At 43.6% G+C, this 100,827-nt stretch carries 99 protein-coding genes (1 of these 99 cut by a window edge); 41 read left to right on the top strand and 58 right to left on the bottom strand.

Going from position 1 to position 100,827, the window contains the following annotated elements; translation table 11 throughout:
* Positions 1-1,754 (bottom strand): cadherin-like domain-containing protein (locus R8N28_RS11930; protein WP_318128724.1); only part of this gene is annotated, 1,754 nt, incomplete at its 3' end.
* A gap of 400 nt (positions 1,755-2,154) precedes the next feature.
* Here R8N28_RS11930 and R8N28_RS11925 point away from each other — a divergent pair.
* The 6 genes from R8N28_RS11925 to R8N28_RS11900 all read left to right on the top strand — a co-directional run bounded on the left by R8N28_RS11925 (position 2,155) and on the right by R8N28_RS11900 (position 8,353).
* Positions 2,155-3,465, top strand: a complete 1,311-nt coding sequence (locus tag R8N28_RS11925; RefSeq protein WP_017635971.1) for a TolC family outer membrane protein — start codon at positions 2,155-2,157, stop codon at positions 3,463-3,465.
* A 2-nt stretch (positions 3,466-3,467) separates the two neighbouring features.
* On the top strand, positions 3,468-4,082 hold the full coding sequence (locus R8N28_RS11920; RefSeq protein WP_005377354.1) for an OmpA family protein: 615 nt from the start codon (positions 3,468-3,470) through the stop codon (positions 4,080-4,082).
* 175 nt (positions 4,083-4,257) lie between these two features.
* Positions 4,258-4,611, top strand: coding sequence for a DUF2750 domain-containing protein (locus R8N28_RS11915; protein ID WP_005377352.1), 354 nt, complete (start codon positions 4,258-4,260; stop codon positions 4,609-4,611).
* A gap of 186 nt (positions 4,612-4,797) precedes the next feature.
* Positions 4,798-6,768: a diguanylate cyclase domain-containing protein gene (locus R8N28_RS11910; RefSeq protein WP_065274550.1), complete on the top strand. Its 1,971-nt coding sequence runs from the start codon at positions 4,798-4,800 to the stop codon at positions 6,766-6,768.
* An 87-nt stretch (positions 6,769-6,855) separates the two neighbouring features.
* Positions 6,856-7,554, top strand: a complete 699-nt coding sequence (locus R8N28_RS11905) for an IclR family transcriptional regulator (protein ID WP_065274551.1) — start codon at positions 6,856-6,858, stop codon at positions 7,552-7,554.
* A gap of 106 nt (positions 7,555-7,660) precedes the next feature.
* The gene (locus R8N28_RS11900) at positions 7,661-8,353 is read left to right on the top strand and encodes an SDR family oxidoreductase (protein ID WP_054730597.1); all 693 of its coding nucleotides are present in this window, start codon (positions 7,661-7,663) and stop codon (positions 8,351-8,353) included.
* 198 nt (positions 8,354-8,551) lie between these two features.
* Here the strand turns inward: R8N28_RS11900 and dkgB are convergent, their stop codons facing one another.
* Positions 8,552-9,352, bottom strand: a complete 801-nt coding sequence (dkgB, locus tag R8N28_RS11895) for a 2,5-didehydrogluconate reductase DkgB (RefSeq protein ID WP_065274552.1) — start codon at positions 9,350-9,352, stop codon at positions 8,552-8,554.
* Positions 9,353-9,464: 112 nt separating this feature from the next.
* Between dkgB and R8N28_RS11890 the strand changes: the two genes are divergently transcribed.
* Positions 9,465-10,370, top strand: coding sequence for a LysR family transcriptional regulator (locus R8N28_RS11890; RefSeq protein WP_005377343.1), 906 nt, complete (start codon positions 9,465-9,467; stop codon positions 10,368-10,370).
* A gap of 132 nt (positions 10,371-10,502) precedes the next feature.
* The gene (locus R8N28_RS11885) at positions 10,503-11,408 is read left to right on the top strand and encodes a TIGR03571 family LLM class oxidoreductase (protein ID WP_065274553.1); all 906 of its coding nucleotides are present in this window, start codon (positions 10,503-10,505) and stop codon (positions 11,406-11,408) included.
* 115 nt (positions 11,409-11,523) lie between these two features.
* Here R8N28_RS11885 and R8N28_RS11880 read toward each other — a convergent pair whose 3' ends face one another.
* Positions 11,524-12,408 carry a LysR family transcriptional regulator gene (locus R8N28_RS11880; protein ID WP_065274554.1) on the bottom strand — a complete coding sequence of 295 codons (885 nt, stop codon included), beginning with the start codon at positions 12,406-12,408 and terminating at the stop codon, positions 11,524-11,526.
* Between the two features lie 159 nt (positions 12,409-12,567).
* On the opposite strand from R8N28_RS11880, the gene R8N28_RS11875 reads away from it, so the two are divergent.
* The 3 genes from R8N28_RS11875 to R8N28_RS11865 all read left to right on the top strand — a co-directional run bounded on the left by R8N28_RS11875 (position 12,568) and on the right by R8N28_RS11865 (position 15,460).
* The gene (locus R8N28_RS11875) at positions 12,568-13,749 is read left to right on the top strand and encodes an MFS transporter (RefSeq protein WP_017635963.1); all 1,182 of its coding nucleotides are present in this window, start codon (positions 12,568-12,570) and stop codon (positions 13,747-13,749) included.
* Between the two features lie 143 nt (positions 13,750-13,892).
* Positions 13,893-14,414: a TetR/AcrR family transcriptional regulator gene (locus R8N28_RS11870; protein ID WP_031777252.1), complete on the top strand. Its 522-nt coding sequence runs from the start codon at positions 13,893-13,895 to the stop codon at positions 14,412-14,414.
* A complete protein-coding gene (locus R8N28_RS11865; RefSeq protein ID WP_065274555.1) occupies positions 14,411-15,460 on the top strand; it encodes an alcohol dehydrogenase family protein in 1,050 nt (349 codons plus the stop codon). The genes R8N28_RS11870 and R8N28_RS11865 overlap by 4 nt, the downstream gene beginning before the upstream one ends.
* 203 nt (positions 15,461-15,663) lie before the next feature.
* Here R8N28_RS11865 and R8N28_RS11860 read toward each other — a convergent pair whose 3' ends face one another.
* On the bottom strand, positions 15,664-16,575 hold the full coding sequence (locus R8N28_RS11860) for a GlxA family transcriptional regulator (protein WP_065274556.1): 912 nt from the start codon (positions 16,573-16,575) through the stop codon (positions 15,664-15,666).
* A 120-nt stretch (positions 16,576-16,695) separates the two neighbouring features.
* Here R8N28_RS11860 and R8N28_RS11855 point away from each other — a divergent pair, with 120 nt between their 5' ends.
* Together R8N28_RS11855 and R8N28_RS11850 are read left to right on the top strand one after the other, a co-directional pair.
* Entirely contained in the window at positions 16,696-17,214 is a 519-nt protein-coding gene (locus R8N28_RS11855) for a cysteine hydrolase family protein (protein WP_005377333.1), read from the top strand.
* 120 nt (positions 17,215-17,334) lie between these two features.
* Positions 17,335-18,096: a transporter substrate-binding domain-containing protein gene (locus tag R8N28_RS11850; protein ID WP_017635959.1), complete on the top strand. Its 762-nt coding sequence runs from the start codon at positions 17,335-17,337 to the stop codon at positions 18,094-18,096.
* Between the two features lie 98 nt (positions 18,097-18,194).
* Here the strand turns inward: R8N28_RS11850 and R8N28_RS11845 are convergent, their stop codons facing one another.
* The gene (locus tag R8N28_RS11845) at positions 18,195-19,268 is read right to left on the bottom strand and encodes a permease (protein ID WP_263856403.1); all 1,074 of its coding nucleotides are present in this window, start codon (positions 19,266-19,268) and stop codon (positions 18,195-18,197) included.
* A gap of 346 nt (positions 19,269-19,614) precedes the next feature.
* Here R8N28_RS11845 and R8N28_RS11840 point away from each other — a divergent pair, with 346 nt between their 5' ends.
* A complete protein-coding gene (locus tag R8N28_RS11840; RefSeq protein WP_065274558.1) occupies positions 19,615-20,607 on the top strand; it encodes a zinc-binding dehydrogenase in 993 nt (330 codons plus the stop codon).
* Between the two features lie 147 nt (positions 20,608-20,754).
* Here R8N28_RS11840 and R8N28_RS11835 read toward each other — a convergent pair whose 3' ends face one another.
* From R8N28_RS11835 to R8N28_RS11820, 4 genes are all read right to left on the bottom strand, one after another.
* The gene (locus R8N28_RS11835; protein WP_065274559.1) at positions 20,755-21,657 is read right to left on the bottom strand and encodes a homocysteine S-methyltransferase family protein; all 903 of its coding nucleotides are present in this window, start codon (positions 21,655-21,657) and stop codon (positions 20,755-20,757) included.
* Positions 21,658-21,932: 275 nt separating this feature from the next.
* Positions 21,933-22,667, bottom strand: coding sequence for an amino acid ABC transporter ATP-binding protein (locus R8N28_RS11830; RefSeq protein WP_005377326.1), 735 nt, complete (start codon positions 22,665-22,667; stop codon positions 21,933-21,935).
* Positions 22,668-22,681: 14 nt separating this feature from the next.
* Positions 22,682-23,629: an amino acid ABC transporter permease gene (locus R8N28_RS11825; RefSeq protein WP_005377325.1), complete on the bottom strand. Its 948-nt coding sequence runs from the start codon at positions 23,627-23,629 to the stop codon at positions 22,682-22,684.
* 135 nt (positions 23,630-23,764) lie between these two features.
* Positions 23,765-24,553, bottom strand: a complete 789-nt coding sequence (locus R8N28_RS11820) for a transporter substrate-binding domain-containing protein (RefSeq protein WP_017821680.1) — start codon at positions 24,551-24,553, stop codon at positions 23,765-23,767.
* A gap of 461 nt (positions 24,554-25,014) precedes the next feature.
* On the opposite strand from R8N28_RS11820, the gene R8N28_RS11815 reads away from it, so the two are divergent.
* On the top strand, positions 25,015-25,359 hold the full coding sequence (locus tag R8N28_RS11815) for a DUF3316 domain-containing protein (RefSeq protein ID WP_005377323.1): 345 nt from the start codon (positions 25,015-25,017) through the stop codon (positions 25,357-25,359).
* Between the two features lie 604 nt (positions 25,360-25,963).
* Here R8N28_RS11815 and R8N28_RS11810 read toward each other — a convergent pair.
* Both R8N28_RS11810 and R8N28_RS11805 read right to left on the bottom strand, forming a co-directional pair.
* On the bottom strand, positions 25,964-26,938 hold the full coding sequence (locus tag R8N28_RS11810) for a porin (protein ID WP_005377322.1): 975 nt from the start codon (positions 26,936-26,938) through the stop codon (positions 25,964-25,966).
* A 140-nt stretch (positions 26,939-27,078) separates the two neighbouring features.
* Positions 27,079-28,002, bottom strand: coding sequence for a LysR family transcriptional regulator (locus R8N28_RS11805; protein WP_065274560.1), 924 nt, complete (start codon positions 28,000-28,002; stop codon positions 27,079-27,081).
* Between the two features lie 378 nt (positions 28,003-28,380).
* Here R8N28_RS11805 and R8N28_RS11800 point away from each other — a divergent pair, with 378 nt between their 5' ends.
* The 3 genes from R8N28_RS11800 to R8N28_RS11790 all read left to right on the top strand — a co-directional run bounded on the left by R8N28_RS11800 (position 28,381) and on the right by R8N28_RS11790 (position 33,778).
* Positions 28,381-29,550 (top strand): efflux RND transporter periplasmic adaptor subunit, encoded by a 1,170-nt coding sequence (locus R8N28_RS11800; protein WP_025768141.1) that lies wholly within the window; start codon positions 28,381-28,383, stop codon positions 29,548-29,550.
* Positions 29,551-29,562: 12 nt separating this feature from the next.
* Positions 29,563-32,703, top strand: coding sequence for a multidrug efflux RND transporter permease subunit (locus R8N28_RS11795; protein ID WP_318183383.1), 3,141 nt, complete (start codon positions 29,563-29,565; stop codon positions 32,701-32,703).
* A gap of 145 nt (positions 32,704-32,848) precedes the next feature.
* Complete coding sequence (locus tag R8N28_RS11790; protein WP_065274561.1) at positions 32,849-33,778, top strand: LysR family transcriptional regulator; 930 nt, start codon at positions 32,849-32,851, stop codon at positions 33,776-33,778.
* 1,228 nt (positions 33,779-35,006) lie between these two features.
* Here the strand turns inward: R8N28_RS11790 and R8N28_RS11785 are convergent.
* Positions 35,007-35,906, bottom strand: coding sequence for a LysR family transcriptional regulator (locus R8N28_RS11785; RefSeq protein WP_065274563.1), 900 nt, complete (start codon positions 35,904-35,906; stop codon positions 35,007-35,009).
* 112 nt (positions 35,907-36,018) lie between these two features.
* Between R8N28_RS11785 and eamB the strand changes: the two genes are divergently transcribed.
* The 3 genes from eamB to queC all read left to right on the top strand — a co-directional run bounded on the left by eamB (position 36,019) and on the right by queC (position 37,977).
* Positions 36,019-36,603: a cysteine/O-acetylserine transporter gene (eamB, locus tag R8N28_RS11780; protein ID WP_005388201.1), complete on the top strand. Its 585-nt coding sequence runs from the start codon at positions 36,019-36,021 to the stop codon at positions 36,601-36,603.
* Between the two features lie 308 nt (positions 36,604-36,911).
* On the top strand, positions 36,912-37,253 hold the full coding sequence (locus tag R8N28_RS11775) for a helix-turn-helix domain-containing protein (RefSeq protein ID WP_025768136.1): 342 nt from the start codon (positions 36,912-36,914) through the stop codon (positions 37,251-37,253).
* A gap of 67 nt (positions 37,254-37,320) precedes the next feature.
* A complete protein-coding gene (queC, locus tag R8N28_RS11770) occupies positions 37,321-37,977 on the top strand; it encodes a 7-cyano-7-deazaguanine synthase QueC (protein WP_005377298.1) in 657 nt (218 codons plus the stop codon).
* A 309-nt stretch (positions 37,978-38,286) separates the two neighbouring features.
* On the opposite strand, the gene queE is transcribed toward queC, so the two are convergent.
* Positions 38,287-38,937 carry a 7-carboxy-7-deazaguanine synthase QueE gene (gene queE / locus R8N28_RS11765; RefSeq protein ID WP_005377296.1) on the bottom strand — a complete coding sequence of 217 codons (651 nt, stop codon included), beginning with the start codon at positions 38,935-38,937 and terminating at the stop codon, positions 38,287-38,289.
* Between the two features lie 216 nt (positions 38,938-39,153).
* Here queE and R8N28_RS11760 point away from each other — a divergent pair, with 216 nt between their 5' ends.
* Positions 39,154-39,963: a Cof-type HAD-IIB family hydrolase gene (locus R8N28_RS11760; RefSeq protein ID WP_017821691.1), complete on the top strand. Its 810-nt coding sequence runs from the start codon at positions 39,154-39,156 to the stop codon at positions 39,961-39,963.
* Between the two features lie 160 nt (positions 39,964-40,123).
* Here the strand turns inward: R8N28_RS11760 and R8N28_RS11755 are convergent, their stop codons facing one another.
* The 10 genes from R8N28_RS11755 to R8N28_RS11710 all read right to left on the bottom strand — a co-directional run bounded on the left by R8N28_RS11755 (position 40,124) and on the right by R8N28_RS11710 (position 53,615).
* Positions 40,124-41,569 (bottom strand): bifunctional NUDIX hydrolase/phosphatase PAP2 family protein, encoded by a 1,446-nt coding sequence (locus R8N28_RS11755; protein WP_065274564.1) that lies wholly within the window; start codon positions 41,567-41,569, stop codon positions 40,124-40,126.
* Between the two features lie 385 nt (positions 41,570-41,954).
* The gene (locus R8N28_RS11750) at positions 41,955-43,286 is read right to left on the bottom strand and encodes a trypsin-like serine protease (protein WP_065274565.1); all 1,332 of its coding nucleotides are present in this window, start codon (positions 43,284-43,286) and stop codon (positions 41,955-41,957) included.
* A 191-nt stretch (positions 43,287-43,477) separates the two neighbouring features.
* Positions 43,478-43,957 (bottom strand): GNAT family N-acetyltransferase, encoded by a 480-nt coding sequence (locus tag R8N28_RS11745; RefSeq protein WP_005377290.1) that lies wholly within the window; start codon positions 43,955-43,957, stop codon positions 43,478-43,480.
* 189 nt (positions 43,958-44,146) lie between these two features.
* The gene (locus R8N28_RS11740; protein ID WP_054866169.1) at positions 44,147-46,024 is read right to left on the bottom strand and encodes a propionyl-CoA synthetase; all 1,878 of its coding nucleotides are present in this window, start codon (positions 46,022-46,024) and stop codon (positions 44,147-44,149) included.
* A 77-nt stretch (positions 46,025-46,101) separates the two neighbouring features.
* Entirely contained in the window at positions 46,102-47,298 is a 1,197-nt protein-coding gene (gene prpF / locus R8N28_RS11735) for a 2-methylaconitate cis-trans isomerase PrpF (protein ID WP_065274566.1), read from the bottom strand.
* Between the two features lie 9 nt (positions 47,299-47,307).
* Positions 47,308-49,899, bottom strand: coding sequence for a Fe/S-dependent 2-methylisocitrate dehydratase AcnD (acnD, locus tag R8N28_RS11730; protein WP_262635466.1), 2,592 nt, complete (start codon positions 49,897-49,899; stop codon positions 47,308-47,310).
* A gap of 156 nt (positions 49,900-50,055) precedes the next feature.
* A complete protein-coding gene (gene prpC, locus R8N28_RS11725) occupies positions 50,056-51,198 on the bottom strand; it encodes a 2-methylcitrate synthase (RefSeq protein ID WP_005377283.1) in 1,143 nt (380 codons plus the stop codon).
* 132 nt (positions 51,199-51,330) lie between these two features.
* The gene (gene prpB / locus R8N28_RS11720; protein ID WP_005388185.1) at positions 51,331-52,227 is read right to left on the bottom strand and encodes a methylisocitrate lyase; all 897 of its coding nucleotides are present in this window, start codon (positions 52,225-52,227) and stop codon (positions 51,331-51,333) included.
* Between the two features lie 12 nt (positions 52,228-52,239).
* Positions 52,240-52,953 (bottom strand): GntR family transcriptional regulator, encoded by a 714-nt coding sequence (locus R8N28_RS11715; RefSeq protein ID WP_005377279.1) that lies wholly within the window; start codon positions 52,951-52,953, stop codon positions 52,240-52,242.
* A 263-nt stretch (positions 52,954-53,216) separates the two neighbouring features.
* Positions 53,217-53,615, bottom strand: coding sequence for a GFA family protein (locus tag R8N28_RS11710; protein ID WP_017633774.1), 399 nt, complete (start codon positions 53,613-53,615; stop codon positions 53,217-53,219).
* Between the two features lie 265 nt (positions 53,616-53,880).
* Here R8N28_RS11710 and R8N28_RS11705 point away from each other — a divergent pair, with 265 nt between their 5' ends.
* The 5 genes from R8N28_RS11705 to R8N28_RS11685 all read left to right on the top strand — a co-directional run bounded on the left by R8N28_RS11705 (position 53,881) and on the right by R8N28_RS11685 (position 58,778).
* Positions 53,881-54,852 carry a tripartite tricarboxylate transporter substrate binding protein gene (locus R8N28_RS11705; RefSeq protein WP_005388181.1) on the top strand — a complete coding sequence of 324 codons (972 nt, stop codon included), beginning with the start codon at positions 53,881-53,883 and terminating at the stop codon, positions 54,850-54,852.
* A 238-nt stretch (positions 54,853-55,090) separates the two neighbouring features.
* Positions 55,091-55,585, top strand: a complete 495-nt coding sequence (locus R8N28_RS11700) for a tripartite tricarboxylate transporter TctB family protein (protein ID WP_065274568.1) — start codon at positions 55,091-55,093, stop codon at positions 55,583-55,585.
* Positions 55,586-55,604: 19 nt separating this feature from the next.
* Positions 55,605-57,131, top strand: a complete 1,527-nt coding sequence (locus tag R8N28_RS11695; protein WP_005388177.1) for a tripartite tricarboxylate transporter permease — start codon at positions 55,605-55,607, stop codon at positions 57,129-57,131.
* 279 nt (positions 57,132-57,410) lie between these two features.
* On the top strand, positions 57,411-57,926 hold the full coding sequence (locus tag R8N28_RS11690) for an adenylate kinase (RefSeq protein ID WP_262635467.1): 516 nt from the start codon (positions 57,411-57,413) through the stop codon (positions 57,924-57,926).
* Between the two features lie 81 nt (positions 57,927-58,007).
* Positions 58,008-58,778 carry a sulfite exporter TauE/SafE family protein gene (locus R8N28_RS11685; protein WP_054575024.1) on the top strand — a complete coding sequence of 257 codons (771 nt, stop codon included), beginning with the start codon at positions 58,008-58,010 and terminating at the stop codon, positions 58,776-58,778.
* Positions 58,779-59,071: 293 nt separating this feature from the next.
* Here the strand turns inward: R8N28_RS11685 and R8N28_RS11680 are convergent, their stop codons facing one another.
* On the bottom strand, positions 59,072-60,043 hold the full coding sequence (locus R8N28_RS11680; RefSeq protein ID WP_005388171.1) for a TAXI family TRAP transporter solute-binding subunit: 972 nt from the start codon (positions 60,041-60,043) through the stop codon (positions 59,072-59,074).
* Positions 60,044-60,307: 264 nt separating this feature from the next.
* On the opposite strand from R8N28_RS11680, the gene R8N28_RS11675 reads away from it, so the two are divergent.
* Positions 60,308-61,431, top strand: a protein-coding gene (locus tag R8N28_RS11675; RefSeq protein ID WP_262635468.1) for an IS3 family transposase whose coding sequence is annotated in 2 segments (ribosomal slippage) — positions 60,308-60,560 and positions 60,560-61,431 — 1,125 coding nt in all. Because the reading frame shifts where the segments join, the coding sequence is not laid out codon by codon here.
* Positions 61,432-61,565: 134 nt separating this feature from the next.
* Here R8N28_RS11675 and R8N28_RS11670 read toward each other — a convergent pair.
* From R8N28_RS11670 to sctW, 13 genes are all read right to left on the bottom strand, one after another.
* A complete protein-coding gene (locus tag R8N28_RS11670; protein WP_017821699.1) occupies positions 61,566-61,931 on the bottom strand; it encodes a hypothetical protein in 366 nt (121 codons plus the stop codon).
* Positions 61,932-62,284: 353 nt separating this feature from the next.
* The gene (gene vopD / locus R8N28_RS11665) at positions 62,285-63,289 is read right to left on the bottom strand and encodes a type III secretion system translocon subunit VopD (protein ID WP_065274569.1); all 1,005 of its coding nucleotides are present in this window, start codon (positions 63,287-63,289) and stop codon (positions 62,285-62,287) included.
* A 10-nt stretch (positions 63,290-63,299) separates the two neighbouring features.
* The gene (gene vopB / locus R8N28_RS11660) at positions 63,300-64,499 is read right to left on the bottom strand and encodes a type III secretion system translocon subunit VopB (protein ID WP_065274570.1); all 1,200 of its coding nucleotides are present in this window, start codon (positions 64,497-64,499) and stop codon (positions 63,300-63,302) included.
* Between the two features lie 7 nt (positions 64,500-64,506).
* The gene (gene vcrH, locus R8N28_RS11655) at positions 64,507-64,992 is read right to left on the bottom strand and encodes a SycD/LcrH family type III secretion system chaperone VcrH (RefSeq protein ID WP_005377258.1); all 486 of its coding nucleotides are present in this window, start codon (positions 64,990-64,992) and stop codon (positions 64,507-64,509) included.
* A gap of 12 nt (positions 64,993-65,004) precedes the next feature.
* The gene (locus R8N28_RS11650; RefSeq protein ID WP_025998613.1) at positions 65,005-66,828 is read right to left on the bottom strand and encodes a virulence-associated V antigen; all 1,824 of its coding nucleotides are present in this window, start codon (positions 66,826-66,828) and stop codon (positions 65,005-65,007) included.
* Between the two features lie 10 nt (positions 66,829-66,838).
* The gene (locus R8N28_RS11645) at positions 66,839-67,123 is read right to left on the bottom strand and encodes an LcrG family type III secretion system chaperone (protein ID WP_005395092.1); all 285 of its coding nucleotides are present in this window, start codon (positions 67,121-67,123) and stop codon (positions 66,839-66,841) included.
* A gap of 60 nt (positions 67,124-67,183) precedes the next feature.
* Positions 67,184-67,597 (bottom strand): LcrR family type III secretion system chaperone, encoded by a 414-nt coding sequence (locus R8N28_RS11640; RefSeq protein WP_017634542.1) that lies wholly within the window; start codon positions 67,595-67,597, stop codon positions 67,184-67,186.
* Positions 67,597-69,723, bottom strand: a complete 2,127-nt coding sequence (vcrD, locus tag R8N28_RS11635) for a SctV family type III secretion system export apparatus subunit VcrD (protein ID WP_086026689.1) — start codon at positions 69,721-69,723, stop codon at positions 67,597-67,599. The genes R8N28_RS11640 and vcrD overlap by 1 nt, the downstream gene beginning before the upstream one ends.
* Positions 69,707-70,048, bottom strand: a complete 342-nt coding sequence (vscY, locus tag R8N28_RS11630; protein ID WP_005377248.1) for a type III secretion system chaperone VscY — start codon at positions 70,046-70,048, stop codon at positions 69,707-69,709. The genes vcrD and vscY overlap by 17 nt, the downstream gene beginning before the upstream one ends.
* Positions 70,049-70,053: 5 nt before the next feature.
* Positions 70,054-70,431 carry a type III secretion system protein VscX gene (vscX, locus tag R8N28_RS11625; RefSeq protein WP_005377246.1) on the bottom strand — a complete coding sequence of 126 codons (378 nt, stop codon included), beginning with the start codon at positions 70,429-70,431 and terminating at the stop codon, positions 70,054-70,056.
* On the bottom strand, positions 70,428-70,802 hold the full coding sequence (gene sycN / locus R8N28_RS11620; RefSeq protein ID WP_005377240.1) for a type III secretion chaperone SycN: 375 nt from the start codon (positions 70,800-70,802) through the stop codon (positions 70,428-70,430). Before sycN ends, vscX begins: the two co-directional genes overlap by 4 nt.
* Positions 70,789-71,073, bottom strand: coding sequence for a TyeA family type III secretion system gatekeeper subunit (locus R8N28_RS11615; protein ID WP_005377239.1), 285 nt, complete (start codon positions 71,071-71,073; stop codon positions 70,789-70,791). Before R8N28_RS11615 ends, sycN begins: the two co-directional genes overlap by 14 nt.
* A complete protein-coding gene (sctW, locus tag R8N28_RS11610) occupies positions 71,054-71,947 on the bottom strand; it encodes a type III secretion system gatekeeper subunit SctW (RefSeq protein WP_065274571.1) in 894 nt (297 codons plus the stop codon). Before sctW ends, R8N28_RS11615 begins: the two co-directional genes overlap by 20 nt.
* Positions 71,948-72,132: 185 nt before the next feature.
* Here sctW and vscN point away from each other — a divergent pair, with 185 nt between their 5' ends.
* The 10 genes from vscN to R8N28_RS11560 all read left to right on the top strand — a co-directional run bounded on the left by vscN (position 72,133) and on the right by R8N28_RS11560 (position 80,689).
* Complete coding sequence (vscN, locus tag R8N28_RS11605) at positions 72,133-73,455, top strand: SctN family type III secretion system ATPase VscN (protein WP_065274572.1); 1,323 nt, start codon at positions 72,133-72,135, stop codon at positions 73,453-73,455.
* On the top strand, positions 73,452-73,913 hold the full coding sequence (locus R8N28_RS11600) for a type III secretion protein (RefSeq protein ID WP_065274573.1): 462 nt from the start codon (positions 73,452-73,454) through the stop codon (positions 73,911-73,913). The genes vscN and R8N28_RS11600 overlap by 4 nt, the downstream gene beginning before the upstream one ends.
* A 9-nt stretch (positions 73,914-73,922) precedes the next feature.
* Positions 73,923-75,128, top strand: a complete 1,206-nt coding sequence (locus tag R8N28_RS11595) for a type III secretion system needle length determinant (RefSeq protein WP_065274574.1) — start codon at positions 73,923-73,925, stop codon at positions 75,126-75,128.
* Positions 75,125-76,093: a SctQ family type III secretion system cytoplasmic ring protein VscQ gene (gene vscQ, locus R8N28_RS11590; protein WP_025768125.1), complete on the top strand. Its 969-nt coding sequence runs from the start codon at positions 75,125-75,127 to the stop codon at positions 76,091-76,093. The genes R8N28_RS11595 and vscQ overlap by 4 nt, the downstream gene beginning before the upstream one ends.
* On the top strand, positions 76,090-76,740 hold the full coding sequence (gene vscR, locus R8N28_RS11585) for a SctR family type III secretion system export apparatus subunit VscR (protein WP_042523782.1): 651 nt from the start codon (positions 76,090-76,092) through the stop codon (positions 76,738-76,740). The genes vscQ and vscR overlap by 4 nt, the downstream gene beginning before the upstream one ends.
* A 13-nt stretch (positions 76,741-76,753) precedes the next feature.
* Positions 76,754-77,020, top strand: a complete 267-nt coding sequence (gene vscS / locus R8N28_RS11580) for a SctS family type III secretion system export apparatus subunit VscS (RefSeq protein WP_005377227.1) — start codon at positions 76,754-76,756, stop codon at positions 77,018-77,020.
* The gene (sctT, locus tag R8N28_RS11575; protein WP_065274575.1) at positions 77,017-77,802 is read left to right on the top strand and encodes a type III secretion system export apparatus subunit SctT; all 786 of its coding nucleotides are present in this window, start codon (positions 77,017-77,019) and stop codon (positions 77,800-77,802) included. The genes vscS and sctT overlap by 4 nt, the downstream gene beginning before the upstream one ends.
* A 15-nt stretch (positions 77,803-77,817) precedes the next feature.
* On the top strand, positions 77,818-78,867 hold the full coding sequence (vscU, locus tag R8N28_RS11570) for a SctU family type III secretion system export apparatus subunit VscU (protein WP_005387129.1): 1,050 nt from the start codon (positions 77,818-77,820) through the stop codon (positions 78,865-78,867).
* A 102-nt stretch (positions 78,868-78,969) separates the two neighbouring features.
* Entirely contained in the window at positions 78,970-79,680 is a 711-nt protein-coding gene (locus tag R8N28_RS11565) for a helix-turn-helix domain-containing protein (RefSeq protein WP_054576983.1), read from the top strand.
* Between the two features lie 106 nt (positions 79,681-79,786).
* On the top strand, positions 79,787-80,689 hold the full coding sequence (locus tag R8N28_RS11560; protein WP_372587967.1) for a DMT family transporter: 903 nt from the start codon (positions 79,787-79,789) through the stop codon (positions 80,687-80,689).
* An 89-nt stretch (positions 80,690-80,778) separates the two neighbouring features.
* Here the strand turns inward: R8N28_RS11560 and R8N28_RS11555 are convergent, their stop codons facing one another.
* The 19 genes from R8N28_RS11555 to R8N28_RS11465 all read right to left on the bottom strand — a co-directional run bounded on the left by R8N28_RS11555 (position 80,779) and on the right by R8N28_RS11465 (position 95,908).
* Positions 80,779-82,257: a cation transporter gene (locus R8N28_RS11555; protein ID WP_065274576.1), complete on the bottom strand. Its 1,479-nt coding sequence runs from the start codon at positions 82,255-82,257 to the stop codon at positions 80,779-80,781.
* Between the two features lie 9 nt (positions 82,258-82,266).
* On the bottom strand, positions 82,267-82,725 hold the full coding sequence (locus tag R8N28_RS11550; RefSeq protein WP_005387141.1) for a CesT family type III secretion system chaperone: 459 nt from the start codon (positions 82,723-82,725) through the stop codon (positions 82,267-82,269).
* Between the two features lie 239 nt (positions 82,726-82,964).
* On the bottom strand, positions 82,965-83,411 hold the full coding sequence (locus R8N28_RS11545; RefSeq protein ID WP_065274577.1) for a type III secretion system chaperone: 447 nt from the start codon (positions 83,409-83,411) through the stop codon (positions 82,965-82,967).
* 255 nt (positions 83,412-83,666) lie between these two features.
* Positions 83,667-84,830, bottom strand: coding sequence for a VopS family T3SS effector adenosine monophosphate-protein transferase (locus R8N28_RS11540; protein ID WP_025768118.1), 1,164 nt, complete (start codon positions 84,828-84,830; stop codon positions 83,667-83,669).
* A 3-nt stretch (positions 84,831-84,833) separates the two neighbouring features.
* The gene (locus R8N28_RS11535; RefSeq protein WP_005377206.1) at positions 84,834-85,265 is read right to left on the bottom strand and encodes a type III secretion system chaperone; all 432 of its coding nucleotides are present in this window, start codon (positions 85,263-85,265) and stop codon (positions 84,834-84,836) included.
* Between the two features lie 185 nt (positions 85,266-85,450).
* Positions 85,451-86,089, bottom strand: a complete 639-nt coding sequence (locus tag R8N28_RS11530; protein ID WP_005387146.1) for an HrpE/YscL family type III secretion apparatus protein — start codon at positions 86,087-86,089, stop codon at positions 85,451-85,453.
* Positions 86,068-86,733 (bottom strand): SctK family type III secretion system sorting platform protein VscK, encoded by a 666-nt coding sequence (vscK, locus tag R8N28_RS11525; protein ID WP_054579523.1) that lies wholly within the window; start codon positions 86,731-86,733, stop codon positions 86,068-86,070. The genes R8N28_RS11530 and vscK overlap by 22 nt, the downstream gene beginning before the upstream one ends.
* A complete protein-coding gene (sctJ, locus tag R8N28_RS11520; protein WP_086012989.1) occupies positions 86,726-87,472 on the bottom strand; it encodes a type III secretion system inner membrane ring lipoprotein SctJ in 747 nt (248 codons plus the stop codon). The genes vscK and sctJ overlap by 8 nt, the downstream gene beginning before the upstream one ends.
* Positions 87,472-87,816: a type III secretion system inner rod subunit SctI gene (sctI, locus tag R8N28_RS11515; RefSeq protein ID WP_005387149.1), complete on the bottom strand. Its 345-nt coding sequence runs from the start codon at positions 87,814-87,816 to the stop codon at positions 87,472-87,474. The genes sctJ and sctI overlap by 1 nt, the downstream gene beginning before the upstream one ends.
* 8 nt (positions 87,817-87,824) lie before the next feature.
* Entirely contained in the window at positions 87,825-88,460 is a 636-nt protein-coding gene (locus R8N28_RS11510) for a YopR family T3SS polymerization control protein (protein WP_025768115.1), read from the bottom strand.
* Entirely contained in the window at positions 88,457-88,816 is a 360-nt protein-coding gene (locus tag R8N28_RS11505; protein ID WP_005377200.1) for a YscG family type III secretion system chaperone, read from the bottom strand. Before R8N28_RS11505 ends, R8N28_RS11510 begins: the two co-directional genes overlap by 4 nt.
* A gap of 3 nt (positions 88,817-88,819) precedes the next feature.
* Entirely contained in the window at positions 88,820-89,068 is a 249-nt protein-coding gene (gene sctF, locus R8N28_RS11500; RefSeq protein WP_005377199.1) for a type III secretion system needle filament subunit SctF, read from the bottom strand.
* An 18-nt stretch (positions 89,069-89,086) separates the two neighbouring features.
* Positions 89,087-89,290 carry an EscE/YscE/SsaE family type III secretion system needle protein co-chaperone gene (locus R8N28_RS11495; protein ID WP_005377198.1) on the bottom strand — a complete coding sequence of 68 codons (204 nt, stop codon included), beginning with the start codon at positions 89,288-89,290 and terminating at the stop codon, positions 89,087-89,089.
* The gene (sctD, locus tag R8N28_RS11490; protein ID WP_065274578.1) at positions 89,277-90,578 is read right to left on the bottom strand and encodes a type III secretion system inner membrane ring subunit SctD; all 1,302 of its coding nucleotides are present in this window, start codon (positions 90,576-90,578) and stop codon (positions 89,277-89,279) included. The genes R8N28_RS11495 and sctD overlap by 14 nt, the downstream gene beginning before the upstream one ends.
* A gap of 5 nt (positions 90,579-90,583) precedes the next feature.
* Complete coding sequence (sctC, locus tag R8N28_RS11485; RefSeq protein WP_065274579.1) at positions 90,584-92,458, bottom strand: type III secretion system outer membrane ring subunit SctC; 1,875 nt, start codon at positions 92,456-92,458, stop codon at positions 90,584-90,586.
* Entirely contained in the window at positions 92,455-92,883 is a 429-nt protein-coding gene (locus R8N28_RS11480; RefSeq protein WP_005377195.1) for a YscB family type III secretion system chaperone, read from the bottom strand. The genes sctC and R8N28_RS11480 overlap by 4 nt, the downstream gene beginning before the upstream one ends.
* A 12-nt stretch (positions 92,884-92,895) precedes the next feature.
* A complete protein-coding gene (locus tag R8N28_RS11475) occupies positions 92,896-93,876 on the bottom strand; it encodes a T3SS regulon anti-activator ExsD domain-containing protein (protein ID WP_005377193.1) in 981 nt (326 codons plus the stop codon).
* A gap of 148 nt (positions 93,877-94,024) precedes the next feature.
* Positions 94,025-94,885 carry an AraC family transcriptional regulator gene (locus tag R8N28_RS11470; RefSeq protein ID WP_005377191.1) on the bottom strand — a complete coding sequence of 287 codons (861 nt, stop codon included), beginning with the start codon at positions 94,883-94,885 and terminating at the stop codon, positions 94,025-94,027.
* 609 nt (positions 94,886-95,494) lie between these two features.
* Positions 95,495-95,908, bottom strand: coding sequence for a YscW family type III secretion system pilotin (locus R8N28_RS11465; RefSeq protein ID WP_054579559.1), 414 nt, complete (start codon positions 95,906-95,908; stop codon positions 95,495-95,497).
* Positions 95,909-96,296: 388 nt separating this feature from the next.
* Here R8N28_RS11465 and exsC point away from each other — a divergent pair, with 388 nt between their 5' ends.
* Entirely contained in the window at positions 96,297-96,743 is a 447-nt protein-coding gene (gene exsC / locus R8N28_RS11460) for a type III secretion system regulatory chaperone ExsC (protein WP_005377174.1), read from the top strand.
* Between the two features lie 8 nt (positions 96,744-96,751).
* Positions 96,752-97,057: a T3SS regulon translocated regulator ExsE2 gene (gene exsE2, locus R8N28_RS11455; RefSeq protein ID WP_005377171.1), complete on the top strand. Its 306-nt coding sequence runs from the start codon at positions 96,752-96,754 to the stop codon at positions 97,055-97,057.
* Positions 97,058-97,183: 126 nt separating this feature from the next.
* Here the strand turns inward: exsE2 and R8N28_RS11450 are convergent, their stop codons facing one another.
* Entirely contained in the window at positions 97,184-98,704 is a 1,521-nt protein-coding gene (locus tag R8N28_RS11450) for an aldehyde dehydrogenase family protein (protein WP_065274580.1), read from the bottom strand.
* Between the two features lie 239 nt (positions 98,705-98,943).
* Between R8N28_RS11450 and R8N28_RS11445 the strand changes: the two genes are divergently transcribed.
* Complete coding sequence (locus tag R8N28_RS11445) at positions 98,944-100,710, top strand: sigma-54-dependent Fis family transcriptional regulator (protein WP_065274581.1); 1,767 nt, start codon at positions 98,944-98,946, stop codon at positions 100,708-100,710.
* A gap of 61 nt (positions 100,711-100,771) precedes the next feature.
* On the opposite strand, the gene R8N28_RS11440 is transcribed toward R8N28_RS11445, so the two are convergent.
* Positions 100,772-100,827, bottom strand: the 3' end of a protein-coding gene (locus R8N28_RS11440) for a hypothetical protein (RefSeq protein ID WP_005377165.1). It continues 82 nt past the right edge of the window; 56 of the gene's 138 nt are visible here — the last part of the coding sequence; the start codon falls outside the window, past its right edge; its stop codon occupies positions 100,772-100,774.

Below are 100,827 nucleotides of genomic sequence, written 5' to 3'. Positions count from 1 at the left end.
GTGTAAGTGACGCTGCCATCCGGGTTGACCGAGACCGTGCCGTTGGCTGGACCGTTATTGGTATCCAGCGACACCACGTTGTCGTTGCCTTCGAACGTGTCGTTACCTAAGACCTTGATGATGGTCGGCGTGTCTTCCACAACCGTCGCTTTATCTGCCACGATGTCCGCCACAGGCGCTACTGTGAAGTTCACCGTTTGGCTGACGCTTTCACCGCTTGGATCGGTGGCAGTAAAGGTTAACGCTTCTGAGCCGTTCCAGTCTGCGGTTGGAGTGAACGTAGCAATACCGTTGACGATCGCCACTTGAATGTTGCTATTACCAGAGACGCTAAACGTTAACTCGCCATCCACATTATCCACATCACTGAAAGCGGTGTTTAGATCGATGCTGTATGGCGTAAAGTCTTCTGCCAAGGTTTGGTCTGCGAGGTTGCTTTCAACCACAGGTGTGTCGTTCACCGCATTCACCGTGACGTTAACCGTCGCTTGGTCGGTCAGTGCACCATCGGTCACGGTGTAAGTAATTTCAGCATCGCCATGGAAGTTCTCAGCCGGTGTGAAGACCAGTTTGCCATCAACAATCTCGACTGTGCCTTGCGCTTCAGGTACGGACGCCGATTCAATCGACAGCGTATCGCCATCAATATCGGTGTCGTTTGGCAGGACATCAATCGTTACTGAGCTATCTTCCTCTGTAATTGTTGTATCATTAGAGGCAATAGGCGCATCGTTAACTGAGTTTACTGTTACCGAAACTTGAGCTTCATCCTCTAACTCACCATCTGAGATGGTGTAGCTAATCGTTGCATTACCGTTGAAATTTTCAGCCGGAGTGAAAACAAGCTTACCATCGATAATCTCAACGATACCTTGCTCTTCTGGTACAGAAGCAGAGGTAATGATTAAATCATCACCTTCAATATCACTGTCGTTAGCGAGCACATCAATTACAACCTGGGAATCCTCGTCAGTTTGAATCGCATCATTAGTTGCTATTGGCGCGTCATTAACAGGCGTAATATCTAAGTTAGCAGTGCCATTAATAACACCGCCATCGTTATCAATAATGTCATAGGAGAATGACACTTCAGTGTCATCGTCAGCCTCTGGAATGTAAGTCCAAGATCCATCGCTGTTATCAATTAAGGTGCCATTCCCACTCTCAATAGTGACGTTTGTAATGACAAGAGTATCGGCATCATCAATATTGACGTTCGATAGTAATTCTTCAGTAGTTATCGTGATTGGATCGCTATCTTCCTCAACAGCGCTTAATGTCACTGGAGAATTAGTAAGTGGCTTACTTGAGCCATCCCCACTTGTCTCGATACCTGTTGTGAAGAAATCATTTAAGGTCAACGCTTGAGTTTCAGATAAGCCGAGGGATTCTAAGCCAATAGTTTCAAAGTTTGTTGAGGCTAGCACTTCAGTACCATCTCGTACAATCGTGGCACTATTTTGCAAACTGGAGCCACTATTTTCACCCGCTGCAGGTGCGAGTTCTTCATCAATAGCAGAAGGGTCTTGACCTTGCTCAATAGCACTAATAATCTGTGCTACATCGTCTGAAATATCTTTTAAACCTTGCTCTTGAGCAAGCTGAATTTTCAGGTCTTGAGGCGCAGCATCTGTCATTGCCACTATCACTTCACCTGGTAGAGGCTGCTGTCCTTCTGCAAGGACTCTCAGCTGCCCATCCAAACCTATTACGACGACTTGATTACCGAGTGGCACTAATGCTGTACGATCCATATAAACCTTAACCCTAAATAACTGTCAAGTTTTTGACTAACAATACTAATTTGCTATATATTGCCCGAATATATAGTGCAATAACAGCAATTTGATGCTCAATAAAGTAATTATGTGTCATACATCAATAAGAATCCAGATGCATAAGTGTTTTATTTTATTAAAATCTGGACACACGTTCCTAGCTATTACCTTCATCTTTAATTTGAGATCTTAATTCAAGTTTCAGGCAGATTTAGTAGGTTGATTTATCAAAATTGAAACAAATGAACAGCGAATCAACAGGTTACTTCATCGCATATTAATGTTATTGTGCGCTAAATTATTGACGCCCTTATAAGTATTCCACTTATAAGCCCTATCACCTCGAGAATTTTTACCATTATCTAGGAGAATCACAGTGAAGTGGACTCGTGCCAACGCCTTTTGTATTGGTATGTTCACCGCTAGTCATGCTTTTGGGCAAACGCTAGAGCAAGCGGTTGAAAACACATTAAAAACCAATCCTGACATCAAAAGTGCGTTCAATGAATTCGTTAGCAAGCAGTATGTGAATGAAGCATCTGGTGGTGCTTACCTCCCATCCGTAGACTTAGATGCCGGTATCGGTTACGAAGGAATCAAACCCGCAGAGTCAGGGCGAGATTCAACCGATCTGACAAGAAAAGAAGCCACCGTGACACTAACCCAGCTAATATGGGATGGCTCAGCGACACTTAATGATATGGATCGAACAGCAGCTGATGCTGAATCGGTCCGTTATCAACTTCTAGCTGATGCCCAAGACACCGCTCTAGAGGTCGCGAAAGTTTATTTAGACTCAGTAAAAGCTTATGAAATTCTTACACTTTCCGAGAATAACTTGAAAGTGCATAAGAAGATCTATGAAGACATTAAAAAGCGAGTTAACTCAGGTATCGGTTCTACAGCAGACCTAACCCAGGTAGAGGCTCGTTTAGCAAAGGCTCACGGTAACTTGGTGGCAGCTCAGAACAACTTATATGACAGCCACACCACCTTTACACGCCTTGTCGGACAGTCACCACAAGGATTGATTTTCCCAAGAGCGGACCAAAACTTTATTCCCTACACCATCGATGAAGCGATTGACTTGGCATTCGAGTCACATCCAGTAATCAAAATTTCGGTAGCTGATGTGGACTCTGCAAAGTTCCAATACAAGCAATCTAAGGGAACTTACTACCCAACGATATCGGTAGAAGCGGCTCAAACATGGCGTGATGATGCAAGCGGTATCGAAGGAAGCAGCGAAGAGACAACAGCAATGTTACGTATGCGTTACAACCTCTTTAACGGTGGTAGTGACGTAGCCAACGCTGAAAGTTTTGCCTACCAACTAAATAAAGCAAAAGACCTAAGAGAACGTGCATACCGCCAAGTAGAAGAAGGTCTTCGTCTATCTTGGAGTGCGTTAGATTTAACACTTCAACAAAAAGAGTTCCTAGCGGATCACGTAGATTCGGCCTCTGAAACTGTCATCGCCTACGAAAAGCAGTATCGCATTGGAAAACGCACTCTGCTGGACTTGTTAAATACTGAAAACGAACTTTTCGAAGCGAGAAAGAACTACTTGGATGCTCGATACTCAGAGCAGTACGCCAAGTACCGCGTTATGAACGCGACAGGACAATTGTTAAATGCCTTGCGTGTCGATGTACCTACAGAATGGAATGAAAAGGTGGAGTACTGATCATGAAACCAGTGAAGATTCTATTTGCATTGGGTATGCTCGCCATCACTCAACACGTTGTTGCTGAAGACGAATATGAGTATCGTCCTGTACCAAATGCAGAACAAATAGCAGATTTGCAAGATGACGATAACGATGGTGTCATCAATGCTCGAGATATGTGCCCAGGTACACCTGAAGGCTCAGAGGTCGACAACGACGGTTGTGGAGAATACATTAAAGCATCAGATAACATGCAAGTGCGGATACTTTTTGCTAACGACTCTGATGAGATCAATCCAGTCTTCAGAAGACAAGTCCGAGAGCTTTCCGACTTTTTAAAAGAGTACCCTACTACTTCGATAGAGCTGCACGGCTATGCTAGTAAAGTTGGTGGTTCAAAGCATAACCAAGATCTTTCTGAAAGACGAGCACGCAATGTCCGTGAAGCCCTACTAAGCTACGACATCGAACCGAGTAGAGTCCGCATTGTTGGTTTTGGTGACACTCACTTAGCACAGCAAGGGACCGATGAAGTCAGCCATGCTTTAAATCGTCGAGTAACCGCATCAGTCGTTGGTTACAAAGGCGAGATAAAAAGAGAGTGGACAATATTCACAACTCTTCCAGAAAGGTAAAGTACCTGTTTTTGTTTGCTCTGCAAGCACAAAGCAAACAAAAACGAGTGAATACTTAACCTCAGAAAAGGAGCTTCGGCTCCTTTATTTTTACTCATTTCGACAACCGTATTATGCTTTAGGAATCGGCACTTTAGTGTTACTCTAGCCACGTCATAACAACGAGAGTTTTGAAATGAGCAAACTTACATCAGATATCCAAGCGAACCTTGACCTTTTTGTTGCAGAAACGAAAGAAAACCAATTGGTTTGGGGTTTACGCAATGAAGAAGGTTGGCTATCTTGCGATTCAACTGAATTCGAAAACAGCGAAGTCATGCCTTTCTGGTCTTCTAAAGAAGATGCAGAAGCACATAATGTTGAAGAATGGGCAGATTTTACTGTACTAGAAATCCCATTAGATATCTTTGTTGAAGATTGGCTTTTGACTCTTGCTGAAGATGGTGTTCTTGTTGGAACTAACTGGAACGATCAGTTAGAAGGCAAAGAAATGGAGCCTCAAGATCTAGCAAAGCTTTACATTGATTAAAGATTTCTGACCTCAACTTTATGTTGAGGTCTTTCTTTTTATGCCTCTTCTTTCAATATCTCGACCAAGTGCATAGTTTTACTGCTCTTTTTCTTAGTACACCCAACTTAATCACAACGCTGATGCGTTAAAAGCGCTATGATAACTCAACTTTAAAGGCACCTTAAATTAAAGGCTCGTTTAAACATGCGCGTGCTCTATCCCTTGCTTGCGTCACTTTTGCTCACTCCAGTATATGCAAGCGACACTCAAGATATTGAACCAAACCAAAATATCACACAGTGGCACTCTGTCTACCAAACCACACTACGAAGCAACCCTGAGTCGGCATTGAGCATGCTTCAAGATCGCTACCATACAGCGAAATCGGACAGCGAAAAGCTCTACGTAAGTGGATTGATTTATGAATATATGTCAAACATAAATCAGCCTTACTACGGCAGCAGTCAAGTCTTAGACAACCATTTTTCTCAATTAGAATCAGAATATATTCTTGCCTTAAATGAACGTAAGCATGGTAGTTACGAGGCCTCAGTAGATAGCTTTTCTTCTTTGCGACAGACAATGAAGAAAATATCCGATTCCGAAGGCAAGGCTCTGATGAACTATCAACTTTGTTATACGCTGAATCAACAAGGTCGTTATCACAAAGCAAACTTTTATTGCTCATCCTTAGAGAGCCACTTAAATCATAAGCATCAAGAAAACTTCCCTGTTGATCTCGCTTTGCGCGTGGTAGCAAATAACTACAATTACCGCGGTGACTATGAAAAAGCCTTAAGTTTGTATCGACAGTTGATGGCCAACATGTCGACGCAAAGCGATCCTTCAGGGATTTACAATGACGTCGGCAATTTACTTGCAGAGCTGGGGCAATTTGAACAATCAGAGCAATATCTCATTCAAGCCTTACTGGTTCGCCAAGATGAAGGGACACCTCTTGAAGTTGCGCAAGTCGAACATAGTCTAGGAGCGATGTACAGAAAATCCAAAGAACTCGATAAGTCCATCAGCCACTACAAAAATGCATTAACGATTCTCGAACAACTTCATTACCCATACGGGAAAGGGTTGACCTATTTAGGGTTATCTGCTGCTTTGGCCGATTCTGGGCAATTAGATACCGCGGTAGATTACATTGGAAGAGCATTAAACATTGCCCAAACTTATGAGAATACGCACCTTGAAACAGAGGGTCATTTGGCTGCTGGATTGGCATATTTAAAGAACCATACACCCGAAAAATCGATTGAACACGGTACAATTGCGTTAAGATTAGCGGTAAAAAACGCTAGGCCCTTATTGCAAGCGCAAGCCCAATTACTCCTCTCAAAAGCATACCAAGCTCAAAATGATTACAAAAAGGCACTGGAGCATCACAAGGCCTACTCGACGATTGAACTAACGAACCGAGACGCGAGTAATATCAAGGCGTTAGAGGCACTAGATCTCACTAAAAAAGAGTATGAATATGATCTACAAGTCGCGCAGTTGAACAACGAAACTCTTCTAAGTCAGTACCAGTTTGAAAAACTCACAGACCAACAACGCACTTATAATTTTGTTGTTTTCTGTTTATTGATTCTCCTCGCTCTGGCATTGATGGTTCAGCGACAAACACGCTTAAAAGCCAAAATAGACAGCTTAACGTGTGCATTAAACAGAGCGGCAATTATAGAGACGATTAAAAGCCAAACCTCCAAAGCGGAAGGAGACTTCCGCTACGTTCTAGCATTAATCGATCTAGATGACTTTAAGGCGATTAATGATCAGTATGATCATCCGACTGGCGACTTAGTACTACAACAGGTATGCAAAGCGCTTAAAGCTAAACTTAATAAGGGAGAGTACTTGGGTCGTTTAGGTGGAGAAGAGTTTATCTTGCTATTGAAAAACGTCGATGAGATTGACGTTCCCTTTAGAATACAAAGTCTGCATAAAACAATTTCAGAAAAGAGTGTACATTCGCTTAATAACCATCAATTGAATATATCTGCGAGTCTGGCCTATCTATCAACCTCAATGCCACTCACCAACTTTGATGAGCTCTATTCGATATTAGACCAAGCGTTATACAATGCTAAGAAGCAAGGAAAAAACTCCCTTGTGGATGCATACAACGAGCCGATCAGTTTAAGTGCTGAGTATATTCTCTAATAAAACCAAACCACCAGCGTAGTGGTTTGTTATAGGTGGAAGCATCAGTAAGCCATTCAGATGCAACACCATCATCAAGGAGTCTTTGTGCCCAAGGCAAGAAAAAACATTCAGTCTCTAGAGCGAGGTTTTCTAGTCCTCGAGTTGCTCTCGATGAGTGAGTCTCCCCTATCATTACAGACGATCAGTAATGCGATCCAGTTAAATAAGACGACTGTTCACGGGTTACTTGCGACTCTACACTCTCTTGGATATGTATCCAAACACAACCATAGCTACAGCCTAGGGTTTAGATGCTATGAACTGTCTAAGCCGATTGAACAAAAAAACGAAGCTATCCGACAACATTTTGTTCCATTGCTGAAAAAAATGGCCCAAATGACTAACAACACTGCTTACCTCGCTGTACAAAGTGGCGCTAAAGAGTACTTGTATATCGATGCTATAGAGCAGGATAACCCTCTTACTATCCGTAGCCCGAGAGGGAAACGAGAAGGACTCACAACATCTGCGATCGGCAAGGTTTTTCTTAGTTTTGATGATGAGCTTCGCCGAACATTGCGCCTTGAAAGCCAAATATCCCCCACGTTAGAAACTGAACTTAATCAGGTTGTATTATCAGGTTACGCACTCGATTTAGAAGAGGCAGAGCCAAACCTCAATTGCTTAGCGATCCCCCTTTATTTGGATGGTAAGGTCGTTGCTGTTGCAGGTGTCAGCGGTGCTGCCTCCGAACTGACGGTCACTAGGCTAAAACACTTTGCCAGCATCTTTCTCAAACTTTAAGGTTTGACAATGTCGAATCTTAGGCCATTTTTGTACTGTTTTGATTACATGCTTATACGTCGCCTCTAATATAGTCGTTGTTCAACTCAACAACGTAGGAGAAGCGATGTCTACTGTATTAATCACTGGCGCTAACCGTGGCTTAGGCTTGCAATTTGTCCGCCACTACCTTGGAAAAGGTTGGCAAGTTATCGCAACTTGTCGTTCACCAGAAAATGCTAAGCAGCTCAATGAACTAGTAACCCAATCTAATCAACTTCAACTGATGGCTCTAGACGTCACTAACCAACAAGATATCGATCAGTTAGCCACTCAATTAGCGGATCGTCCGCTCGATCATTTAATTCTTAATGCAGGTGTATTAGGCGAAGAGTGTGCAAAGCTTGGCGAAATGACCCAGAAAAAATGGCTAGAAGTACTAAACATAAATACCGTCGCACCTGCCCTGCTAATTCAAGCCCTACAAGACAACGTTGCGAAAAGTCAGCACAAAACCATCGTGGGAATCTCAACCCGAGTTGCGAGTTTAAGCGATAACAGTTCAGGTAACATGTACAGTTATCGAGCATCTAAAGCAGCGCTTAATCAGGTTCTAGTATCAGCAGCACGCAATCTCGAATCGCGAGGAGTAAAAACTGTCGCAGTTCATCCCGGCTGGGTAAAAACCGATATGGGCGGTGAGGACGCAACCTTTTCTGCCGAGGAAAGTGTTGCAGGCATTGTTTCGGTCGCAGAACAGCTAACACTTGAGCAATCCGGAAGCTTCCGCGTATTTGATGGCTCTACAATCGAATGGTAAATGATCTCTAAATGACGTCTCCCGGCCAAATTGAAGGCCGGGAGAATACAATAAACCAATAGGCCAAAAAGATAAAAGCACGCGCTATCGTCAGACAAGCTAGCCGTTATTGTCTCAGGCGTTGTACTACTGTCAAACGCTGAGGAAGTCAGCGATTGCAGAGGCGTCATTTAGGCAATGATTTCCTGTGAAACTCACTCAATCATCCCACTCAGGCGCTAGCCCTTCAGGGTTTACTTCGCGGCCATTTCTTTCCAGCGCATCTATCTTAGCGATCGCCTCTTCACTCAGATTAAGTTCAAGTGCTTTCAGGTTACTTGCCAAATTCTCTCGTTTAGTTGAAGACGGGATCACCGCGTAACCTTTTGACAAAGCCCAAGCAAGCGCGACTTGAGCTGGCGTGGCCTGATAGTCCTCAGCAATACCTGCAATAGTTGGGTCCTCAAGTACTTTCCCATATGCCAAGGTCATGTAAGACGTTACCTGAATATCGTTTTCCTGCATGAAGCTGACCAACTTACGATTTTGCAAATAAGGGCTAAGCTCGATTTGGTTAGTAACAATATTCTCTTTACCGACCACTTCTATCGCTTGTTGCAACAAGTCAATATTAAAGTTGGAGACGCCAATATTACGGGTTAACCCTTGCGATTTAGCTTCAAGTAATGAAGCCATGTATTCGTTCAAGTTATTGTTATTGCCAGGCCAGTGGATCAAGGTCAAATCCACATAATCTGTATTTAGCTTTCCTAAGCTCTCTTTTAGACTTGGAATGAGTTGTTCCGTGTTCATGTTATCAACCCAGATCTTGGTCGTAATGAATAGCTCATCACGTGCAATACCGGACTGTGTCAATACTTCACCGATTTCTGCCTCATTACCGTAAATCTGTGCAGTATCAATTACGCGGTAACCCACTTCTAACGCATTACGGACTGAATCCTTAACTACTTCACCCTCTAAACGAAACGTTCCGACGCCAAATGATGGTACTTTCATCTAAATCTCCTGAATTATCGATTTTATAGTTGATTCGAAGCAAAACTTTACGCCGCAAGAGACTTTCCGTAAAGTTAACAATACTCAAATCTAATTTGAAATATATTCAACAATGAAAGCTACTCTAGATGAAATGCGCACCTTTATGGCCGTGGTCGATACGGGTTCAATCAGCTCTGCGGCTGAACTGTTATCGATGACCGTCTCGGCGGTGAGTCGATCGGTATCTCGGCTAGAAGCCAAACTCGAAACGACCTTGTTAAATCGCACAACCCGTAAGTTAGATGTTACTAATGAAGGAACGATATACCTCGATAAAGTCAGACATATTGTAGAAGCAGTAGAGAATGCCGAAGCACAACTGAAAAGCCAGAAATATAAGCCTTCTGGCCTCCTACGAATAAACGCAGCTACCCCCTTCTTACTGCACGTACTAACGCCGCACATTGCTAAATATCAGAGCTTGTATCCAGAAGTCGAAATCGATCTCAATTCCAATGAGGAAAATATTAGCCTTTTGGGAACAAAAACCGATATTGCTTTTCGTATCGGTGAGCTACAAAACTCAACCATGCGCGCGATATTTCTTGGTAAAAGTCGGATTCGAATCGTCGCGAGTCCAGAGTATTTAAGACAACATGGTACTCCAACCTCAATAGATCAGTTACTCAATCACAAGCTACTTGGATTCAACAAGCCGGAGTATCTTAAGGAATGGCCGATCATGGATGATAAGAACAAACTTCTGCGTATTATGAGTAGCCTAAGATCTGATAATGGCGAGACGCTAAGATGTTTAGCCTTACATGGTGCGGGGATAGCTTGCCTGTCTGACTTTATGACCTACTCTGACCGACAAGCTGGTCGCTTAGTGGGCGTGCTTAGTGAACACACGCATAATGTCGAACAGCCCGTTCATGCGGTGTATTACAAAAATGCCAGTACCTCACGCCGGATCAGCTCTTTTATTGACTTCATCAAGCAAGAAATCAAGGTAGAGAACCACCAGTTCCTTTAAAGACCACCGCTGTTTGTGGCAAAACACTTTTGTCTTTTTGCCGCTTTTTCTCACAACAAAAATCTCATAGTGTCCTGAATATCAGGGAGGCACCTTGCCTCCTAGTACTCATAGTAATAGTCAGGCTTCATAATGCATAAAGATTTAAGTAACAGATTCACCATCGGGGTTGAGCTCCCCCTAGATAATGACTGGACCCAAGAAGGCCAAAAAAAACGCCTGCTCCAACGAAAACCGTTCGGCGTACCAGACATGAGTGCACATAAACAGCGTATTATGTTAGCCGATAAGTTAGGCTTTAACGTAGCGTGGGTGAGAGATGTCCCGTTGTACGACCCTAACTTTGGAGACGCGGCACAAATTTATGAACCGTTCAGTTATCTTGGCTATCTCTCTGCGTGCACCGACAACATTCTACTAGGGACAGCAGCGATAGTATTACCGTTAAGACAACCTTGGCTAGTGAAAAAAGCCGCTGCGACCATCAACGAGTTAAGTGGTGACCGCCTGATACTCGGTGTGGCTAGTGGAGACCGCCCTAGTGAATATCCCGTTTTTAATGCCAACTTTGACAGCCGTGGCTCAGCTTTTCGAGAAAGTGTAGAGATTTTGAAAGATACGCAAAATGATAAACTGGGTAACGATCTACAGTTATTACCCGAGTTTGCTGATATTCCTATCTATGTCGCAGGGTTAGCGCAGCAAAGTCCACAATGGATAGGAGAAAACCTAGACGGCTGGCTCGCCTACCCAGGCACACCTGATGATCATGAACACCGCGTTGCACTTTGGCGCTCCGTAGCGGGAAACAAACCCTACGCCAGCTTTATTCATCTTGATTTAGTCGATAACCCAAATGCACCAGTCGTTCGGCATCATTTTGGTATCCAGGCCGGAGTCAATGGCTTGAGCGATGAGCTAGAAAAAATGCAAGAAGCAGGAGTCAACCACATCGGGTTGCATTTCCGTCGTAATAGCCAACCAATTGAGAAATCAATGGAACAGATCGCTCAGTACGTGTTGCCACGCTTTAACTAAGATCAAATAAAAATATGTGCCACCTTACTAAGGGGTGGCACGCTAGGCTTGGCACTTGGGAAAATAAAAGATGCAATAACGACAAAACTCTTTTGTTAAAACAACAATAATAGAGTTATCTTAAAGTAAGTCTTGGTTGAATAAAGTCGATGAACGCGGAAATACGCTTAGAGACTGAAGAAGATTTGTAGAACACAGCATTGACCTGTTCTCGTCCAGTATTTGTGATTTTTTCCGATTCAAACAATGCCACTAACCGTCCAGAATCAAGATCATCTTTCACCATAAAGCCAGATAAACATGCAATGCCATTCCCTGCCAACACTAACTGTCTAACCGTTTCACCACTGCTGGATAGGATATCAGGCTCTATCATCTCAAACCCTCGTAATGGCCACTGATTTAACACTTTAGCGCCAGAAAAACCGATCAAGTTATGACTGCGCAAATCGCTCACCGCTTCAGGGAAACCTCGTTTAGATAAATAACCAGGCGTGGCAACGATAAATAGTGGGCTTGTTCCTAAAGGTTTAGCATGCAGTGTTGAATCCGATAATCGTCCAATACGTATCGCCACATCGGTTCTTTTTTCCAATAGATCCACAAAACCCTCATTAGAGGTAAGATCGAGTTGAATATCAGGATAAGCCTCTTTAAATGGCTGAATTAACGGCACGAGTTGATGTAAAACAAATGGGCTAGCGGCATCAACTCTTAAGCACCCCTTGGGTAATTCACCTCGTGTGATGATCTCTTCTTCAGCTTGCTGTATTTGTAGTAAACCTAAGCGAACCGCTTCAACAAACTGATGCCCTTCCTCAGTAACTTCCACTCTGCGTGTCGTGCGATTCAGCAAGGTTACCCCCAACTGTGATTCAACTTTACTAACCGCACGAGATACCCTAGCGACTTGAATACCTAGTGCATCAGCAGCGGAAGAAAATCCACCACTATCCACAACTGCCATAAGAATCTCTAATTCATCTGATCGGGTTAACATTTCATCCCCTTTCTTAACTGCGCACTTTCATCATTTATAACAAAAGTATTTTGTAATAAACACCATTTTTCGCAACGAATAACTCTTTAATAATACACGACATGGAAACGGGCTATTCGTTTATCCATTCATATTCAATGATTATAAGAGAGAGTTGTTATGCCTTTAGCTTTACTTGCATTGACGCTTAGCGCCTTTGCTATTGGAACCACGGAGTTTGTAATTGTCGGTCTGATACCGACTATGGCCTCCGACCTCAACGTATCATTACCTTCAGCGGGTCTTTTAGTTAGCCTGTACGCACTTGGTGTTGCGGTTGGTGCTCCCGTTTTAACAGCGCTGACTGGTAACTGGAAAAGAAAGTACGTTCTGCTTTCTGTTATGGCACTGTTTGTTCTTGGCAATCTGTTAGCCTGGCAAGCACCTGGATACAACACACTAGTTACAGCAAGGATACTGACCGGGCTTGCACACGGTGTGTTCTTTTCGATCGGCTCGACTATCGCCACTGGCCTAGTGTCAAAAGAAAAAGCCGCTAGCGCAATTGCTATTATGTTTACCGGTCTGACCGTAGCTCTAGTGACGGGCGTGCCACTTGGCACCTGGATTGGCCAGACATTTGGTTGGCAGGCAACCTTCCTAATCGTCGCGATCCTTGGAATCATCGCACTGATAGGAAGCGCTCTGCTAGTGCCGAGTAATCTGAAACAACCACCAGCAACCAAGCTGTCATCGCAAGTAAAAGTCTTGACTCAGCCTCGTCTACTTTTGGTGTACGCAATCACCGCGCTCGGTTACGGTGGTACGTTCACAGCCTTCACTTACTTGGCTCCTATTTTGGAAGAAGTTTCGGGGTTTGGCTCTAGCGCTATCAGCCTAATTATGTTGGTTTATGGTGTATCAGTCGCATTCGGCAACATCTGGGGCGGAAAGATGGCCGACTCTATGGGGCCAATCAAAGCTCTGACAGCGATTTTCTCGGGCCTAATTGTGGTATTGCTCGTGTTTAGTGTCACAGCTTTTAATCCAATTTCTGCAGTAGTGACCATTCTTGTCTGGGGTGCCTTTGCCTTTGGTAACGTTCCAGGGCTTCAAGTTTATGTTGTCAAACTAGCAGAGAAATATTCACCTGATGCAGTCGACGTCGCGTCTGGTCTCAACATTGCTGCATTTAACGTAGGTATTGCACTGGGCTCTTGGGGCGGTGGCCTTATCGTGGCCAACGCTGGGCTGATGCACACACCTTGGATTGGCGCGATCGTAGTATTAGGTGCTCTACTACTAACCCGTTTCAGCGGAATGCTAGACAAGCGTGGAGAGCAGCACGCAACGGCACACTGATTCACGTTCCAAATCGATAAAAATCACTTAAATTAGCCCGGCATTACGTCGGGCTTTCAATACAGAGTTTAAATACACCATTGACTGAGGTAGAAAGTTTATTCTACCCTCAGGTAAAACAAACGTTCTACCTGGTGTATCAAATAGTGAAAGAAAAAATCGCAGCAAGCCTAGAAAAAGCATTCAGTCAGTATGGCTTCGCCGAGCCTAGCGTACCCCAACTCAAAAACGCCTGCGAAGTCAGCCTGAGAACCCTGTACAAATACTACCCCTCCAAGGAAGCGATGATTGTTGCAGCTCTCGAGCATCGCCATCAAAGGTATTTGAGTTTTTTGCTCGAAGACGCCCCTGCCAATGGAACACCGGCTGTATTACACCTATTCACTCGCCTCGAGGATTGGATGAAGGAGTTTGCACCGAATGGCTGCATGTCCATCAATGCATTAGCAGCCTATCCAGAAAATCTATCTATTAATCAAGCAGTAAAACAACACAAATTGGCGGTTCGTCAGCTTATGGTCCAACTAAGTCAGCGAGAAGACCTCGCAACCACACTCTTCTTGTTACATGAAGGTCTATCCAACGCATGGCCGGTTCTCGGTCACGCTGCCTTTGCATCCGCTGAACACACTCTGCTAGAACTAATGAAGGAGAACAATCAATGACCACAATCCCGAAAGTCATGAAAGGCGTCCAACTTATCGGTCATGGTGGGCCAGATATGCTTCGTTACCGCGATGATATACCTGTGCCAGTCCCCTCGCCTGATGATGTATTGATCCAAGTTGCCGCCGCCGGAGTCAATAACACCGACATCAATACCCGAACAGCATGGTATTCTAAAAACGACGCCAATAGCATGGATGCAAGTTGGTCAGGAGACGCGCTATCTCTCCCTCGAATCCAAGGTGCCGATGTATGCGGTACCATCGTCGCTGTTGGTGAGAATATCTGCCCATCACGAATCGGTCAGCGTGTGCTCATCGAACCATGTATTACGCGCTTCAACAGTCAAGCACTTAGCTCGCCTTGGTACTTCGGTTCAGAATGTGATGGTGGCTTTGCTCAGTTCACTGTTGTTGACAGTAAACATGCATTTGCTGTGAATAGTAGTTTATCGGATATCGATTTGGCCTCCTTCCCTTGTTCTTATTCAACTGCCGAGAACATGCTTGTCCGCTCTAATGTCACAGCGAGCGATACCGTACTGATTTCAGGGGCATCCGGTGGTGTTGGCTCTGCCGCAATCCAACTGGCGAAGGCGCGTGGAGCATACGTCATTGCTATCGCCAGCCCAGAAAAGAAAGAACAGATCACGGCATTAGGAGCAAACCAAGTTATCCCTCGCGATGCAAATTTAACGGCGACTCTCGGAGAAAACAGCGTTGACGTAGTGATTGATTTGGTCGCAGGAGAGCAGTGGCCACAATTTCTTCAGGTACTAAAGCCAGGATCAAGATACGCTGTTTCCGGCGCCATAGGCGGCCCAATTGTCGAGCTGGATGTAAGAACTCTTTACCTTAAAGACCTAGCGTTATTTGGCTGTACCGTTTTGGCACCAGAAGTATTCGGTAACTTGGTTCGCTATATCGAACAGAACGCAATTCGTCCCTTAGTCGCGGAGTCATTTCCCTTGAACCAGATAGGTCAAGCGCAAGAAGTATTTTCACGCAAGCAACATATTGGGAAACTGGTTTTGGAAATCACATAGCTTTTCGATTAACAGCGGCCTATACAAGTCGTTGTAATTTGAGAACACTTTAAGCATCCTAAAAAGTTCTCAATACTTAGAAGATCGCTACGGTTGGCTTAGCTTGTTATCCCTTTTCATCACGCTAAGCCAGCTTGTAAAAATATGTGTGTTTGCTTCTGAGTTATAAATGTTTAATACCAACATTATCTTACTTCTGGCGTTCATGAACAGAACCGAGATCTGAACGACTTCGGTGTTAAACCTACGATCCTATTAAATATTTTCCTGAACGCGCTCACATCTTGGTAACCCACTCTAAATGATATTGCGTCAAATGTTAGGGTTGTCGACTCAAGTAAATCACAAGCTTTTTGTACTCTTAAGCTTTGTATATATTGGTTAACATTGAAACCTGTCGCCTTTTTAAAGCGTCGCTGCAATGTCCTTTCTGTTAAACAACTCAACTCTGCAAGCTCTTTATTGCTCAGTTTTCCTTGATAATGATCGTTTATATAGTGCTGTAGTTGAACAATTACCTCATCACCATGTTGGAAGTTTGGAGTAAACTGTTGATAAAAGCGTTGCTCTCTCGGACCAGTATCAATAACCAACATTTTTCCTAACAGGCGCATTACTGCCGGTGACGCAAATAAGGAAACCAGCTCCAAACCTAAATCCACCCATGACATCATACCCCCAGCCGTAATGATCGTTCCTTCGTTAATAAGGATGGCTTCTTGTCTTACGTGGATATCGGGAAACTGACTCGCTAATGAAGGAGCTAAGCCCCAGTGTGTTGTACAAGACTTATTGGTCAACAACTGGGTTTGAGCAAGAATAAAAGTACCAGCGCAGGCGGAGGCTAAAATCGCACCTTTTCTATATTGGACATTTAACCAGTCGAGTAGCTCTGGCTCTGGTTCTAAGTAATATTGACCAGTGCCGCTAGGCGGAATCATTACCGCTGTTTTCACATCGAAGTGCGTGTTTGGCCAGTGATCCAATATCTCTACTTCAAAGTGCACATCAACGCCCAATTTAGCCGCAGCACGGTTTGCCATCTCGAAGAGTTCGCTTAAACCATATACGGAGGCTTGCGAGCTATCTGGGTAATTAACGAGTGCTATTTTCATTTTCAATTATCTTCAAGTGTCGCTTTTTGACTCTTTTGTGTCATTTTAGACTCTAAAGAAGGTGGCTAAAAGTCTTTATATTATTCGTACCGCAATGATCCTCAATAAAAGGAAAATAAAATGACTCAAAAAGCCCTACTTGTAATTGATTTGCAAAACGACTATTTCCCGGAAGGAAAGTTTCCTTTATGGAATACAGAATCGACTTTAGACAATGTTAAGAGAGCAATAACTAAAGCCAATGAGCAAAACATTCCTGTGATTCATATTCAGCATATTGCCGACCCTGCCATGGGTATTGCCCCATTCTTCAATGAAGGCAGCGACGGTGCCAATATTCACCCAGAAGTTCTTGCTTTAGCGCCGAATTCCGAAATCGTGGTAAAGCACTTCGCAGATAGCTTTGAAGGAACACGTTTAGAAGAAGTATTGGCAAGCAAAAATGTAACGGAGTTACTTGTATGCGGAATGATGACACAAAACTGCGTGACACATACTGCTATTTCAAAATCTGCGGACAAGTATGATGTTTCGATCTTAATGGATAGCTGTACCACGGTCGATGAAATGATTCACAACATTGCACTTCACGCTGTCTCAACGAGAGTTCCCCTCGTAACTATTGAAGATAAGCTGTAATACACGCAAAACCTTTCGCTCACACAATGCGGGCGAAAGGTCACACATATATGCACTTCCATTGATATTTGCTTACTTTGTGTTAAACATTGGTTTCCAAATAGTTACAAGGAAACGTTTATGAAATGGATAGTCGTATTGTTTATTAGCTTATTTTCAGTTTTCAGCCATGCGAAAGAGTGGAAACAAATTCGCTTCACTGTTGAAGGGGCTTACCCTCCATTTAGCTGGACGACAAAAGAGGGAAAGCTAGAAGGGTTTGAAGTCGACCTCGCTAACGCGTTATGCAAAGAGTTAGAAGTAAAGTGCGTTATCTCAAAAATGGATTGGGATGGCATCATCCCTTCTCTCCTTAGTCGCAAGAACGATGCGATTATTGCTGCAATGACAATCACAGAAGAACGAGAAAAGAAAGTCGATTTCACCGTCCCTTATGCAAAAGTACCGACTCGTTTTGTAATGAAAAATGATAGAGAAATCAACATGGAGGACGGCAGCCTAAATCGTTTATCTATTGGAGTTCAAAGAGCCACAATTGGTGATAAGTACCTTTCGGCCTTGTATCCTGATATTGATATTCGTCGTTATGGTACGTTCGATGAGGCATTTACCGATCTACTCAATGGACGGTTAGATGCTGTATTTGGCGGCTCAATCGGTTTAAGTGCTGGTTTTCTTGAAACTGCACAAGGTGAAGGCTATCACTTTACTGGACCAGCGTTTACAGAGGAAAAGTGGTTCGGCCGTGGCATTGGCGTAGCAGTGAGAAAACAAGACAAAGAATTAAAAGCATTACTCGATAGCGGAATACAAAAATTGATCCAGAGCGGTAAGCATAAAACCATCGCCAGCAAGTATTTCTCCTATAGTATTTACGAGTAACCTCGTTATTTTTTTATAGTCTGCGCGGTATAGGAAACTTCCCTTTCCCTATATGGCGACAAAAACAGAGCCCTCGAGCAATCGCCCGAGGGTTATTTTTATAAAAAAGCCCAGCTATATAAGTAACCGGCTCCCATGGCCATCGTTAAGATAACGATTAGGAAGGCAGCGATCATTTGGTTCTTAAAAATTGATTTCAACAAAATCACTTCTGTAAGACTTGCGCCAGCACTACCAATAATAAGCGCCATAACAGACCCAAGAGCCATACCTTTTTGTACTAGTGCCGCGCTAAGTGGAATGACCGCCTCTGCACGGATGTACAATGGAATACCAATGATTGCTGCGACCGGAATCGCGTACCACTTCGCTTCACCAGCGAACTCCGCAATGAACTCCGTCGGGATGAAGCCATAGATAAATGAACCAATCGCAATCCCCATCATGAGATAAGGGAACACTTGCTTAAAGTCTTTCCAAGTTGATTGCCAAATACGTACCCAGCGGCTAGGCTCTTTCTCTTCCACGACTGTCGCTGTTGCACTACCGTCTGATAAGCAGCAAGACACTTCCACTTTAGGTTCAGGTTTTGGTGCATCACCACAACAAGATGTTTTCGCCGCAACTGGCGTAGGTTCATTGCAGGCGCTGGTATCACAGCTTGATGCTGGTCTCGCTTCTTCTTTTTTCTTGCTTGAATCGCCACAAGAAGTACCGCACGAAGAAGAACCTGCCGCTTGATATGCTTCTGGTTTGACGTAACGTTCAAACCCTAGTTTTTCAAGTACATAGCCTGCTACCACTGATACTGACATCGCAATAGCAAAGTAAAATACCGCAACTTTCCAACCAAAAGTCACCACAAACAAGCCAATAATCACTGGGTTAAGCAACGGGCTTGCAAATAGGAACACCATCATAGGTCCAAAACCTGCTCTTGCACGCAACAAGCCTTTTAAGAAAGGAATGGTCGAACACGAACAGAAAGGCGTAATCGAACCTAGCAACGCAGCAATGAAGTAACCTTTACCCTTTTTCGAGCTTAGAATAGATTGAATTTTTTCTGGCGTTAGAAAATCTTGCAACACACCGACAATGTAGCTAATTGCCAGAAATAAGATGATAAGTTCAGTTGCTAGAAACGCAAACATATCCAGCGCTTCTTTAGCCATAGTTATAATTTCTGTATTCACATTTACTCTCCTCGTCATTTTTCGCTAACAAGCTTACCTGATAGACAAGCCTTTATTTCGATATTTCTGGAATTATAGAATCACAAAACAAAAGATCAACAAAATATTTCCATAAAAATGGAATAATAAAACTAGTCATTACTTATCATAAAATTACATGTCATTAGCTATGCAGACTGGTTGTCGATGATAATTTCAGAGCATCTCGAATCCTTTTTATCAAACATAACCTAAAATTATCAAAATAAGAAAAAACCATAATTATTACAGTACTACCCTCTGAGTTAGTATGACTTTCGACCATTCTTAATAATGAGGAAAACCTATGAGAGCGATAACTTACCAACGAGATAACGATACTTTCTCTTTATCCGAATTACCTACACCAAAACTAGAAACCCAATTTGATGTATTGGTTAAAGTTAACGCTGTTGGTTTGAACCCTGTCGATGCAAAAATTCATTATTGGTCAGACATGGTCACTAACATGGGTAACAATTTTGTTGGCGGGTTAGACGTATCAGGAGAAATAGTCTCTGTAGGCGATGCGGTCGTTGATTGGAAGGTTGGCGATAAAGTGTTGTATCACGGAAACATGAGACGCCATCACGGTGGATTCGCTGAATTTGCTATCCATGATTCAAGAACGCTCATAAAGCACCCTCAGGTTCCGGTTGAAGTGGCAGCATCTACACCTTGCGCAGCCTGGACCGCATATCGCGCTTTGGTAGACAAGCTCGATATTTCAAATCGAAGCAGCATTTTTATCGCCGGAGGTGCTGGCGGCGTTGGAAGCTTTGCTATTCAGTTAGCAAAGACATTTGGTGTTGAACAGATCATTGCTACTAGTTCAGAAGCTAATCACGCATATTTGTCCTCGTTAGGAGCAACCCATACGATTGATTATCATCATGAAGATGTAGTTCAACGAGTAATGGACATTACCGGAAATCATGGCGTTGAGGTTGCACTCGATTGTGTAGGCGGTGATAACGACCGAATTGCAGCCTCGGTGTTAACCTTTGAGGGAGAAATGGTGGAGCTCGTCAAGACTGTCGACCCTTCTCAATATCCAGATGCCTTCTTAAAAGGCTTGGGCTTCCACCAAATAAGTTTGGGCTCTGGTCACGTCTTTGGCGAGAGAGGGTTTGCAAGTATCGTTACTGCCGGAAAAGAAGTGTCTGAGCTATTAGAAAATGGAGAATTGGAAGTGCCGAAACTGAAGATCATCGGCTTAGAGGATGTAGGTAACGCACTCTTGGACATGCGAAATCAGAGAACCGTTGGAAAGATTGTCGTTAATCTGAACCAAAAATAATTAATAAAGATCTCGAGGCAAACTGGCAAAGTAATGAGCAAGTTAAAGCATCTTGTTACTTTGCCAGATATGAAAGACCTTTATTTTGTCTATAACGATGAATGAAAAACAAAACCTCTTGCAATACTTCCCTGCGCTTCACCAAAATTAGGCGTTTTCGAGAGTGTCTCTCCAAGTCGCTAGCAATTTAATATGACGTGGTTCAATCCCACAGCAACCACCAATAATGCTTGCTCCCTGCGCATGCCACTTTTTAGCATACTCAAGATATTCAGTCGGAGAGAAATGGCGAACTTCCTGAATGGTCTCGTTGGCTTGGTGCGCTTGCTTTATCGGAGCAAAGCTATTTGCGAAAACACCTATCGTCAATTCTCTACCTGACTCACTCAATACTGCTTGTGTATCTATGATCGCTTGCTCGACAACTTCAGGAATAGAGCAATTGAAAAAGATACCTGAAACATTTGTTTTCAACAGCGTATTAACCGCGACTTTAAGAGATTCCCCTGAGCGAAGGCGAGGCAAAGAGTTAGGCTCATCCATTAAGGTGAAAGCAAGATAATTGGGCTTATCTGTTTTGGCTAAAATTATTGATAGAACTTCAACTTCAGCGAGGCTAGACACGGTCTCAGATAACCAAATATCAACATATTGATCTTGAGCTTCAAATAACTCAGAAGCCACTTCCAGTGCCCTTTTCGGCTCGAATAATTCAGGCCTGTAAGACCCCATTACAGGAGGAAGAGAACCCGCAACGAGCACTCTATCGTTAGAGCTGGTGACTACATCTCTGGCAATTTTGGCTGCAGATTTTGCTAACTCAGTCCCCCGTTTTGCATAGAGTTCCTCGCCTAAGTGAAATGGAACACATGCATAACTGTTGACAGTGATAATCTCTGCGCCAGCGTCTATGAAATTCTCATGCGCCATTTTTACATATTGTGGTGATTCAATTAGCGCTTGTGCACTCCAAAGCGGCTGAGAAAAAGGGGCGCCAATACGTTTTAACTCTCGCCCCATGCCACCATCTAAAATTGTTACTTTCTTCATTTAGACATCCATACCGCCAAACATCCATAAGCTCTATTCAAACACAATTTTTATCAATTCAAAATGAAATTGTTATGTTTAAAGTGAACAAAACTTAATGGCTGATTAAACACTCTAGTATTTACCAGACCTTTCATTCGGACCAAGATAATGTTATCGCCATTAACTTCGAGTAAAAAGCCCATTATCTATGTCTCTCGGCGAGGCGGGCGTTACGAGCCACAATAGTGCATAAAGTGATTGAGGGGCTAACCCTCAATCAAATTTTCTTTTTATTATAAGACCTTAGATAAAAACTTCTGCAATCTAGGATTGGAGGGGTTATCAAAAAATCGCTCAGGAGAGTCAGAAACCAAAAGCTCACCATCTTCCATAAACAACACCCTATCAGCGACCTCTTTTGCGAAACCCATTTCATGAGTAACCACGACCATCGTCATTCCGTCCTTGGCCAAATCTTTCATCACATCAAGAACTTCTCCAACCATTTCAGGGTCTAGTGCTGATGTGGGTTCGTCAAACAACATAATGTTGGGCTTCATTGCTAACGCACGAGCGATTGCGACGCGCTGTTGCTGTCCGCCTGATAAATGATTAGGATAATTATCCATTCTCTCCGACAGACCGACTTTATAAAGCAAATCTTTTGCTTCTTTCTTCACCGATTCAGGGTCACGTTTAGAAACCTTTAAAGGTGCTAACATGACGTTCTCTATCGCCGTTTTATGTGGAAAAAGGTTGAAGCCTTGAAATACCATGCCCACATCAGCGCGTAGTTTATTGATATCCGTAGATTTGTGGTACATATCGATACCATCTACGATTATAGACCCACTATTTATTGTCTCTAATTGATTGATCGTCCGTAAGAATGTTGACTTACCAGAACCTGACGGTCCTACGATGACAATCACTTCCCCTTTTTCTACATTTACCGATACGTCCTTGAGCGCATGGCAGCCATTAGGGTAAATTTTATTAATTGTTTTTGCTGAAATAATGTATTCCATTAATGACTCCACCATTAATCACTTGCTGCCAATTTCTTTTCTAACGTTTGTATTGCCCAAGATAAGGTACTAGTCAGAAGCAAATAAAGGGCCGCTACGGTAAACCAAACTTCAAATGGGGCAAAACTACCACTTACGACTTCCCTGCCCGCTTTTGTCAGATCAGTAATCGAAATCACGGAGACAAGTGAGGAATCTTTTATCAGGTTGATAAACTGCCCGGCTAAGGGAGGTAATGTCTGCTTAAACGCTTGAGGTAAAATGACATAAATCATCGCTTTGGGATAATTCATTCCTAGTGAACGCGCCGCTTCCATTTGTCCTCTTGGGATTGACTGGATTCCTGACCGCACAATTTCTGCGACGTAAGCGGCGGTAAACACGGAGAGCGCTATCACTCCCGCAGTAAAACGCTCAAGGTCAAGCACAGTACCAATAAAGAAGTAAACGATAAAAATCTGTACTAAAAGAGGCGTTCCACGAATGACCTCGACATACACAAGCGCCAGCTTTTTTAATGCCGGATTGCTGGATATGCGCATTAGTCCGACAACTAAGCCCAACGCTAGAGCAATGATAAGTGACCAGAGTGAGATTTTAATGGTCGTCACAACACCATCTAAAATTGGGCCAGAGCGCCACTCTTTTATAGTTGCTAAGGTATCTCCTTCAAAAATAAGATCACCTTCATAGACGTCGACAGACTTATATTGGCTTAGTTCAAGAACAATATCACCATGAATACTCTCCAGAGCCAGTTGGTTATTCTCGTCGAGAATGATGTTCCCATCGACAGGCGCGGTAATGGATGAAGCAGCGTTAGTGGCAATATAAGGAAGGACACGCTCCCAATTCCAGCTGTAATCGATTCGCTTACCTGACAGATAGACAAGACCGCAAATTGATAGCAAAACAAGAACAAAAACAGCGTTCCACAATAGGGATTTAAAGTTATTTTGCATGTGATTCCGAGAATGACTTTGATTAAAGTTGGTTGGGTATTTGAATAAAGAAAAGCGTTAGCTTCACAGCACGAACCGTTTGGTTGGCGATGAACCGAGCCAGAAGCTAACCGCTCCTCTACAATAACAAAATGATTACTTAACTTGCTTTAACCATTTATCGTCGTTAAACCACTTATCGTAAATGCGATCGTAAGTTCCATCGCCCTTAATTTGACGTAAATAGTTGTTTAAGAAGTTAAGCGTATCTGGATTTCCTTGCGGCACAGCCCAACCCAAAGGCTCGTAAGTAAACGGTTTAGCCAAGTGCATTAACTGCCCTTTGTTTTCCGCCACATAAATAGAGTTGTAAGGAAAGTCATAAACAAACGCATCTACCTTTCCGTTGGCAACCTCAAGTACCGCTTCAGACTGAGTTTCGTATAGATTTATCTTAGCTTTCGGAAGGTATCGTTTTACCGCTTGCTCACCCGTTGTCCCAAGCTTAGTTGCAACAACATAATCTGGACTATTGAGATCACGGTAACTAGACACTTTACCTTCATGCTTGAGATCTACGAGAATAGATTGACCAATAACCACATAGGGATCAGCGAAATTCACCTGAGTATTTCGCATAGGTGTGATAGTCATCCCGCCCATAATCATGTGACACTTACCAGTCAACAGTGTTGGGATAATGCCATCCCATGAAGTGTTTACCGGCACAAACTTAACATCCATGGCACGCGCCATTTGCTTACCCAAATCGATATCAAACCCGATGTACTGCCCATTTTTTGCTGTCATTTCAAAAGGCATATACCCAGAATCAAAGCAGACTTTTAGCTCCCCTGTACTTTTGATGTCGTCTAAAATTGGGTCTGCATTAACCGTCGTCGAAACAGCTAACCCCAGTGCAGCAAAACACAATAACTTTTTCATGGATATTCCTTTATCATTTGTTGTAAAGTTTTTTTATACACGACAATAGAATAAAAAACCACAAACAATGACTTTTTAATCACTAGAATTTGTAGGATCGTTACTAAGCTGGAAGATCTGAATGAAAATCTATACCAAGCCATTGCAATTGAATTGCATGCATTAAGTGATTAAGTTGTAGGCAGGTCACTATAACGACAAGAAACATACGCTTTGACTGAATAGTCAGCGTTTCCGAGAGTGGTTTAATTAATAACGAAACCATACAGATATTCGCTTTTTCACATTGACCGTAATGTCAAAAGTGCTTGAGTTTTATTGTTGACAATTCTTCCATAGTTAATGGTCACAAATGTGATGTACAGCACATTTCTATAATGGCACTATCACCTTTGTCGAGAGATATTAACAAGGATTCGTTGGACATCTTGACTTTGTAATACAAATAAAAAGGTGACTATATGAAAAAACTAATGACGCTCTCATCACTATTATTATTCAGTTTATCTGCTACTGCTGGTATTCATGTCGAACACTCTACAAACAAAGTTGTTCTCAATGACTTTACGACAAAAGATGCCGCTTATAGCTCTGCGTTTGATCTTGTCGATGAATACCAAACGCTATCAAAACATGAACTTAGAAATCGTCTAAACATCATTGGAAGCGGTTTCCCTCGTGATATTGCAATCGATGATAGTAAAGTGAGAGTTGAAGAATACGCACTTAACCGTGATGAAGTTAAATATCGTGCAATCATAAACTTCGATTATCACTTCAGAACAAGTGACGGCGGTAAAAACTAAAAAATCATCTGCACCTTTACTTCCTTAGAGCCCTTCCTATTTTAAGAAAGTAAAGGTGTCTAATCATATTGAAACGACTGCTTTTCATAAATCGCTCTCTCCTTACATAAACAGTATCAATCCCTACCTCTATCGTTTACATAAAAATAATTTTTCCAATCTTCATTGAGATACATTTCGTCGTTTGGCGCTTTATCATTCACTTGGTTCGCCATATGGATTCCACATCACTTAAATGAAAAAGACCCTTGAAATTGAGTTCACTTTTTTATGAAGATTAACTCAACCTAAGATTGACAATTTTCGTTATATTTTTCTCGTTTATAGCAATATATAAAAAAACTCTTTTTGTTTTAATTAACCATAAGACGTAAAAAAAAGGCAACAAGATACTTCTTGTTGCCAAAGAAAAAATCATCATTCAAAAAATATGAAAATGAAAACTAGCAGTGGACTAGCTAACAAAACAATTATATCCAAAACACTTTAACAAGTAACGATCAATATAATCCATTATATATGGATGAAAATCAGCACTTATAAAATTACACCGATAAATAAAAAGCCTGAAAATAGTTTCAGGCTTTTTATATTTATTAATTTTTTAGAATGAATATCTCGCAGCTATTGCAAGAATATCGTCTTCATTGTCTACATCTGTAATTCTGTATTCTGCTAGTGCTTTAAAATTAGAAGTCAAATCGTACTCTGCACCTAGTGAGTAGTAATCGACGACATCTTCATCATCACGCTCTAGATTGTTATAGCCAACTAGTGCCCAAAGCTTATCTGTTACTTCATAAGTGGCAACTGCTTCAATACCGGTGTAATCAATATTACTTTCAGAACCATCTTTAGCCCAGTTTTCACCATCACTGTATAAAACAGAGGCATAAAACTTGTCGTATTCAAATGCAATAGCACCCGTTAGCAGCTCTGCATCTTCTGCACCCGATTGCCCTTCACCTTCGTTGTAACCAAGCGCAACTTTGAAGCCATATGGCAACTTGTAGTCCGCCGCCGCACCATAAGAGGCTGCATCTGTTGACACTTCATCGTTTTCAGCCTGATAGCTAACATGAATATTCAAACCTTCATAGCTTGTCGTTAGCTTAAATACTGAATCGGAGCGACCGGTACCATATAGATCCGCACTTACGCCAGCAGCTTCATTACCAAACTCCGGGAAAATATCCGTGTAATCAGATACTAAAGTGACCGCACCGTATTGACGTCCATAACTTACTGTTCCGTAATCTGCACCAACTCCTACATAGCCTTTTCGGATATCAAATTCATCATCTTCAATCCCATCAGCATCTCTGCGATTAGACTTAAATTCCAACTCATATAAGCCGAAGGCATAAAGATCTTCATTTATTTTAGACTCACCTGAAAGTCCTACACGAATGTAGCTATTATCTCCGTCAGCATTTTTATCATCAGAGAAATAATACATCCCTTGCGCTCGGCCATGAATATTTAACACTGATTCTTGATCTTCATAAACTACGGCTGAATTTGCAGCACTTGCAGAGAAAAGTGCTGCGATTGCGATCGACGTTCTTGTCATTTTCATTTAATTACCACTACTTGTGTTGTTTGAATCGAGTGAAATTATGAACAGTGGCAATTATTTTTAAAGTGCAAATTCAACCATATTCTATGGATAAATATAAACAAGCCCTCAATCTAAAACATTATGTCCTAGTACTCATATTAGTTGAGATAATCCATCCAAACAGGAGGCGTCCCTATTATTTTTTGAACAGTATCAATGAATAGTTTGGCTAATGGTTGTTGATTTCGGTGAGTATACATTGCATATATTTCCCCTATTGCGGGAAGATTATAATCAGGAAGCAACTGGACAAGATCTTGTTTACTCAAACTCTCCTGAAGAAAGAACTGCCCTATTAAAGCATACCCTATATCAGATTTTACGGCATCGAGCATTAACTCAGTTTCATTCACGAAGTACTGCCCGTTGATATTATACGTTCTAACGTCGCTTGATGACTGGCTTGGCGCTATACGTAGTTTATCCGCCTTAAAGTTAGCATTAGAGTATATTACTGCTGGCATTTTTATAAGCTCTTCTGGAGAGCTCGGGGCTCCATACTTGTCAATAAAACTCTTCGATGCAACCAGTGCCATATTATTGCTTGCCAACTTACGCACTATCATGTTGGACTCTCGGATTGGTCCGATACGAAACACAACATCAAAACCTTCGTGGATAACGTCGACTCGATTATCATCGAGCAGCAGCTCTACAGTAATGTTTGGGTACTGTTTTATAAACTCTTTAACTGCCTGATTTAAGTATGCTCTGCCAAAGAAAGTGGAGCTTGATATTTTCAAGTTACCCTTCGGTTCATCCTGAAATGTAGCAGCAATACTACGAGTTTCGGTTAGAACCTCTCTTACTTTCTTGGCTTGCGCCACCATCTCAACACCTGCATTGGTCAGGGATAGCGAACGCGTGGAACGGTTTAACAGCCGTAAGCCCAATTCATCCTCTAGCTTTTTGATCTGTTTTGACAAAGCTGAACGATCTATATGATTTCTGTCAGCAGCCTTAGCAAAAGTTCCGTATTCAGAGACATCCAGTAGTAATTCAAGTTGGCTTGCGAGATCCACTGCACAATTCCTTATTTAGTTTTTATTCTTTATGTGATGGGAAATGGATTTTACAAAATTAATTTCAATTTTTTATGGTTCAAATTGCATCAGTGAATTGCAAATAATGCACGAATTAAAAACGCTTTAATTTTCGTCGCTATCTTTAGCTTCTGTTTAGTTATTCCTATCTATTATGGCTTATTACATTTAACAATACTCCACGTCTTTAAAACCCTAAACTGACCTTTTTCAAACCAAAAAGTGAGCATTTTGACCAATATTTAATCGTGCATTTTTATCACTACTCTATGTTCGCTGAGGGCCTATTTACCCATAGGTACAATGAATACAATGCCGTTCCTTTTAGTATGAACAGAATCATTTAGGGCGCGACAAATGTTAAAGAAAGTTTTCGGCATTGGCCTTTTATCCGTTTTAGCTGCTTGTGCAGACGAAGAGATAACCAAACAACCTAATACTCCCTTACCTACGATAGACGTCTCCAAAGTCATCTATGAGCCCGTTCAATCGTGGTTCACCTTTACAACAAGGCTTCAAGCCCCAGAGAAAGTTTCTTTAATGCCACGCGTTTCCGGAGTTATTGAAACGGTAGAATTCAAAGACGGACAGAGTGTCAACAAAGGTGACTTACTCGTCACTCTTGATGATCGAACCTTCAAAGCTCAGGTCTCACGACTTGAAGCGCAAGTTAAGAGTGCTCGAGCTGCGCTAGAGCAAGCAGCAAACGAACAAAAGAGAGCCGCCCAACTGGTTAAGCGAAAAGCCATCTCAGCGGAACAAGCAGAGGCCCGAGATACCGCAGTAAAGCAACGCTCTGCAGAACTAATGGCCTTGCGTGCTCAGTTAGAATCCGCAAAGTTAGATCTTGAGTTTACGAAGATATATGCCCCTATTAGCGGCACTATTTCAAGAGCATTCATTACTAAAGGAAACAATGTAAACGCAAATCAAAGCGTTATATCAAACATTGTCTCTAACGATCAGGTATATGCATACTTTGATGTCGATGAGCGAACTTGGAACCGTTACTTCTCGACAATCAATGCCGACTCTAACTTACCTACTCGTCTTGAACTATCTGGACAAAATGGGCAGGTGTTTTTTGGACGCGTTGACTTTGTCGACAACTCCATCAACGAAAACACCGGTACTTTGCAGGTTCGAGCGGTATTCGATGCAACAAAATCAAACTTAAAAGTGGGATCGTTTGGCCGAGTTCAGATATCAACAACCAAACCAGTTGAACGAGTTCTCGTTCCAGAGCGTTCTATTGGCACAGATCTAGAAAACCGCTTTGTATTAACACTCAATGAAGAGAATACGTTGCAATACAGCATCGTAACCTTAGGCGAACGTTACGGAACATTTCGTGCTATCGAGAATGGCTTGAACGCCGACTCAATTATTGCGGTAAATGGCCCAGCAAAAGTTGGCCCAAATAGCAAAGTCACACCAAAAAATGTCACGCTAGATATTAGCAATACTTCATTGATTATGGCTTCAAACTCAACATCGTTGCCAAACAAACGTTTAGCTCAAGACTAAGAAGACAACCGAATGAAATTTGCACACTTTTTTATTCAAAGACCCATATTTGCCTCTATGTTATCGCTATTGATATTAATAGTAGGCGCAATTTCACTTTTGCAGTTGCCTGTGAGTGAATATCCAGAGGTTGTCCCTCCTACAGTAGTAGTTACAGCAAACTATCCTGGTGCGAACCCAAAAGTAATCGCAGAAACAGTTGCTACGCCTCTGGAGCAAGAAATTAATGGTACAGAAAACATGTTATATATGTTTTCACAGGCAACCAGTGACGGCAGAATGACATTGACCGTAACCTTTGCTTTAGGTACGGACTTGGACAAAGCTCAGGTTCAAATTCAAAATCGCGTCACTACAGCTTTGCCCCGGTTACCAGAAGCCGTCCAACGGTTAGGAGTTGTTGCCGAAAAAGCCTCTCCTGATCTCACCATGGTTGTGCATATATATTCTCCAGATTCTAGCCGTGAAGTCAGTTATTTAGCTAACTACGCTAATTTAAACTTGAAAGATGAGATAGCTCGGCTCGGAGGCGTTGGTGATGTGCGCCTTTTCGGTGGTGACGAGTACTCAATGCGCTTGTGGTTAAATCCAGATGAGCTCGCTTCTAGAAATCTAACCGTAATGGACGTTGTCTCCGCCGTCCGATCTCAAAACCAACAGGTGGCAGCAGGCTCATTAGGTGCGCAACCAGCCGCTAATGAAAACCAATTCCAAGTTTTGTTGAACGTAAAAGGCCGCTTGGAGAATATTGATGAATTCAACGACATTGTAGTAAAAGTTGACGAAACAGGGGCTTTGACACGTCTTAAAGACGTTGCACGCGTAGAGCTAGGTCAAAACTCTTATGCACTGCGCGCCTTGTTAAATGGTAAACCAGCGGTGGCGATGCCCGTATTCCAACGCCCTGGTGCTAATGCTATTGAGCTATCTAATCAGGTTCGTTCAACCATGGACCGTTTACAAGCAGCCTTTCCAGCTGGAGTTTCATATGAAATAGCCTACGACCCGACCGTCTTTGTTCGTGGATCGATAGACGCGGTAGTTCATACTCTGCTAGAGGCAATTGTACTAGTTGTTGTCGTAGTCATTTTGTTTTTGCAAACATGGCGCGCGTCTATCATCCCTATCATTGCGGTGCCTGTTTCATTAATCGGTAAGTTCGCCGTAATGCAAATGCTTGGAGTATCGATTAACACGCTTTCGTTGTTTGGGCTTGTTCTCGCCATAGGCATCGTCGTCGATGACGCCATTGTCGTCGTCGAAAACGTGGAACGGAACATCCATAATGGACTTGCACCACTAGAAGCAACGAAACAAGCAATGACCGAAGTTACCGGGCCAATTATTGCAATTGCTTTAGTGTTATGTGCGGTGTTCATCCCGACGACCTTTATTACAGGGTTATCCGGTCAGTTTTATAAGCAGTTCGCACTAACAATTACGATCTCGACGATTATTTCAGCAATTAACTCGTTGACGTTATCGCCTGCTTTATCAGCACTGCTATTACAAGATAAGAACGCAAAACCCGATCGGCTAACCAAGCTCTTGGATGCGGTTTTTGGTAAGTATGTTTTTGCGCCATTCAATAGAATTTTTGAGTATAGCTCGAACCAATATCAAGCTCTGGTCAAGAAGCTGATTCGCTTTAGCCTTGTTGTTGTGGTGGTATACATTGCGTTACTCGGGGGAACGGTTTCTCTATTCAAAGCTGTTCCTGGAGGATTCATTCCTCAACAAGATAAGCAGTATTTAGTTGCGATCGCCCAACTTCCAGATGCAGCAAGTTTAGATCGAACAGAGTCCGTTATTAAAGAAATGGAAAACCTCGCGCTGGCAACACCTGGCGTAGCACAAACCATTTCTTTCCCAGGCTTATCGGTCAATGGTTTTACTAACAGTCCGAATAGTGGCATCGTTTTTGTTACGCTTGAGGACTTCGATAAACGAAATGATCCAACTCTCGGAGCAAATGCGATTGTTGCATCTTTGAATAAGAGCTTTTCAATCATTGATGAAGCCTTCGTTGCGATTTTTCCACCACCACCAATCCAAGGACTTGGCTCTACTGGCGGCTTTAAACTTCAAATCGAAGACCGTGCGAACAAGGGGTTTGATGAGCTCTTCAAGCAATTGAACTTGGTAATAAGTGAGGCATCAACAAGACCCGAGCTGATGGGATTATATTCCACATTTCGTATACAAGTGCCGCAGATGGACATCCAAATAGATCGTGAACAAGCGATGCTGCAAGGTGTTCCTCTAGAGCAGGTTTTTGATGCGCTTCAAGTTTATTTAGGATCATTATACGTCAATGACTTCAATATGTTTGGTAGAACATACAAAGTGAATGCCCAGGCAGACATGAACTATCGTCTCGAACCTGACCAAATACTTAACTACAAAGTAAGAAATGCTGCCGGACAAATGGTTCCTCTCGGCGCTGTACTGGAGATCATACCCACGATTGGGCCTGACCGCGTGATGCACTATAACGGCTACCCTAGTGCAGAACTAAACGGCAGTCCTGCTTTTGGTTACAGTTCAGATCAAGCCCAAACGGCTATTGAGGAAGTACTGGATCAAAACCTAGCAGAGGGAATGGTTTATGAATGGACTGATGTAACCTACCAGCAGATTTTGGCTGGTAACACGATGGTGTATATATTCCCACTTGTTGTCTTGTTAGTTTTCATGGTGCTAGCTTCGCAGTACGAGAGTTTAAAACTGCCATTCGCTATCATTTTGATCGTTCCTATGACCATTTTTTCTGCACTAGCAGGTGTTTGGTTCATTGGTGGTGACAACAATATATTCACACAAATTGCTTTGATTGTCCTTGTGGCTCTAGCGTGTAAAAATGCCATCTTGATGGTGGAGTTCGCTAAAGAACTTAAAGACAATGGCCAAGATACCTTATCAGCGATTTTGGAAGCATGTCGTTTACGTCTTCGACCGATTCTAATGACATCAATTGCATTTACCGCTGGTGTTATTCCATTAATGATTGGTACAGGGGCCGGAGCGGAAATGCGACAAGCAATGGGTATTGCCGTATTCTCGGGTATGGTAGGCGTAACGGTATTTGGATTACTACTCACACCTGTTTTTTACATGTTAGTGAGTCGAAACAAAAAACGTCAAACACTATAACCATAATATAAATACTCATTTAAATTCATACTAAAGGGAGCTATTGCTCCCTTTTCTTTTGGTTATTAAGTATATTAATAATTTCTAGACAGAGCAGTAGTTATACATGAAACTAATACGCTAATATCTAACCTGGATAAACATTGTGGATTTAGCAAATAAACTACACCTGCTTTTAGAAGTCTCTAAAGCTGGATCTTTTGCAAAAGCAGCAGATGGGATGAATATCGACCGCTCTGTTTTATCTAAACACATCAAGCAGTTAGAAGAGCACTTAGGCGTTAGGCTATTAAACAGAACAACTCGCTCTCTTTCATTAACACAAGTCGGCCAGCAAATAGTTGAAAAAGCAGACCAAATATCTCAACTCCTTGATGATACTCAACAAATAGCGGAGAACTTTCAGACTGAGCCTTCAGGGAAAGTACGAATTTCAAGCTCAACATTATTTGGAAAACTCTATCTACAACCTTCGATAGAGAAGTTTTTACATAAGTACCCAAAAGCAAGTGTTGAACTAATGCTAGATGATCTTCATGTAGACGTGATTAGAAGTAATTTTGATATTGCTTTTCGAATCGGACCTATGAGGGACTCATCAATGGTAGCAAGAAAATTAGCAAAAAATACGACTGCAATCATTGCTTCTCGAAACTTAATTGAAAAACATGGTAACCCAGAAACGCCTGATGAGTTAGTTAAGCTACCTTTTATTATTTATTCAAATGGTAATTTTATTGTCGACAAACTTAAATTCTACGACAAAGAAAAATCAGATGGTTTAGATACATACCCAATATCAGGGTCATATATGGTAAATGAAGCTGAGCTAATAATTGAAAGCGTAAAGTCAGGTCTGGGCGCAGCACTTATAGGTCAATTTATGCTTCCTAACAACCTAGAGTATTCTAATTTAGTTCAACTTTTACCAGAATATGAAACTCAAGATTTTGGTGATATTTATGCTATGTACTCACACCGTCAGCAATCACCATTGGTTAGGGCATTCATTGATATCGTTCAAGAAGAAATTGGCATACCACCAATATGGGAAAAGCATTTCAATAAAAGCTAGGTGATTCTATTTAACCAAAATTAACATAAAATAAAAAATCAAATAAAAACAATAAATTAAACCAGTAACGTTTAATATTCATCGAAGTTTAATGTTAGGTGAATTAAGTTCCATTCTAAATGGCGCTTAATTCACTAAATATAAAAAATTCTTGATTTATAATACTAACAAATCCATCACCTATACAAGTTACGATGTATATTGAAGAAAAACACACCTCGGTCACTAGTTTGTTAGTATATAAAATATCTTATCTTATTTTTTTGGTTATTTATACGTTAGCAACGATTTACTTTAGCGTAAAAATGGACAAAAGCACATCGGAGAACTCTCTTATAGAAATGACTCAAATAGCATTTGTGCTTTTTTCATCGTTAATGTGTTTGTATAAATCTAAGGAATATCTTGAACTCAAACACATATTAGTAATAATGTCTTCATTTTTTATGGTTATATTCGTTAGAGAAATGGACTACCACATAGAGCAGTATTTCCCTCACGGTTCATGGAAGTATCCTGCTTGGATTATAATAGTCTCGGTCTGTTATTTTTGTTTTAATAATATAGTTAACATAAAAAATGAGGTAAAACTTTTCATTTCTCATTCTAGCTTCACGACATTAACGATTGGATTTTTTATTGTTTTCTTATTCTCACGATTTGCAGGGTATGGTGATTTTTGGGTCGAGTTCATGGGGAACTCATACAATAGAGACGTGAAAAACTTGGTTGAAGAAAGCTTAGAGTTACTAGGTTACGCGATACTTTTAAACGGTGTTTTACTTATTAAAGTAGAAAATCACTAAGTATAAATAAGAGTTCAGAGCTTGTAGTTCAAGCTTTGAACTTTTTTGGCTAAAAAAAAGAAGCAAATTATATTTGCTGCAAATGATGAAAAAAACAATATGCGTAAGTTAACTTCCTAGCAATGGATGCGTTAACGAGTTAATAATAACGAACCGTAACAATTAAGTCTCGTTGAAAATAATCCATAAAGAATGGCATTTATTACACTGTTAATTATGTAATCTAATCTAGTTATCACACGCCGTCGTTTTTATATCTTATCTCTTTCCGTCAATAAATAGCTCTTCACATCAGATCCCATTTATCATCCCACAACAGTCGGATTCAAAACAAAGCAATAAAAATCAATAAATTAGAAGTAGCCACTTAAAAAATAAAAAGGAGTAAAAACGAAACTATATCAGATAGAACATATTAAAGATCACCAACTCTGAGTAGAAAGCCGTTCATACTCGTTACGCATACAATCAATAAAGACTTCCATCGCCGGCGTCACACACTTCCCAGAATGATAAGCGCAGAGTGGCTTGATCATCTTTGAAAATTCGGTGAACTCAAGCTCTTGTAAACTGCCCTCTTGCAACTCTTTTTCAACCGTAAAACGAGGTAAGTAAGAGATACCAATATTACTCTCAACGCAATTTTTGATCGTATTAATACTGCTAAGTTCGATCATGTTGTCGATGCTAATATCACGCTCTTGAATAATGCTCTCAAACATCTGTCGAAAAAGGCACTTAGGGCCATTGCTTATAAACCCTAAATCAATATGTTGCTCTCTCTTCTTTAAATCTAGCCCTTTTAAAAGCGGTGAAGCAACCAATACCAGTGGCTCCTGCTCAAACTCGTGCACCTTGAGTGTATCGTCATTACCTACTCGATAAAACACACCTAAATCAGCTTTATCCTCTATCAACTCATCTCGAATCTGATAGCAATTTTGTGATTGCAGAGAGAGTCTGACATTGGGCGCTCTGATCCTGAACTCTTTTAAAACATTAGCCATCTTATAAGCAAGTTGAGTCTCAGCAATCAGCACTTTCAATTCACCGGTCGGCTCCGAGTTTTCTTGCTGTGCTGTTCCCTCAATATTTTCCATCACTCGCGCCAGTTCATAGACGTAAGGCAGTATCTTTTCTCCTGCTTGAGTCAAAACCATCTTACGCCCTATTTTTTCGAACAGCTGCAAAGACAGATCTTGTTCCAACTGCTTGATTTGAAAGGTGACGGTTGATTGCGTGCAATAAAGCTTCTGTGACGCTTTTAGAAACGATCCTTCTTCAACAATAGCTTTAAAAGTAAGAAAGCGTTTTAGATTCATGACTAGACTCCACAACCAACAGTTCAATAAATTAAAAGTCTAAGTTTTAATTTATTCAATTTTTTAATCAATTGTAGCGAAGTATAGTGCAGTAAAAACAGGAGAGATAGAGATGACCGCCATCTACACCGCATTTTTTACTTACGTAATCATTACTTCAATTACACCAGGGCCAAACAACATTTTATCGCTCAGCATCGCGACGCAATATGGACTAAAACGCTCAACAAAAGTGATTTCGGGGATGTTTTGTGGCTATGTTGTTTTGATGCTACTTTGTGGCGCTTTCACGTATAACATGATCAGCCTCTTGCCCGTGATTACACCTTGGCTAACATGGATTGGAGCAGCTTATATTGTTTGGTTGGCTTGGGGGCTTGCTACGAGTGAGATCAAAACTTCATCGGATAATTCTAAAGGTATCAGTTTCTTAACAGGTTTCGGTTTGCAGTTCGTTAATGTGAAAATCATTCTTTATGGAATTACCTCTATTTCTACGTTCGTACTGCCCCACACTCAGAATATCTACTGGATCTTAGCGACTAGCCTCATTCTTGCTTTGATCGCACTCCTTAGCAACGTAGTCTGGGCCGTTGCAGGAAAGCTACTTCAATCGCAATTCCAGAGATATGGCAAAGTCATCAATATGAGCTTAGCAGCAGCTCTGATCTATTGTGCGACACAGTTATTTACTTAAGTATATAGTTGATCATCAAGAACAATATTGCTCTTCAACTTAGACGACTACGTTTATGTGAAGAGCAAGTTCTGCTCTACAAATCGCTGCGGTTTCTCGTGCCCTTACTCGCTCTTCCCGCTCCTCCATACGGCAGTTTTTGAAGAAGTAGATTCAACGTCACTTAATCAACCTAAAGAGACGAAATCTTGTTTAGCTATACATACACGGCCTTGGCGACCTCGGTAATAACTAAGTATTACTTAGTATACACAAATCAGAAAAACTAAGATAATCTTAGTCATCCAAGTCCTTCGTATGAACTTTAAGTGTTGTTTAATAACCCACTCCCAGCCCGCCTTAAGCATGCGCGTAAACAAGCGAATCTGTCCCAAAAAGCACTGGGCATCCGTATCGGCATGGATGATAGTTCTGCAAGTGCAAGGATGAATCAATACGAAAGGGAGCGCCATACTCCCGACGTAAAAACGCTCAAACTTATCGCAGATGAGCTAAACGTGCCTCTAAACTATTTTTTTTGTGAAGATGAAATCACCGCTGAACTTGCTGTTAATCTCCACAAGCTGTCAAATGATGACAAGCAAAGAGTGCTTGAGAGCACAGCCCAGTTGATTGCGGACGCAATCGCCACGAACAAGTCGAGTACGTAATAGGGATTAAACGCCTAAGAATACGTATCAATACCAAAGAATCAAAGAGCATAACTAAGGGTTCAACATGGCTACAACAAAAGCACTTGTGGTTTTTTCCGGTGGGCAGGACTCTACGACCTGCTTAATCGATGCATTAAATACATATGATGAAGTTCATGCTATAACGTTTGATTATGGCCAGCGTCATTCAGATGAAATAGATATCGCTATCGAATTAGGTAAGCAACTTAACATCAAAAGCCACAAAGTCCTGGATGTAAAATCAATTAATGAGTTAGCGATAAGCTCTCTGACAAGAGACAACATTCCGGTATCTAATGACTTAAGCGACGCTAACGTACCCAATACATTCGTTCCAGGGAGAAACATTCTCTTTCTTACTTACGCATGTATCCATGCTTACCAGCTTGGCATTCAAGACATCATTACGGGAGTCTGCGAAACAGACTTTAGTGGTTACCCTGACTGCCGAGACAACTTTATTCGCTCTCTAAATCTCTCTTGCAATTTAGGTATGGATAAAGCCTTCAATATTAAGACTCCTTTAATGTGGCTTACTAAAGCCGAGACCTGGGCTCTAGCTGATAAGCATAATATGTTGGAGTTTGTCCAAAACAATACTTTAACATGTTACAACGGAATCGTTGGTAAAGGCTGTGGTGAATGCCCAGCGTGCCTACTGCGACAAAGCGGCTTAGAAGAATACTTAGCGAGCAAATAGTCTTTGTTAGCGGTAATAGCGGTGGATAAAACCTTTTGCGTTAGCTTCTAAACGTTTTATCTCAGCGTGAAACTCCAGCCAACAGAGCTTCATTTTGATGCCGCCAGATTGGTGGCATCAATTAAATGCGAAACGATTGTCGAACCAAAGATAGCACCACACCACAACAGCCAACACTGCTTAGCTTTTACAACGCTATAAATTGTTTAGATATATCGACAATGTTTCGATAGCAAAGCTACCAACGGCATTACTCGCGAAACCGGGATTAGATAGAAAAGCTACCTCGAATGATGACGAGTCTCTCGTCTAAGCAATACTCAAATATTTATGAGTTTGAACAGACAAACGCCAATTGCGGGCAATACACGTATCAATACACAATTGCGTAGCACGAGGCTTCTGGCTAATTGGTTGTAGTGCAATGATAGTCTCAGCCGCCACGTTCGCATTTGCTAAAAGATCATCAAGGTGGTCGATGTCTTTCTGGGTACCGACTGGATGCTTAATCTCATTTGCCCGCTCTAACGCGCTATTAAGCACTGGTAATTTACCTTTCATTGCTACTTTTGGTGACACTGTCACCCACGTATTTTCTGAAGTAATCACTTCTGATGTGCCACTGGTTTCAATTTGGCATTGGCACCCCATATCTTCAAACGCCTTTGTTAAAGGGCGCAGATCATAAATACAAGGCTCTCCACCAGTAATCACGATATGCTTAGCATTAAAGCCTTGCTGTTGATATTGCTCTACGATGTTCTCGGCAGATGCAACACACCACGTCGGAGAATCTTCCGTTTTCACCAGAATATCGCCTATTTGACGTTGATCATTCTCATCTGCATACCACGTTTGTTTGGTATCGCACCATGAGCAACCAACCGGACACTCTTGAAGCCGAACAAAAACAGCAGGGACTCCAGTAAAAACCCCTTCCCCTTGGATGGTTTCAAACATCTCATTTAGCTTATACAACGCAGAACTCACTCAACTCATAACATTTCGAGGCGAAGACCATAATGGACACGCGTGTCTAGGTCAATTTAAACCAAAAATTAATTGTTAAAATAGACCATTTTGTAGTTTCATAGCGTAATGAATATAGGTTTCTGGTTAACGTTAAACCAAGCCTTATTCACTGACAGCTCCCAAAAAACTTTAAGGTAAGAAATGATGTATAAACTGATCGCACTAGATATGGATGGCACGCTACTCAATAGTGATAAAGCCATTTCTGAAGAAAACAAACAAGCGATCGCAAAAGCTCGAGAAGCAGGCGTTACTGTCGTTCTCGCTTCTGGTCGCCCATTAGAAGGAATGCAAGACAAGCTCGACGAACTGAATATCCATTCCGATCGAGATTTTGTTCTTTACTACAACGGTTCGATGGTCAAGAACGTAGGCACAAACGACATCATCCACCAGCAAATCATAGATGGTAAAGCTGCAAAATTGGTGGCGCGAAAAGCCGAAGAGCTAGGTGCGTACGTCCATGCTTTTAGTCAAGTTCATGGTTTAATCACCAACGAACACAACCCTTACACCGATATTGAAGCAAAGATAAATGGCTTAAATGTCACCGAGATGAACTTCGAATCACTAGAAGACGATCATCCAATCATCAAAGCTATGATGGTTGCAGAGCCAAGCAAACTAACAGAAGTTATAGCAGCACTGCCAGCTGAAATGCGCGAAGCGTTTACGGTTGTTCAAAGCGCTCCGTTTTTCCTTGAGTTTCTTAACCCTGCGAGCAACAAAGGTATTGGTGTTGCCGCAATTGCCGAGTATCTGGGAATTAAACCGGAAGAAGTTATCTGTATGGGTGACGCAGAAAATGACCACCACATGCTGAAATACGCTGGCCTTGGTATCGCGATGGCAAATGCAATGGAAGAAACCAAGCAAATCGCTGACTACATTACGGCAAGTAATGATGAGCACGGTGTCGCTAAAGCTATAGAAAAGTTCGTGCTCAATGCATAGCCCTTTCCGCCATGTCAGTTGCGTTAAGCTTCTTACGTTTAACACCCCTAGCCGTCCAAGATAGGCAAGCGGCGTTTTTCGTGGACTAAACGTGTAAAAGCCTTGCTGTAATGCAAGGCTTTGTTTTTACTCAAATACTAATAGATAACAAATACAGCCATCAATCTAGCAACGTTTTGCTCGATTGGTTTTCACAAGTCAGCTTCCTTGCAAGCAGCATAAATAACAACATTAATAAAGGATAATGTAACGTCGACAAGACTAATGACCACAAACCGCTAAACGATACGATAATAGCCGAGTACAAATAGAGTTGATCAACAAGCAACAATGCCAGCGTTACAAAGATCATCTGCCGAGTATCTAAATGTGCTTTCGACTCTTTAAATGTCATGACCAACGCTGATGCAGTGATTAAAATTGCTAGCCAGCGACCAAACACAGGTAATGGCCAGATGACGGAGATGACCGCTGTTGCCGCAGTCATAATGAACCAGACGCCTTTTGAGCTTAGAACTTGATCAACGTTCACATCTTGATTTGTTTCCAGTCGAAGAACATGCCAAGCCACCAAGCTGCCTAACAGCGCGCCAAATAACATATCTAAAATAAAGGCACTGCCGAGGAAAAACTTACCTAACACCACAGTAAGAGTGATGAACACGAAGACTGCCGTTGTTCCATTCAAACCAAAATACTGGGTTCTATGAAACAAGAACGTCAGCACACAAAACCACACAGCGATAGGCAAGCTAGGAAAACTAAAGCCAAAGCTGTGCGTTAACTCCATCATTGGTATATAGACATGTGGGCGCGGTAGCGAAAAGCCTTGTTGAGCGACAAGCACCATAAGCGACGTTGCACTAATTGCGAAAAAGAGTCGGTACACAAACCGGCTACCAAAGCGCATCATGGCAAAAGGAAATAGAAAGAGTAGTACCGTCGGTTCTGTCAGATCTATAACGAGTTTCGAGATCTGACTAGCTACCTCGTAACTCGTTTCTGACAACGCCCCTACCCAACTCTGTAAATCTATCAGCCACGCCAATTCAACCTGACGAAATGAAGGCGCGGATTCGATCAACTGAGTCACATAAGATACTGATTGCTTGGTAGCTTGATCAAAAAACTGAGTGGCTTGTGGCCATTGCTCAGGATAACGATATAAAGATGATGGTAATTCAGATGGGCTAAGCAACATCGCTGACGCAACTTCTACTCCATAATGAGGGGCAAACCAAATAGGCAGTTCATTTCCACCTAAAGAGTTATTCATAGAAAAAGCGATAATGGCAGAGTCTGATATACAGTCGTAAAAAACCGCAGTGTCCGTTCTGCCAAGCTCCTCTCCAACCGTAACCACTATACCGGTTTCTTCCCACGTTTCTCGTTGAGCAGCAACTTGTGGAGACTCACCATCAATAATGGTTCCGCCAGGTAGAGAAATCTTATCCGTTAATACTTCATGAACTAGCACTAACTTGTCATCAGCGCGAACAATACAGAGCGCTCCTTTAACTTCGCTCGCAGTGGCTTTAGCCGTAGAGATCGGTGAAACAGGTAACAAAATAAAACAAAGGATGAGTAATAACAGCTGTCTCAACACAAAATATGACCTTAAATAAACATAATGATAACCAATGAATCATGGCAGTTAATCTTATCTTTTTCGACAAAAATTAAGTAACGAGTTATGCCAAACTGAGTTGATCGCGTAAAACCTGATCTCAACGCTCACTGGAGAATAATTTAATGCAAACCTGACAAAAATCAGACAAAACATAAAATGTTGATCGCAATTCTGCCAGTTATATAAAGATAACGTCAGGACAAAGTCATACACATTTTGTGGGTTCTCATAGTTGACACAATAAAAAAGGGCTTATTATTCGCAAACAATAAACCCCAGTTATGATAACTATGTACTGATCGTTGAAACCAAGAATGAATCTTATCTCATGGTCAACGAATCAAATTCACTGGCCCGATCGTTAGTTAGACGTGCAATTCGCATCGCCTACTTTTTGCCAAACATCCCAAGGCCCTGAGTCTGCTGGATTATCACCTTGAGTCCACCACTGCGCTTGCCAAACTTTACCATTCCAAGTAACCGTATCTCCTTTGAGATACACTAAGCTGGCTTGCCATGCAGTTGTACAGCTATCTGTGGGAGGCGTTGTCACCGTTTTCGCTTGAGCGGATACTAACGCTTGGTATTGTGTGCTGGTCTTATCAACGTTGAAGTTCAAAGCCACTCTTGCTTCTCCGCTCTGAGTAGCACCAAATTCAACATCAACACGACAACTTGCATTCATTGCTAACGTTGCCTGAGAGCACTGGTCATTGGCAATAACAGCTGCATCAGTAACACCCGAAGCGAACGCGCGAACATTTTCCACAGTGAACGTGGTGTTCCCTGAATTCTGGATAACAAAGCTATGTTGCTGTAACTCCCCAACATAAAATGATGCCAGTGTCTGTTCAGTGGTGTATCCAACAGAAACATTCTCTTTTGGTGGTGTTGCTGTTCCGATAACACCATCGACAAAATTGCGCATAGCAGCGATATCGCTATAAACCCCATACATACCAGGACGAGCACAACCTATTCCCCAACTGACCACACCAAGTTGAGTAATTACACCACTGCGATTAATAACGATTGGACCACCACTATCTCCCTGACAAGAATCTATCCCACCTTGAGGAATACCCGCACAGAATGACACTTCTCCAACCGTTGTGTAGTTGCCACCGGCTTGACGGCAAGTCATATCCGACACAAGTGGGACGTCAACCTCTTGCAATCGAGACGGAGAGCTTCCTCCTTCAGAAGTTCGCCCTAAGCCAGCAACACTAAGCCAATCTCCGATGCTCGCGTATTGCGTTAGACTGCCATTCGCAATCTCAACTGAAGAAACACCTTGAGGCACAGAGTCGAGCTTCAATACCGCGAGGTCATGAGAAAGCGTCGCGCGGCGATATGCCGGGTGCATATGGATCTCACTGACGTTTGCACGAACACCGTCACTACCGTTATAAACAACGCCACCGATTTTAACCGCTATCTGATTCGGAGAATCACCCTCAACACAATGCGCAGCAGTCAGGACGTAACCATTCCCGATATAACTGGCCCCACAATATGATCGGTTACCATAACGACTAACAATTTGGGTGTAGAATTTCCAGTCACGTGGGTCGGCAGTTACTCCGCCTACGATCTGGGGTTGGATAGTATGATTTTGCGTCTGTGACAAATCATCAGCACTTGCGAACATTGGCAAAACGGCTAAAGCAAGTAACGATTTTGTTAGTTTCAAAATATTGTCCTCTTGTTTTTGTAAGCACGATCCTCGTGCTACTAATAAACAAGCAGACAAAAACGCCGATACCAATATGGGTGCATATCAATTTATTAACATTGCGAGCAACTTATAGAGAAAAGTCTATTGACGAACTGAATGATTTCAATTCGAATGAACCTAAATCACAATATTAAAGTTAAATACGATTATTCGTTCAGCGGTTTTCTTAAATAGTGGATATGATGTGCAAATCCTTGTTTTTCATACAAAGATATTGCGCCCTGGTTAAAATGCCATACTTCAACAAACATCTGTTTTGCACCGTAATCAGAGAACGTTGATTCAATTTTATTAATCAATGCCTGCGCCGTACCTTGTTTTCGATATTCAGGCAGCACATAGAGCTCATCCACACTTCCCATCATAACTGGCTGGCTGACGGTAGAAATAAGTTCACAGAAGTGACCAGAGATAAAGCCAATAATTTCATCTCCTTGTTTTGCTACGTAAACAAGGCACTCAGGGTCGTCAATATATCGAGCAATGCTTTTTTCTTGTTCTATCTCCTCTGCCGTTTTGAAAAGCTCAGGAGATTGAAGATGATGCTCATCATGAAGCTCGAACATAAGATCGTTGAGCAACTCTAGGTCGCTAAAACACGCAGGTTTAATCGCAAACGTGGTCATACAAAGGGTCACTAAAAATGGAATGGCTGTAGTTTGTGAGGAAAACGTCGTATTGGCAAGTCACAAATGCTTTCACGATACGTTTGTACTGTTTGAACAACAAAAAGGCCCCTGCACTTAATAAACGTACAGAGGCAGAACCAACCAACAGAGTTCGAGGATCAGGGGTTAGTTAGAATTGAGTTTTTATCAGCGTCGTAGCACTCGCTCAATTTCGTTCAAGCTACTTGGGTCATCAATCGTTGACGGAACGGTGTATTTTTCACCATCAGCTATTTGACGTATAGTTCGACGCAAAATTTTACCTGAACGTGTTTTCGGTAAACGGTCTACAACCAACGCATGCTTGAAGCAAGCAACTGCACCTATCTCACTACGCACTTTGCCAACAAGCTCACCTTCAAGGTCTAGCTCATCCACTTTGACGCCGTCTTTCAGTACAACAAAACCAAGTGGAAGCTGACCTTTTAGATCATCGTGGATACCGACCACCGCACATTCTGCAATCGCTGGGTGGCCTCCTACTATTTCTTCCATTTCACCTGTCGACAATCGGTGTCCCGCGACATTAATCACGTCATCAATACGTCCCATAATAAACAGGTAACCGTCTTCATCCAGATAGCCACCATCACCTGACACGTAGTAGCCTGGGAATTGGCTAAGATAACCAGTTTCAAAACGGTCATGATTACGCCAAACCGTTGGCAGACAACTTGGTGGTAGCGGACGTTTTAATGCGACAAAGCCTTGTTGGTTAGGCCCGACAGCCTCTCCAAGTTCATTCAGAATCTCGACCTGATAACCCGGAATGGGCTTCGTCGAAGAACCAGCTTTAACTGGCATCATTTCGACACCTGTCGGGTTGCCCGCGATGGCCCAACCCGTCTCGGTTTGCCACCAGTGGTCAATAACGGGCTTGTCCGCTTTGCTCTGAACCCACTCCAGTGTCGGAGGGTCAAGGCGTTCTCCCGCCATAAAGATGGTTTTCAGATTCGACAAGTCGTACTGTTTTAAGTGCTCACCTTCCGGGTCCTCTTTCTTAATCGCACGAAACGCCGTTGGTGCAGAGAACAACGCATCTACTTTATATTCATCACACACTCGCCAAAATGCGCCAGGATCCGGTGTTCGAACAGGCTTGCCTTCGAATAGGATAGTAGTGCAACCGTGAATCAGTGGAGCGTAAACAATGTAAGAGTGCCCTACTACCCAGCCCACATCAGATGCCGCCCAAAAGACGCCATCTTGAGGAATGTTATAGATTGCGCTCATGGAGTACTTCATCGCGACAGCATGGCCACCGTTATCACGCACAACGCCTTTCGGCTTACCTGTCGTACCTGATGTATAAAGTATGTAGAGCGGATCGGTTGCTAACACCGGAACACAACCATGTGGCAGCGCTTGTTTGTACTCTCGCTGCCAATCTAAGTCTCTTTCTTGGTTTAGCTCAGCGTCGCACTCTGGACGTTGGAAAACAAACACTTTCTCAGGCTTCCAACGGCTGTCCATAATGGCTTTGTCTACCATTGGTTTGTATGGAATGACTTTGTTGATCTCAATCCCGCACGACGCCGTCATGATCACTTTCGGCTCTGCATCTTCAATTCGTACAGCAAGCTCATTAGGTGCAAAACCGCCGAATACTACGGAATGAATAGCCCCCAAACGCGCGCAGGCAAGCATCGCCATTGCGGCTTCTGGGATCATCGGCATGTAAATAACGACTCGGTCGCCTTTTTCAACACCTTGAGCAGACAGCATGCCAGCAATTTTGGCTACTTGGTCACGTAGGTCGCTATAGGTGTACGTGGCTTTACGACCTGTCACTGGCGAGTCATAAATGAGTGCAGTATTATCACCGCGTCCTTGCTCGCAATGGTAATCTAATGCTAACCAGCACGTATTCATTACACCATCTGGAAACCAACGTTCTATGCCGTTTTCATCAGATTTCAAGATAGTTTTAGGAGATTCAAACCAATCGAGATTCTCCGCTTGAGCGCGCCAAAAACTCTCCGGTTCATTCTTCGCCCATAAGTATTCTTTTTCGTATGAAGACATATTGCTTCCTCCAGTATGTCCTGACATTGCTCTCGTTCTACTCAAAGATCGCTCTTTTAATCCAAAGATCGTCTCTTTTAATCGAAGACATAGAAGGGTACACGCACAAATCCCTCCATCAGTATTCTCGCACTTCGGCTCATAATGGCTTTTTGCACCACCCAGCCCTGCTCAGTTTGCTTCGCTTGTGCCCCAACTTTTAACGTTCCTGACGGGTGACCAAAAGTCACGGACTCTTTTTCACCGCCACCAGCGGCTAAATTCACTAACGTTCCGGGCACACACGCAGCAGAAGCAATAGCAACGGCTGCTGTTCCCATCATTGCATGGTGAAGCTTGCCCATCGACAGCGCGCGAACGAGCACATCAATATCCGACTCATTAACGGCTTTACCACTTGAAGACAGGTAACTTTTCGGTTTAGAAACAAACGCTATTTTCGGCGTATGTTGGCGTGTTTGAGCTTCTTCTAAATCAGAAATCAGGCCCATTTTTAACGCGCCATATGCACGGATGGATTCGAACATCGCTAATGCTGTCTCATCGTTGTTGATATCGTCTTGCAGCTCGGTGCCCTGATATCCTATCGATTCAGCATCAATAAAAATGGTTGGAATGCCCGCGTTAATAAAGGTCGCGTTGAACGTACCCACATCCGGCACCACTAAATCATCAACTAAGTTACCCGTAGGGAACATACTTCCTTCGCCATCAGAAGGGTCAACGAAATCGACTTGAATCTCGGCGGCCGGAAACGTCACGCCATCGAGCTCAAATTCGCCGGTTTCTTGAACGAAACCATTGACGATTGGCACGTGAATCAAGATGGTTTTGCTGATGTTCACCTGCCAAACACGCACCGTCACAATGCCATTTTCTGGAATGCGATCTTGTGGGATCAGACCAGCATGAATGGCGAAAGGACCGACAGCGGCAGACAAGTTGCCGCAGTTACCGCTCCAATCGACGAATGGTTTGTCGATCGACACTTGACCAAATAAGTAGTCAACATCGTGATCGGCTCTGCTGCTGCGCGAAACAATCACTGTTTTACTGGTGCTTGACGTCGCGCCCCCCATGCCATCAATTTGCTTCGCGTAAGGATCAGGGCTGCCAATAACGCGTAGCAACAGTTTGTCACGTGCGGCTCCAGCCACTTGCGCTTCTTGAGGCAAATCCTCTAGGTTGAAAAAGACACCTTTACTCGTGCCGCCACGCATGTACGTCGCGGGCACTTTTATTTGGCTTGTTTGATTCGGAGTATTATTTGACATACGCACTCCTTATTGTGCCAAGAAATCTTGCGCGAAACGCTGCAGAACACCGCCTGCGTTGTACACGTGAACTTCGTCAGCGGTATCTAAGCGACAAGTAACCGGAACATCGACTTTATCGCCGTTGCTGCGTGTGATAACCAGCGCTAAATCAGCGCCCGGCTTGATTTCTCCAACCACGTCGTAAAGTTCCGTACCATCCAGCTCTAGCGTATTGCGGTTAACGCCTGACTTAAATTGCAGTGGTAGTACGCCCATGCCAACCAAGTTAGTACGGTGAATACGCTCAAAGCCTTCAGCAACAATGGCTTCTACGCCTGCCAGTCGAACGCCTTTTGCTGCCCAGTCACGGGATGACCCCTGACCGTAATCCGCGCCAGCCACCACGATCAATGGTTGTTTACGATTCATGTAGGTTTCAATCGCTTCCCACATACGAACCACCTGCCCTTCTGGCTCTACACGCGCCAGAGATCCCTGCACGACTTCGCCGTTTTCCTTCACCATTTCATTGAACAACTTTGGGTTAGCGAAGGTCGCGCGTTGCGCCGTTAAGTGGTCACCACGGTGAGTCGCGTAAGAGTTGAAATCTTCTTCTGGCACACCCATTTTCGCTAAGTATTCACCTGCTGCGCTGCTTGCGAGAATCGCGTTGGATGGTGATAAGTGATCAGTGGTGATGTTGTCACCCAGAATCGCCAATGGACGCATGCCAGACAATGTTCTTTCTCCCGCTAGCGCACCTTCCCAGTACGCTGGTCGGCGGATATAGGTACTCATCGGACGCCAGTCGTACAGCGGGTTGGGATTTTGCTCTTGATCATTCAGCTTAAACATCTGAATGTAAACTTGCTTAAACTGCTCAGGTTTAACATGAGTACCGACAACTGCATCGATCTCTTCATCGCTTGGCCACAAATCATTGAGATAAATTGGTTTGCCGTTTTGGTCCGTGCCCAATGCATCGCGCTCGATATCAAAACGAATCGTACCCGCTAGCGCATAAGCGACAACCAATGGTGGTGAAGCCAAAAAAGCTTGTTTGGCGTACGGATGGATTCGACCATCAAAGTTACGGTTACCAGAAAGCACCGCTGTCGCATATAAATCACGGTCCATGATCTCTTGTTGGATTTTTGGATCCAGCGCACCACTCATACCGTTACAAGTTGTACATGCGTAACCAACAATGCCAAAGCCAAGCTTCTCTAGCTCTGGTAACAAGCCCGCTTCTTCCAGATACAAGCGTGCAACTTTAGAACCCGGAGCAAAAGACGATTTCACCCACGGTTTACGTACAAGACCAAGTTCGTTGGCTTTCTTCGCGACAAGGCCAGCAGCAACCACGTTTCTTGGGTTACTGGTATTCGTACATGAGGTAATAGCAGCGATGATCACTGCACCATCTGGCAACTCGCCTTCTTTCTCTTCCCACGCTCCAGAAATGCCGCGCTGTGCCAACTCAGAAGTTGGTAAACGACGATGAGGGTTTGACGGACCAGCCAAGTTACGGCTAACTGATGATAAATCGAACTCAAGTACGCGCTCGTAAACTGCGCTATCAAGATCGTCTGCCCAAAGACCGGTTTGTTTTGCGTAATTTTCTACTAAAGCAACTTGTTCTTCATCTCGACCAGTTAGTTTCAAGTAATTGATGGTCTGCTCATCAATATAAAACATGCCAGCTGTTGCGCCGTATTCTGGTGTCATGTTTGAAATCGTTGCGCGGTCTCCGATCGTTAGATCACGTGCGCCTTCTCCAAAGAATTCAAGATATGAAGATACCACACGCTCATTACGAAGAAACTCAGTAATCGCGAGGACAATATCCGTTGCGGTAATGCCCGGTTGACGTTTACCCGTCAGTTTGACACCGACAATATCTGGTAGACGCATCATTGATGGTCGGCCAAGCATGACGATTTCTGCTTCCAGACCACCGACACCTATCGCAATAACACCAAGAGCGTCTACGTGAGGCGTGTGACTGTCCGTACCCACACAGGTGTCAGGGTAGGCAATGCCCTGCTTTGCTTGTACCACAGGAGACATTTTTTCCAAGTTGATCTGGTGCATGATGCCATTCCCAGCTGGAATCACGCTGACGTTTTCAAACGCTGTTTTACACCACTCGATAAAGTGAAATCGGTCTTCATTACGGCGCTCTTCAATCGCGCGGTTTTTGTCGAAGGCATCAGGGTCAAAGCCCGCATGTTCAACCGCTAAAGAGTGGTCAACGATCAATTGTGTCTCAACCACTGGGTTCACTTTTGCAGGATCACCGCCCTGATCTGAAATGGCATCGCGCAGACCCGCTAAATCGACTAGAGCGGTCTGACCAAGAATGTCATGACAAACAACGCGTGCTGGATACCAAGGAAAATCAAGATCGCGTTTGCGTTCAATTAACTGTTTCAGGCTATCTGTCAATGTGTTCGGGTCACAGCGGCGGACCAGTTGCTCAGCTAGCACGCGAGAGGTATAAGGGAGTGTTTCATAGGCTCCAGGAGAAATGGCATTGACGGCTTCGCGTGCATCAAAATAATCCAGTTGAGTTCCCGGAAGCGGCTTACGATATTGGGTATTAATATTTGTGTTCATGGTTTGCTTCCATTCAGTCTTTACATCTTGCCTTCATCAAGGTTTTCCATTGCTCCAGAAACACAGTGATGAGAGGATCTCCTTCCTCTGTTAGAGAGAATGACAAAGGAAGGAGGTGGTCAACCAAAGCATATAATGCCCTCGTTGACCTTCGCGCTAGCGATTCTCGATAGGCACCCATTCTTGATGATCTGGGCCCGTATAATCGGCACTTGGGCGAATAATACGGTTATTGGCACGCTGTTCATAAACGTGTGCAGCCCAGCCCGTTAAACGACTCATCACAAAGATTGGGGTGAATAGTTTGGTTGGAATGTCCATGAAGTGGTAAGCCGATGCATGGAAGAAGTCCGCATTACAGAACAGACCTTTCTCTCGCTTCATCACTGATTCAACACGCTCAGAAACCGCATATAGATGTGTATCACCAACTTGCTTCGATAACTCTTTGGACCAGCGTTTTATTAAGGCGTTGCGAGGGTCACTTTCACGATAAATCGCATGACCAAAGCCCATGATCTTGTCTTTATTGGCTAGCATTTTCATGATGTTCGCTTCCGCCTCGTCGGGCGTTTGCCAATCTTCAATCATTTCCATCGCCGCTTCGTTCGCACCTCCGTGAAGTGGCCCACGAAGCGTACCGATTGCCGCCGTGATACAAGAATGAATGTCTGACAACGTTGATGCACAAACGCGTGCTGCGAATGTAGAAGCATTAAACTCATGTTCAGCATAAAGAATGAGCGAGCAATGCATCACTTGTTTGTGCAGCGCAGATGGCGCTTTGTCTGTAAGTAATCGCAAGAAGTAACCACCGATGCAATCTTCAGTCTGATCCTCGGTGTTGATACGCACGCCATCATGACTAAAGCGGTACCAGTAACAGATGATGGCAGGGAACAAGGCTAACATACGTTCGGTTGCTTTCAGTTGCTCCTCGAAGCTCATTTCCTGCTCTAGGTTACCCAATACAGAACAACCCGTGCGCATTACGTCCATTGGGTGTGCGCTTGCAGGAATCAACTCTAAAGCTTGTTTTAGCTCGGCTGGCAAACCTCTAAGGCTGAGTAGGTGTGTTTTGTACGCATCAAGTTCTTGTTGATTCGGCAAGTGACCGCGTAACAGAAGGTGAGCCACTTCTTCAAACTGTGCGTTGTTCGCAAGATCAGTAATATCGTATCCACGATAAGTTAGACCAGTTCCCGTTTTTCCGACAGTACATAAAGCTGTGCTTCCTGCGCTTTGACCACGAAGGCCTGCGCCACCTAATTCTGCTTTCTTTTCTGCAGTTTGAGACATTGTTTGAACTCCTTTTCTGTCTGACTTTTCCCTCTCTGGGGTGTTTTTAGCCAAACGAATTTCACGTTATTAGATGAGATAAATTCCGATTATCTTTTTCTTGGGCTTCCGTCTATTTTTACTTTTCCCCCACTATTTCCCTTCAGAGAATAACTGGTCAAGTTTGTCTTCGTAGTCGTGGTAATTCAGGTGCTGATATAACTCTTTACGTGTTTGCATCGAATCAACCAGTGCTTCCTGATTACCCACTTCTAGCAAATGTTTGTAGACCGTTTCAGCAGCTTTGTTCATGGCACGGAACGCACTTAATGGATAAAGCACCATGTCCACTTTTGCTTTCGCTAGCTCATCACAGCCATACAGCGGTGTCGCGCCAAATTCTGTAATATTCGCCAGAATAGGAACGTGCTTTCCGGTCGCTTGCTCAAGCGCATTTGAGAACTGAAGGTACTGGTCCAGCTTGTTCATCGCTTCTGGGAAGATCATGTCTGCGCCAGCTTCCACACACGCAATCGCGCGCTCGATTGCGCTGTCCATGCCTTCAACAGCTAACGCGTCAGTACGAGCCATAATCACGAAACTTTCATCATTGCGTGCATCAACCGCGGCTTTTACACGATCAACCATCTCTTGCTGGCTGACTATTGCTTTGTTCGGACGATGACCACAACGTTTCTGTGCGACTTGGTCTTCCATGTGCACCGCTGCCGCGCCTGCTTTTTCCATCGCTTTGATCGTGCGAGCAATGTTAAATGCACCGCCAAAACCCGTGTCGATATCAACCAAAAGAGGCAAATCACATGCGTTAGTGATGCGGTCAACGTCAACCAAAACGTCGTTTAATGTTGTGATACCGAGATCCGGCAATCCGTATGAAGCATTTGCGATACCGCCACCAGACAAGTAAATCGCTTGGTGACCCAAGTTTTTTGCCATCATGGCGCAATACGGGTTTATAGTGCCGACAATTTGTAGTGGATTATTTTGTTCAATGGCGAGTCTGAATTTCGCTCCCGGTGTTAAGCTCATGACGAATTCCTTCTAGTCTTTGTCTAAACTTTCTGTATGTATAATTTGAGATTGGATGAGCTTTCGACTTCCTGATATGTGTCTTCTCATCAACATTTCTGCAAGCTCTTCATCGCGATTGCGAATGGCTTCCAAAATGAATTTGTGTTCGGTGAGCGCCTCATTCGGGCGAGATTGCGCACGTGGCGACTGGTAACGATACATCCGTAATAAGTGATAGAGTTCATCACACAGCAGAGATATTAACTTACTGTTTCTGCTCGCTTGGATGATGCGATAGTGAAAATCAAAGTCACCATGTTGATGGAAGTAAGACGCGCCTTCCATTTGGTCTATATGCTTGGAATGTGTCGACAATAGCATTTCCAAGCTTAAGAGCTCTTCTTGCGTAATGTGTCGCGCAGCTAACCTTGCCGCCATGCCTTCCAATGCTTCTCGAACGGCATAAAGTTCTATCAGCTTTTCCGGAGAAAAAGTGGTCACTCTAGCCCCAACATGAGGAATTCGCTCGATGAGCCCTAGCCCCTCTAAGCGCATCAATGCTTCACGCAAAGGCCCACGACTGACTTGATATTTCTTTGCTAGCTCAGGCTCTGATATCTTATGGCCAGGCTTCACGTCGCCATTAACAATGACTTCAATCAGTGTTTCGGTCAGCGTTTCGGATTTGGTGTGTTCTTTCTCAGAACCCAGCACTTTATAACGAGCTTTCAACTCAGAGTTCATATTCAGATACTCTTGTTACCGACATCGAAATGTCTACAATTTCTTAACCTGAATATAAAGTAGTCGATCAAAGTGTCGACAATCAAGTAAATTGTCGACAATTTAGACTAAGGTCGTAATTTAAATGGGCCTAAAATGCCCATTAAGTGCCATTTTTAGCAGAAATAAAGAATAGTGAGTTCATATTGTCGACAACTTATAAACCTTTAAGCTTATGATCTAAAGACTAAAAGCTCAGCTGTCGAACAATAATCGGATAAAAACTATTCTTTAGGTACAAATTGATCAAAGACTTGTTGCGAAGTCATCTTTTGTGAAGCGGAATTGAGGTCATAATAAGCTGGCTTTTCATCGGTAAAAATCTCTAAAGTGAGTTTGAAATCTGGGTTATCGAACAAACCAGCGGAAAGAATGTACTCACCTGTCGGCAACAAATGGTAGAAAAGGTTTGTACCACACTCACCGCAAAACCCCCTCACTCCCCAGTCTGACGACTGATAACGTTTAGGTTCGCCACCTTTAAACGTCACGTTAGGCCCACAATGCACCGCATGAAGTGCGCCACTCGACCATTTTCGACACATAGAGCAATGGCACAGGCTAACCTCATTTTTAACCTCAGCGATGACTTCAATTGCGCCGCACAAACACGTCCCTTTCATTCTCTTTTCCTCGTTCATTTCCGTCATTTTATTATGGCCTACCAAAGCGTAAAGCCGCGTGACCTAACACCAACTTCTCGCCGTGAACTTTATGAACAAAATAACCGAAATGCTCAATATTCTCTTTATATCTCTTTTACAGACAGATATTTAACACTTAATTAACCTTTACACCAAGTTCAGCTTTAACGCTTACAAGGCATGACAACTGAGCAAAAACAATAAGGCTCAACTAAATAGAGTCGCTAACATAAGGAACGTGAACATGTTAAAGGTACTCAAACCAACGCTCGCCGCTTCAATCATCGCAGCTTCATTTTCATTCAACGCTCTTGCTGCAGATATTGAAAAAATGCACTTTCTTATCCCTGGAGGTGCCGGTGGCGGTTGGGACATGACCGCCCGAGGTACTGGTGATGTATTAATAAAGTCAGACATCGTCGAAACCGTATCATTTCAAAACCTATCTGGTGGTGGCGGTGGCAAAGCAATCGCACATTTGATTGAAACGGCTGATCGTCAAGAAGATACACTCATGGTGAACTCAACACCGATCGTCGTTCGTTCGCTCAGTGGGATCTTCCCACAATCTTTCCGCGACTTGACACCTGTTGCCGCAACGGTTGCCGATTATGGCGCCATTGTTACATCAGCCGATTCTCCTTATAGCTCTTGGGAAGATGTCGTTAAAGCTTTTAAAGAAAACCCACGTAAGGTGAAGGTTGCTGGTGGCTCTGCTCGTGGTTCTATGGATCATTTGGTTATAGCAGCAGCTTTCAAAGGTGAAGGTTTTGATGCGCGCAAAGTTCGTTACATTGCCTATGATGCAGGTGGAAAAGCCATGGCTGCCCTACTTTCAGGCGAAACACAACTGCTCTCTACAGGGCTAGGTGAAGTACTCGAAATGTCTAAGTCTGGGCAAGTGAAAGTGTTAGCGATTACAGCACCAAAACGTTTAGAAGCTGCGCCTAACATTCCAACTCTCACCGAATATGGTAATGAAACTGTCTTTGCTAACTGGCGTGGATTCTTTGCAGCACCAGGCACAAGCCAAGAAAAGCTAGATGAATGGAATGCCGCATTTACTAAAATGTATAACACCGACGAATGGCAAGTCGTTCGAGACCGCAATGGTTGGATCGACAACTATAAAGCGGATAAAGCATTCTTCGCGTTTCTTGAAGATCAAGAGCAACAGATGGGTGACTTAATGCGCGAGTTAGGCTTCCTGAAGTAACAGTCGAATTGGGGTCCCTCAGATACCAACCTCAATGAATAACGTAGGTTGGTATTTCCCCATTGTATTTGCACTCTAAGTTTCACCGCATATGGACATTGTCGACAATCGGCATGCACACTCCTTTGTTTATATACCCAAAGCGGATCGACTAGCAGCGAAATGCTTAATTGTTAATGGTTTAGTTTATTCATTGACGTCCATATGCGGTCTTTTTTACTTTTGTTAGGAGTTGAATATGCCTCGTTCAACCAACTTTTTCACCAAAGAGTATTTACTCTGTCGTGACCGCGTCGGCGCAATGATCTTTCTACTCTTCTGTCTTTGCTACGGTTATCAAACCTCGCAGATTCCATTGTTTCCAGGTGATGAGTATGAACCATTCACCGCACGTACTCTGCCAACCATCCTGACTTACGTTGGTGTCGGCCTTTCTTTGCTATTGCTGGTGACAGGACAACCAGATAAACAAAGTGGCGCAGTGCTGACCTTCAATTGGAAGTTACTGATTGCCTTTTTAGTTTTAATGGCACTCTACGGCGTGGGCCTGACGTACTTAGGTTTTGTGATAGCTACTGGCTTCTTTTTATTGGCTGGCTTTTATCTGCTCGGGGAAAGACGTAAACCCGTTCTGTTTGGCGCGTCGTTTCCATTCGTGATCGCGTTCTACTTATTACTCACTCAAGGTTTGGACATCTATCTCGAACCGGGTTTGATTTTCACCATCTGGTAGTCAAAGAAAGGACTGAATTATGTTAGATGGAATTCTACAAGGTTTATCCACCGCAGTAATGCCAATGAACATTATGATGGTGATCGTTGGTTGCTTCGTCGGTACATTTATCGGCATGTTACCTGGACTTGGGCCGATCTCAGCCATTGCTTTGATGATCCCAATTACTTATGGCCTAGAGCCCTCCTCTGGCCTTATTTTAATGGCGGGTGTTTATTACGGTGCGGTATTTGGTGGTTCTACATCGTCGATTTTAATTAACGCGCCGGGTTGTTCTTCAACCGTGGTCACAGCATTCGACGGCTACCCAATGGCTCAAAAAGGCCAGGCAGGTAAAGCATTAGCTTTGGCAGCTTATTCGTCTTTCACTGGCGGTACGCTATCTGCCATTATGTTGCTTGTTGCCGCACCAGCATTGGCTAGCGTCTCCCTTAGCTTCCAATCGTCGGACTATTTTGCGTTGATGCTACTTGGGTTATCAGCAGTCGCGGCTTTTGCGGGGAAAGGTCAGGTAATCAAAGCGTGGATGATGACCATTCTTGGTTTGATGCTATCTACAGTTGGAATCGATAAAGGCGTAGGCGTTGAACGCTTTACCTTCGGTTTAACGGATTTAATGGATGGCTTTAGCTTCTTGTTGCTTGCAATGGCGACATTCGCACTGGGTGAGACACTGATGGGCATCCTTAAACCATCAAAAGACACCAGCGATGAAGAACAAGAAAAGCTGAGCAACATTGGCTCAATGAAAGTGACCAAGGAAGAAATCAAAGATGTTGCGCCTGTTTCAATTCGCTCTTCAATATTAGGTTTCTTCACTGGCGTTCTTCCTGGCGCAGGGGCAACCATTGCTGCTTTTTTAAGCTATGGTATGGAGCGCAACCTCGCACCTAAAGAGAAAAAGGATGAGTTCGGTAAAGGCAGTATCCGTGGTTTGGTTGCGCCAGAGTCTGCGAATAATGCAGCATCTAGTGGTTCATTTGTACCGCTATTAACGCTTGGTATTCCGGGCTCTGGTACAACAGCAATAATGCTCGGTGCGCTGATCGCTTATGGTATTCAACCTGGCCCTCGCCTATTTGTTGAACACCCAGATGTGTTCTGGTCAGTGATCATTTCCATGTACTTCGGCAACATCGTACTTGTGATCCTGAACTTACCATTGATTCCGTACATTTCAAAGCTTTTGGCGGTTCCAAGAACGGTGCTTCTACCGATGATTTTATTCTTCTCAATCACCGGGGTTTATTTGGTCTCTTTTAACACTATGGATGTGTTCGTGATGCTGATTGTGGCTATGGCTGCCATTGCACTTCGGCTCGCTAACTTCCCGCTCGCACCTTTATTACTGGGCTTCATCCTTGGAGGATTAATGGAAGAGAACTTACGCCGCGCATTAATGATTTCAGATGGAGAACTGAGTTTCCTATGGGAGCGTCCTATTACCCTTACCTTTACTGTTTTAGCTGTATTGGTATTGGCAAGTCCACTAATCGTAAAGCTGATTCAAAAGTTTAAAGCACAGCCAGTCAGCGTTGAGCAGTAATCGCTGTCTCTTTCAACCTAGATAAAGCCATCCATCGTGATGGCTTTATCTTCCGCCCTCCAAATCGTTCGCTTATTGTGCAGATGGTATTGACAAATCACTGTCGTTATATGAAGGTGATTGTATGAACACACACTTAGCGCAACTTAACCAACGAATTATCATCATTCCATAGGAATGGTGGGATTTTTTGATGCGCTCAGTATTTATCGAACCCACCCATAGCGGTGGGTTTTCTGTCTCTACCGTATGGGAAAAGCTCTCTTGGAGGCGGTCACAATGCAAAAAATAGCAGTTTTTGGTAAACCCGGCAGTGGAAAATCGACGGTAAGTAAAGCAATCGCGTCTGCTACCGGTCTTCCTCTTCATCAATTAGATTCAATAGTCTATAAACCAAACGGTGGTCCCGTCGAGCGTAACGTTTTTGATGAAGCCCATAGCAATATACTAAGCTCAGATCGTTGGATTATAGATGGCCTTGGACCGATCAGCTCTTTCAACGCTCGTTTAGATGCAGCCGATACTCTCATTTATATTGATCTACCATACTCCGTAAGCTATTGGTTTGTGACGAAACGTCTCCTTAAAGGACTATTCATAAAACCTGAAGGTTGGCCTGATGGTAGTTCGGTACTGAAAGGAACGTTACAAAGCTACAAAGTTCTTCAGCAATGCCCCGCATTCTGGAATGATGACTTTATGTATCGCCTCGAAGGGTACTCTCAAAGTAAAGCCGTTCATGTCATCAAAAACGTTACAGAACTGAACAATTTTGTTTTAGAGCGGGTAAAGTAAACCTCATATCAGAACATTAGAGCATGTAGGTTAGATCATCTGAAGCTCTAACAATGAAAAAGAACATAACAAGGATTGTTTATGCTTTTAGAACTCTCACTTTTATTCATTGCTGGCGTAATTGGTGGGATCATTAACTCCATAGCGGGAGGCGGAAGCTTTATTACTTTTCCGGCTCTATTGGCAGTTGGTGTTCCTCCTATTATGGCTAACGCAACAAACACATATGCTTCATGTGCGGGTTACATTAGTGGAGCCGTCGGGTTCAGAGAAGAGATCATGAAGAACAAGCATGAACTGCTGTTCACAGTCTCATTCAGTTTAGTCGGCGGCGCTGTCGGAGCATATCTGTTGCTCAACACGCCAGAATCGCTATTTATGGAAGCCATCCCTTGGTTACTCTTATTTGCCACCGTGCTTTTTCTCACCGGTTCTCGTTTAACAATGCTAATCAAAACTGTCGCGAAAGAGCACAAACATGCTGGCATACTCGGAGCAATCGCGTTGGGTTTACTACTTGTTGGTGTCTCTGCTTACGGTGGTTTTTTCAACGCAGGTTTAGGGGTTATTGTTCTGAGTTATCTGGTAGTAGCTGGTCACCAAGACATTAATTTAATGAACGGTTTGAAATTGCTCGTATCTACGTGTGTTTCACTCATTGCTATCGTGATTTTTGTTGCCAATGGCTCCATTGATTGGCACACAGGTAGTGTTGTTTTGGTCGGTACGTTGGTAGGTGGGTATCTTGCAGCTCGTGTATCTCGTCAACTGAATCCCAATCATGTTAAAGGGTTTGTTGCTCTTTCTTCTATTCTCATCACTCTCTACTTTTTCATTGATGTTTATGTTTAAGCAAAACTTGTACAAGTGGATAACACTCCTACAAAAACACCAGCGCGAAAGATTAATGCAGATAGCTTAACGATTTTTTGTGTCACTCCAGCGAGGTTAGGAATCTAATAGCACTACACTGAGCGGCTAATGAAACCATTTTGATCACAAAGTGCTCGGATGGAAGATCCTGTATCACGCTCCTTCGTCGCTGTACAGGATGACGAGAGATAGAAATATGCCACTCGCAGTTAAACGAGTGGCATTGATCGAGAAAGATGGCGTTTTACATCAATAATAAGAGAAGGTAACGCTTACTTAATCAGCCCTACTTCTTTGTAGTATTTGAGCGCACCTGGGTGAAGAGGCGCAGATAAACCGTCTTTTACCATTTCCTCTTTCTTCAAGTTTGCAAACGCTGGGTGGAGACGGCGGAAATCATCGAAGTTTTCAAATACCGCTTTAACCACGTTATAAACCACATCTTCTGGTACCGCAGTAGAAGAAACAAACGTCGCGCCCACACCAAAGGTTTGAACATCACTATCTGTGCCACGATACATACCACCCGGGACATTTGCGACACGATAGAAGCTGTTGTCTGCAACCAGTTTTTCTACATTAGGTCCAGCTACCGTTACGATATTACTATCACACGACGTAGTGGCTTCTTTAATCGCTCCACTTGGGTGACCAACGGTATAAATCATCGCATCAATTTTGTTATCACAAAGTGCTTTTGATTGCTCTGCTGCTTTTAACTCAGAGACAAGCTTAAAGTCGTCGTTACTCCAACCATACTGGTTCATTAGCACTTCCATAGTACCTCGCTGACCAGAACCAGGATTACCAATGTTAACGCGCTTACCTTTCAAATCATCAAAAGTTTTGATGTTCGCGTCTTTACGTGCAACGACAGTAAACGGTTCTGGATGAACGGAGAATACGGCGCGTAGCTCTTTAAAAGGCCCGCTTTCTTCAAACTTACTGGTTCCTTTGTAAGCATGATACTGCCAGTCTGATTGCGCGATACCGAGGTCCAATTCACCAGCACGAATAGTGTTGATGTTATAAATCGACCCCCCAGTACTTTCTACCGAACAACGGATACCGTGATCTTCTCGCGATTTGTTAACCAAGCGACAAATAGCGCCACCAGTCGGATAATAAACCCCTGTTACGCCACCGGTACCAATAGTGACAAACGTTTCCTCCGCAGACGCAGAAAAGCCTGTTGTGAGTGCCGCTAAAGAAGCAGCAAGTGCGATTTGCTTAAACTTAAACATTGAACATCCCTTTTACCTGTGTTGATGACCGTTTAAGTATAGCAACCGTTAACAATTTGATAACGTTTGAGTTCTCATCCTTGGCGGTTAGCTTAGTAATCACCATTTTATTGGCATATTCTGCCGTTATATAATGGCTCTATATAAGCGTAAACCGTATAGTCTAGAAAATTAAATCTTTAGACAGAAGTGGCCCCCAATTTTCGGACATGACTTTAAGTGATTGATCTGTTTTGATAGTACCCAAAAATACTGGAACAGATTATGACTAGAAAACGTAGAAACCACTCTCCTGAATTCAAAGCTAAAGTGGCACTTGCTGCCGCCAAAGGTGATAAAACTGTCGCTGAGTTAGCGCAGAAGTACAACCTGCACCCTAACCAAATCTCTACATGGAAAAAAGAGTTGCTTGAAAATGCTGCCATGATTTTTGCCTCTGAAACTCAGTCGGGCAAGGACAGCTCCGAAGAGGTGGACAAACTCCACGCCAAGATCGGTCAATTGACCATGGAAAATGATTTTTTGGCCAAAGTGCTCGGTCGTTAGACCGAGCACAGCGAAAGAGTTCGCTGGATAAATTCACCCAGTTACCAATAAAGCGTCAGTGCGAGCTTCTCAATGTTGCTCGCTCTACGGCTTATTATCAGCCTGTCGGACTCTCTGTTGAAGAGATTGAATTACGTCGTATGATTGACGAGATCCACCTTCAATATCCGTTCATGGGCAGTAGGCGTATTCGAACCGAGCTGGCTAAAAAGGGCCACAACGTTAATCGCAAGCGTATCGTTCGGATCATGCGTGAGATGGGCATTGGAGCGATTTATCCCAAGCCAAAAACAACACTGGCGAACAAAGCACACAAGGTTTACCCCTACCTGTTGCGTGATATCGAAGTCACTTACCCGAACCAAGCTTGGGCTATTGATATCACGTACATCCCAATGGCTAAAGGGTTCCTGTACCTAGTCGCTATTATCGACTGGTATAGCCGTAAAGTGTTGTCTTGGCGCTTATCGAACACCATGGATACCAGCTTTTGCATTGAGGCTCTTGACGACGCGCTTCAACACTACGGGCCACCTGATATTTTTAACTCCGATCAGGGCAGCCAGTTCACCAGTTCTGACTTCACGGAGAAGTTACTTAACCACGGAATACGGATCAGCATGGATGGAAAAGGTCGCTGGGTTGATAATGTCTTTATCGAACGACTATGGCGAAGCCTAAAATATGAGGAGGTTTATTTAAAAGCTTACACCACACCCCGAGAGGCAGAACTTGAAATCGGTCACTACATGGTGTTTTATAATGAAGAGCGTAATCATCAAGGACTCAATGATCTCACTCCTGATGAAGCCTACTTCGGTAGACAAAGATACGCTGCATGAGCAAGATCAACCACTTAAGAAATTAGTTTATGTGTCCAACCATCGGGGTCCACTTCTGACTGATATGTCCATTCTAAATTATCTATTAAATAGAAATACTCAGGTCAAATTACTATAATCTTGTTAAATAACCTTTATTCTATATAAATATGATGAGTTATAACTCCAGCCAGAAGACATGATGTACTTGAAATAAATAATACGAATGAGAGAACAAACAATCGTTGAATATGAATTGGAACCTTATCCCTCTTCTCTAACATTTTATATCGTTTCGCATGAAAAGTGCTCAGAAAAACAGTTCCATATTGTAATACTCCGTGACCTGATAAGAATATATTCAGAGTGTAGTATCGAACTCCATTATCAAGAGCATCTTCAAGATACTTCAACCACTTGGATTTCAAATAAATAACAAACAAAAACCAAGCAAATATACCTAAAATTCCAACCGTAGTCAGATAAATCACTAAATCTGATGCTAAACTGATATCTTCCATCTTCGACTACTTATTAAGTTGAGTTTTATATAATTCTGTTCCCAAATACTCACCAGTCGAACTACCATATTTTGTTATTGAGTATCTAATTACACCCTTCACTACAAAAAATTCTTAAACACACTTTTTGTGAATAATAATGGCACTTTAACTTAATTTTACGCAACAAGGCTACTATGAAGTTGTTAGCTTTGAGCTGAGTTCAACAAAAACAGTAACTTTTATGCAATGTAACTCACTACGTTATATTGCTTTACAAACAAATCACCCAGTAAATATCCGTATCTAGTTTAGATAGCTGAAATAAAAAAAGCGTTGTATAAACAACGCTTTGTAGTTAGTGAAACGGATGGTTACACCGTTGGGACTGATGCTCGCCACGCTTGGTTCTGGCTATCTGAGATAGATCGGAACAAGTCACGTAGCTCTTTCAATAAACCTTCTTGGAAACCAATGTTTTCATCGGCTTTCTGTTTGGCTGCTTGTGCGCGAGTCGCTTGTACTTCATCATCTTTGCTGCGCGCTTGCGCTTTGGTTTGCTCTACATTCGATGCTGAGTTTGCCATCTGGCCCAAAGCTTGAAGAATAGCGTTCTTCGCTTGGTTTGAGCTCATCAACTTATCGAACTTACGGCCACCACTTGTCAGCTGCGCTGTCGTGTCTGCGATATTGTCTTTCGCTAGTGAGTACGCACGCTTAACCTGATCTTGCTGCGTTTTAGACAAGCTATTGTTATTTAATAACTCTTCTGCTTGATCGAAGCCAGCTTTTTGCGTTTTCAGTACATTATTGCTCGCCATTTCATTCTTGATTTCTTTCCCTGCTTTGAAAGAACCAAGGGCACCAATAATTGCGGTAGCACCCGCTAATACACCCGAAACGACTGCCATCGCGATCATTGCGCTTGCCGAGTTGTTGAGTTCTGCCGCTTGGCTTTCTAAACTCGCGACGTTTGCTTCAACAGCAATTTCACGTTGTAGCACTTGCTGCTCACGGCTCAGCTTTGATACTTGATACAACAATGTTAATAGCGTCAACGATTGTGATACCGCATCTGATGGTGACTTGATCACCTCCTCACCGTTGAGCGCTTTCATCGTTGTGCTCATTAATGAGCTCACCGTCGGTGCAAGAGCGCTCATTAGGTTTGCAACAACTTGAGCTTGGTTACTCACTGTAGGAGCTTTAGGTGTCTCTAACTGGTAGCGTGCTGCACCAGAAACACCTGACTCACTTTGGCTTTTAACGGCGCCCGCTTCAAGCTTTGTTTCCGGCGCTTTTTCTGCTTTGTTGGTTTTTATGGTATCGCCTAAACCGTATAGTTCACCACGACCCGTTCCGCCTACTTTATCTAGCATAATAAACTCCTTATACCGTTGCAGGACGGCTTAACACCGTTTGCATAGTTTCACTTTTCGCTTGAATCATTTGCATGATGAGGCTCATCAACTCTTGGAAGTCTTCCATCAACTTACCAATCTCTTCTTTGAGCTTATCAATGACAGCCTGGCTTAAAGTCATTTTGGCTCGAAGGTCTGTGATATCAGCCTGAATCTCTGTCACGTGAGCATTGTTAGCAGCATGGACACTGTCCGTTGCGCCTTTCCCCACATTGACGGCAAGATCGACGGTTTCTGCGCCATAACGAATCGCTTTCGCTGTTGTTGTCGCAGCTTTTGTGCCCATATCCGCCACTTTCGCCATGTTTGCAGCGGCTTTCGTAGCGATTTCCGTGACCTTTTGAGCTACCTTACCAGCACCTTTTGCTGCAAGTTTCGCGATACCGCCAGCTGCTGCACCACCAAACGTCACAACAGCTCCAATAACCGCGACGGCGATTTCTAATGCCATTACGACTTTGTTTAGCACATCGACATTTACGCCCGCTTCTTTTAGCGCATCTTGAACGGCTGGCTCTTGCAACGCCATGCTCACTGCTCCCATAACGCCACCAGCGATCATAAGTGCACCGGCTGCTGCACCAACACCCGTTGCCACCATTACGGCACCAACAACAATAGAAACCACCGCACTGATCCAACCAAAGATCTTCGCTGCTAAGCCTGATTTTTGGGCTTCTTTTGCAGCGGCTTCCGATTCTTTGATTTTGTCTTGGTTTTCCACCATCTCTTTTTCGTGCTTAGCTTTGGCGACCTTCACTTCCTGAATTTTCAGCTCGTTTTGAGCACTTTTCAGTTTATCCGTGATAGCAGCAAGCTCTACTTCAAAATCATCAGCAGATCCTGCGATGATTTTGACGGCAATCGAACCTGTTTGGTCTGCAACTGCATGGAGAGATTTTGCAATGGTATCGACGATCTTTTGCAGCTGTGCCATGGCTTTTAGCGTCAAATCATTCACTTTGTCACTAACAGCTGCGTTAGGTGCATCTAACTGAACTTTTACTTTTCCGGTGTTCAGTACATCTGCATCTTTACTCTTCACGTTTTCTACCGTCACAGAAGGCGTCGCTGTAGGCGCCGTTTTCTGCACGTTATCTAACGTGGCTTGGCCAGATTCAGGGCTATAAACCTGTGTCTGGATGCGGTCAAGTGCAATAGAACTCATAGTCTAATTACTCCTTTTTATTTCTCACCGCTTCTAACATGATGCCTGCACGCTCATGCAAATCTGCATATTGTGATTTTCCGGCAGACATCTCCTTCGCGCTGTAAAACCCACTCTCTGCTTCTGTCAGTTGTTCCAGTTTCAGGTGACATTCAGCAGAGTGAAAAGGTGGGCGTGGATCATTTACGTCCACTAGCGCTGCGTAGCTGTAGGCGTCTATTGCCTGCAGATACTCACCCAACTCCTGACGAGCCGCGCCAAGGCCAATGAAAAATCGCGCCTGATAATGATCAAGCATGCTGAGTAATTGAAATACTTTCGCTGCTTGCTCAATCTTTCCCGATTGGAAAAAGTTGTAACCTACGGCATAAATGTGTTCGATGGTGTCCTGAGACACATCGTGCAACATTTTTAGCGTGCCTCCCTCTTCCAGAAAAGACAGCAGCTCTTCTGCTTGCATTTGGGATGGATCGGTCGCGTTTGTTTTAGTCATGGTTGGTTATCCTTAAATGGCTCGTAGGATTTCTTGTAAAATACTGTGGTACTTCTGAACAAACTTGTTCATCGCTTCAACGGTCGAGTTGTATTGAGAACTGGTGTCGTTCAGCTCAGTGGTTTTGATTTGCACTTCATCGTTAAGCAACTTGGATTTAGCACTGACAGAACTAGAAAAATTAGACAGTTTTTTCGACTTCTCTTCGTCTTGGTACGACGCACCATCACCGATAGTAATACCTTGTGTTTGAAGGAAGTCTCGATGGTTTGTTATCTTATTATCCGTCAAATACTTGTACTCAGGTGAAGCTTCAAAATCCGTTTGATTACTGTAGTTAAAGTCACTCGCTTTGAAGTTACTTTCTGGATATCCCGGTTTATAAACCCCATCAACACTTTGCGTAGAGTGAATTTTTGATTGCACAACACCAAAAACTTTAAGCTGTATTGTGAGATCCTCTAATGCCTCTTTCTGGTCATTACGTTTCTCTAAACGGTTAACACGACGCTCATTTAGCGCAAGCAGCACTTGCTCATCAAAACGGTCTCCAATGCTGGACTCAACAACGGCCAACAAATCACGAGCCGTTAGAGAGTGCTCTGCTCTCACCTCGCGATCCGCTTTCTCTTTATCGGTGATATTGAGTAGACGCCCTTTCAATGCTCCTAAGTTCTTGCGCAATGCCTCGTATCGCTCAGTAAATGAAGCCCCGGTAGATTCACCTTTTACTATTTTTTCAAACTGTAATCGGATATCTCGTTCGGTGTTTTCTTTGATCAAATTAACTTGAGCTGCCGTTATTTGTGTCTTTTGGACATCGGCTATCGCGCTGTCCTGGTAAAAGTCGTCGATTTCTATATTTGTTAAACTCACCGCGAAGTTGGCGAACAAGCTAGAAAGGGTCAAAGGCTCAGTTCCACCAATAACAGTGTTAAGTGCTGCTTTTAGATTGTTCGTTCCAGTCGCCTCACCATAAGCTGCACTATATTGGCCTTTCACTTGAGCGGCCATTTCATCTAACGCTTCTTTAAGCTGCTGTTTAGAAATACCAGGAGTCCAGGTAATTCTGCTAGCTAGCGCACTTGCGTCATCGGTGCTTAAAGTAATACCAATGCCTTGAAAACTACTTTTTAATTGAGCTGAGACTTGAAGAGCGAAACTCTCTTTAGTCAACAGAAAATCCGAGCTCTTCAGTTGCGCGAGATTAACGGAACCTAAGCTACTAAAGGCATTGCGAAGAAAAGAAATAGAAGCATCTCTCACTTCACGGGAGCCCATTTGATTAGCAAGCTCTGCAACAAAAAGAGAAATTTCTTTGGTGGCGTTAGCCAGACCTGTCTCGGAGAGGTTGGCGATCTGCTCCGCTTGGTTACTCTGAGTGCCCAGATTAAATTGACTAACAAACTCAGTAGATAACGAGCTATCTACGTTTTCCGTCAGTAACTTACTAAACCAAGCCTGAAACTGATTTGATAGCGTTTGGTTTGTTTGAGCATTAAACTCGGCTGCGGTTAATTCACCATCTGAGTTAGCACTTTGTAGCGACTTTAGCCAAACAGATGCGGTGTCGGTCAATGATATACCAGCAAACGCGTTATTTTTCGCTTTTAGGTTTTCAAGCGTATCAACATAAAGCGCGATGCTTTGTGATTCCGTTTGTCCCGAGATAGTTGGCAATGAAGAGATTATCGAGGCAAGTTGCTGAGTCTCTGCTTCACCCAGTACAGGGGTAAATGCCTCTATCAAGTTTTGTTGGAAAGTGGGTAATGGTGCACTACTCGCAGCTGTGTCTGTTGCTCCTGTCGTAGAGCCAGTCGTTTTCATATTCGTCATTTCCAAACCTCTAAATCATCATGCCGCGCATCACTGTGGGACGCTTTCTGCGTTTACCTGACGTACCTTGTAGCTGATTTTGTTGTTGCCGGCGGCGCTGGACTTCGTCTATTAGCTCTTGCTCTGCACGTTTCATGGTATCTACTGGCGCTTTTATGCCTCCAAGTAAAACATCCCCCGCAACAGGACCAACACCTAAGCCTTCCAATAGCTCGTTAAAAATATCGGTTCTGTCTTCAGCTTTTCTAATGGCAAGCTCAGCGTTCTCAATCGCATCGGTAAACGGTTGCTTCATCTTGATTCCTATCTTAAAGCGGGTCATCTCATCGGTGCTGTCAGTAACAGTCGTGAGTTTTTACTTTTTCAACTTTTTCAAAGGTCTATAATCTGCTAGGCGTAAACAGTACCAGCCGTCTAGCTCATCATGGCTTGCACCGCATGCTTTTAGATAGAACTGTGCCAATCGCTGGCTGCTCATGTTGCTACCACGTAACACATCGACGTTGCCGCGAATGACCCAATCGGAGGGATAAAGTTGAATGGCATGTTCAGCCAAGAGAAATAAGCCGGCAAAGGGGTTACTCAACCCCAATTTTGGACGAATGCGTTTCAGAAGAACGATGATGATTTCACCGTCCTCCACCCGAAAAACGAGCTCTAAGCCTTCAACTTCAATTCGATAACCAAGTTGAATTTCACTTTGTTGCCAAAAGTATGGCGTCACTTCGGTCCCCGCTTGCGCCAGCGAGAGTATTAGTTTTGTTTTCATTACATCCCCACCCTTCCAAGTGGCTGAATATTGATTTGCTGGGTTAGTTCTTGAAATGACAAAACGGGCAGATCGTAGTATTCCGATTCAATAAGCTTTCGCACATATCGGCGTACATCCATAGACACAACTAGCACAGGTTTATTCGGCATGCGGCTTAAGTCACCAATGGTCTGTTTCACATCACTGACAAATTGTTGCGTTACTGACGGGTCTAACGCCAAGTAACTCCCTGCTGAGGTTTGACGAATACCGCTGCGTATTGTGTCTTCGAGACTTTGATCCAATAAGTAAGCGGGCAACATGTTTTGTCCGCTCGCGTATTTGTAGCAAATGTAACGTTTTAAGCTGGAACGAATGTACTCCGTCAGCTGTACAACATCTTTCTCTTTTTGGCCCCACTCAACCATCGCTTCCAAGATCACGCGAAGGTTTCGGATAGAAATGTCTTCAGAAACCAAGCGTTGCAAGATTTCCGTCATTTTTTGCAACGGAACAATACGCTGGGCCTCTTTGACTAGCTCCGAATAACTGCCTTCCATCTGCTCCAACAGATAACGCGTCTCCTGAATACCAATAAAGTCTTGTGCGTACTCCTTAAGAACATGAGACAAGTGGTACGTTAAAATCCTGTCGGGTGTGAGAAAACCGACATGACTGGCTACGAGTTTTTGCTCATAACTCTGTGCCACCCAAATGCTAGAAATGCCGGGTAGAAAATCTTCATCTTGCTCATAAGGCACGCCTAATAAATCGATCTGTTCATTCCCTTCTGTCACCAAGAGTTGATCTTTAACAATTCGTCCTCGTGCAACCGGGACTTCTTGTAACTGAATTAAGTACTCGCCATTTTGCATCCCCTCGTTAAAGCGCAGGTGGATGCCTGGGAAAGGCACGCCTAGGTCGAGATATAGTGCGCGTCTAACCCTTGCTAGCTCTTCATTTAATGCGACCGCTTCCAAGCTTTCCTGAAGGCTCGCGTCAAGATCGATCAAGAGTGGGACCGTCATGGCAAACTCTTCTTGCTCACCTAATTTGCCTTTACTGTTTCTAGATGGAGTGGGTTTGTTTGGCTTCGCTGCTGGCGAACCGGCCCCTTGCGAAACAAAGCTTGATAAGTCGGTGCTATCTGATTCAGCTTGTTTTTTCTGTTGATAGAAAAGGAAGAAACCACCACCACCAACCACGGCGGCCAAGACCAGAAAAGTGATTTTTGGAAACCCAGGGATGAGTGCGAACAGCACCAAAAGCACACCACCAATAAGAAGCGCACGTGGCTGAGCAATGACCTGCCCACCAATGTCCGACCCAAGATCAGAAGAATCTTCATGAGAAACACGCGTCACGATAATACCGGCGGTAATCGCGATAAAGAGTGCCGGGATCTGCGATACCAAACCATCGCCAACGGTCAAAATCGCAAACAATTCAAGTGCTTCAGAAGCACTCATGCCTTTTTGCGTTACCCCGATCGTGACGCCACCTAAGATGTTGACCACAATGATGACCAGACCCGCAATGGAGTCGCCTTTAACGAACTTCATCGCGCCATCCATCGAGCCATACATTTGGCTTTCTTTTTCAATCAGTGATCGTCGGTGCCTAGCTTCGTGTACGTCAATTACTCCGGCACGCATGTCACCGTCAATACTCATCTGCTTACCAGGCATCGCATCGAGTGAGAAGCGCGCACTAACTTCTGCTACCCTTTCTGAGCCTTTGGTGATCACCATAAACTGAACAATGGTAATGATCAGGAACACAACGATACCGACCACTAAGTTACCGCCCACAACGAAGTTACCGAATGTATAAACGATTTGACCAGCATCGCCTTGTAGCAAGATCAAGCGGGTTGTCGTGATAGATAAAGACAGACGAAACAATGTCGTGATCAATAGCACCGCAGGAAATGCAGAGAACTCAAGTGGCGTGGTGATGTAAATCGCTAACATAAGCAGCACCACCGCAATGCTCATGTTGGTGCCAATCAGCACATCCACCAGTGCGGTAGGAAGTGGCAATATCATCATAAAGACGATCGCGAGTAACATCACCGCAAGCATGATGTCTTTGCGTTGCCCTACTTTGTTTAGAATATCGATCAACTTATTCATGTGATTCACTATTTAAAGATTGCAGATAGCGTCGGTGCGCTTGGCGTGCCCCATCGACGTCATTTTGTTTCCAACGCGCTTGGCTTAAACAAAACCAGAGTCCTGCCGAGTCAGGATGAAGGTCAGATTTTAATAAGTGCTCACACACCTCAATCGCCCGGGTATATCGACCACTTTGTAAACACGCCACAGCAAGTGTTTGCATCGCCTCTTTGTGCTGCGGTTCTATTTCTAGAACCGCATCGAGAATAGAAATGGCATGCTCTGGCTTTTGGTATTGAACTTGTAGCGCAGCGTGAACAAGTAAGAGTTCAATGTCTTTGGATCTCAACATGTTGGTTAGACCTGAATAAGGAGATTGAGCGCCATAGTGAGGTAACGCTGATCTAGTTGCGTACTTTGTAGCGTTTCAGATGCTTTGATAAAAGAAGCGGAGCCTGAATCCTGTGCAAGAACTTGCAGCTGAGCTAACGTTTCATCAAATTGTTGACGGTATTTTTCTGGACGCAACAACTCTGAGTGCAGCAGCTTGGGCTTAGTTAACGCGATGAGATATTGGTCTGAAGGCCTGAGATCATAGAGCTTCTCTAAATGTGTAGCGACCGCCTGACCATCAGGAAGCAATTGAAATCGCTCTGGGAAATCGGCCTTAACTTCACTATGAGTAACATGCGTAAAGGCTTCGATGCCTACGTTTAAAGTGCTGACTCGAGTCATGAGCCTGCCACATCGTTATGTAGACGAGCCAAAAGCGTAAACGCTTGCTCTAAGGTCGGAAGTGTTACTTCTTCTCCTTTTAGCCTTGCTGAAAAAACCAGAGTTTGTTCATCTAACAAGCCGGTTTTAATTTCGAAAGGCCAGCCTTGATCGGCATGACACAAACACAGTGCACTTTGAATAATGTCACTGGTTTGATGCCAAGATAACGCTCGAGACAACATCAAGAATAACTGCTCACCCTGTCGCTCAATATGCAGCGTACCACTTTGCTCAAAATCCAGCTGCACCCGTCCAGCTGATGAGAAATCGACGGCATCGAGCCCCATTCCTCGGCAAAATTCATCGACGGATGCATCAATCCAACTCATCTTCCCACGCTTCCTCTTCTTCTATATCAATGGCTTCGTCTAGCGCCTTTTGTACCGCTTGGATTAAATTCTGTCGTTGTTCTTCATCGGCGAATACGTCAATTGGGATTGCGCGAACTAACTTATGGAACTCTCGAAAAAAATCGATTTTTTGTTCTACCGCCGTCAATTCCATTGCGTTGGCGACTTTCCATATCTCATCACTGCTTACCCATCGCTGCTCTACCAACGCAATCACATCAGCCATCAAATTAGAAACTTGATAAGCCATAATTCGTCCTTTCCGGTTTAAACATTTGGAACAACTGACTCACACGATCTTGCAACGTATTTAGAGTTTTGAGTTTTTGCATATCGGACATCAACCACTGCAACTTAACCGAATCGATACTGCTACCTTGAACACTAAGATCTGCACTCATGCCTTGCAGCATAAAGTCAACAGCGGTCGATACCTCCTGCTCACCAAAGCGCGCCACCACATCTTGATAAGCAGCGCCGAGCCCTTGATAACTATGAACGGTATCGCGGTAGAAGCCGCGCAGCTGATGCAAAGAGCTAAACTCTTGCTCTTGGCTATATTCATCAGCAAAATTTGAGACACGGATTTCCGTATCAATTTGAGACCATGTATCTGGGTTTTGCTCGATTCTTAGAAGTGCTTGGTCAATCAGCGCTAGTAGGTGTTTACTTTCTGGACTCGCACTCAAAAACTTTTTAACGGCTTTTAGCGCGAGGTATTGATGGCTTTTCTCGTCGGAAAACCCATTCAAGTAGGCTTGTAATTGCGCGATGGTCGAGATATTTCCTCCCGCCATTTTTGTAGCCAAATCTTTGATTTTTTGATTCTTTTCAAGATCAGGGACTTTTCTTAAATAGTCCGAAACGAGTTCATGTGCTTCATTAACTCGAACACCACTGTCTTTCACTTTGCGCTTAGTCAGATCTTTCTCTGCTTTTTCGGAACCGAGTGAAGTGAGTTCTTCCATCGCATCAAAAAGTGATTGTGTAGCATTGTGAACACGGACGGTTTCACCGCGATAATTGCCTTTTTGTGAAACGTCGGGGCGAGACGATTCCAACCCGTTTTGGATAGACGCATCAAACTTTGGATTTGTTGCGATATGATTGTTGATAATACTCATTCACTTGCACTCCTTCCGCACAATACAGGCGAATTATAGAAAGTGCGCTTTGTTGAAGCTGTCAAAATCAGACGTGTTTTTTTAGTGCGCTTTCAGTTTTCTAAAAACTCCCGACTGATATTCACTATAAATTGATTCTTATACTTTCTATCCTCTCAGCATCAATCATTGCGCATATTTTTACCTTGAACGATTTCTCATACATCACTGATATCCAACAATCTGCGATTAAACACACGCGTTTGATCCAAATTCGCGGGCGCGTTACACAAGTCACCGGCACCATTATCAAAGCTGTCGTCCCTGGCGTTCGTGTAGGTGAACTGTGTGAGTTGCGCAATCCCGATCAAACTCTGTCTTTGTTAGCGGAAGTGGTTGGCTTCCAGCAGCATCACGCTTTGCTCACCCCGTTAGGAAATATGTTTGGGATTTCCTCAAATACAGAAGTAAGCCCAATGGGCAAAATGCACGAAGTGGGTGTTGGCGACCACCTGTTAGGTACAACGCTTGACGGGCTTGGACGTCCTTTCGATGGTACGCAGAGTCAGGAACCAAGTGCTTGGTATCCTGTTTATCGCGATGCGCCACCACCAATGCAACGTAAACTAATTGAAAAGCCAATCTCTCTTGGCGTTCGATCCATTGATGGGCTACTGACCTGTGGTGAAGGTCAGCGCATGGGTATTTTTGCAGCGGCTGGCGGGGGTAAAAGTACCCTACTGGCAAAACTGATTCGCTCCGCAGAAGTTGACGTGACCGTTCTCGCCTTAATTGGTGAACGCGGACGCGAAGTGCGCGAGTTTATTGAGCATGACCTAGGCGAAGAAGGAATGGCCAAATCGGTTTTAGTGGTCGCTACCTCTGATCGCCCAGCAATGGAGCGCGCCAAAGCCGCTTTTGTTGCCACTTCTATCGCAGAATATTTTCGTGACCAAGGTAAACGCGTGCTACTGCTGATGGATTCTGTAACGCGTTTCGCCCGCGCACAGAGGGAGATTGGACTAGCCGCAGGCGAGCCACCAACACGACGTGGCTATCCGCCTTCCGTTTTTGCCGCTTTGCCAAAGCTGATGGAACGAGCTGGACAATCAGACAAAGGATCAATTACAGCACTGTACACCGTGTTGGTGGAAGGTGACGACATGACAGAGCCTGTCGCGGATGAAACTCGCTCAATTTTAGACGGGCACATTATTCTCTCGCGTAAACTTGCGGCAATGAACCACTACCCTGCGATTGATGTACTTCGGTCAGCAAGCCGAGTGATGAATCAAATCGTTGAATCCGATCATCAGGCGTCTGCTGCTCATATTCGCGAAATGTTAGCTAAGTATGAAGAAGTTGAACTGCTAATCAAAATTGGCGAATACCAACATGGTGCAGATAGCCGAGCGGATATGGCCATAGCACAAAGTGATGATATACGCGCCTTTTTACGCCAAGGCACTCATGAACCAAGCGATCTTGATGGCGCTATCGCTCAACTTAAAGGGATGGTGAAACAATGATAGAACGCTTATTAGAAATCAAAAAAATTCGCGCTGACCGTGCGGATAAAGCCGTCAAGCGTCAAGAATACCGCGTGTCAAACGCCACAGCACAGGTTCAAAAGGCCGAACGTTCTGTCGCGGACTATCACGTTTGGCGCCAGGAAGAAGAAGAGCGACGTTTTGCTAAAGCAAAACAACAAACGCTCGTTCTCAAAGAGCTGGAAACATTAAGACAAGAAATCGCGTTGTTAAGAGAGAGAGAAGCCGAACTTAAACAGCGTGTGGCCGAGTCAAAAAAAGCGCTTGAAATCGAACGCTCGGCACTTAAAGAAAAGCAAAAAGAGGCGCGACAAGCCCATAAAACCAAAGAAAAATTCGTTCAGTTGCAGCAACAAGAAGTCGCGGAAAAATCGCGAGAAAGGCAATACCAAGAAGAACTCGAACAGGAAGAGTTTCGCACTGTCGACATTATCTAAAGGTTCACTATGCGCATTACCCCAACAACTGAAGCATCGAATACGCTGCACAAATCAACGCCAGAACAAGCGCCTCTCGAGAAGGAGGCCGAGCTTCAATCACAATTCGAGCATGCAATGACGAAGAAGCCTAGCAAGGGAAAGGAGTCTATCGTTGCGAATCCCCAAAAGAATCATACTGGCGAAGAAGACATACCGCTAAGGCATAAGACATCTCAAGGTCTAGATAAGAAACCTAACTCATCGAACCAAGAAGCCAACGCTGACAAAAACACCTCCACTTTAAAAGGTAAAAGTGACGTCGTCACTAAGAGAGATATAGAGAAACCGCAAGACGACGCAGCAAATAGCGAAGAAATAATTAGCGAAAACAATAAATTGCTTAAAAATGATGGAAAAAGCGATGGCGACACAGTTCTAAGCTCCCCTTCTACCGAGCGTGTTGATCCTCACTTTCAAGCTCATTTGAAAGATGATAAACCGACGCCGATGGATAAACATACCTCGCCGGAGTATCTCTCTACGCTTGAATCTGGCTTGCTCCCCCAAAATGCGACAGCGACAGAGCTCGCTCAAGATGGGATTAACATTGTTGGCTTAACGAAAAGGCAAACTGAAAAAACGCACAATAAGCGTGCAACTCCGCCGCTACAGAATACAGGCAAACGATCAGACCAAACTGGTGGCCTGCCTGAAACTAAGCCTCTTGAAAAAATCGTGACGAAAAGCGCACTAGTCGCCGTTAAAACGGATGAAGAAAAAGTGCCTTCTCAACCCCTTGCAAGTGCGGTAACACAAGGCGATGTCATCCTAAAAAGTGTTGCTTCGCAGGCTCAACCAAGCCCAACGCGAGACGTAAACCAATTACTCCAGCAATTGGTGGATAAAATCTATGTTGCTCTGCCAACCGCATCGGACAACAAAGAGGTTCGGCTGTTTCTAAGTGAAGGACAATTAAAAGGTGGCGAAATCCACATCAAGTTGGACGCTCAAGGGTATAGCGTGACGATTCGACAAGAGCATGCCCTTTCCATTATTAGCCAGCAAGCTAGACAAGATCTTGCTGAACGGCTAAACCGATTCGGTGGTGAGCAGCCACTTCGCTTAGCGATCAGCGAACAAACTCAACAGCTCGATCAACAACAACATGAACAACAACACTCACGCCAACAACGCAGCGTGTATGAAGAATGGCAAGCGGAGAATGACCTATGACACCGTTAATAATACCCAAAGTGGATGCAGAAAGTATCGCGCTCAGCAATCAACTTTGTGCAAAACAGTGCCACTTCCAAGGGACTGATGGTCAGAGCGTATCGATTACTGTTGCTCAAATCCCTTCATTTGAAGGGTTCCGTTTAACCACGTTGATTGGAGGGCAAACCCTACAAGTAGACTTTTCTCGTGCGCAGCTCCAACATTGGCTGAAATCGACCTTAAATGCTACTGCGTTTGAGTCCCTGCCTAACTCCCTCCAGTTAGCACTTTTGAGCTCACAGATAGAACCGCATAGTGAGGCAATCAAAGCGCTATTTGGTCAGTTACCCATTCTTAGTCAACTACAGCCGTTAGAGGCGAGCCAGGCCCAAGAGCATACTTTAATGTTAACGCTCAATAAGCCTAACGGCTCTCTTTGTTTGTGGGTTAGCGAAGGATCAGACGTGTTGTTGGATGCGCTACCAAACAGCGCTGCTCTACAAGCTCGACACCTCGCTTTACCTGTGTGGTTAAGTCTTGGAAGGACCCATTTGACGTTAAGCGAATTTAATTCGCTCGAGCTGGGAGATGTCATCTTTTTTGACGATGGTTACATCGCCAAGCAACAAGCCATTTTTCAAGTATCTAACCAGAATCTCTGGCGCTGCCAGTTAGATGACCAAACTCTTCACATTATTGAAAAAGAAACCAATATGAATGACGTAAACACTTCAGAAATGTTAACCGACCACCAGCAACTGCCTGTGGAACTCACGTTTGATATCGGCCATCAAACCATCACGCTAGAGCAGCTTAACCAGCTTCAGCCAGGGTACGTATTCGAGCTAAACCAGCCTGTATCTAAGCCGGTAACATTGCGTGCCAACGGCAAAATCATTGGTGAGTGTGAACTGGTTAATGTTAACGAACATTTAGGTGTGCGCGTACTGGAGCTGTTCGGTGGCACGCAGGAGCCAGCATGATCCAGTTACCCGACGAGCTCAATCTCATTGTCAGCTTAGCACTGCTGGCACTGATCCCATTTATCGCCATGATGGCGACGTCATTTGTGAAACTCGCCGTTGTATTCTCACTGCTGCGTAACGCTCTCGGTGTACAGCAAATTCCGCCGAATATGGCGCTTTACGGATTGGCTATCATTCTGTCAATTTTCATCATGGCTCCCGTCGGGTTTGAAACCTACGACTACGTAAAGCAGCATGATATCTCCCTTGAAGATTCTGCAAGTGTAGAAGGCCTCATTGAAAGCGGTTTACAGCCTTATCGAGAATTTTTGAAAAAGCATATTCGGGAAACCGAAGTCATATTCTTCACTGATGCTGCACGCACATTGTGGCCACAGAAGTACGTAGACCGTTTAGAGTCGGACAGCTTATTGCTCTTACTGCCCGCATTTACCGTCAGCGAGCTTACTCGCGCTTTTGAAATTGGCTTTCTGTTGTACTTACCGTTCATCGCTATTGACCTAATTGTGTCGAATATCCTACTCGCGATGGGGATGATGATGGTATCGCCAATGACGATTTCCCTCCCCTTCAAATTGTTGCTTTTTGTCTTGCTTGACGGCTGGACAAAGCTCACCCACGGCTTAGTGTTGAGTTACGGTTAATCACGGAGAAAGTATGCATTCTGCTGAAATCATTCATTTCACGACTCAAGCATTAACCCTAGTGTTGTACTTGTCATTACCGCCGATTTTAGTCGCAGCATTGGTTGGTACATTGGTGTCGCTTATTCAGGCGTTAACTCAGGTCCAAGAACAAACGTTAGGCTTTGTGGTCAAGCTTATCGCGGTCATTATTACGCTGTTCGTCACAACGCAATGGCTAGGGGCAGAGCTCCACGCCTTCGCCTCGCTTGCTATGGATAAAATTCCTCAAATACGATGAGTTATCACGACTTACACCAGGCTTTATTTTTGTACAGCCTGACGTTACCTCGGTTAATGGCATGCTTCATCTTTTTGCCTATTTTGAGCAAGCAAATGTTAGGCGGCACCATGGTGAGAAATGGTGTGCTTTGCTCACTCGCACTGTTTATATTTCCGATGATTAATCAGCAAAGCTTGCCCGCAGAAACCGACGGCATTTGGCTGATAATGATTTTGGGTAAGGAGATATTAATTGGGCTATTGATAGGGTTTGTTGCTGCTATCCCTTTTTGGGCGATAGAAGCGGCCGGTTTTCTGGTCGACAACCAACGTGGGGCTGCCATGGCAAGTATGTTTAACCCAACGCTAGGCTCACAATCCACACCAACAGCGGTATTACTGACCCAAACGTTGATTACCCTGTTCTTCTCTGGCGGGGGCTTTGTCACTTTTATCTATGCGTTATTCAAAAGCTATACATCTTGGCCGATCGTGGACTTTTTCCCAACCGTTAGCGACGCATGGGTGAGCTTCTTCTACGCGCAATTTGAACAGCTTATGTGGCTTGGTGTGTTGATGTCCGCTCCACTAGTGTTGGCAATGTTTCTTGCTGAGTTTGGTCTGGCGCTTATCAGTCGTTTTGCACCGCAATTGAATGTTTTTTTCCTTGCCATGCCAATAAAAAGTGCCATCGCGAGTGTTTTACTGATCGTGTATCTCGGAATTATGATGGATCACTTTGAAGTACAGTTTTACGGCATTACCCGATTCGCAGAACAACTCAATACCATTTGGCAATAACGCTTAGGATTCTTTATGAGTGCAGAAAAAACAGAGCAACCCACCGCAAAAAAGTTACGCGATGCTCGGCAGAAAGGTCAGGTTGCCAAAAGCCAAGAAATCGTATCGTCTGCATTAATTTTGGCGCTCATAATTGTACTGTTTGCGTTCGCCGATTATTACATGTCGCACATCTCAGCGCTTATTCTCCTACCAAGTAAGCTTGCTTATCAGGGTTTCCAAGATGCGCTAGTCGATGTCGCTATCGCCATCGCAAAAGAAATTGCCTATCTACTCGCTCCGATTATTCTGGTTGCTGCACTCGTCGCCATCTTTTCCAATATGGGGCAGTTCGGGTTCCTATTTAGTGGTGAATCCGTTAAACCCGACATCAAAAAGATCAATCCCGTCGAAGGGGCCAAACGCATTTTTTCCCTTAAGAGTGTGATTGAGTTTATCAAGTCGATCCTTAAAGTCTCTCTTCTTTCCTGCATTATCTGGGTGACATTACGCGGTAACATCAACGCTTTAATGCAAATTCCAACTTGTGGGCTAGAATGTGTCCCGACCATTACTGGCGTCATGATTAAACAATTAATGATTATCTCTTCGGTAGGCTTCATCGTCATCGCTGCCGCAGATTTTGCGTACCAGAAGTTTGATCACACGAAAAAGCTCAAAATGAGCAAGGATGAAGTGAAGCGCGAATACAAAGAGATGGAAGGCAGTCCAGAAATAAAAAGCAAACGTCGTCAGTTGCACCAAGAGCTACAAGCCTCCAATCAACGCGAAAACGTTAAACGTTCTAATGTATTAGTTACAAACCCAACACATATCGCGGTTGGCCTTTATTACAAGAAAGGCGAAACGCCCCTGCCCGTCATCACTTTGATGGAAACCGATGCGGTAGCCAAACGTATGGTCGCAATCGCTAAAGAAGAAGGCGTTCCTGTGATGCAAAAAGTCCCTCTTGCTCGTGCACTATACGCCGACGGTAACGTCGACCAGTACATCCCAAGCGATCTTATTGAGGCAACTGCGGAAGTGCTTCGTTGGTTGGCTTCGTTAGAGTCCGAGGCGGACTAACAAACCACATCCCATTCAAGATCTGGGCTTACAACTGCCCAGCTTTCAACCTCGATACTTTCAACGCTATAATGCGGTATCCTTTAACTGTATGTTGTTTTTATGAAATCTAGCTTAAGCATTCGCTCCTACACGAAACGTATGAGCCGACATACTCATAGTGATTATCATCAACTGGTGCTTCCTCTCCAGGGCAACATACATATTGATATGGATAGTTATGTCGGAAAGGTGGCGGTTGGCGACTGCATAGTCATCCCCAAAAGTTGTGCTCACGGTTTTAATGCCGAAGAGTCATCACGCTTTATTGTTGCGGATATGACCACTTTGCCCACTCATTTGATGGATAATAGTGTGGCTGTGTTTTCGATTAGCCCGCCTCTACTGAGCTTTATCCAGTTTGTCGAAAAGCAACTTGAGTATCAGGTTAATGATGAAATTGAAAACTCAATGGTTGCAACCTTCTATCTGTTGCTGGAGCAGCAAAAGCGGTCTCGCTCCGTGGATTCGCGTATTCGAGATGTACAGGTTTTGATCGCCGAGCAGCTTGATCAGCCACTCACCATTGCCTCGTTAGCGAATGCCGCTTGCTTGAGTCCGACGCAATTTAAAAAGCTTTTTAAAGAGCAATTAAAAGTAAGCGTCCATAAGTACATTACACTACAACGTATGGAAAAAGCCAAAGCACTACTGACTCATACAGACCTTCCAGTTCAGTTGATAGCTGAACGAGTTGGCTATAGTGATCTTTCCGCGTTTAGTCGACGGTTTTCAATGCATTTTGGTATGTCTCCTAGAGAGTTTTCCCGATAGTCACTAAAATAGTCTTCTGGAACAAGTATTCCGTCTTTTCAGCACAAAAATCTCTATCGCTTTCTTTTATTCTTTCTACCCTAAAACAGCCATTCACTAGGTAGAAATTACAGTGTTAAAAAAACATTTCACCGACTATCAATTAGGAACTTTATCCATACTTTTTGCTTCAACCCTGTGGGGAACGACGGGCACCGCTGCCAGCTTGGCACCGGATGTCAGTGCTCTCGCCATTGGCGCATTTTCTATGGGTATTGGTGGATTTATGCAAGCATGTCTGTCTGCGAAGTCACTGAAGAGAGATTTTCGAAAAGTCGTACATAAGAAGAAAACGTTACTGGTTAGTATTATCGCCTTAGCCACCTACCCACTGGCTTTTTATTCATCAATGCGATTCGCTGGTGTGGCTATTGGTACGGTTATTTCTATCTCCACTGCTCCTTTCTTTTCTGCTTTGTTAGAGTGTCTCTTTAGCCGAAATCAGACCATAACCAAGCGCTGGATGATGAGTTTCGCAATCGGGGTCATTGGCATTACCTTGTTGCTGGCTTCTGAGTCATCCGCAAATAGCTTATTTGATCAGGATATGAAGCATTGGGGTGTATTACTTGGCCTATTGGCAGGTTTGACGTACGCCATTTACTCATGGGGAGTAAAGGCTATGATTGACCACGGCATTGAATCGCAAACGGCCATGGGAAGTGTTTTTGGTATTGGTGGAGTTTTGCTTCTACCAACACTTTTTATCACGGGTGATAATCTATTTGCATCGTCAACTAATACGACGGTCATGCTCTACATGGCCTTGATTCCAATGGGGTTAGGTTACGTCGCTTTTGGGTTTGGGCTACGGTTTGTTACAGCCAGTGGAGCTAGTATACTCACGCTATTTGAACCTGTTATCGCAGCAGCACTAGCAGTTGCGATTGTTGGGGAAGAAATTTCTCTCATTGGTTGGGTTGGTATAACGTTGACACTTGTGTGTTTGTTTCTTCAGTCGAAAAATTAAATTCAATGGCGATGAGCCAGCCCCAAAAAGTAACGCTGACGGTAGATAAAGTAAGGAGCAGCACCTACTCCCTACTTTACCATTTGAAATTACACCCAGCCTTCTGCCAAGTACATCAATCGCAATTGACTTGGTGAGCCTAATTTTTCTAGCGCTTCTAACTGGACGTCACTCAGGTTTGGGCATTTATCAAGATAAACTCGTCCGTTTGCTGCATCTAGGGGGAGCTTGTAGGTGAGCTTTTCGTTGATTTTACTTGCTTCCCCTTTATCAATCGCTCGAACAGCTGGCATGAGCCAATCCCAATCTTCTCCTAACAGTTTTTTAAACGCCCCGTTAGCAATAGACTCGGTTTTACTTGGTGCATCCTCTGGGCTTAGCTTCAAGATAGAGTCTACGTCAGGAACCAAGTGCTCACTTGGCTCTGAACCCAACATCTTTTTCAGTGTTAATCGAGCGGCTTCCATCTCTTGTGCCTCTTTAGGCGCTTGAGGAGAAGTCATTGCAGTATTCTCCTTAGGACCAAGGTACGCCATTAATGCACGGACAGAAGCCGGATCTTGCATACTGAAGGTAAAGTCTCCTTTTGCATTGGAAACTTCAAGTCTAGGTAAAACACCAGACATTTCACCTTGCATAAGTTGCTCTTTTACTTCCGTATTTAACCCGTATGCCCCAGCTTGGTTCGCCACAAAACCACCGCCGCTCATGATAGCAGTCGTTGCCGCAGAACCGATTGCCTCTTTTGCTATCGGTGTGACGCCCACCGTTGCTACAGAGCTAACACCGAACGTGCCCAGGCTCCCCGTCGCCATACCTAATGTAGCTCCAATGCCACCTTCAGCCGACAGTATCGCATGACCTTGAGCCAAGGTTTGCTGCATCGGCATAGAAAGACGTTGATCTCGCCCTGGCAGCTGTGAAATTTGTTCTAACTGATGATGGTAAGCCTCAGCATCACCATTTACGGCCGCTTTGTGCAGCTCTCGACCTGTAGAAATCAATAAGCCAACGCCAGGTAATGCCAAGTTAATAACGGCGTTCACACCAGAACCTTTTAGCTTTTCTTTGCCCATCTGTAACAGTTCAGCAGCGAAGCCATCCATTTTTCCTGGATACTGGGCTTCTAAACTCACCTGCATACGCGGATCTTTGCTGATCGCATCAAACGTATTTTTAAGCTGCTGGTACGTATCGCTGCTCACTTTTATTTCATCCAATAGGCTGACAACTTCTAAGATTTTACGCTCAGTAAGTGGCTCACCGCGATAGCCTGAAGGACTCACTAGGGAGTAAGCCAACAGCGCAACCTCAGGTTTTTCTTGCTTAAGTAGCGCCTGCTTTAGATCAAGGTGAGTTTTGATGTTTTCTTGGAAAAACTTAGTGTATTTGCTTCTCAATACGCCTTCGTGAATAGAAGCAAACTTATGACCTTTGTGGAATGTGGAAGGTTCTTTTACTTCACCTCTTTTACTGATCACTCGGTCATCTTTTTGCGCAGCAACTGCACGAAACTGTTCTAGATCAGGTACTGGGCTTTGGCTGATTTTTTGTGTTGTATTAACCATTTTTCTCTCCTACACACGAAGTGATTGAACATGAGCTTGTTCATGATTAGAGGTGGTTGGAATCGCTTGATCCAACATTGCGAAACGCGCTTGCCACAGCTCGGCCTGTTCAATAACTTCGTGAAACCAAGCGGTAAGGTTCGTCGTATTTAGATGCTCAACGGGTTTACGTCCTGCTAAGACAAGCTGTCGACCGTTTGGAGCCAAAGCAAGTGCGAGGCTGCCACTACCTATTCCTTGATAGTTAGCATGAGCAAGAAGCTCTAAACCTTTTAGTCGTTGTTCACCGGATTTTTCTAACCCTCCGAACGTTACAGACAACATCAAATCATCCGTATCTGTCGCGATGAAATACAACATGTAGCGATCATCGACCAGTAGCTGACAACGTTCATTTTCTTCAAAATTCAGTTCGGGCAACTCATTGAGCTGGCAAAACTCCAAGAGCAGTTGTTGAATCGTGTTCATAACTTTTTCCTTTTGTTTCAATAACTCTATTGAACAACGATTGCAGATTGAACGATGTCGGTAATGGCTTTATTTTTGTCACTTTTTCGCCTTCATTGTGAGGTTTTCCTCAGAAATCTCGCTCTAAAAACGAGTTGCCAGAGTAATAAAAAAGAGCAGCTCAGAGCTGCTCTTCAATAAAGGTTAGATGCTTAGCATGGTGTATTTGCGATGTATTAATATTGACCATGTGTGATGCCTTAAACTTGAATAAATGCGTGTACGTCTGTTTGGCTAAAATCTACAACCGTGTTGTTTTGAAATAACTGTACCCAAGTATCAACTAATTCACTCAACTGAATGATTAAGTTAGCAATGTTGGTGAGTTCACTTCCAGCCGCGATAGCAACTTGAAGAACAACGTCTTTGCGTGTTGGATTCACACAAAACTGCACACCACCTGTTTCTCGATACAAAAAGTTGTATTCAAGTAAAACTTGAAGTTTATCTAGCGTAATATCATCTTGTTCTATAAGCAGGTTTTTGGAAATCAATAACTCGCCTTTTTCCTCTACGAGCAGAACATCGACACTGTTGTTTTCAGCAAAATGCAGTGACCACATTTGATCGTCATACGCTGTCACGCGCTCAAGGTTCAGCACTTCTCCTAGCTCAGAGAGAAGCATATTAATCTTTCCTGTATCCATGTTGTGTCCTGTCTAATTTATTATAACTAAGTGACATCGATATATTTGTTTCAGCGAAGCCACTTGGGTATAACGGCTCATTTAAATAAGCGAATAAGGATAAAAGAGATTTTATGGCGAGATAGAAACCGACACTTTATTTCAACGTCTCATTTTTATTGCTATTAGCCGTTTTATTGAGAAGAAAAATTAAGGTTAAGCTGGAAAATAAAAGAGCGGCAATCGCCGCTCCAAAAATTAAATAGAAGTAAAAAATCACTTAATACCGTGAAGGCTATTTTCTGCATCCATAGCTAAAGGATTGAACGAGTCGTTACGAAGTTCTGCTATCGCGTATAGCATACGCCCCATGCGACCATTTCCATCGGTAAAGCCATGGTACCCGATAACTCCGGCGAACAAATGTTTACCTAAGTCTTTATCTTCTACAGGGTTCTCTTTCAAAAAGCCTTCAATGTGCTGCTTTAACATGCCCTCACCGCCAATACTTGAAGGCAAAGTGCCACCCGAAATATTTGGCCCTCGGTAATCACGCTCAACATTAGGCACCAATCGAGCGTGTAGCTCTTTTAGGTTTTCCATATTCAATAAGTCTTTACCATTAGACGCGTATTCTTTCAGTAAAGACGTAATATTTTCGGCATCGTTTCCTTTAGAGTTAGAAGCATTAATGATCCACGCCGCAGCTCTTTCAACATTATTGGTTACGCCACTTTTGTTAAACGCGTCCTCTGCCAGTCCTTCAGCGTATACACCTTGGCTTAGATCGGTGCTTGCTAGACCTTCGATATGACGTTGCGCCGATTTAAGATGCATCACCTCCATATCAAACACCGCTTGCATTTGATTAATGCTACCTGCCGGGTTTTTCTGCGCTGCAGATACACCACCGCCGTAGTCTTTTACTACACGTCCAGCAAGCGACTTCGCTGCACTTTCGCCAATCAGTGATGTGAGGTTTTTACCAGAATCGGTTTCTAACATTGCCTCTGTCATCGCTCGCTCTGCTAACTGGTTTAGCTCAGCAGAGTTCGACTGAACTGATTTACTGTCTAACTTCGCAAAGGCATTTAAGACATCTGATGCGGTTTTTATGCTTCCATCTTTGAAGAACATTTGTCCATGCTCAACAGAAGAAGCAGCTTGTAAACGCTGAGCTTGTCCTTGCTCATTATCAAATACGGCTTTTGTAAGGGCTTTCGCTACCGATTGTGGGCTACCTTCGCGAAACAGTTTTCCTGTCGCTTCAAAAAATCGCGCTACTGCACCATTCGTAGGATTGGCGCGAGTAAATTCTTGGGTCGCTGCGTTAATTTGGTATTCTTTGCCACCAATACTCAGCTTACCTTCGTTAAGTATCTCGTTACGAGCTTGCGGCATGGCAGCCTGCAACGCGCTAACACTTCCAAAACTGATCATGTTTTAAACCCTTAATGTGGAAAAATGAGTGGTATTCGTTTCCGGTACTTCGGTTGTTTTATTGGTTACTTCTTGTGTATTCGCACTTTTTAACCACTCGATGAAATTCGCAAATGACTCATCGAAAAAAGATGCAGTTAGCAGTTGCTGAGGCAGGTGTATGAAACCGATATATCCGGTCTCTTCCTCCCAGCATACCGCTGGAGAGCCTTGCGTTAAGGCATCTTTCATATGTTGATGCAAAATATCAGCACTCGGTTTATTACCTGAAATCAGCCCGATAAGCGTCACACGATCTTCTTGTGCACGAATTGTGATTGCTGTGTTTTGCTCAACGAGTAGATGGCAACAATCATCCTCATCAAAAACCAACGGCTCCAATTGGCAGCGGCTGGCAAAATCTGTCAGTAAAGAAGTTATAAATCCATTAGCCATTCGACTAAATAATCCTATTTTTGTTGTTTTAGAGGCGCTGCTTGGTTGCAACACTTATCAACTAAGCAGCTTTCTTAGATGTATTCTTAAGGATTTATGGCAGTGAATATTTTAGAAATGGTCGGATTTTTTTTGTTTAAAGGCATTAAAATGAAAAAACTCAGCAAGTGCTGAGTTTTTGAGGTTTATTCATGAATCGTAATTTTACGCTCGCTGAGCTGCTTCACCATGGCTTGCTTTAATGCATGCAGCTGTCCATCAATACTGGCGTCGATGATCCCAACTTCTGTTTCCAAAATGCAGCCTCCATTTTTCAAGCGCGCATCTGCTACCACGTCAACGTAACCGACTTCAGGGAAATCACTTAATACACCAGCCACCTTTTCCCTCACCTCAACAACCTGCTCTGGGTGGACATGTAAAATGACCTGCTTTTGGTTGCTCACCAGTTGCAACGCTTCTCGAACTACACTCACCGTGGTATCGACATCATCGAAGGTATCGATGATCTTACGTACTGCTTCTAACACCACACCTGTCATTTTTTCTTCGACTTGCTGATAGTAGTCATTACAACGTGCTAAGGTTTCAACCATCGTTTGCGCATTTTCAATCTTGGCTTGTGCAAGGCCATCTTGATAACCACGTTGTTTTTCGGTTTCGTAGGCTTGTTGGGCATTAGCAATGATGCTTTCAGCTTTGGAGTTCGCGGCTTCAACTAAGTGTTGCGAATCCAGATAACTGGCATAATCTTTCGCTTTCAGCACCTTTAAGCCAGGTGCCAGCTGCAAATTGTCTGTTTTTATTTCAACAAATGAAACCATTGAGGAATAACCTGTTTTGCGATTTTTTTTGTGAGTCGATACGCCAGATCTCGTTGATCCGCTTCCAACCAGTTAGCTGTTTCCGCGTTTTCGCTAAGTTGCTTTTCCAATTTGAATTGCCAACGAAGAACAACATCTTCCGGTGAGTTAATCAAAATAAACCTCATCCAAAAATATCCCAGCGCCCTCATGCTTGCTTCAACAGACCTTTCATCCAGTAGTTCTGGTAACGAACGCTGCCAGCCTTGCGGCCAGCAGGATAACAGCATCGGTCCGTTTTGAATTAAGAACCGAGCGCCTTCCAAACCAAATACGTTGTTCAGAACCTGTTTAGGATGTTTTAAGACAACGCTTCGCATCGCAACGCAATGCAAAGCTCCACCCACCATCAATACGAGTTGATTCAACGCGTCTGTCGGGAGCAATGCCAAACTATGACAAGGTCTGTTAAAAGCCATCTCAGGAACGGGAGATAACGCCCACTCATTGATACACCATTGGTTGAACATGGGGTTATCTCTCCAGCCTTCGATATTTAGTAACCAAGGCTGCTTTTGCTCTATCCAACTTCTATGGATGTACTGGCAAGGCGCATAGTTAAACTGGTGTTGTACCTGCGCGAGTGGTGTTTCTGGTTTAACCACGCTTCGTGTTCCTACGACACCATGTAAAAGTAGCGATATTCGAGCCGATGAGTGCCGCTACCAAGAACACCAAAATGGCGATAAGATTATTCGCCGTCTCTTTGGTGACCTGAACCGACAAAATGCTTTTAAATTGATTGTTTTGAGTAGCAACTCGAACCTCTGATGAGGGTACCATCACTACGCTGATTCGATCGTAGTTCAACCCCTCAATACTGTTGTTCACTAATAATTTGATCTGCGGAACATATGAATCAAGCGCAATATCTGCCGCGTGTTTAATAAATACGGAGGCAGAAGCTGGAGTTGGACGCTCTCCTGGACGCAGATCTTGATCTTCCAAAACAACATGAACACGTGCCACTAGCACGCCATCAATCTGAGATAAGGTTGAGGAGAGCTCTTGAGATTTCGCGTATACCAAACGTGCTCGTTCTGCTAATGGTGACGAGATCAAATCGTCTTTGGGAAACACTTCTTTCAGTGTGGAAAACTGCTCTCTTGGATAACCTTTTCGCTTTAGCGCGTCTACCGCGAAGGCGATTTGGGAACTGTCTACCATTAACTTGACGGTGTTGTCTTTGTCAGGCTCTTTTGTTGCAACGACACCTTCGGATAGTAAGATCGACAACATCTCATTACCCTCTTTCTGAGTAACGTTGGTGTATAACTCGGTCTGACAACCTACCAGAAACAACGTGAGCATGATGAAAACTGCTCTCATTTTATTCATCATCACTATTGTGCCTTCAATAAGGTTTCTACGTTTTGTGTGGTTTTACCCACGGTTTTCGCGATCAGCTCTTCTTGAAAAGTAATGCGTGTCAGCGCCCACTGCATTTGCAGTAATTGCGCCGGATCATCACCCACCATCTTCATGTTGTCTTGCAGGTTACTTTTCGCGTTATCGATAGTGTTTTTCAACTCGCTGATGTTTTCTAGCAAACCTCCCTCCAGGCCATTACTTGCCTCGGGAACCGACATGGCTTGCTCAAAACGTTCGCTTAAACCGTCTTCGACTTGCGCATCCTGTAACTTATCAATGTTGGTTTGCATCACCTCGGTGTACTGCGTGTTTATCATATGTACTCCTAAGATAAATCTAACTTGTGACTGTGAGTCATGATGTTTTTCACCATCGCATTTTTTTGGATCATGAAGCTAAGTTCATCACGAACCATGTCCAGTGTTGATGCCATATCAGGTAACGACTTCAACTCTGCCCAGCAATGCCATAAGGCTTGTTCTTTCTGGGCACCCAGTGGAAAATGCTGCGCTAGCATTGCTTTTAGTGCTGTTTTATCAGCAGGTGGTTCGGCAATAAGCTGTCCCGAAAAATTCCCTAGTAACTCCTGCTTCAACACCTTTAACAAATCAGATTGTGGCTGCTCGTTGCCTTTTGCACTCTTCGCCTCATGAAAGGCGTACCACATTGCCTCTCGTTTAACTTGAGGGTCGGAAAACGCTTCATTTAACGATGATAAGACACTTTGTTTACTGACAACCTCTGCGTCTTTTAATGATTCGTACCACGCTTTAATCTCCGCCAGTTTCGCTTCTGTTTTCTCTAGCGTCTCTTTTGGAGAAACATGTGAAACTTGCTCTTGCTTGTCACTTCGCTCCATGAGTGCTTTCATCTTGTCTTCATCGCTCCGCTCATAATGGCGCGACTCCGACTGACGCAAAGATTGGTGTTGAAGACTTAGGTTACTTGAATCAATGATCATCCAAGATTCCTAATGTCCTGAGAAAAGCTCGCAGCAAATGCTTGGCTTTCTTCGCTTCCTTGTGACGCAAGTTCTACCCAGCTTTCCGCTTTGCTCAGTAAACCGGCTTTGGCAGAAGCAAGAGCCGCTAAGCTGATCAGATCTGGATAGGCGTTACAAAGTGGTTCGAGTAATTGATGAGCCTCTTCATACAAGCCTTTATTCATGAGGCTCATTGCACGAATCATCGCAACGGTCTCTTCAGAACCTGAGCTTGCTTCAAGGCCATCTGCAATCGTGTTGGCTTCTTGATGACGATGCATACCTGTTGCCATCAGCGCGATTTCAGCCAGCAGTTGGCGCGTTTCTCGTTCCATGCTTTACACCTTCTGGAGAATCGACTGCATCACATCTTTAATCGCACGAGTAGTGGTCGCATTGATATTGTAAACAACAGACCATTTGTTGATCGCGTGCTGAAGCTCGGCAAGCTTTGATGGATCATCGGCATTGGTTTCTAGATTCTTGATGGCTGCCGTCACTTCTGTGTTGGCATCTTTCGCTTGTTGTTCTAACTTAGCTTTAACATCATCAAGGTTTACACTGTTACTAGCATCGTAAAATGACATAAGACTTCCTCGTATTTTTTAGTTAGCTTCGTATGATTCAACGACCGCATGGGCGGCGGTGTAAGCTTCATACTGTTTGAGTAGCAATTGGTACTGCTGTGGTGAGCACCCTAAATCCAACTGACGTTTCACCACCGCTTGTGCTTCTAAGAGCTTGCTCTTAATCTTGTGCACTTCCGCACCGTTTGTGTCGTTATTTAAAATTTGTTCAAGATTTGTCATTGTTCGTCTCGCCTTCATATCCAAGTTCTATTGTTATCACCCGCCCGCCTTTAACCAACTCAATACCAGCAGGTGTAACACTGGATATTCGGTAGCCCTGAGGCGTTCTTGCACCGACCATATAGCGAACGTTATCGGTTAGAATCACATATGGAACCTGGCCAAAGTTAACGCTACGAAACGGGAAATCGATGTTGGTGCCTTTACTCACCTTAGGTATGGATTTCAAAACTAAGTACGGTTTCTCACCATATTGTTCCCGGAAGTCTCGGGTCACACCGTAAAATCGAGTCGTTTCGATATCATCAAGCTCACCACGAACTTCAATGCGATCACCGCTGGTGACCAACTGGACTTTTTTCAGTAGCTCCGCATCCGTCAATAACGCTTTTAGCGTATCCATGTAGGCACCAGCTCGCTGCAGTTCAACCTTCCACGCAATAAGACCCGGCACGTCTCGCTCCAAAATTTGTTCAACTTGGTTCCAGCGGCTGGCATCATCGATATAGCCCGTCAGCAGCAGTGTGCCGGTCTCATCGCCATTTTCGACTTTCACTTGGTGATAGCCGAGGTTGCGCAAAATAAATCGAACCCCGCGACGGATTTCTTCCATCGTTCTTAAGTCACTTTTGTAATTGATGCCCAATACATCAATTCGACCAAGCAGATCGAGTTTCTGTGTTCGGTCTTCAACATAGCCCTCTAAGACTGCTTGGCGTGCGGCGGCATTCCATTCCACGCGAACGTCGCTAAGTTTGAGCTCGCCTAAGATGTTACGTACCAAAACAATGGGTTCTGCTTCTGTAACAATTTCATTGTTGTTTCCGTTAGCTTGGCTGTACCACATACCGGCAAAAATGACACTCGGGACAAAACTACAAAGCAAAACGATGAGCGTTGTTTTTTTCCAGCTAGAGCGTTGCACAGCAACCACAGGTGTATTCTGTTGGCTAGATTCGTCGCTGACGTTACTCACAATTAACGCATCTTCCGCGTATCCCAGAGCGAACTTCACAACGCCGACCGAGACAACAGCATGGCGTGACAACTCGATACCATCACCTGCAACAGCGATGTCTTCACTGTTAATATTTGCCTCTTCGCAGCCTCGTAAAATGACCGAGTCTTGCTGGCAAACGAGGGTGAAATGGTTCGCTTCGACCCCAGCATCAGACAGTACAAGATCAGCAATAAAGTCGTCACTGCCAAGCACGAGAGCACCTTCAGGTAAGGTGACTTCTACTCCGGTATGCACGCCTGATAAAATACGAATTTTCCATTGCTGCATCGCGGTTAAGACTCCTCTGAAGGGCGCACACACTCACTTTGTGAGTCATCACATTCCAATACTTTCACCCGCCAACCCTTTTGCCCTGTTGGTAATCGGCACTGCGTTAATTGAGACGACTTTTGCTGTGACAATAAGTCTTGTTGATAGCGCTCGGCTTGAACCCTCGATGTGCAGCTATATACTTCCACTACCGATTTAAATTCAGCGCTATTGTTGGAGATGTTGTTAAGCTTGCCGATACTTGGTCGCAAGTCATATTCGTTGCCAATCAACACACTATCGCCAATACCATCCACAACAATTCGAGGTTCTAAAATAAACATTCGTACTGTGCGGCGCTTAGTATTGGTATTACTTCTAAACAGCGCGCCTAAATATGGGATGTCTCCTAGCAATGGCACTTTACGTAACTGATGGCTCACTTCATCTCGGTACACACCACCGATAAGTAAGCTTTGCCCTTGTTTAACCGTCGCTAAGGTGCTGATTTCAGTTTTACGAACGGAAGGAAGGTCATCGACGCCACCATCAGCGATCTTTGCACCGTCTTCGAGATGAAGGCTCAGGTTAATTTCAGGTCGTGCAGCAAATCTATCACCAACGATACGTGGGACAATTCTCAGTAACGTGCCATACGTGACCTCTTCCAGCGCTGCGGTTTCTTTACCAACCAGCTTGACGTAAAACGTGCTGCTGTTGTTCAGTACCGCTTCGACATTTTCCTGAGTTAACAATGTTGGTCTTGAAACCACTTGAGCACTGCCTTTGGATTCCAATAAACGAATTTGAGCCAGCAAGTAATTTAGGTTGGTTGAATCAAGCAAGGACTTAAAGTTCTGTCCACTGCCGAGCGTCACATCCCCCGAATTCACATCACCTGTTGTTTTGATATCGACAATGCGGTTGTTTCCGACAGACACTCCCGCTCGCCAATCCACGCCTAACTGACTTAAATCGTTGGCACTGATATCGACAATCGATAGCGCGACTTCAATTCTTGATTGCGGCTGGTCTAATTGCGCGACCAGTTTACGATAGAGCGGTAATCGTGCTTGAGTATCACGAACGATAATCGCATTAAGGCCCGGCTCTGCTTCAACTGTTGCGCCACCATGAACTGAGGCGGTTTTATTACTTTTTACAGGCTTATCTGAACTGGTAACTTCTTTGCTAGACGCACTTGTCACTTGAGTTTGAACACCAGACACGACCCGTTTTAACACCGATGCGATGCCAGGGACCGTAATTGTCTGATCGCGATATGCAATTTCTCTATCCGTTGCAGAAGCGTACTTCAAAGGAATTATCTCAACGAATAATTCGTCGGTTGAATTCGATTTCTGCAGCAAGCGCGTTTCCAATGCCTCCGCCGTTTGTACCACTAAGTCGACATAACGTGGAGGACCCGCAAGATAGACTAACCCTTTGCTCTCAGCAGCTCTCCAACCATAACGAGAATCCCAAACGCCGGTGGAAATTAACGTACTGCGTAGCTCTCTAGCCGTAAGTAATTCCAATTGAAGTAAACGTGAGCGAGTTTCTGTCGCCTTATAGACATGTAAGACGGCACCATCGAAATACCACATCAAGTTGTACACTTGCGATAAGTAATCGAGGAATTCCGCCGGATCTTCAGGGGTAAAACGCCCATTCACTCGATCGTTGACTTTGTCACTAACAGAAACCGAGACACGATAATTTGCACCGAAGTTATTCAACAACTCTTTTAATGAGTCGTTATCTGCATAGTAGCGGAACGGTTGTTCGGGCCAGTGTAAGTCTGTTGCTTGCGCATATCCCAAAGGAACAACACTCACTGCGCATAACAATGCCTTTGTTGCAGCACGTCTAATGTTGGGAAAGATTTTTAGCATCATGGTAACCACACTGTATGGTTGATTGTGTGGTTCACACGTTCTTGTTCCAATAATGCAATGTAACGCTCACAGAGATTGACGTGCTTAGAAAGCAAAGCAGAGAACCGTTCCACCGAACAGTCCTCAACCCGTACTTTACTTTGCAAAATCAATTGCTGATCATCATTGGTTGTCAGTACGCCGCCATCCTCACGAATGGTTTTTAATGAGAGCTGCATGCAACGTTGTAACGCTTGTTCTTGTTGATAATCTAGATGCTCTTTAAACTGGAAGGGTAACGTCGCTTCCCATAAAATCCATGACGCATGTTGCTTGATGGTCAGTGATAACTGGTCAACCTCGATGTTGTAAGAACCATTTTCTGAGGCAATAAAATCCCCTACCTTTAGCGCTTCCGCTAAAGATTTCATCATCTTATCTAACATTTAACGCCCTATTTAGATCTGGCTGAGGTGATTGCAAGCCTGGCCGCACTGACCACTTTGAGTATCAAAATAGTAGTGATCGATATCACCAACAGTTTGCATGTTCTTGAACCATTGCCATACTTTCGCAACCGCATTTTGGTCGTTGTAAACCACATCGCATGCATCCCAAACTTCGTTCAGCTCAGGGGCTTCAAGTCGCACTTCCGAACACCAATTTTTCCACTCAGAAATAAATTGTTCGGTTGTAGAGGTGTACTCCGCGAACCCTTTCAACTCGTCTAAAGACGGTTGCCACTTCTCAATTAACAAACGATGACATTCAATCACTTGCAACTGTTGTTCGCTTAACGTCCCAAGTTGCTTTTTAAGTTGATGCTGCTGGCTCTTAATAAGATCGAGTTGCTGTTGAACAAAGACGGCACTGGTGTCTTCCCCTGATAGCTTCGACCAATATTCCTTCTGAATATCGAGTTGATTGATAAGTTGTTCAACTTTAATCGAAGCATGAAGAGCACTTTGATCGACTTGTCGGTTAATCCACTCGTTGAGTGATAAATGGAAACAAAGCATCAACGTTTTTGGGACAGCCAAATTAAAGCGAAAGCCCAGACGAGAGTTGATGTAGTCCAGCCTTTGTTCGAACGTTGTGATTGTGCTGCTATCACTGAGCTGCGATCCAATTTCCAAAAATAAACGCATGGCAAACCGGTCTATCGAAGCACCAAGTTTTTGATACGTTTTAACTAACTGGCTAGCGCATAGGCTATCGACGACATTTCTATCCAACAAGCGTTGAAGTAAAGATAACTGCTCATAATTTATGACGCCTTCACTCAACAATTGTCGGTGATTGACGTGCACAACATTGAGATCCTGCGTAGGTTTCGAGGCGCTTTCATAACGAGCTCCTCTTTGTAAAACAGTCACTTTCCGCTGTGTCACTATGCTGTCTGGAAAAAGCGAACGGCGTCGCCAATGCTGCTTTTTCATTTATGTTCGTCTCCGCACCCCTTTCGAACAATCCAGAAAGAAAGAGATGTAATAATTTTTAATCGTTCGTTGTTACACGATACATAATAGAATTTACACTGGTGAGTGACTTTCAAAATTAGTCAGAAAATTTTAGTCCCAAGTCATTTCATTTCGCGATAGCCACTTGATCGTCTCCCGAACGTACGCGGCTTGGGGTCGTTCCAAAACGACGACGGTAACTCTGCGTAAAGTAAGACTGGCTGGAAAACCCTGCCTCCATCGCCACATCTACGATGCTCATCTTGCTCGTCAACAGCAGTTTATGAGCATGCAGTAGTCGACGCTCACTGATCCAGGCTCTTGGAGAAATGCCATAGTGCTCATTAAAAAGCTCTTTAAAAGTGGTTAAGCTGGCACCAAACTCCTGCGCGTAGTCTGTCAACTTCCATTCTTTTAAGTAATGCTGTTCCATAAATCGACGTAACCGTTCCGACGTACGGTTTGTTTGTTGTGACAGCAACGCATACAGTGATTCTCCTCCTTTGCTGTGTAGCAAGAGAATGAGTAGTTCTTCGTATTTTAGGCACATAATGGCATCAGGGTACGCTTGTTGCTCAAGCGTCTGCATGCTAGAAAGCACTTGTTCAACGAGTATGTTCAAACCAAAAGTAAACAAACCAGAACAAACTTTGTCTACCTTAGGCAGCATCATCAAGAGATCACTGTGTTTTTGCAGCAACTGACTAACGAGTTCATTGTCGTAAGCAATAATCGACGCTTTGTATGCCCCATCTAGCGGAGAGTACTCTAACAAGTAATCCCCTTGAGATAGAAATACCCCATTTTCTGCAGCAACATCGATTGTGCAATCACCTGTTTGCACTCGAAGCTGACCATTGTGAACGACAACAATGTGAGACTGGTCTGAGTGAAATACTTCGTCAGATTTTTCATAGCAGGAAAAACTACGAATTTTTCGTGAACTCGAGTCGACCCTTTCTGAGTTTAGTTGGCCTGACACATCCATTTTCTACCCTTCATTATTTTGAGTTTCTCAGTGCAAATGTTGAGAAACTTTCAAAGCACTACTTTGATTGTTGTTATTTCTAAGTACTGCTGTATGAATTAAAGAAGCAAAGAAAAGAGCATAGAAGTTCTATCACTTACCATACCCCCCGAATAATTAGCGAATAACCCAAGCATTACCTTTACCTAAAGGTAAAAGTTTGACTTAGTAAATTTCTGCTGTCCGTCTTTATTATTTTTATCAGATAGCGTTTATCATTAGCCAAAACTTAAATATCATTTCGTTATTTAAGTTTGGTTGTTTTGTTATACATTAGAATACAATTAAATAGATTTCGGCATCGTTTCGAGAACAAAATTAAATTTCCAAAATCATAAAAATGTATGTTTTATAGCCTAAAACGCCAAGCCAACGTGTTCAAGGAGCGAGATATAATCATAAAAAATACTGTTTTTGCAACAAGTATGAGTCTAAAAAACAACTGACCCGATGACTTCAAAGTCATGTAATTAATGTTTATAAAAGACAAAAAATCTTTCACAAAAGGAAAGATATGATCTTTATTTTTATAAATTAGAAAATTCTAATAAAAATGTAGTACTTAAAATTTTATCTGTTTATTTTTGGAACAAGAATCAAGTTTTCTTGTTTATTTCCCTCTAAAAATAAATAGTTCTTTTCTTTTTCCGCAACGAGCTCACCGTTTGAATAAAGCTTTCCAATAATCTTCATTTTTCCTTCACCAGCTTGAATTGGTGCAATTAAAAACGAATACTGCACAGGCAACTGAACACCTTGGTAGCTCTGAGATGCCGATTTAAGACATTGATTATCAATAACTTTACATATTTCCACCTCAAGAGAAGTAATCGAAGGTGGAAAGTAGCCGTCGACAGAAACCCAACCATAGACTGATGCCTGACTCTGTGTATCAAAGCCATCCACCCCATTGACGGACACAGTCTGACTGCACCCACTCAGTATGAATAACCCAATAAAACCAGCCCATATAGAATTGTTCATTATGACCCCATAAACGTATTTTATATAATCTAGCTCATTTGAAATTCATACAATTCTTTATGTAAAAATATAAAAGATCAACTTATATTTATACTACAAGCGGACAATAAATCGCATTTTTCAACAACACGTAGTTAACATGGACTGTAATTTCAAAAACAGTTTCTGCTCTCTTTCATTCCTTCCTTAATTGAAGTTCATTAGAGAAAAATGATATTCATATATATCATTGCCATCGAGATATGCATCTGAACACACTTACTTTTATCTTTCTATTTCTCTCAACACATCTAAAAGCCAAAATATAATAACAACCGACTAATATTGATAAACATGAAGAGATACATCTAATATTTTCCTTGATAAAATTTCAAAAGGGACTATTCCTATGTCAGCACGCCAAACTATCGATGAGATTTTGCTAAAGTTTGCTCATCAAATAGGCTTGCCTGCACTGCATCTAACGGAAAATGAAGTAAGCTTAGCCTTTGATGATAATCTAAGGGTGCATATCATCTTTCATCCTGAATCGACAACTTTGCAGCTCGAAGCTGAGATTGTTGGCCTTCAAATTGTAAATTCCGATCTCTATCGCTCTTTCTTGGCCTTTAATTATCACTGGCCTGAGCACCAGTTATTTTTTAGTTTAGATAACCACCGACATGTCCTATGTTTAAACCGACTCATTAACATTAGGCGACTGGATTACGAATATTTTGAAACAGCTTTAGCAGAATTGCTGACGCACAGCGAGTCGTGGGAAGCGTTATTGTCTTCTCATGTAACCATTGATGAGGCACCACCGATGCCACAAACTTTAGACTTGAGAGTTTAGGTGTCTTTATGTCCAATGACATCCAATCCACATACACCAATTCATCGGTTCATGACGTTCAACAAGCGCAGCAAAGTGATGCAGTGCCGCAAGGAACGTTTCATGGCCGTAAAGTCACCCTACTCTCCTCATCAGAAAGCAGTATGACGCGAACAAGCTCTAAAAGAGAGCTTGGTGAATGTTTAAATCAATTTGCCAGTCTCGAATCTTGCAATCGCGTTTTGGACTTTGATCCGCAACTCAATATTGACAAGCAAAACGCCGCCGTAGAAAAGCTTATGGAACGAAAAGTGGCGATAATTCAACGTTCCTGATATCACAATATAAGCAGGTTAAACATCTAAGTTAACCTTCAGCCGACAAGCTCACGCTAATAAAAAACCCCGAAGATTCGGGGTTTTGATTCATACTGCTTTTTCTTTATTAATTACTTAGTTTCACTAGAAGAAGCCTAACGGGTCGATGCTGTAGCTAATCAGCAAGTTCTTAGTATTCTGGTAGTGATCCAGCATCATCTTGTGCGTTTCGCGCCCGATACCCGATTTTTTGTAACCACCGAACGCTGCGTGTGCAGGGTAAGCGTGGTAACAGTTAATCCAGATCCGGCCAGCTTCAATATTACGGCCCATACGATATGCAACGTTCGCATCACGTGTCCAAACACCTGCACCTAAGCCATATTCGGTGTCGTTTGCGATTTCCAACGCTTCAGCCTCATCTTTGAATTTGGTGATAGCAATCACTGGGCCAAAGATTTCTTCTTGGAAGATTCGCATCTTGTTGTGGCCTTCCAACATGGTTGGCTGAATGTAGTACCCCTGGTTGATAGACTCTGGCTGTTCTGACACTCCACCACCAAAGACCACTTTTGCGCCTTCTTCACGGCCGATTTCCAGGTAACTTACAATCTTATCAAACTGTTCTTGAGAAGCCTGAGCACCGACTTGAGTATCGGTATCGAGCGGATTACCTTGTTTAATCAGCTGTGCACGTTCCGTCAGTTTCTCTACAAACTTGTCATAAATCGCTTCATGAACCAGTACGCGAGATGGACAAGTACAAACTTCACCTTGGTTGAAGAAACCAAGTAACGTACCTTCGATACACTTATCAAGATACTCATCTTCGTAATCGAAGATATCTGAGAAGTAGATGTTTGGAGATTTACCACCTAACTCAACTGTCGATGGGATCAAGTTGTCTGCTGCACATTTCAGAATGTGGTTGCCAACTTGCGTAGACCCGGTAAAAGCGAGTTTCGCAATGCGGTTGCTGGTTGCTAATGCTTGACCCGCTTCAGAACCATATCCGTTTACAACGTTGATGACACCAGGAGGAAGAAGGTCACCGATTTTTTCCATCAGAACCAGAATGGATGTTGGGGTTTGCTCTGCTGGCTTCAATACCACACAGCAACCCGCCGCTAGTGCCGGTGCTAGTTTCCAAGCCGCCATCAACATTGGGAAGTTCCACGGAATAATTTGACCCACCACACCAATCGGTTCTGGGAAGTGGTAGCTTGCGGTGTGCTCATCCAGTTCTGCCGCACTGCCTTCTTGTGCGCGAATACAGCCAGCGAAGTAACGGAAGTGATCCACTACTAAAGGTAAATCTGCCGCCAAGGTTTCGCGAACTGGTTTGCCGTTTTCCCAAGTTTCTGCAACTGCAAGCTCTTCTAGATGCTGCTCAATACGGTCAGCAATTTTCAGCAAGATGTTCGAACGTTCTGTCACGCTGGTTTTGGCCCATTTTGCTCTGATGTTGTGCGCGGCATCCAGTGCTAAATTAATATCTTCCTCGCCGGATCGAGCAACTTTACAATACGCTTGTCCGTTGATTGGTGAGATATTGTCAAAGTACTCACCACCCGTTGGTTTTACCCATTCCCCACCGATAAAGTTATCGTAATGCGATTTAAAGTTAACAATGGCATTTTCACTACCTGGCTGTGCATAAATCATAACTCTTCCTTTTGTTTCTCGTTCAATGTGTTATTGCAGTGTCGTATCGCACTGTTCACAAAGAGCATTACGCAAGTCACACGCCAACTACGCCACACTTGTTGTTAATTAAATGTAAAACTATGATTACCAAGCGATAACAAACCAAGTGAGCGATGTTTGAGCGGATGTATGGTGTGAACACCAATGTTCAAGTGTTCCAAAATGGCACACCCTCACTGTGACAAAATGGTACAGTCATGGAACTTCAACATATTAGCGATAACAATTGGCTTTCAACTTCATGGGTCAGAAGTGAACAAGCGGGTTTAAAACAGCGTCGACGCCCTGAAGATATTCGAGTAACGCCAGCGACGCTCCAAGATAGGCGTCACCAACTCAATTTTTTGCTAGAGGCAGTCACTCAATTTGCGCTCCCTTTGTTTAATCAGCTATTTGCTCATAGCGACAGTCGCTTAATTTTGACGGATTCAGATGGTGTCATCATCGGCAGTTGGGGACAGCCTAGATTTCGTGAAAAGTTAACGGAAATCTCGCTAAGCTCTGGAGCATGCTGGCAAGAAAAGGTCAAAGGCACCAACGCGATTGGTACAGCTTTGGTTGAAGCAAAGCCCGTTTCTGTTATTGGTGATCAGCACTTTATCCAACACCATCGTTTTATTAGCTGTTCGGCTAATCCTGTTTTCGATCATCTTGGTAACCTCATTGGCGTATTAGATATTACAAGCGAGCAAAAGAGACATGACTTCTCAACGCAAGTACTAGTACAAAACATGGTCCAGCAAGTGGAGAATCAACTACTTAACTTGATTCCACAAGGGCATATTCGTGTGGATTTAGCGTGCGAAAAAGGTTTACTGAATAGTGGTTGGCAAGGAATTATCATTGCAAATGAAGACGGACAAGTTTTGGCTCACAATCAAGTAGCCTCTCAACTTTTTGCGCAAAAAAGTATCATTGGGCAATCCTTAGACGACATTCTATCCACTCGGGGAAATGAGCACCCTTTCGTTTTCAAAACAAAACCGCTTACCGATAAAGATAGCAAGGTCAAGTCTCGTGCTGTAGCGGCGTCCAATGATCTTCATTATGGCGACTCCGCTGTTGAGCACTGTTGGCAGCAAGCCAATCGCGTCATCGATAAAGACATCAGTTTGTTGATTCTCGGAGAGACTGGTGTTGGCAAAAACGAGTTTGTAAAAGCACTCCATAAAAACAGCCAGAGAAAAACGGGACCGTTGGTTTCCGTTAACTGCGGAGCGTTACCAAAAGACTTGGTTGAATCTGAATTGTTTGGCTATGTCGCCGGTGCCTTTACTGGCGCAAACAGCAAAGGCTATCAGGGAAAAATTCGCCAAGCACACAAAGGGATTTTGTTTCTAGATGAAATCGCAGATTTACCCTTGGAAGCTCAAAGCCGATTGCTCCATGTATTGCAAGATAAAACCGTGCTTCCCGTGGGTTCCAACCAAAGTATTCAAGTCGATACGCAAATCATTGCAGCCACGCATAAAGATCTGGAACATTTGGTCAGCGAAGGATTGTTCCGCCAAGATTTGTATTATCGCCTTAATGGCTTGATCATTGAGCTACCTCGCTTTGAGGAGCGTGAAGATAAACGACAACTGATTGAGAACATTCATCGGCGTCACGCCGAATCTGAACAACAGCTTTGCCCTCACCTACTTTCTCTGATGCTGTCTTACTCATGGCCAGGAAATTTGCGTGAACTCGATAGTTTAATCAAAGTATCCGCCTTAATGGCGCAAGTTGAAGAAATATTGGAACTCACACACGTCCCAGCCCACCTAAGTAAGAAACTCAGCCAAGCTCAAGAAGGAGCAGCATCCGCTGAACCAACTTCAGAACTGCGTGCAACCGTCGAAGATAAGTTGCTCAAAACATATCAAGCCAACCAGGGGAACATTAGCAAAACGTCTCGTATGCTTGGTGTGAGCCGAAATACCATTTACAGAAAGTTGAAAAGCCTTGGCATATTAAGTTAATTCTACGACCTCAGATACAAAAAGAGCACCGTTGCGGTGCTCTTTCTCTTTGAAACCTAGCTTACAGGCCGCCTTGTTGTTGTGCCTGTTTTACTAATGCCTGACGTTGAGTTTCCT

This window comes from Vibrio sp. Vb1554, assembly GCF_033344235.1.
Note: the sequence above shows the minus strand (reverse complement) of the source record. Positions and strands in the feature narration are given on the sequence as shown.

Bases quoted from the DNA above. Each gene is read 5' to 3' on its own strand.
- R8N28_RS11920 (WP_005377354.1), top strand. From the start codon at position 3,468: ATGAAACCAGTGAAGATTCTATTTGCATTGGGTATGCTCGCCATCACT.
- R8N28_RS11915 (WP_005377352.1), top strand. From the start codon at position 4,258: ATGAGCAAACTTACATCAGATATCCAAGCGAACCTTGACCTTTTTGTT.
- R8N28_RS11910 (WP_065274550.1), top strand. From the start codon at position 4,798: ATGCGCGTGCTCTATCCCTTGCTTGCGTCACTTTTGCTCACTCCAGTA.
- R8N28_RS11900 (WP_054730597.1), top strand. From the start codon at position 7,661: ATGTCTACTGTATTAATCACTGGCGCTAACCGTGGCTTAGGCTTGCAA.
- dkgB (WP_065274552.1), bottom strand. From the start codon at position 9,352: ATGAAAGTACCATCATTTGGCGTCGGAACGTTTCGTTTAGAGGGTGAA.
- R8N28_RS11890 (WP_005377343.1), top strand. From the start codon at position 9,465: ATGAAAGCTACTCTAGATGAAATGCGCACCTTTATGGCCGTGGTCGAT.
- R8N28_RS11885 (WP_065274553.1), top strand. From the start codon at position 10,503: ATGCATAAAGATTTAAGTAACAGATTCACCATCGGGGTTGAGCTCCCC.
- R8N28_RS11880 (WP_065274554.1), bottom strand. From the start codon at position 12,408: ATGTTAACCCGATCAGATGAATTAGAGATTCTTATGGCAGTTGTGGAT.
- R8N28_RS11875 (WP_017635963.1), top strand. From the start codon at position 12,568: ATGCCTTTAGCTTTACTTGCATTGACGCTTAGCGCCTTTGCTATTGGA.
- R8N28_RS11865 (WP_065274555.1), top strand. From the start codon at position 14,411: ATGACCACAATCCCGAAAGTCATGAAAGGCGTCCAACTTATCGGTCAT.
- R8N28_RS11860 (WP_065274556.1), bottom strand. From the start codon at position 16,575: ATGAAAATAGCACTCGTTAATTACCCAGATAGCTCGCAAGCCTCCGTA.
- R8N28_RS11855 (WP_005377333.1), top strand. From the start codon at position 16,696: ATGACTCAAAAAGCCCTACTTGTAATTGATTTGCAAAACGACTATTTC.
- R8N28_RS11850 (WP_017635959.1), top strand. From the start codon at position 17,335: ATGAAATGGATAGTCGTATTGTTTATTAGCTTATTTTCAGTTTTCAGC.
- R8N28_RS11845 (WP_263856403.1), bottom strand. From the start codon at position 19,268: ATGGCTAAAGAAGCGCTGGATATGTTTGCGTTTCTAGCAACTGAACTT.
- R8N28_RS11840 (WP_065274558.1), top strand. From the start codon at position 19,615: ATGAGAGCGATAACTTACCAACGAGATAACGATACTTTCTCTTTATCC.
- R8N28_RS11835 (WP_065274559.1), bottom strand. From the start codon at position 21,657: ATGAAGAAAGTAACAATTTTAGATGGTGGCATGGGGCGAGAGTTAAAA.
- R8N28_RS11830 (WP_005377326.1), bottom strand. From the start codon at position 22,667: ATGGAATACATTATTTCAGCAAAAACAATTAATAAAATTTACCCTAAT.
- R8N28_RS11825 (WP_005377325.1), bottom strand. From the start codon at position 23,629: ATGCAAAATAACTTTAAATCCCTATTGTGGAACGCTGTTTTTGTTCTT.
- R8N28_RS11820 (WP_017821680.1), bottom strand. From the start codon at position 24,553: ATGAAAAAGTTATTGTGTTTTGCTGCACTGGGGTTAGCTGTTTCGACG.
- R8N28_RS11815 (WP_005377323.1), top strand. From the start codon at position 25,015: ATGAAAAAACTAATGACGCTCTCATCACTATTATTATTCAGTTTATCT.
- R8N28_RS11810 (WP_005377322.1), bottom strand. From the start codon at position 26,938: ATGAAAATGACAAGAACGTCGATCGCAATCGCAGCACTTTTCTCTGCA.
- R8N28_RS11800 (WP_025768141.1), top strand. From the start codon at position 28,381: ATGTTAAAGAAAGTTTTCGGCATTGGCCTTTTATCCGTTTTAGCTGCT.
- R8N28_RS11795 (WP_318183383.1), top strand. From the start codon at position 29,563: ATGAAATTTGCACACTTTTTTATTCAAAGACCCATATTTGCCTCTATG.
- R8N28_RS11785 (WP_065274563.1), bottom strand. From the start codon at position 35,906: ATGAATCTAAAACGCTTTCTTACTTTTAAAGCTATTGTTGAAGAAGGA.
- eamB (WP_005388201.1), top strand. From the start codon at position 36,019: ATGACCGCCATCTACACCGCATTTTTTACTTACGTAATCATTACTTCA.
- queC (WP_005377298.1), top strand. From the start codon at position 37,321: ATGGCTACAACAAAAGCACTTGTGGTTTTTTCCGGTGGGCAGGACTCT.
- queE (WP_005377296.1), bottom strand. From the start codon at position 38,937: ATGTTTGAAACCATCCAAGGGGAAGGGGTTTTTACTGGAGTCCCTGCT.
- R8N28_RS11760 (WP_017821691.1), top strand. From the start codon at position 39,154: ATGTATAAACTGATCGCACTAGATATGGATGGCACGCTACTCAATAGT.
- R8N28_RS11745 (WP_005377290.1), bottom strand. From the start codon at position 43,957: ATGACCACGTTTGCGATTAAACCTGCGTGTTTTAGCGACCTAGAGTTG.
- R8N28_RS11740 (WP_054866169.1), bottom strand. From the start codon at position 46,024: ATGTCTTCATACGAAAAAGAATACTTATGGGCGAAGAATGAACCGGAG.
- prpF (WP_065274566.1), bottom strand. From the start codon at position 47,298: ATGTCAAATAATACTCCGAATCAAACAAGCCAAATAAAAGTGCCCGCG.
- acnD (WP_262635466.1), bottom strand. From the start codon at position 49,899: ATGAACACAAATATTAATACCCAATATCGTAAGCCGCTTCCGGGAACT.
- prpC (WP_005377283.1), bottom strand. From the start codon at position 51,198: ATGTCTCAAACTGCAGAAAAGAAAGCAGAATTAGGTGGCGCAGGCCTT.
- prpB (WP_005388185.1), bottom strand. From the start codon at position 52,227: ATGAGCTTAACACCGGGAGCGAAATTCAGACTCGCCATTGAACAAAAT.
- R8N28_RS11715 (WP_005377279.1), bottom strand. From the start codon at position 52,953: ATGAACTCTGAGTTGAAAGCTCGTTATAAAGTGCTGGGTTCTGAGAAA.
- R8N28_RS11710 (WP_017633774.1), bottom strand. From the start codon at position 53,615: ATGAAAGGGACGTGTTTGTGCGGCGCAATTGAAGTCATCGCTGAGGTT.
- R8N28_RS11705 (WP_005388181.1), top strand. From the start codon at position 53,881: ATGTTAAAGGTACTCAAACCAACGCTCGCCGCTTCAATCATCGCAGCT.
- R8N28_RS11700 (WP_065274568.1), top strand. From the start codon at position 55,091: ATGCCTCGTTCAACCAACTTTTTCACCAAAGAGTATTTACTCTGTCGT.
- R8N28_RS11695 (WP_005388177.1), top strand. From the start codon at position 55,605: ATGTTAGATGGAATTCTACAAGGTTTATCCACCGCAGTAATGCCAATG.
- R8N28_RS11690 (WP_262635467.1), top strand. From the start codon at position 57,411: ATGCAAAAAATAGCAGTTTTTGGTAAACCCGGCAGTGGAAAATCGACG.
- R8N28_RS11685 (WP_054575024.1), top strand. From the start codon at position 58,008: ATGCTTTTAGAACTCTCACTTTTATTCATTGCTGGCGTAATTGGTGGG.
- R8N28_RS11680 (WP_005388171.1), bottom strand. From the start codon at position 60,043: ATGTTTAAGTTTAAGCAAATCGCACTTGCTGCTTCTTTAGCGGCACTC.
- R8N28_RS11670 (WP_017821699.1), bottom strand. From the start codon at position 61,931: ATGGAAGATATCAGTTTAGCATCAGATTTAGTGATTTATCTGACTACG.
- vopD (WP_065274569.1), bottom strand. From the start codon at position 63,289: ATGCTAGATAAAGTAGGCGGAACGGGTCGTGGTGAACTATACGGTTTA.
- vopB (WP_065274570.1), bottom strand. From the start codon at position 64,499: ATGAGTTCTATTGCACTTGACCGCATCCAGACACAGGTTTATAGCCCT.
- vcrH (WP_005377258.1), bottom strand. From the start codon at position 64,992: ATGACTAAAACAAACGCGACCGATCCATCCCAAATGCAAGCAGAAGAG.
- R8N28_RS11650 (WP_025998613.1), bottom strand. From the start codon at position 66,828: ATGACGAATATGAAAACGACTGGCTCTACGACAGGAGCAACAGACACA.
- R8N28_RS11645 (WP_005395092.1), bottom strand. From the start codon at position 67,123: ATGAAGCAACCGTTTACCGATGCGATTGAGAACGCTGAGCTTGCCATT.
- R8N28_RS11640 (WP_017634542.1), bottom strand. From the start codon at position 67,597: ATGAAAACAAAACTAATACTCTCGCTGGCGCAAGCGGGGACCGAAGTG.
- vscY (WP_005377248.1), bottom strand. From the start codon at position 70,048: ATGTTGAGATCCAAAGACATTGAACTCTTACTTGTTCACGCTGCGCTA.
- vscX (WP_005377246.1), bottom strand. From the start codon at position 70,431: ATGACTCGAGTCAGCACTTTAAACGTAGGCATCGAAGCCTTTACGCAT.
- sycN (WP_005377240.1), bottom strand. From the start codon at position 70,802: ATGAGTTGGATTGATGCATCCGTCGATGAATTTTGCCGAGGAATGGGG.
- R8N28_RS11615 (WP_005377239.1), bottom strand. From the start codon at position 71,073: ATGGCTTATCAAGTTTCTAATTTGATGGCTGATGTGATTGCGTTGGTA.
- sctW (WP_065274571.1), bottom strand. From the start codon at position 71,947: ATGAGTATTATCAACAATCATATCGCAACAAATCCAAAGTTTGATGCG.
- R8N28_RS11600 (WP_065274573.1), top strand. From the start codon at position 73,452: ATGATAGAACGCTTATTAGAAATCAAAAAAATTCGCGCTGACCGTGCG.
- R8N28_RS11595 (WP_065274574.1), top strand. From the start codon at position 73,923: ATGCGCATTACCCCAACAACTGAAGCATCGAATACGCTGCACAAATCA.
- vscQ (WP_025768125.1), top strand. From the start codon at position 75,125: ATGACACCGTTAATAATACCCAAAGTGGATGCAGAAAGTATCGCGCTC.
- vscR (WP_042523782.1), top strand. From the start codon at position 76,090: ATGATCCAGTTACCCGACGAGCTCAATCTCATTGTCAGCTTAGCACTG.
- vscS (WP_005377227.1), top strand. From the start codon at position 76,754: ATGCATTCTGCTGAAATCATTCATTTCACGACTCAAGCATTAACCCTA.
- sctT (WP_065274575.1), top strand. From the start codon at position 77,017: ATGAGTTATCACGACTTACACCAGGCTTTATTTTTGTACAGCCTGACG.
- vscU (WP_005387129.1), top strand. From the start codon at position 77,818: ATGAGTGCAGAAAAAACAGAGCAACCCACCGCAAAAAAGTTACGCGAT.
- R8N28_RS11565 (WP_054576983.1), top strand. From the start codon at position 78,970: ATGAAATCTAGCTTAAGCATTCGCTCCTACACGAAACGTATGAGCCGA.
- R8N28_RS11555 (WP_065274576.1), bottom strand. From the start codon at position 82,257: ATGGTTAATACAACACAAAAAATCAGCCAAAGCCCAGTACCTGATCTA.
- R8N28_RS11550 (WP_005387141.1), bottom strand. From the start codon at position 82,725: ATGAACACGATTCAACAACTGCTCTTGGAGTTTTGCCAGCTCAATGAG.
- R8N28_RS11545 (WP_065274577.1), bottom strand. From the start codon at position 83,411: ATGGATACAGGAAAGATTAATATGCTTCTCTCTGAGCTAGGAGAAGTG.
- R8N28_RS11540 (WP_025768118.1), bottom strand. From the start codon at position 84,830: ATGATCAGTTTTGGAAGTGTTAGCGCGTTGCAGGCTGCCATGCCGCAA.
- R8N28_RS11535 (WP_005377206.1), bottom strand. From the start codon at position 85,265: ATGGCTAATGGATTTATAACTTCTTTACTGACAGATTTTGCCAGCCGC.
- R8N28_RS11530 (WP_005387146.1), bottom strand. From the start codon at position 86,089: ATGGTTTCATTTGTTGAAATAAAAACAGACAATTTGCAGCTGGCACCT.
- sctI (WP_005387149.1), bottom strand. From the start codon at position 87,816: ATGATAAACACGCAGTACACCGAGGTGATGCAAACCAACATTGATAAG.
- R8N28_RS11510 (WP_025768115.1), bottom strand. From the start codon at position 88,460: ATGATCATTGATTCAAGTAACCTAAGTCTTCAACACCAATCTTTGCGT.
- R8N28_RS11505 (WP_005377200.1), bottom strand. From the start codon at position 88,816: ATGGAACGAGAAACGCGCCAACTGCTGGCTGAAATCGCGCTGATGGCA.
- sctF (WP_005377199.1), bottom strand. From the start codon at position 89,068: ATGTCATTTTACGATGCTAGTAACAGTGTAAACCTTGATGATGTTAAA.
- R8N28_RS11495 (WP_005377198.1), bottom strand. From the start codon at position 89,290: ATGACAAATCTTGAACAAATTTTAAATAACGACACAAACGGTGCGGAA.
- sctD (WP_065274578.1), bottom strand. From the start codon at position 90,578: ATGCAGCAATGGAAAATTCGTATTTTATCAGGCGTGCATACCGGAGTA.
- sctC (WP_065274579.1), bottom strand. From the start codon at position 92,458: ATGATGCTAAAAATCTTTCCCAACATTAGACGTGCTGCAACAAAGGCA.
- R8N28_RS11480 (WP_005377195.1), bottom strand. From the start codon at position 92,883: ATGTTAGATAAGATGATGAAATCTTTAGCGGAAGCGCTAAAGGTAGGG.
- R8N28_RS11475 (WP_005377193.1), bottom strand. From the start codon at position 93,876: ATGAAAAAGCAGCATTGGCGACGCCGTTCGCTTTTTCCAGACAGCATA.
- R8N28_RS11470 (WP_005377191.1), bottom strand. From the start codon at position 94,885: ATGGATGTGTCAGGCCAACTAAACTCAGAAAGGGTCGACTCGAGTTCA.
- R8N28_RS11465 (WP_054579559.1), bottom strand. From the start codon at position 95,908: ATGAACAATTCTATATGGGCTGGTTTTATTGGGTTATTCATACTGAGT.
- exsC (WP_005377174.1), top strand. From the start codon at position 96,297: ATGTCAGCACGCCAAACTATCGATGAGATTTTGCTAAAGTTTGCTCAT.
- exsE2 (WP_005377171.1), top strand. From the start codon at position 96,752: ATGTCCAATGACATCCAATCCACATACACCAATTCATCGGTTCATGAC.
- R8N28_RS11450 (WP_065274580.1), bottom strand. From the start codon at position 98,704: ATGATTTATGCACAGCCAGGTAGTGAAAATGCCATTGTTAACTTTAAA.
- R8N28_RS11445 (WP_065274581.1), top strand. From the start codon at position 98,944: ATGGAACTTCAACATATTAGCGATAACAATTGGCTTTCAACTTCATGG.